The 112,591-nt window shown below is 67.5% G+C and carries 111 protein-coding genes, 8 pseudogenes and 1 other annotated feature (1 of these 120 only partly in view); of the genes and pseudogenes, 63 read left to right on the top strand and 56 right to left on the bottom strand.

All coding sequences use genetic code 11. From position 1 onward, the window contains the following. Positions 1-47: 47 nt before the first annotated feature. On the top strand, positions 48-2,018 hold the full coding sequence (locus tag KXD97_RS31360) for a bifunctional diguanylate cyclase/phosphodiesterase (protein WP_260754867.1): 1,971 nt from the start codon (positions 48-50) through the stop codon (positions 2,016-2,018). 10 nt (positions 2,019-2,028) lie between these two features. Here the strand turns inward: KXD97_RS31360 and KXD97_RS31355 are convergent, their stop codons facing one another. The 8 genes and pseudogenes from KXD97_RS31355 to KXD97_RS31320 form a co-directional block, all read right to left on the bottom strand. Beyond that, entirely contained in the window at positions 2,029-2,895 is an 867-nt protein-coding gene (locus KXD97_RS31355; RefSeq protein ID WP_260754866.1) for a formylglycine-generating enzyme family protein, read from the bottom strand. Positions 2,896-2,908: 13 nt separating this feature from the next. Next, a pseudogene (locus KXD97_RS31350) lies at positions 2,909-3,802 on the bottom strand (HAD family hydrolase). Further along, positions 3,803-5,353 (bottom strand): arylsulfatase, encoded by a 1,551-nt coding sequence (locus KXD97_RS31345; protein WP_260754865.1) that lies wholly within the window; start codon positions 5,351-5,353, stop codon positions 3,803-3,805. It abuts the pseudogene before it with no gap. Positions 5,354-5,430: 77 nt separating this feature from the next. Then, on the bottom strand, positions 5,431-6,150 hold the full coding sequence (locus tag KXD97_RS31340; RefSeq protein ID WP_260754864.1) for an alpha/beta fold hydrolase: 720 nt from the start codon (positions 6,148-6,150) through the stop codon (positions 5,431-5,433). Next, positions 6,150-7,250 carry an NAD-dependent epimerase/dehydratase family protein gene (locus tag KXD97_RS31335; protein WP_260754863.1) on the bottom strand — a complete coding sequence of 367 codons (1,101 nt, stop codon included), beginning with the start codon at positions 7,248-7,250 and terminating at the stop codon, positions 6,150-6,152. Before KXD97_RS31335 ends, KXD97_RS31340 begins: the two co-directional genes overlap by 1 nt. Positions 7,251-7,316: 66 nt before the next feature. Beyond that, a complete protein-coding gene (locus tag KXD97_RS31330) occupies positions 7,317-7,526 on the bottom strand; it encodes an exodeoxyribonuclease VII small subunit (protein ID WP_260754862.1) in 210 nt (69 codons plus the stop codon). A gap of 2 nt (positions 7,527-7,528) precedes the next feature. Beyond that, positions 7,529-8,770: an exodeoxyribonuclease VII large subunit gene (gene xseA, locus KXD97_RS31325; protein WP_260754861.1), complete on the bottom strand. Its 1,242-nt coding sequence runs from the start codon at positions 8,768-8,770 to the stop codon at positions 7,529-7,531. A gap of 61 nt (positions 8,771-8,831) precedes the next feature. Further along, a complete protein-coding gene (locus KXD97_RS31320) occupies positions 8,832-9,422 on the bottom strand; it encodes a lipid droplet-associated protein (RefSeq protein ID WP_260754860.1) in 591 nt (196 codons plus the stop codon). A 53-nt stretch (positions 9,423-9,475) separates the two neighbouring features. Here KXD97_RS31320 and KXD97_RS31315 point away from each other — a divergent pair, with 53 nt between their 5' ends. Further along, positions 9,476-10,489, top strand: coding sequence for a 4-hydroxy-3-methylbut-2-enyl diphosphate reductase (locus KXD97_RS31315; protein WP_260754859.1), 1,014 nt, complete (start codon positions 9,476-9,478; stop codon positions 10,487-10,489). A gap of 79 nt (positions 10,490-10,568) precedes the next feature. On the opposite strand, the gene KXD97_RS31310 is transcribed toward KXD97_RS31315, so the two are convergent. After that, entirely contained in the window at positions 10,569-11,681 is a 1,113-nt protein-coding gene (locus KXD97_RS31310) for a folate/biopterin family MFS transporter (RefSeq protein WP_260754858.1), read from the bottom strand. Between the two features lie 82 nt (positions 11,682-11,763). On the opposite strand from KXD97_RS31310, the gene ychF reads away from it, so the two are divergent. The 3 genes from ychF to KXD97_RS31295 all read left to right on the top strand — a co-directional run bounded on the left by ychF (position 11,764) and on the right by KXD97_RS31295 (position 14,179). After that, positions 11,764-12,837, top strand: coding sequence for a redox-regulated ATPase YchF (ychF, locus tag KXD97_RS31305; RefSeq protein ID WP_260754857.1), 1,074 nt, complete (start codon positions 11,764-11,766; stop codon positions 12,835-12,837). A gap of 70 nt (positions 12,838-12,907) precedes the next feature. Next, entirely contained in the window at positions 12,908-13,654 is a 747-nt protein-coding gene (locus KXD97_RS31300) for a class I SAM-dependent methyltransferase (RefSeq protein WP_260754856.1), read from the top strand. A gap of 198 nt (positions 13,655-13,852) precedes the next feature. Beyond that, positions 13,853-14,179 (top strand): hypothetical protein, encoded by a 327-nt coding sequence (locus KXD97_RS31295; RefSeq protein ID WP_260754855.1) that lies wholly within the window; start codon positions 13,853-13,855, stop codon positions 14,177-14,179. Positions 14,180-14,183: 4 nt separating this feature from the next. Here the strand turns inward: KXD97_RS31295 and KXD97_RS31290 are convergent, their stop codons facing one another. Beyond that, positions 14,184-14,678 (bottom strand): nitroreductase family deazaflavin-dependent oxidoreductase, encoded by a 495-nt coding sequence (locus tag KXD97_RS31290; protein ID WP_260754854.1) that lies wholly within the window; start codon positions 14,676-14,678, stop codon positions 14,184-14,186. Between the two features lie 42 nt (positions 14,679-14,720). Continuing rightward, positions 14,721-14,963, bottom strand: coding sequence for a hypothetical protein (locus tag KXD97_RS31285; protein WP_260754853.1), 243 nt, complete (start codon positions 14,961-14,963; stop codon positions 14,721-14,723). Between the two features lie 170 nt (positions 14,964-15,133). On the opposite strand from KXD97_RS31285, the gene KXD97_RS31280 reads away from it, so the two are divergent. After that, positions 15,134-15,631 (top strand): hypothetical protein, encoded by a 498-nt coding sequence (locus KXD97_RS31280; RefSeq protein WP_260754852.1) that lies wholly within the window; start codon positions 15,134-15,136, stop codon positions 15,629-15,631. A 7-nt stretch (positions 15,632-15,638) separates the two neighbouring features. Here the strand turns inward: KXD97_RS31280 and KXD97_RS31275 are convergent, their stop codons facing one another. Both KXD97_RS31275 and KXD97_RS31270 read right to left on the bottom strand, forming a co-directional pair. Then, a complete protein-coding gene (locus KXD97_RS31275) occupies positions 15,639-16,262 on the bottom strand; it encodes a hypothetical protein (RefSeq protein WP_260754851.1) in 624 nt (207 codons plus the stop codon). 111 nt (positions 16,263-16,373) lie between these two features. Continuing rightward, entirely contained in the window at positions 16,374-17,051 is a 678-nt protein-coding gene (locus tag KXD97_RS31270) for a guanylate cyclase (protein ID WP_260758248.1), read from the bottom strand. Positions 17,052-17,093: 42 nt separating this feature from the next. Here KXD97_RS31270 and KXD97_RS31265 point away from each other — a divergent pair, with 42 nt between their 5' ends. After that, the gene (locus KXD97_RS31265) at positions 17,094-17,255 is read left to right on the top strand and encodes a hypothetical protein (protein ID WP_086008448.1); all 162 of its coding nucleotides are present in this window, start codon (positions 17,094-17,096) and stop codon (positions 17,253-17,255) included. Here the strand turns inward: KXD97_RS31265 and KXD97_RS31260 are convergent. Next, positions 17,222-18,022 (bottom strand): adenylate/guanylate cyclase domain-containing protein, encoded by an 801-nt coding sequence (locus KXD97_RS31260; RefSeq protein WP_396884628.1) that lies wholly within the window; start codon positions 18,020-18,022, stop codon positions 17,222-17,224. The two genes, KXD97_RS31265 and KXD97_RS31260, sit on opposite strands and share 34 nt — an antisense overlap. Positions 18,023-18,047: 25 nt before the next feature. On the opposite strand from KXD97_RS31260, the gene KXD97_RS31255 reads away from it, so the two are divergent. Then, complete coding sequence (locus KXD97_RS31255; protein WP_260754849.1) at positions 18,048-18,980, top strand: hypothetical protein; 933 nt, start codon at positions 18,048-18,050, stop codon at positions 18,978-18,980. On the opposite strand, the gene KXD97_RS31250 is transcribed toward KXD97_RS31255, so the two are convergent. From KXD97_RS31250 to KXD97_RS31235, 4 genes are all read right to left on the bottom strand, one after another. Then, complete coding sequence (locus tag KXD97_RS31250; protein WP_260754848.1) at positions 18,977-19,351, bottom strand: limonene-1,2-epoxide hydrolase family protein; 375 nt, start codon at positions 19,349-19,351, stop codon at positions 18,977-18,979. The genes KXD97_RS31255 and KXD97_RS31250 overlap by 4 nt on opposite strands. A gap of 54 nt (positions 19,352-19,405) precedes the next feature. Beyond that, positions 19,406-20,857, bottom strand: a complete 1,452-nt coding sequence (locus KXD97_RS31245; RefSeq protein WP_260754847.1) for a DUF222 domain-containing protein — start codon at positions 20,855-20,857, stop codon at positions 19,406-19,408. Positions 20,858-21,020: 163 nt separating this feature from the next. Next, positions 21,021-23,951: an aminotransferase gene (locus KXD97_RS31240; RefSeq protein WP_260754846.1), complete on the bottom strand. Its 2,931-nt coding sequence runs from the start codon at positions 23,949-23,951 to the stop codon at positions 21,021-21,023. Positions 23,952-23,979: 28 nt separating this feature from the next. Further along, positions 23,980-24,852 carry an alpha/beta fold hydrolase gene (locus KXD97_RS31235; RefSeq protein WP_260754845.1) on the bottom strand — a complete coding sequence of 291 codons (873 nt, stop codon included), beginning with the start codon at positions 24,850-24,852 and terminating at the stop codon, positions 23,980-23,982. 106 nt (positions 24,853-24,958) lie between these two features. On the opposite strand from KXD97_RS31235, the gene KXD97_RS31230 reads away from it, so the two are divergent. From KXD97_RS31230 to KXD97_RS31175, 12 genes and pseudogenes are all read left to right on the top strand, one after another. Beyond that, positions 24,959-25,558, top strand: coding sequence for a TetR/AcrR family transcriptional regulator (locus KXD97_RS31230; RefSeq protein ID WP_260754844.1), 600 nt, complete (start codon positions 24,959-24,961; stop codon positions 25,556-25,558). A gap of 78 nt (positions 25,559-25,636) precedes the next feature. Then, complete coding sequence (locus KXD97_RS31225; RefSeq protein WP_260754843.1) at positions 25,637-26,110, top strand: VOC family protein; 474 nt, start codon at positions 25,637-25,639, stop codon at positions 26,108-26,110. A gap of 177 nt (positions 26,111-26,287) precedes the next feature. Next, complete coding sequence (locus KXD97_RS31220; protein WP_260754842.1) at positions 26,288-27,055, top strand: ABC transporter permease; 768 nt, start codon at positions 26,288-26,290, stop codon at positions 27,053-27,055. Next, a complete protein-coding gene (locus KXD97_RS31215; protein WP_260754841.1) occupies positions 27,052-27,906 on the top strand; it encodes an ABC transporter permease in 855 nt (284 codons plus the stop codon). Before KXD97_RS31220 ends, KXD97_RS31215 begins: the two co-directional genes overlap by 4 nt. Position 27,907: 1 nt before the next feature. After that, positions 27,908-29,356: an MCE family protein gene (locus KXD97_RS31210; protein ID WP_260754840.1), complete on the top strand. Its 1,449-nt coding sequence runs from the start codon at positions 27,908-27,910 to the stop codon at positions 29,354-29,356. A 34-nt stretch (positions 29,357-29,390) separates the two neighbouring features. Beyond that, the gene (locus KXD97_RS31205; protein WP_396884627.1) at positions 29,391-30,431 is read left to right on the top strand and encodes a virulence factor Mce family protein; all 1,041 of its coding nucleotides are present in this window, start codon (positions 29,391-29,393) and stop codon (positions 30,429-30,431) included. Then, positions 30,428-31,780 (top strand): MCE family protein, encoded by a 1,353-nt coding sequence (locus tag KXD97_RS31200; RefSeq protein WP_260754839.1) that lies wholly within the window; start codon positions 30,428-30,430, stop codon positions 31,778-31,780. The genes KXD97_RS31205 and KXD97_RS31200 overlap by 4 nt, the downstream gene beginning before the upstream one ends. Then, positions 31,777-33,096 carry an MCE family protein gene (locus tag KXD97_RS31195; RefSeq protein ID WP_260754838.1) on the top strand — a complete coding sequence of 440 codons (1,320 nt, stop codon included), beginning with the start codon at positions 31,777-31,779 and terminating at the stop codon, positions 33,094-33,096. The genes KXD97_RS31200 and KXD97_RS31195 overlap by 4 nt, the downstream gene beginning before the upstream one ends. Further along, positions 33,093-34,247: a virulence factor Mce family protein gene (locus KXD97_RS31190; protein WP_396884625.1), complete on the top strand. Its 1,155-nt coding sequence runs from the start codon at positions 33,093-33,095 to the stop codon at positions 34,245-34,247. Before KXD97_RS31195 ends, KXD97_RS31190 begins: the two co-directional genes overlap by 4 nt. Before the next feature lies 1 nt (position 34,248). Further along, positions 34,249-35,748: an MCE family protein gene (locus tag KXD97_RS31185; protein WP_260754837.1), complete on the top strand. Its 1,500-nt coding sequence runs from the start codon at positions 34,249-34,251 to the stop codon at positions 35,746-35,748. Positions 35,749-35,919: 171 nt separating this feature from the next. Continuing rightward, positions 35,920-36,580 (top strand): annotated as a pseudogene (locus KXD97_RS31180) (Mce protein). Continuing rightward, positions 36,577-37,266 (top strand): hypothetical protein, encoded by a 690-nt coding sequence (locus KXD97_RS31175; protein ID WP_260754836.1) that lies wholly within the window; start codon positions 36,577-36,579, stop codon positions 37,264-37,266. Before KXD97_RS31180 ends, KXD97_RS31175 begins: the two are co-directional and overlap by 4 nt. Before the next feature lie 4 nt (positions 37,267-37,270). On the opposite strand, the gene KXD97_RS31170 is transcribed toward KXD97_RS31175, so the two are convergent. Continuing rightward, positions 37,271-38,080, bottom strand: a complete 810-nt coding sequence (locus KXD97_RS31170) for an SDR family oxidoreductase (protein ID WP_260754835.1) — start codon at positions 38,078-38,080, stop codon at positions 37,271-37,273. A 22-nt stretch (positions 38,081-38,102) separates the two neighbouring features. Here KXD97_RS31170 and KXD97_RS31165 point away from each other — a divergent pair, with 22 nt between their 5' ends. Beyond that, positions 38,103-39,383, top strand: a complete 1,281-nt coding sequence (locus KXD97_RS31165) for a WS/DGAT domain-containing protein (protein ID WP_260754834.1) — start codon at positions 38,103-38,105, stop codon at positions 39,381-39,383. Between the two features lie 99 nt (positions 39,384-39,482). On the opposite strand, the gene KXD97_RS31160 is transcribed toward KXD97_RS31165, so the two are convergent. Beyond that, positions 39,483-40,142: a TetR/AcrR family transcriptional regulator gene (locus KXD97_RS31160; RefSeq protein ID WP_260754833.1), complete on the bottom strand. Its 660-nt coding sequence runs from the start codon at positions 40,140-40,142 to the stop codon at positions 39,483-39,485. Positions 40,143-40,206: 64 nt separating this feature from the next. Between KXD97_RS31160 and KXD97_RS31155 the strand changes: the two genes are divergently transcribed. The 3 genes from KXD97_RS31155 (at position 40,207) to KXD97_RS31145 (ending at position 44,085) form a co-directional block, all read left to right on the top strand. Then, complete coding sequence (locus KXD97_RS31155; RefSeq protein ID WP_260754832.1) at positions 40,207-41,673, top strand: carotenoid oxygenase family protein; 1,467 nt, start codon at positions 40,207-40,209, stop codon at positions 41,671-41,673. 22 nt (positions 41,674-41,695) lie between these two features. Next, the gene (locus KXD97_RS31150) at positions 41,696-42,217 is read left to right on the top strand and encodes a DoxX family protein (protein ID WP_260754831.1); all 522 of its coding nucleotides are present in this window, start codon (positions 41,696-41,698) and stop codon (positions 42,215-42,217) included. A 125-nt stretch (positions 42,218-42,342) separates the two neighbouring features. After that, positions 42,343-44,085 carry a DUF3556 domain-containing protein gene (locus tag KXD97_RS31145; protein WP_260754830.1) on the top strand — a complete coding sequence of 581 codons (1,743 nt, stop codon included), beginning with the start codon at positions 42,343-42,345 and terminating at the stop codon, positions 44,083-44,085. Between the two features lie 26 nt (positions 44,086-44,111). Here the strand turns inward: KXD97_RS31145 and KXD97_RS31140 are convergent, their stop codons facing one another. Then, a complete protein-coding gene (locus tag KXD97_RS31140) occupies positions 44,112-44,876 on the bottom strand; it encodes a FadR/GntR family transcriptional regulator (protein ID WP_260758245.1) in 765 nt (254 codons plus the stop codon). Between the two features lie 243 nt (positions 44,877-45,119). Here KXD97_RS31140 and KXD97_RS31135 point away from each other — a divergent pair, with 243 nt between their 5' ends. The 3 genes from KXD97_RS31135 to KXD97_RS31125 are packed head-to-tail and all read left to right on the top strand — an operon-like array spanning position 45,120 to position 48,241. Then, positions 45,120-46,277 (top strand): thiolase family protein, encoded by a 1,158-nt coding sequence (locus KXD97_RS31135; protein WP_260754829.1) that lies wholly within the window; start codon positions 45,120-45,122, stop codon positions 46,275-46,277. Further along, the gene (locus KXD97_RS31130) at positions 46,274-47,074 is read left to right on the top strand and encodes a crotonase/enoyl-CoA hydratase family protein (RefSeq protein ID WP_260754828.1); all 801 of its coding nucleotides are present in this window, start codon (positions 46,274-46,276) and stop codon (positions 47,072-47,074) included. The genes KXD97_RS31135 and KXD97_RS31130 overlap by 4 nt, the downstream gene beginning before the upstream one ends. Before the next feature lie 24 nt (positions 47,075-47,098). Continuing rightward, positions 47,099-48,241, top strand: a complete 1,143-nt coding sequence (locus KXD97_RS31125; RefSeq protein WP_260754827.1) for an acyl-CoA dehydrogenase family protein — start codon at positions 47,099-47,101, stop codon at positions 48,239-48,241. 175 nt (positions 48,242-48,416) lie between these two features. Here KXD97_RS31125 and KXD97_RS31120 read toward each other — a convergent pair whose 3' ends face one another. From KXD97_RS31120 to KXD97_RS31110, 3 genes are all read right to left on the bottom strand, one after another. Continuing rightward, a complete protein-coding gene (locus tag KXD97_RS31120; RefSeq protein ID WP_260754826.1) occupies positions 48,417-49,169 on the bottom strand; it encodes a fasciclin domain-containing protein in 753 nt (250 codons plus the stop codon). Between the two features lie 121 nt (positions 49,170-49,290). Beyond that, positions 49,291-49,887 carry a TetR/AcrR family transcriptional regulator gene (locus tag KXD97_RS31115; RefSeq protein ID WP_260754825.1) on the bottom strand — a complete coding sequence of 199 codons (597 nt, stop codon included), beginning with the start codon at positions 49,885-49,887 and terminating at the stop codon, positions 49,291-49,293. Further along, on the bottom strand, positions 49,884-50,840 hold the full coding sequence (locus KXD97_RS31110; RefSeq protein WP_260754824.1) for an SDR family NAD(P)-dependent oxidoreductase: 957 nt from the start codon (positions 50,838-50,840) through the stop codon (positions 49,884-49,886). The genes KXD97_RS31115 and KXD97_RS31110 overlap by 4 nt, the downstream gene beginning before the upstream one ends. A 58-nt stretch (positions 50,841-50,898) precedes the next feature. Between KXD97_RS31110 and KXD97_RS31105 the strand changes: the two genes are divergently transcribed. From KXD97_RS31105 to KXD97_RS31095, 3 genes are read left to right on the top strand one after another with little or no spacing between them, the layout of a single operon-like run. Next, positions 50,899-51,420, top strand: coding sequence for a gamma carbonic anhydrase family protein (locus KXD97_RS31105; protein ID WP_260754823.1), 522 nt, complete (start codon positions 50,899-50,901; stop codon positions 51,418-51,420). 58 nt (positions 51,421-51,478) lie between these two features. Then, positions 51,479-52,627 (top strand): NAD(P)H-binding protein, encoded by a 1,149-nt coding sequence (locus tag KXD97_RS31100; protein ID WP_260754822.1) that lies wholly within the window; start codon positions 51,479-51,481, stop codon positions 52,625-52,627. Then, positions 52,624-53,334, top strand: a complete 711-nt coding sequence (locus tag KXD97_RS31095) for a CPBP family intramembrane glutamic endopeptidase (protein ID WP_260754821.1) — start codon at positions 52,624-52,626, stop codon at positions 53,332-53,334. Before KXD97_RS31100 ends, KXD97_RS31095 begins: the two co-directional genes overlap by 4 nt. Position 53,335: 1 nt before the next feature. Here the strand turns inward: KXD97_RS31095 and KXD97_RS31090 are convergent, their stop codons facing one another. Further along, entirely contained in the window at positions 53,336-53,614 is a 279-nt protein-coding gene (locus KXD97_RS31090) for a helix-turn-helix transcriptional regulator (RefSeq protein ID WP_260754820.1), read from the bottom strand. Positions 53,615-53,692: 78 nt separating this feature from the next. On the opposite strand from KXD97_RS31090, the gene map reads away from it, so the two are divergent. Further along, positions 53,693-54,463, top strand: coding sequence for a type I methionyl aminopeptidase (gene map / locus KXD97_RS31085; RefSeq protein ID WP_260754819.1), 771 nt, complete (start codon positions 53,693-53,695; stop codon positions 54,461-54,463). Here map and tet(V) read toward each other — a convergent pair. After that, positions 54,460-55,767 carry a tetracycline efflux MFS transporter Tet(V) gene (gene tet(V) / locus KXD97_RS31080; RefSeq protein ID WP_396884624.1) on the bottom strand — a complete coding sequence of 436 codons (1,308 nt, stop codon included), beginning with the start codon at positions 55,765-55,767 and terminating at the stop codon, positions 54,460-54,462. The genes map and tet(V) overlap by 4 nt on opposite strands. Before the next feature lie 120 nt (positions 55,768-55,887). Continuing rightward, positions 55,888-56,709 carry an enoyl-CoA hydratase gene (locus KXD97_RS31075; protein WP_260754818.1) on the bottom strand — a complete coding sequence of 274 codons (822 nt, stop codon included), beginning with the start codon at positions 56,707-56,709 and terminating at the stop codon, positions 55,888-55,890. A gap of 119 nt (positions 56,710-56,828) precedes the next feature. Between KXD97_RS31075 and KXD97_RS31070 the strand changes: the two genes are divergently transcribed. From KXD97_RS31070 to KXD97_RS31060, 3 genes are read left to right on the top strand one after another with little or no spacing between them, the layout of a single operon-like run. Further along, positions 56,829-57,923 (top strand): CaiB/BaiF CoA-transferase family protein, encoded by a 1,095-nt coding sequence (locus tag KXD97_RS31070; RefSeq protein ID WP_260754817.1) that lies wholly within the window; start codon positions 56,829-56,831, stop codon positions 57,921-57,923. Between the two features lie 31 nt (positions 57,924-57,954). Beyond that, the gene (locus KXD97_RS31065) at positions 57,955-58,707 is read left to right on the top strand and encodes a 3-hydroxyacyl-CoA dehydrogenase (protein WP_260754816.1); all 753 of its coding nucleotides are present in this window, start codon (positions 57,955-57,957) and stop codon (positions 58,705-58,707) included. 28 nt (positions 58,708-58,735) lie between these two features. After that, positions 58,736-59,728 carry a nitronate monooxygenase family protein gene (locus KXD97_RS31060; protein ID WP_260754815.1) on the top strand — a complete coding sequence of 331 codons (993 nt, stop codon included), beginning with the start codon at positions 58,736-58,738 and terminating at the stop codon, positions 59,726-59,728. A gap of 101 nt (positions 59,729-59,829) precedes the next feature. Here KXD97_RS31060 and KXD97_RS31055 read toward each other — a convergent pair whose 3' ends face one another. Together KXD97_RS31055 and KXD97_RS31050 are read right to left on the bottom strand one after the other, a co-directional pair. After that, positions 59,830-59,961 carry a hypothetical protein gene (locus KXD97_RS31055; RefSeq protein WP_260754814.1) on the bottom strand — a complete coding sequence of 44 codons (132 nt, stop codon included), beginning with the start codon at positions 59,959-59,961 and terminating at the stop codon, positions 59,830-59,832. A 104-nt stretch (positions 59,962-60,065) separates the two neighbouring features. Continuing rightward, complete coding sequence (locus tag KXD97_RS31050) at positions 60,066-60,659, bottom strand: DoxX family protein (protein WP_260754813.1); 594 nt, start codon at positions 60,657-60,659, stop codon at positions 60,066-60,068. Between the two features lie 154 nt (positions 60,660-60,813). On the opposite strand from KXD97_RS31050, the gene KXD97_RS31045 reads away from it, so the two are divergent. Genes KXD97_RS31045 through KXD97_RS31035 form a run of 3 tightly spaced genes read left to right on the top strand, consistent with a single transcriptional unit; the run spans position 60,814 to position 64,409 of the window. Next, positions 60,814-63,102, top strand: coding sequence for an MMPL family transporter (locus KXD97_RS31045; protein ID WP_260754812.1), 2,289 nt, complete (start codon positions 60,814-60,816; stop codon positions 63,100-63,102). Then, positions 63,095-63,799, top strand: coding sequence for a TetR/AcrR family transcriptional regulator (locus KXD97_RS31040; protein WP_260754811.1), 705 nt, complete (start codon positions 63,095-63,097; stop codon positions 63,797-63,799). Before KXD97_RS31045 ends, KXD97_RS31040 begins: the two co-directional genes overlap by 8 nt. After that, positions 63,780-64,409: a class I SAM-dependent methyltransferase gene (locus KXD97_RS31035; RefSeq protein WP_260754810.1), complete on the top strand. Its 630-nt coding sequence runs from the start codon at positions 63,780-63,782 to the stop codon at positions 64,407-64,409. The genes KXD97_RS31040 and KXD97_RS31035 overlap by 20 nt, the downstream gene beginning before the upstream one ends. A gap of 354 nt (positions 64,410-64,763) precedes the next feature. On the opposite strand, the gene KXD97_RS31030 is transcribed toward KXD97_RS31035, so the two are convergent. After that, complete coding sequence (locus KXD97_RS31030; RefSeq protein ID WP_260754809.1) at positions 64,764-65,978, bottom strand: IS110 family transposase; 1,215 nt, start codon at positions 65,976-65,978, stop codon at positions 64,764-64,766. Positions 65,979-66,105: 127 nt separating this feature from the next. Then, a complete protein-coding gene (locus KXD97_RS31025; RefSeq protein ID WP_260754808.1) occupies positions 66,106-66,822 on the bottom strand; it encodes an NAD-dependent deacylase in 717 nt (238 codons plus the stop codon). A gap of 36 nt (positions 66,823-66,858) precedes the next feature. Between KXD97_RS31025 and KXD97_RS31020 the strand changes: the two genes are divergently transcribed. Further along, positions 66,859-67,224, top strand: coding sequence for a GntR family transcriptional regulator (locus KXD97_RS31020; protein ID WP_260754807.1), 366 nt, complete (start codon positions 66,859-66,861; stop codon positions 67,222-67,224). Positions 67,225-67,243: 19 nt separating this feature from the next. Here KXD97_RS31020 and KXD97_RS31015 read toward each other — a convergent pair whose 3' ends face one another. Continuing rightward, positions 67,244-68,080 carry a class I SAM-dependent methyltransferase gene (locus KXD97_RS31015; RefSeq protein ID WP_260754806.1) on the bottom strand — a complete coding sequence of 279 codons (837 nt, stop codon included), beginning with the start codon at positions 68,078-68,080 and terminating at the stop codon, positions 67,244-67,246. After that, positions 68,080-68,628 (bottom strand): DUF1697 domain-containing protein, encoded by a 549-nt coding sequence (locus KXD97_RS31010; RefSeq protein ID WP_260754805.1) that lies wholly within the window; start codon positions 68,626-68,628, stop codon positions 68,080-68,082. The genes KXD97_RS31015 and KXD97_RS31010 overlap by 1 nt, the downstream gene beginning before the upstream one ends. A 72-nt stretch (positions 68,629-68,700) precedes the next feature. Here KXD97_RS31010 and KXD97_RS31005 point away from each other — a divergent pair, with 72 nt between their 5' ends. Together KXD97_RS31005 and KXD97_RS31000 are read left to right on the top strand one after the other, a co-directional pair. After that, positions 68,701-69,144 carry a PPOX class F420-dependent oxidoreductase gene (locus tag KXD97_RS31005; protein WP_260754804.1) on the top strand — a complete coding sequence of 148 codons (444 nt, stop codon included), beginning with the start codon at positions 68,701-68,703 and terminating at the stop codon, positions 69,142-69,144. Between the two features lie 21 nt (positions 69,145-69,165). Next, positions 69,166-69,351, top strand: a complete 186-nt coding sequence (locus KXD97_RS31000; RefSeq protein ID WP_260754803.1) for a DUF5302 domain-containing protein — start codon at positions 69,166-69,168, stop codon at positions 69,349-69,351. 262 nt (positions 69,352-69,613) lie between these two features. Here the strand turns inward: KXD97_RS31000 and KXD97_RS30995 are convergent, their stop codons facing one another. Next, on the bottom strand, positions 69,614-70,603 hold the full coding sequence (locus KXD97_RS30995) for a LacI family DNA-binding transcriptional regulator (RefSeq protein WP_260754802.1): 990 nt from the start codon (positions 70,601-70,603) through the stop codon (positions 69,614-69,616). Between the two features lie 390 nt (positions 70,604-70,993). On the opposite strand from KXD97_RS30995, the gene KXD97_RS30990 reads away from it, so the two are divergent. The 12 genes and pseudogenes from KXD97_RS30990 (at position 70,994) to KXD97_RS30935 (ending at position 82,093) form a co-directional block, all read left to right on the top strand. After that, complete coding sequence (locus KXD97_RS30990; RefSeq protein ID WP_260754801.1) at positions 70,994-71,857, top strand: carbon-nitrogen hydrolase family protein; 864 nt, start codon at positions 70,994-70,996, stop codon at positions 71,855-71,857. Between the two features lie 10 nt (positions 71,858-71,867). After that, a complete protein-coding gene (locus KXD97_RS30985; protein WP_260754800.1) occupies positions 71,868-72,914 on the top strand; it encodes a hypothetical protein in 1,047 nt (348 codons plus the stop codon). Between the two features lie 40 nt (positions 72,915-72,954). Then, positions 72,955-73,785 (top strand): ABC transporter ATP-binding protein, encoded by an 831-nt coding sequence (locus KXD97_RS30980; RefSeq protein WP_260754799.1) that lies wholly within the window; start codon positions 72,955-72,957, stop codon positions 73,783-73,785. Beyond that, the gene (locus KXD97_RS30975; protein WP_260754798.1) at positions 73,782-74,612 is read left to right on the top strand and encodes an ABC transporter permease; all 831 of its coding nucleotides are present in this window, start codon (positions 73,782-73,784) and stop codon (positions 74,610-74,612) included. Before KXD97_RS30980 ends, KXD97_RS30975 begins: the two co-directional genes overlap by 4 nt. Continuing rightward, positions 74,612-75,373, top strand: a complete 762-nt coding sequence (locus tag KXD97_RS30970) for an ABC transporter permease (RefSeq protein ID WP_260754797.1) — start codon at positions 74,612-74,614, stop codon at positions 75,371-75,373. The genes KXD97_RS30975 and KXD97_RS30970 overlap by 1 nt, the downstream gene beginning before the upstream one ends. A 71-nt stretch (positions 75,374-75,444) precedes the next feature. Beyond that, a complete protein-coding gene (locus KXD97_RS30965; RefSeq protein ID WP_260754796.1) occupies positions 75,445-76,518 on the top strand; it encodes an ABC transporter substrate-binding protein in 1,074 nt (357 codons plus the stop codon). 33 nt (positions 76,519-76,551) lie between these two features. Continuing rightward, positions 76,552-77,535: an amidohydrolase family protein gene (locus tag KXD97_RS30960; protein ID WP_260754795.1), complete on the top strand. Its 984-nt coding sequence runs from the start codon at positions 76,552-76,554 to the stop codon at positions 77,533-77,535. A 16-nt stretch (positions 77,536-77,551) separates the two neighbouring features. Further along, a complete protein-coding gene (locus KXD97_RS30955) occupies positions 77,552-78,793 on the top strand; it encodes a flavin-dependent oxidoreductase (RefSeq protein WP_260754794.1) in 1,242 nt (413 codons plus the stop codon). 2 nt (positions 78,794-78,795) lie between these two features. Then, complete coding sequence (locus KXD97_RS30950; protein ID WP_313901334.1) at positions 78,796-79,569, top strand: Asp/Glu racemase; 774 nt, start codon at positions 78,796-78,798, stop codon at positions 79,567-79,569. Continuing rightward, entirely contained in the window at positions 79,566-80,237 is a 672-nt protein-coding gene (locus KXD97_RS30945) for an isochorismatase family protein (RefSeq protein WP_260754793.1), read from the top strand. Before KXD97_RS30950 ends, KXD97_RS30945 begins: the two co-directional genes overlap by 4 nt. After that, positions 80,234-81,088 carry an alpha/beta fold hydrolase gene (locus tag KXD97_RS30940; RefSeq protein WP_260754792.1) on the top strand — a complete coding sequence of 285 codons (855 nt, stop codon included), beginning with the start codon at positions 80,234-80,236 and terminating at the stop codon, positions 81,086-81,088. Before KXD97_RS30945 ends, KXD97_RS30940 begins: the two co-directional genes overlap by 4 nt. 131 nt (positions 81,089-81,219) lie before the next feature. Next, positions 81,220-82,093: pseudogene (locus tag KXD97_RS30935) on the top strand (IS5 family transposase). Positions 82,094-82,103: 10 nt separating this feature from the next. On the opposite strand, the gene KXD97_RS30930 reads toward KXD97_RS30935, so the two are convergent. From KXD97_RS30930 to KXD97_RS30905, 6 genes are all read right to left on the bottom strand, one after another. Beyond that, complete coding sequence (locus KXD97_RS30930) at positions 82,104-83,735, bottom strand: cation acetate symporter (RefSeq protein WP_260754791.1); 1,632 nt, start codon at positions 83,733-83,735, stop codon at positions 82,104-82,106. After that, on the bottom strand, positions 83,732-84,082 hold the full coding sequence (locus KXD97_RS30925; RefSeq protein ID WP_260758242.1) for a DUF485 domain-containing protein: 351 nt from the start codon (positions 84,080-84,082) through the stop codon (positions 83,732-83,734). The genes KXD97_RS30930 and KXD97_RS30925 overlap by 4 nt, the downstream gene beginning before the upstream one ends. Positions 84,083-84,355: 273 nt before the next feature. After that, positions 84,356-86,098 (bottom strand): cation acetate symporter, encoded by a 1,743-nt coding sequence (locus KXD97_RS30920; protein WP_260754790.1) that lies wholly within the window; start codon positions 86,096-86,098, stop codon positions 84,356-84,358. Then, complete coding sequence (locus KXD97_RS30915) at positions 86,095-86,469, bottom strand: hypothetical protein (protein ID WP_260754789.1); 375 nt, start codon at positions 86,467-86,469, stop codon at positions 86,095-86,097. Before KXD97_RS30915 ends, KXD97_RS30920 begins: the two co-directional genes overlap by 4 nt. Next, positions 86,459-87,256 (bottom strand): LytTR family DNA-binding domain-containing protein, encoded by a 798-nt coding sequence (locus KXD97_RS30910; protein ID WP_260754788.1) that lies wholly within the window; start codon positions 87,254-87,256, stop codon positions 86,459-86,461. The genes KXD97_RS30915 and KXD97_RS30910 overlap by 11 nt, the downstream gene beginning before the upstream one ends. A gap of 3 nt (positions 87,257-87,259) precedes the next feature. Continuing rightward, on the bottom strand, positions 87,260-88,489 hold the full coding sequence (locus KXD97_RS30905; protein ID WP_260754787.1) for a sensor histidine kinase: 1,230 nt from the start codon (positions 88,487-88,489) through the stop codon (positions 87,260-87,262). Positions 88,490-88,646: 157 nt separating this feature from the next. On the opposite strand from KXD97_RS30905, the gene KXD97_RS30900 reads away from it, so the two are divergent. Further along, positions 88,647-90,050, top strand: a complete 1,404-nt coding sequence (locus KXD97_RS30900; protein ID WP_260754786.1) for an IS1380 family transposase — start codon at positions 88,647-88,649, stop codon at positions 90,048-90,050. 189 nt (positions 90,051-90,239) lie between these two features. Here the strand turns inward: KXD97_RS30900 and KXD97_RS30895 are convergent, their stop codons facing one another. Continuing rightward, positions 90,240-90,680, bottom strand: coding sequence for a hypothetical protein (locus KXD97_RS30895; RefSeq protein WP_260754785.1), 441 nt, complete (start codon positions 90,678-90,680; stop codon positions 90,240-90,242). A 384-nt stretch (positions 90,681-91,064) separates the two neighbouring features. Here KXD97_RS30895 and KXD97_RS30890 point away from each other — a divergent pair, with 384 nt between their 5' ends. Beyond that, the gene (locus KXD97_RS30890; protein ID WP_396884621.1) at positions 91,065-92,291 is read left to right on the top strand and encodes an IS110 family transposase; all 1,227 of its coding nucleotides are present in this window, start codon (positions 91,065-91,067) and stop codon (positions 92,289-92,291) included. Positions 92,292-92,295: 4 nt separating this feature from the next. On the opposite strand, the gene KXD97_RS30885 is transcribed toward KXD97_RS30890, so the two are convergent. Further along, positions 92,296-92,682: a pyridoxamine 5'-phosphate oxidase family protein gene (locus tag KXD97_RS30885; protein WP_260754784.1), complete on the bottom strand. Its 387-nt coding sequence runs from the start codon at positions 92,680-92,682 to the stop codon at positions 92,296-92,298. A gap of 219 nt (positions 92,683-92,901) precedes the next feature. Here KXD97_RS30885 and KXD97_RS30880 point away from each other — a divergent pair. Continuing rightward, a pseudogene (locus tag KXD97_RS30880) lies at positions 92,902-94,032 on the top strand (DUF222 domain-containing protein); the annotation flags it as partial. Positions 94,033-94,063: 31 nt separating this feature from the next. Here the strand turns inward: KXD97_RS30880 and KXD97_RS30875 are convergent. Next, positions 94,064-94,303 (bottom strand): annotated as a pseudogene (locus tag KXD97_RS30875) (integrase core domain-containing protein); the annotation flags it as partial. A gap of 117 nt (positions 94,304-94,420) precedes the next feature. Here KXD97_RS30875 and KXD97_RS30870 point away from each other — a divergent pair. Then, positions 94,421-95,826, top strand: a pseudogene (locus tag KXD97_RS30870) (IS1380 family transposase). 208 nt (positions 95,827-96,034) lie between these two features. Here KXD97_RS30870 and KXD97_RS30865 read toward each other — a convergent pair. From KXD97_RS30865 to KXD97_RS30835, 7 genes and pseudogenes are all read right to left on the bottom strand, one after another. Further along, positions 96,035-96,334, bottom strand: a complete 300-nt coding sequence (locus KXD97_RS30865) for a hypothetical protein (RefSeq protein WP_260754051.1) — start codon at positions 96,332-96,334, stop codon at positions 96,035-96,037. Continuing rightward, positions 96,331-97,629, bottom strand: a complete 1,299-nt coding sequence (locus KXD97_RS30860; protein ID WP_260754783.1) for a site-specific integrase — start codon at positions 97,627-97,629, stop codon at positions 96,331-96,333. The genes KXD97_RS30865 and KXD97_RS30860 overlap by 4 nt, the downstream gene beginning before the upstream one ends. 14 nt (positions 97,630-97,643) lie before the next feature. Next, entirely contained in the window at positions 97,644-98,246 is a 603-nt protein-coding gene (locus KXD97_RS30855; protein ID WP_260754782.1) for a hypothetical protein, read from the bottom strand. Continuing rightward, positions 98,212-98,691, bottom strand: a complete 480-nt coding sequence (locus KXD97_RS30850) for a tyrosine-type recombinase/integrase (RefSeq protein WP_260754781.1) — start codon at positions 98,689-98,691, stop codon at positions 98,212-98,214. The genes KXD97_RS30855 and KXD97_RS30850 overlap by 35 nt, the downstream gene beginning before the upstream one ends. A 19-nt stretch (positions 98,692-98,710) precedes the next feature. Beyond that, positions 98,711-99,295 (bottom strand): site-specific integrase, encoded by a 585-nt coding sequence (locus KXD97_RS30845; RefSeq protein ID WP_260754780.1) that lies wholly within the window; start codon positions 99,293-99,295, stop codon positions 98,711-98,713. Between the two features lie 183 nt (positions 99,296-99,478). Next, positions 99,479-100,828 (bottom strand): IS30 family transposase, encoded by a 1,350-nt coding sequence (locus KXD97_RS30840; RefSeq protein ID WP_234713714.1) that lies wholly within the window; start codon positions 100,826-100,828, stop codon positions 99,479-99,481. A 122-nt stretch (positions 100,829-100,950) separates the two neighbouring features. Beyond that, positions 100,951-101,906 (bottom strand): annotated as a pseudogene (locus KXD97_RS30835) (IS3 family transposase); the annotation flags it as partial. Further along, positions 101,491-101,622: a sequence feature (AL1L pseudoknot), on the bottom strand. Its footprint overlaps the pseudogene before it by 132 nt. A 52-nt stretch (positions 101,907-101,958) precedes the next feature. Between KXD97_RS30835 and KXD97_RS30830 the strand changes: the two are divergent. Beyond that, a pseudogene (locus tag KXD97_RS30830) lies at positions 101,959-102,204 on the top strand (HNH endonuclease); the annotation flags it as partial. A 208-nt stretch (positions 102,205-102,412) separates the two neighbouring features. On the opposite strand, the gene KXD97_RS30825 reads toward KXD97_RS30830, so the two are convergent. Continuing rightward, positions 102,413-102,715, bottom strand: a complete 303-nt coding sequence (locus KXD97_RS30825; RefSeq protein ID WP_260754779.1) for a DUF732 domain-containing protein — start codon at positions 102,713-102,715, stop codon at positions 102,413-102,415. 251 nt (positions 102,716-102,966) lie between these two features. Here KXD97_RS30825 and KXD97_RS30820 point away from each other — a divergent pair, with 251 nt between their 5' ends. Beyond that, entirely contained in the window at positions 102,967-103,551 is a 585-nt protein-coding gene (locus KXD97_RS30820) for an HhH-GPD-type base excision DNA repair protein (RefSeq protein ID WP_260754778.1), read from the top strand. A gap of 40 nt (positions 103,552-103,591) precedes the next feature. On the opposite strand, the gene KXD97_RS30815 is transcribed toward KXD97_RS30820, so the two are convergent. Both KXD97_RS30815 and KXD97_RS30810 read right to left on the bottom strand, forming a co-directional pair. Further along, the gene (locus KXD97_RS30815; protein ID WP_260754777.1) at positions 103,592-103,981 is read right to left on the bottom strand and encodes a recombinase family protein; all 390 of its coding nucleotides are present in this window, start codon (positions 103,979-103,981) and stop codon (positions 103,592-103,594) included. A 31-nt stretch (positions 103,982-104,012) separates the two neighbouring features. Beyond that, a complete protein-coding gene (locus tag KXD97_RS30810) occupies positions 104,013-104,672 on the bottom strand; it encodes a nitroreductase family protein (RefSeq protein WP_260754776.1) in 660 nt (219 codons plus the stop codon). A gap of 50 nt (positions 104,673-104,722) precedes the next feature. On the opposite strand from KXD97_RS30810, the gene KXD97_RS30805 reads away from it, so the two are divergent. Continuing rightward, positions 104,723-104,869: a DUF1059 domain-containing protein gene (locus KXD97_RS30805; RefSeq protein WP_082753974.1), complete on the top strand. Its 147-nt coding sequence runs from the start codon at positions 104,723-104,725 to the stop codon at positions 104,867-104,869. A 27-nt stretch (positions 104,870-104,896) separates the two neighbouring features. Here KXD97_RS30805 and KXD97_RS30800 read toward each other — a convergent pair whose 3' ends face one another. Then, positions 104,897-105,901, bottom strand: coding sequence for a hypothetical protein (locus KXD97_RS30800; protein ID WP_260754775.1), 1,005 nt, complete (start codon positions 105,899-105,901; stop codon positions 104,897-104,899). Positions 105,902-105,969: 68 nt separating this feature from the next. Then, positions 105,970-106,575 carry a hypothetical protein gene (locus KXD97_RS30795; RefSeq protein ID WP_260754774.1) on the bottom strand — a complete coding sequence of 202 codons (606 nt, stop codon included), beginning with the start codon at positions 106,573-106,575 and terminating at the stop codon, positions 105,970-105,972. A 182-nt stretch (positions 106,576-106,757) separates the two neighbouring features. Between KXD97_RS30795 and KXD97_RS30790 the strand changes: the two genes are divergently transcribed. Then, a complete protein-coding gene (locus tag KXD97_RS30790; protein WP_260758240.1) occupies positions 106,758-107,984 on the top strand; it encodes a mannosyltransferase in 1,227 nt (408 codons plus the stop codon). Here KXD97_RS30790 and KXD97_RS30785 read toward each other — a convergent pair. Continuing rightward, a complete protein-coding gene (locus KXD97_RS30785; protein WP_260754773.1) occupies positions 107,932-108,213 on the bottom strand; it encodes a 4a-hydroxytetrahydrobiopterin dehydratase in 282 nt (93 codons plus the stop codon). The two genes, KXD97_RS30790 and KXD97_RS30785, sit on opposite strands and share 53 nt — an antisense overlap. 27 nt (positions 108,214-108,240) lie before the next feature. Between KXD97_RS30785 and KXD97_RS30780 the strand changes: the two genes are divergently transcribed. From KXD97_RS30780 to KXD97_RS30770, 3 genes are all read left to right on the top strand, one after another. Further along, the gene (locus KXD97_RS30780) at positions 108,241-108,639 is read left to right on the top strand and encodes a (deoxy)nucleoside triphosphate pyrophosphohydrolase (RefSeq protein WP_260754772.1); all 399 of its coding nucleotides are present in this window, start codon (positions 108,241-108,243) and stop codon (positions 108,637-108,639) included. Positions 108,640-108,844: 205 nt separating this feature from the next. After that, on the top strand, positions 108,845-110,041 hold the full coding sequence (locus tag KXD97_RS30775) for a NarK/NasA family nitrate transporter (protein WP_396885556.1): 1,197 nt from the start codon (positions 108,845-108,847) through the stop codon (positions 110,039-110,041). Next, on the top strand, positions 110,038-112,591 hold the 5' portion of the coding sequence (locus tag KXD97_RS30770) for a nitrate reductase subunit alpha (protein WP_260754771.1). It continues 1,142 nt past the right edge of the window; the window shows 2,554 of its 3,696 coding nt (coding positions 1-2,554); it begins with the start codon at positions 110,038-110,040; the stop codon falls past the right edge of the window. Before KXD97_RS30775 ends, KXD97_RS30770 begins: the two co-directional genes overlap by 4 nt.

The raw sequence follows: 112,591 nt of genomic DNA, 5'->3' as shown, positions 1-112,591 counted from the left end.
CCACGTCGAGCCCTTCCCGTCACCGGCGGACTTCTTCTACCTGGCGTGTGCTGGCCGTCCCGGCCGTGCTGGCGATGGCGCCGTCGGACCACTGGTCCCGGCAAGCGGCCAGGCTGCGCATCGCGCTCGACGGCGTCACGATCGCGCTGTGCACGTTCTTCTTGGCCTGGATCTTTGCGCTGACGAGCGTGTACGACACCTACCGCGAAGACCGATTGGCGCTGGGGCTGGCCTTCTTCTACCCCGCGGCCGACATCGTGATCCTGGCGGTGACGGTCGCGGTGCTCGCCCGTGTCGACGTCCGGCACCGCGCGGTGCTGGTACTGCTCGCCGGGGGTTTTGCGCTGATGACGATCACCGACAGCGCGTTCGCCTACGCCGTCGCAGTGGGCAGCTACCAGACAGGTGGTTACCTCGTCATCGGTTGGGCCCTGCCTCTTGTGGCGGTCTGTGCCGCCGCTGCGCTGGCTCGCAAGACGCCGCCGCCCCGCGCGCAGACGGTCTCGGTTCCGTCCAACACCTCGCTGTGGGCGCCGTACGTGCCGCTACTGTTGGCCGGGACGGTGGCCCCGCCGCTGATCATGTCGGGCATGGAGTCCTTCGTCGTTCCGATGGTTGCCGTCGCGGTGTGCTGCAGACAAGCGGTGTCAGCCTGGGAGAACCGGCAATTGTTGAGCGCCGTGGCCGATCAAGCCTTCCGAGATCCTTTGACCGGTTTGGCCAACACGGCGCTGTTCCACGACCGGCTGACCCACGCGTTGACGATGCAGTCCCGTGACGACCGGGTGGTGGTCGTGGCCATGCTGGATCTCGACGATTTCTCGTTCGTCAACGAGAACCTGGGACATCCGGCGGCAGACCGGCTGCTGGTGCACGCCGGCCGCCGGATCGCGGCCTGCCTGCGGCCCGGCGACACAGTCGGCCGCCGCGGCGGCGACGAATTCGTGTTGCTGCTGGAGGGCGACGTCGACGACTCCCGCCGGATCCTGCGTTGGGCTGTCGAGACCTTCGACGAGCCGTTCACCGTCGACGGGCAGCAAGTGTCGATCCGATGCCGGGTCGGAGTGGCCGTAGCGTCACCGCACGACCGGGATCTCACCCCCGACACCTTGCTGGAACGCGCCGCCATTGCGGTGCGCGCCGCGAAGGACTCGCGTTCCTCGCACGTCCGCTTCTTCCATGTCGGCATGGCGACCTGGCAGCCCGCCGACGACACCGATCGGGTCTCGGGCGGCGGCGCGGCCAGGGTCCGCCTGCTGGGTGAGCTGCGCGCTGCCGTCGACAACGGCGAACTGGACCTCGCCTATCAGCCCAAGGTAGACCTGCGCACCGCCCGCATCGCCGGCGTCGAAGCGCTGTTGCGGTGGCCGCATCCGGAGTTGGGGTTGTTGCACCCCGGTGCCTTCATGCAGCTGGTCCGTGAGCACGGCCTGATGCGCCCGGTGACCGACCTGGTGATCGACAAGGTGCTCGACGACGCGGCGCGGTGGGTGGCGGCCGGCACTCAGATGCCCGTCGCGGTGAACCTGTTCGCCCCCTATCTGCGCGACACCGGGTTGCCGGAGAGGCTGGCTCAGGCGCGGCACGACCGGAACCTGGACGCCGAGCTGTTGACCGTCGAAATCACCGAGGATCTCGTCATCAAGGATCTCGACCTGGTCACCGTCGTCCTCCAGCAGCTTCGCGGGCATGGAATTCGGGTCGCCATCGACGACTTCGGTAGTGGGTACTCGGCCTTGTCGTACCTGCGGGATCTGGTGATCGACGAGATCAAACTCGACCGCCACTTCATCGCTTCGGTGACCACCGACCACCGGGCGGCCACCGTGGTGCGTGCGGTCATCGAGCTCACCCACGGGCTGGGGATGACGGTCGTGGCCGAGGGTATCGAGAATTGTGCCACCGCGGAGTGGCTGCGTGACAGCGGATGCGACGGCGGCCAGGGCTTCTACTTCGGCAGGCCGATCGACGCCTCCGCCGTGCCGGATCTGGTCCGATGGGCCGGCCAGCTCACCTGATCGGCCCGAGTCACCGCGCCGTGCAGCGGAATCCGATGTGGCTCATGCCGGTGTCCACCGGCTGCGGCCTGCGCGCCGCAGGGCGATACCGCATGCAATAGCTGTCGGCGCACAGGAACGAACCACCCTTGACGACCCTGCGCGGCACCTTGAACTGTGGCTGATGAGGATCGTAACTTTCTGCCTCACAACTGGATCGCGTACCCGGGCGGTCAGAGTACCAATCAGTTGTCCACTCCCAGACGTTGCCCGCCATGTCGAACAACCCGTAGCCGTTCGGTGGGAAACTGCCGACCGGGCGGGTGCGCCCGTAGCCGCGGTCGGGCCGCCACGGGAACTCACCGTGCCAGTAGTTCGCCAGCCGTTGCCCAGGCCGTTCGGGATCGTCGCCCCATGTGTACGTCGCACCGGACAGCCCGCCGCGGGCCGCGGTCTCCCACTGTGCCTCGGTGGGCAACCCCAGCCCTGCCCATGCGGCGTAGGCTGCGGCGTCCTCGAATGCGACGTGCACCACGGGATGGTCGGCCCGCCGTTCGATCGACGACGACGGGCCCGCCGGGTGGCGCCAGCATGCGCCCGGTGTCCACGTCCACCACAGGTTGAGATGGCGCAGATTCACCGGGCCCGCGGTTCTGGTGAACACCATCGAACCGGGCTGCAGGTTCTCCGTCGGCGCGCCCGGGTAGTCGTCAGGGTTGAGCGGGCGCTCGGCGACCGTGAGATAGCCTGTCGCAGCGACGAATTCGGCGAACTGGGCATTGGTCACCTGCTTGGGCTGGATCCAGAACCCGGCGACGGCGACGGCCCGCGCGGGCCTTTCCTCGGGGTAGTGCGCGTCGGATCCGAGCACGCAGGTCTGTTCCGGGATCCACACCATGCCGACACCGGGCTCAGGCAAAGATCCTGGTCCAATCGCTGCGCATGCTGGCCACCACCCAGCCGTGCGGACCCGCCAGGTCAAGCGCCTTCTCGGCGCCCGCGCTGTAGTCGAATTCGCGGTCGGCGTCGTCGTGGCGCACGAGCACCGACATCGACGGGCCGGCGCCCGCGCCGGTGAACTGCAGCATCTCGATGTCGCCGTTGGAGTTTCCCGCCGCGAAGATCGGACGTCGGCCGATCCTGGCCCAGATGCGGACCGGCTTGACCGGACCGTCGTCGAAGAACTCCGGTTGCGCGGTGGTGATCAGACTGCCGTTCTGATAGATCAGCCCGACGGAGCTGCCGATCACGCGTTCGGGCGGGATGCCGTACATCTGTCCCGTCACCGCGCGCATGAAATCGCGTCCGCCGCCGGAGACGATGTAGTTGGTGAAGCCGTGTGACTCCAGGAAGCGCAGCAACTCGATCATCGGCGCGTAGCCGCACGCGGTGTACGGCCGGTCGAGCGTCGGATGCCGGGTATCGGCGAAGAACGCGTTCACCCGCGCCGCGTGATCCTCGACGGTGATCGACACATTGGCCGAGAGAATCGCTGCGGCAAGGGTTTTGAGATCGGAGTCGTCCCCCTGTTAGTGCCTGCTCACCGCGTCGCCGAACCAAGCCAGATCACCCTCGGCCGCTGCGCGGTACGGCTGACGCGCGGTCAGCGACGGGTCCGCAGCGGCCTGGGCGGCCAGCCGGCGGATCAGGAAGTCCAGTTGGACGTATGCCGGTTTCTCACACCACAGGGTGCCGTCGTTGTCGAAGACGGCGACTCGCTCCTGCGGGTCGACCTGCCGGGCGGCGTCTTCGGCGAACGCGATGATCGCGGCCTTGGCGGGGCCCTCGTTCCAGGTTTCGAGCATCTAGTCCTTCGCCAGGAATTCCTGCAGCTTCTCGAGCGCCTGATCGATGGTGAAGCTCGCCGGCGGATGCCTGGGTGGGAACTCCTTGAACGACTCGAGGTACTGCGTGACGATCACGCTCGCGTAGAAGACGAGAAACGCCCGCCGGAACATCCAGTCGTAGTACGTGTTCGAGGTGATGTCGGCGCGCTCGAACGGGTCGGTGCGCAGGTTGAACAGCTTGGGCACCCGCAGCGGTGTGAACGGTTCGGCCCAGACCTGCAGGGTGCCCGGGCAGCGTTGCTCCTGGAACACCACCTTCCAATTGTCGTAGCGCAGTCCCAGGACGTCGCAGTCGTCGGAGAAGTAGACGAAACCTTTACGCGGGCTCTCGCTATCCTGCCCGGTCAGGTAGGGGAGCAGGTTGTATCCGTCGATGTGGACCTTGTATTCGGTCTCACCGTCGGCGCCGGCCCTGTGCCCCTTCTTGAGCTTCTCGACGATGTCGGGGTCGCCGGCTGCGGCGAGGAAGGTCGGCAACCAGTCATGATGCTGCACAATCTCGTTCGAGACGGAGCCGGCGGCGATCTTGCCCGGCCAGCGGATCAGCTCCGGCACCCGGAAGGCGCCCTCCCAATTCGTGTTCTTCTCGCTGCGGAACGGGGTGGTGGCGCCGTCCGGCCAGGTGTTGGCATGCGGACCGTTGTCGGTGGAGTAGACGACGATGGTGTCCTCGGCGATGCCGAGCTCATCCACGGCGTCGAGTAGCTGTCCCACGTTGCGGTCGTGGTCGATCATCGTGTCGTGGTAGGGCGACTGCCACCGGCCGGCCTGACCGATACTCTCCGGCTTGGTGTGGGTGAACGCGTGCATGTGCGTCGTGTTCATCCACACGAAGAACGGGATATCGGCCTCCACCTGCCGTTTGATGAAGTCGACGCACGCCCCGGTGGTCTCGTCGTCGATGGTCTCCATCCGCTTCCGCGTCAGCGGGCCGGTGTCCTCGATGCGCTGCTTGCCGACCGGCCCCCACCGCGGGTCGTCGGGCTCGGTGGACACCTCCGCGGTCGCCCAGCTGTGGATCACACCGCGCGGCCGCGCGGCTTCGTACATCCGCGGAAACTGATCCTGGGACGGGTAGTCCGGGCTTTCGGGTTCCTCCTCGGCGTTCAGGTGATACAGGTTGCCGAAGAACTCGTCGAAGCCGTGCACCGTCGGCAGATATTTGTTCAGATCGCCGAAATGGTTCTTGCCGAACTGGCCCGTCGCGTAGCCCAGCGGTTTGAGCAGTTCTGCGATCGTCGGGTCCTCGGCCGCCCAGCCGATGTCGGCTCCCGGCACGCCGACCTTGCTCATTCCCGTGCGATACACGCTCTGCCCGCTGATGAACGCCGCCCGTCCCGCCGTACAGCTCTGCTCGCCGTAGGAGTCGGTGAAACGCATGCCCTCGGCGGCGAAGCGGTCGATGTTCGGGGTGCGGTAACCCATCAGACCGTCGCTGTAGCAGCTGAGATTGGTGATGCCGATGTCGTCGCCCCAGATGACGAGAATGTTCGGTTTTCCGTTCGGCATGGCGACTCCTCCGCCGATCGACTCCTTCGTCGACCATAGGCTGATCGCGGGGGTCGGGCAGGATTTTCGGCGAGGAATCAGCGGGCGTCGACGGTGTCGATGTGTTTTCGGACCAGCCTCGGGTACCGGCCACGGTCGGGGCGGAAGATATCGTGCGGTGAATCGGCGAACTTGTGCAGCGTCGCAGTGGGGAACAGGTCCCGGTAGCGCGCCCATGTCGCGTCGTCGATCAGGGGGCTGTTCATGGCGCGTACCGCGAGCAGTGGCGGCTGCCAGACCGACAGTGGTTCCCAGAACGACTGAGGGCGCGCCGAGCGCACCACGGCGATTCCGGCGTCGCGGTCGACGCGCTGGTGCACCGGTGTCCCACGCCAGCGACCGCCGAGCAGACCGAGCATGATCTCCTCGGTGAGCACGATCTCCTCGGGCACGTAATCGCCGATCGACACCGAACGCACGCGTGCGGAATCGGCGAGCGCCCAGACCAGCGCGTACGGCGTCCCCCGCGAGAACGTCATCAAATGCACCGGACCGTCGGTGATGTCGTCGACCACCGCGCCGACGTCACGGCTCAGCGTCACGGAATCGTAACCGGTTGCCGGACAATCGCTTTGGCCGTGTCCACGTAGTTCGACCACCACGCAGCGCCGGCCTAGCAGGGGTAGCGATTCGGCGTAGTCCTCGGCGACGCAGGTGAATCCCGGGACGAAGACCACCGGCGCGCCACGATCGTCGCCCCCTGAGTCGAGGTAGCGGATCTTCACCTCGCCGTTGGCGGCGAACCGGTACTGCGCCATCAGACCTTGGGTGCGGCCGGCACCGCCGGCTGGGCGGCTTCGTTCTTCATCCGGTGGAACAGGTCTACGTAGTAGGGCATGCAGTGCTCCAACGCCTGCTCGGTGGTGAACAGCGGCCGGTAGCCCAAGTCGCGTTCGGCCTTGGCGATCGAGAAGTAGTTGTCGAGGTAAAGCCGTTCCACTGCAAGGGGTTCGAGCAACGGTTTGGGCATCCCGAACTTGAAGTGCAGGAACTGCCAGACGGTCATCACGAACCACACCAGCCGCCCGGGCACGCGCAAGGTCGGCCACGGCTGGCCGCAGGCCTCGACCACCGGGCGGGAGAACTCGAACATGTTGATCGGCTCGCCGTCGTTGATGAAGTACGCCTGGCCGGGTGCGGTCCCGCCCTCCACCAGGTGCTGCGCGGCGAGGATGAATCCGTGCACCAGGTTGTGCACGTAGGAGTTGTCGAGCTTGACGTTCTTATTGCCCACGAGCACCTTGACGTGGCCTGCGAGCACGCTCTCGAACACCTTGCGGAACATCGTCTGATCGCCGCGGCCCCAGATGCCGCTGGGCCGGATCGAGCACGTCAGCATGCCGGCGACGCCGTTCTGGGAGAGCACGAACTTCTCGGCGACGACCTTGGTCTCGGTGTAGAGATCGTTGAATCTCTCGGTGTAGGGCAGCGTTTCGTCTCCGCCCGCGATGCGCTGACCGCCCATCACCACGCTGTTCGACGCGGTGTAGACGAACCGCTTGGCACCGGCCTTCTGCGCGGCGTGCACAAGATTCTCCGTGCCGGTGACGTTCACCGCGAAACTGCGCTGCCGGTACTCCTCGGTGACCGACGCGCCGCCCATCAGGTCGATGATCGCCGCGGTGTGGATGACGGTGTCGATCCCGTCGACTGCGGCGGCGACGTCGCCGACGTCGGTGATGTCGCCGACGACCGCCTCCAGGCGCGGATGGGTGGCCAGCGGCGACGGCACCCGGTCGAACGAGCGCACGTCCAGTCCGCGATCCAGGAGCTCGGTGACCAGGTTGGCGCCCACGAACCCGGAGCCTCCGGTGACCAGGACGCGTCCGAGGTCGGTCTGCAGCGATACATCACCCATGCCCGGCAGACTAACTGAAACGTGTTCCAATTTCGAGATCCCGCGGCAGATTCACCGACCGGACCGCTATTGCTCCTCGTCGCCCGCGGCCAATGCCTTCTCCACCCGTGCCCGGGATCCAGCTAAGTGCTGTTCGCAGCGTTTGGCCAGCTGTTCGCCACGTTCCCAAAGCGTCAGCGATGCATCTAGGTCGAGTCCGCCGTGCTCCAAACGTTCCACGACCTCGATCAGTTCGTCGCGCGCTTCCTCGTACCCGAGCTCACTAATAGGCTTCATTCTCAGTCCTCACCGTGCTCGCTGCCCCCGCTGATCGCCGTGACGGCCCCGTCGGCCACCCGAATCCGCAGCCGCGTGCCGGCCGGCGCATCGGCCACCGAGTGCAGCACGTGCGGTGCCGCGCCCTCGGGCACGGCCTGCACCACGGCGTAGCCCCGCGCCAGCGTCGCGGCCGGCCCCAGTGTGCTCAGTCGCGCCGACAGATGCCCGAGGCGGTCGCTTTCGGCGGTCAGCAGGCGCTTGACGTCGCGGCGGGCGGCGGCCCGGGCGCGGTGGATCTCCTCGGCGCGCGCGTCGACCGCGGCCAGCGGGCGGGACAGCACCGGCCTGCTGCGCAGTTGGGCGACGATGTGGGCCTCCCGGTTGACCCAGTTGCGCAGCGCGCGGGCGCTGCGCCGCTGCAGATCGTCGATCAGCGCCTGCTCGGCGGCGGTGTCTGGGACGATCCGTTTCGCCGCGTCGGTCGGTGTGGCCGCGCGCAGGTCGGCGACCAGGTCGCACAGCGGGTTGTCCGGCTCGTGCCCGATCGCGCTGACCACCGGGGTGGTGCACCGGGCGATCTCCCGGCACAGGGTCTCGTCGGAGAACGGCAGCAGGTCCTCCACACTGCCGCCGCCGCGCGCCAGCACGATGACGTCGACGTCGGGGTCGGCGTCGAGGGCGCGCAGCGCGTCGACGATCTGGGGGACCGCATTGGCGCCCTGCACCACGGTGTTGCGGACCGCGAATCGCACCGCGGGCCACCGTCCGGACGCGACGGCCATGATGTCGTGCTCGGCGGCCGAGGCGCGGCCGGTGATCAGCCCGATCGTGCCCGGAAGGAACGGGATCGGGCGCTTGCGGCGCGGGTCGAACAGGCCCTCGGCGTCGAGCAGCCGCCGCAGCCGTTCGATGCGGGCCAGCAGCTCCCCGAGCCCGACCGCGCGGATCTCGCTGATCCGCAGGCTGAACGAACCGTTGCGGGTGTAGAACTGCGGCTTGCCGTGCATGAGCACCTGCGTGCCCTCCGACAGCGGCACCGGCGCGTTGACCACCAGGTCACGCGGACAGCTCACGCTCAGCGACATGTCGGCGGCCGGGTCACGCAGCACCATGAACGCCGTTGACTGCCGCACCTTCAGCTCGGTCAGCTGGCCTTCGATCCACACTGAGCCCAGCCGGTCGATGTACTTGGCGACACGGGTGGCGACCGCCCGCACCGGCCACGGGTTCTCGGGGGACTTGCCCTGCTCAGGTTCGGTCATTGTGACCTTGGGCGGCGCAGGCGGCACAGGCGAGACCGGCGGGGCAGACCGGCGGGGCCGCTCACTTGGCGGACGCGCGCGTAATCCTGTTGGCCAGCAACGTCTGGTACGGGGCGCGGGCCTTCGTGGCCTCCTCGTAGGCGAGCAGCGCCTCCAGGTCCGGGACGCGCAGCGACGTCAGCCGGGCACGCAGTTGGGCCAGGGTCAGCGACTCGTACTCGATCTCGGCGACGATCTCCGGGGCCTCAGGCCCGTCGGCAGGCGGCTGCTCGGCGGCGTCGTCGCCGGCCGAAGCCTTCGCGGCGGCGTCCGGGTCTCCGCTGAACAGCGCGAACCGGCCCTCGGTGAGGCGCTCGCCGTCGCGGACGGGCAGCTCGACGACGTCACCGTCGCCGTCCTCACCCGCCAGGTCCTCGTCGAAGGTCGCCCACTCCGGCTGCTCGTCCTTCGGCGGGAAGATCGTCTCCAGCGTCTCGTCGCCCTTGATCACCAGAACGGCGACGTCCTGCTGCACTTTCATGACCAGATGGGCGATCTGGCTGGCGATGGTCATCGGGTACATGAGGATGGTCTGGGGCAGTTTGCGGGTTTCCTCGATGGCGGTCACGGCCGCACCCACGAGCAGACGGACCCCATACGGCGCAGTTGACATGGTCCCCAGACTACGGCTGGGCGTTCACAGGGGCGGGTAAGTACCCTGGACTCATGCCGCCGACCGTGAACATGGGGATCCCTGGTGCCAGCCAGACCGCGCTGCGTTCCGGCGTCGGCGTCGCCGCAGGCAAACGTGTGCTGCTGGCCGAGCCGCGCGGATACTGCGCCGGGGTCGACCGGGCCGTCGAGACCGTCGAGCGCGCGCTGGAGAAGCACGGCGCTCCGGTGTACGTCCGCCACGAGATCGTGCACAACCGCTACGTCGTCGAGACCCTCGCCAAGGCGGGCGCCGTCTTCGTCGAGCAGACCGACGAGGTGCCCGAGGGCGCGATCGTCGTCTTCTCCGCTCACGGCGTGGCGCCGACCGTGCACGTCGAGGCTGCCGCCCGCAACCTGAGAACCATCGACGCCACCTGCCCGCTGGTGACCAAGGTGCACAACGAGGCCAAGCGCTTCGCCCGCGACGACTACGACATCCTGCTCGTCGGCCACGAGGGTCACGAGGAGGTCGTCGGCACCGCCGGAGAGGCCCCCGACCACGTCCAGGTCGTCGACAATCCCGACGCGGTCGACAAGGTCACCGTGCGCGACCCGAACAAGGTCATCTGGCTGTCCCAGACCACGCTGAGCGTCGACGAGACGATGGAGACGGTGCGCCGGCTGCGGGAAAAGTTCCCGACGCTGCAGGATCCGCCCAGCGACGACATCTGCTACGCCACCCAGAACCGTCAGGTCGCGGTCAAGGCGATGGCTCCGGAGTGCGAGCTGGTCATCGTCGTCGGCTCGAAGAACTCGTCGAACTCGGTCCGACTGGTGGAGGTGGCGCTGGGCGCGGGTTCGGACGCGGCCCATCTGGTCGACTACGCCGAGGACATCGATCCGGCGTGGCTCGACGGCGTGACCACCGTCGGCGTCACGTCCGGTGCGTCGGTGCCCGAGGTCCTCGTGCGCGGAGTGCTGGACCGGTTGGCCGAATACGGCTACGGAACCGTGCAACCCGTCACGACCGCCAACGAGACTCTCGTGTTCGCGCTGCCTCGGGAGATCCGCCCGGCCCGCTCGTAGCAGGTACGTTCCCTGACCGCGCCGAAATCGCATTCCACGCGCCCGAAACCGCCGGCAGGCCGCATGGAATGCGATTTCGTCAGATGTCGTACTCCCAGCGGTCGGCGTCGACGTCGCGCGGGCTGCGCCGGCGAGGCCGGTACTCGGGCTGATCGTCGATATCGTCCGGGTGAGCACCTCCGCGGTAGCGCACGCGCGAGACCGGATGATGGGTGCCCGGACCGGCCGGGGTGTACGGGTCGAGCGGCTCGTAGTCGTCGAAGCGGCTGCGGCGCTGGGGCCGGTCCCGTTGGGGCCGCTGCGGCCTTCCATACCGGTCGTCGCGGTCGTCGCGCTCGTAGGACGACCGGCGTTCGCGGGGAGGGAGGGGGTCGCGGCGGGACCGGGGTTCCCGGGGTTCCCGCGGTTCCCTCGTGGAGGACGGGCGGGGACGGCGACGCGGCTCCGACGCCGAGGGATCCTCGGGCCGCGGCCTCCGGCGGCGCGGCCGGTCGGCCACGGGCTCGATGATCTCCGTCTCCGGCGCCCGCGAGTGGCGAGGTCGCGCAGCGGATTTCCTGGCCGGCCGGGCGGCGCGGCCCGTGCGGTCTGCGGCGGTCCTCGGCGCGGTGCGGCGCCGGCCCGACGGCTGTCGCTTCTTGGTTCGTGCAGCACCGGCGCCGGCCGTCACACCGCCGAGCAACGCGGTGAGCTTCGCGGCCAGCGCGCCCGGTTTCGGGGCGCTGCCGCTGCCGCTGCGCTCCGGCTTCTCGGCCGGGACGTTCTTGGCGAAGTACCACCGGGCCAGCCCGATCATCAGTACGGCGGCCGAGGTGAAGAACATCAGCGGGAACCGCTGGATCAGCGGGTAGCCGCAGTTGATCAGGACGTCCTTGACGCCGTGGATGTCGCTGCTGTTCATCAGGAAGTAGGCGGCGGGCACCGTGACGAACAACACCAGCGGCGGCTGGATCACCGCGGTGAAAACGCCGGACTGCTGCACGGCGAGCACCGCGATCAGGCATCCGAGGACGTACAGCGTGGCGAAGACGGCGGTCAGTGTGCCGTTGCCGGATCCGGCGTCGAACGCGAACCCGATCAGGGATGCGATCACGGCCGTCAGAATGGCTCCCCACCACGGAATCCCCACGATATCGGGATGCGCAGAGCGGTGATCGGAGGCCACCGCCGGCCGCGCGCGCTGATCTGACACACGTCGACCGTACCGGCTCGGGCAATCGCACGCCGCCAGCGATCGGTGGCGTGGCGGTCACACGGCCTAGACTGTGGTCCCCGTGGGCCTCAATCTGGGAATCGTCGGACTGCCGAACGTGGGTAAGTCGACTCTGTTCAACGCGCTGACACGCAACGACGTGCTGGCCGCCAACTACCCGTTCGCGACGATCGAACCCAACGAGGGCGTGGTGGCGCTTCCTGATCCGCGGTTGGCCGAGCTGGCGAAGATGTTCGGCTCGGAGAAGATCGTGCCGGCCCCGGTCACGTTCGTCGACATCGCCGGGATCGTGAAGGGTGCGTCCGAGGGCGCCGGGTTGGGCAACAAGTTCCTGGCCAATATTCGCGAAAGTGACGCGATCTGCCAGGTGGTGCGGGTGTTCGCCGACGACGACGTCGTGCATGTCGACGGCCGGGTGGATCCGAAGTCCGACATCGAGGTCATCGAGACCGAGCTGATCCTGGCCGACATGCAGACGCTGGAGCGGGCGCTGCCGCGGCTGGAGAAGGAAGCCCGCACCCACAAGGACCGCCGGCCCGTCTACGAGGCGGCCGTGGCGGCCGGCGAGGTGCTCGACACCGGCAAGACGCTATTCTCCGCGGGTGTCGACATGTCATTGCTGCGCGAGCTGAACCTGTTGACCTCCAAGCCTTTCCTGTATGTGTTCAACGCCGACGAGTCGGTGCTCACCGACGAGAAGCGGGTCGCCGAGCTACGCGAGCTGGTGGCGCCCGCTGACGCGGTGTTCCTCGATGCCAAGATCGAAGCCGAGCTGCAGGAACTCGACGAGGAGTCGGCGGCCGAGCTGCTGGAGTCGATCGGACAGACCGAGCGCGGGCTGGATGCGTTGGCGCGGGCCGGTTTTCACACGCTCAAGTTGCAGACCTATCTGACCGCCGGGCCGAAAGAGGCGCGGGCGTGGACGATCCATCAGGGTGACACCGCACCCAGGGCGGCCGGGGTGATCCACTCGGATTTCGAGAAGGGCTTCATCAAGGCCGAGGTCGTCTCGTTCGACGACCTGATGGAAGCCGGCTCGATGGCGGCGGCCAAGGCCGCGGGCAAGGTCCGGATGGAGGGCAAGGATTACGTGATGGCCGACGGGGACGTGGTGGAGTTCCGCTTCAACGTGTAGCTGCCGGCTCGTCGAAGTACTGCACCAGCGTTTCCCAGAACCTCGCGCTCGGCAGACGTAGCCTTGCCGCGTGAGCTTCGCCGTCTCGCCCGAGGCATACGGTCGTTTCATGGGCCGCTATGCCGAGCCTCTTGCGGCGGTCTTCACGGCATTTGCCGGCGTCGGCGCGGGGGATGAGGTGCTCGACGTGGGCTGCGGGCCGGGCGCACTGTCGGCGCAGTTGTTGTCGGTCGGGGCGCGAGTCGCAGCGGTCGACCCCTCCCCGCGGTTCCTCGACGCATTACGGACACGCTTCCCCGACCTGGACGTGCGTCGCGGCACGGCGGAGGAACTACCTTACGACACTGCGTCTTTCGACGCCGCGTTGGCGCAGCTGGTGGTGCACTTCATGGCGGATCCCATGGCCGGCATCAGGCAGATGGCCCGCGTCGTCAGGCGTGGCGGCGTCGTCGCCGCATGTGTATGGGACGGGTCGACCGGCGCGCTGGCGCCGTTCTGGGATGCGGTTCATGTGACGGACCCGCAGGCGCAGGATGAAGCGCTCCTGGCCGGGGCGCGCATGGGGCACCTGACTGGACTGTTCGAGGCTGCCGGCTTGCGCGGCGTGGAAGAACGTCCCCTCGCCGTCGAGGTTGTCCATCCGAGTTTTGAGCAGTGGTGGGAGCCGTACACCCTCGGTGTCGGTCCGGCGGGCGATTATGTGCAGCAACTCGACGACGAGGGTCGCGCACATCTTGAGTCAGTGGCTCGCGAACGTCTCGGTGCTGGGCCGTTCACCGTCACCGCAACTGCGTGGGCCACCCGCGCAACGGTGTGACTGCCCGGGTGCAGCTTGCTGCGGACTCGGCAGATAGGTCCGTGAGTTCGTGTGGTGGACAACGGATCAGCGAGAACCACGTCAGTGATCCGCCCAGTAACGCTGCCTGACGGCGGCTTGGGTCGTCGCGCACAGTCTAGGAGCGGCGGGTCAGCGGTCGTATCCTGAGCGGGTCCGTCCAGAAGAGAAGGCGGGATCGTGGAGCCTGACACATCGCAGAACAGCGACGAACGCGAATCGGCACTCATCCGGCGCGAGGAAGACCTGGCCCGGCGGGAGCCGATCGCCGATCAGCGCGATCGCCTGGCCGACGAGCGTGATCTGATCGCCGACGAGCGCGAACGCCTCGCCGACGAACGCGAGCTGAAAGCCGACGAGCGCGAGGGCACAGCCGCGGCCAGGGAACGTGAGCGGCTGGAGCGTGCAGCCCAGGGTGACGGACGCCGCAGAGCCGCTATGCGGCGCGACGAGGCGGAGATCCAGCGGGAGAGCGCTGCCACCCGGCGTCGGCGGGACAGCACCTGACCGGTCAGCGGGCGGTCAAGCGGAAGATCGGAATCTGCCGTCCGGAATCGGCGGTCTTCTCCCGATAGTCGGCGTAACCGGCATACACCTGCTCGGCCAGCCCGTAGAGCCGGCGGTGCTCCTCGGTGTCGGTGACCTGGTGTGCGGTGAACGGCTCCTGGCCGAATTCGCATTCCGGATGCGCCTTCAGGTTGTGATACCACTGCGGATGTCTGCTGCCGCCGAAGTTCGACGCGACCAGAATGACGTCGGAGCCGTCGTGAAAGTAGGTGAGCTGAACCTCGCGCGGCTTACCCGATTTCGCGCCCACGGTGCGCAACGGCGCGTTCACGATCGGTCCCATGTTCACCCGTCCACCAGTGAGGCGGAACAGCAGGGGATCGGTGCGGCGGGCGATATGGCGGGCCATGAACTGCCCGACCTTGGACCGTCCGAACCGGACACCCTGGTGGTAGCCACGCCCACGGCGGCGGTGCGGATCGACGTAGCGCAGCGGCATGCACGCAACCTACCCGGCAACGCCGGCTTCCACCGGTACTGCTCACCTGCCGGGCAGCCACGACGGCCGCCGGCTCGGTAACCGCCGCCGCGTCGAGCGCTCCAGGCGGCTGACTGCGAGCAACGCGACCAGCCCGAGCGCCTGCCGGGCCAGCGCCACCCGGCTGGTGCGCTGCCGCCACGTCGGAGTCCGCCGAGCGGCGCGCAGACCGAGCCGGTACCCGACGCACAACGTCGCTAACAACGATGCCGCCACCAACGAGGCCGCCACCGCCAGCAAGGTCATGGGTGAGAGCCTGCCCGGGTGGTGTCGCAGCGAGATCACGGCGGCGCGTCCATTCGGCACACCGGTCGGCGCGGCGGGTCGCCCGCAACCCGGCAAACCCGGGCGGACTCGGGCTAACGTAATGTACCGCTACATCCGGGGGCATAGAGGACGGTTTTCGAGGTGCAGGGATGACAGAGGTTGTGGGCGGTGCCGACGACGGAGAGTCGGTCGACGAGCACCGCGAGGTTCGGTATCTGCATCCGAGGACCACGACACCGAGAATCCACGGGTACAACGAGCTGCTGTCCCGTCTCGTCGGATTCCGGCTGCAGTCGGTCCAGTTCTTCTCCCGCTACGTTCAATTGAGCTTCGACTCCGCGGAGGCGGCCGACACCCCGGTGCTGACCTGCGAGGTGTTACCGATGGTGGAGACGCCGGACGGCTCGGTCACCGACCGCCTGCCCGGCTACGCCGACGCGCTGCGATCGCTGATCGGTGCCCCGGTTGTCGAGACCGTCGAGGCGTCCCGTGAAGGGCTCCGCATCCGGTTCGCCGAGGTGACGCTGACGCTGCGGCCCACGGTCGCCGAGCTGCGCGGCCCGGTGATCGCGATGTTGTCCGATTTCCTCGACGGGAGCTCGGAGAGCTGGCGGCCCGGCGGCAACGCGTTCGAATATCTCGGTTAGCTGACAGTCAGCCCTCGTCGGTCCGGTACTCCAGGATCGCGTCGCGGCTCTGCAGGGACTCGCCGGAGATCACCACCAGCTCGGTAGGGGACAGGCGGTAGGTGGTGACACCGTTGCGTGCCTCGAAGCCGACGGCCAGTGGCCGCACGTCGGCGAGCCGCAGTTCGGCACCGTCACGCAGCCGGACGCCCTGGTACTCGTAGGACCCGTCGACGTCCCGGCAGATGACCACGGCGGCGCGCTCGGTGCGCGCGATCGCCGCGGCGCGCTCCCCGGCTTCGCAGCGGGCCGCTGAGTCGACGAACCCGCGTGAATCGATCGCCGGAGCCGGAGTCTGGGATGGGGTCGGCCCGGCGGCGCCCGCCGACGGGCGCGGCGTGGCCTCTGCGGGGCTCGGCGTCGCCGACCCGGGACCGGGAGCCGCAGGTGTCCGCTGAGCGGTCGTATCCGGTTGTGCCGGGATGGCGTGCACTCGAAGCGGCGCGTCGCTGTTGGCGGTCAGCATGACGAACACGACCGCGAGCGTGGCGATCGATGCGACGACGATCGCGATGGCGGAGCTGCGTGCGCTGAACAGCCCCCTTCGGGGCGCGTCCTGTTCGGAGGCGGGGTGGTCGGTTGACGTCGGCATGCCGTGCTCCCTCGTCGCGTGCCGATAGTGCCGGGCCTCAGCAAATCACCGCCAGGTCGGCAGATGCGTGATATCGCTCGGCGTTTCGCCGGCCAGTGCACAGAGTCCGCGTCAGACGAGGACGGTGATCTCGTCGCCGAGCCGGTACCCGTCGGCCAACGGCAAGGTATCACCACTCCAGAACGACCCGGGATCGAACCAGTTCGAGTGCTTCTCGGTGTGCAGCAGGCCCATCTCCTCGTAGGTGATGGCAACCGTCTCGGCGCAGTAGGCGGTTTCCAGCCCGACAGTGGACTGCTCGGCCTTACGGCGCATCGCCGATTCACAAACCTTCTTGTGCACGAACGGGATACCGCGGGTGAAATCGCTCACCACCGGTAACCGGCCACGCATCCAGCGGCCCGTCAACCTGGCCGTCGACGGGAACGGTGTGCCGTCCATCCGCGCGATCACCCGCAGCATGCGGTCCTCCTGCTCCCGGGAGGCGTGCGGGGTGAGCTGACGCAACCAGCAGCGCTGCTGGTAGGAATGCGTCCAGCGTTCGACCGCCTGTCGCAGATCGTTGAGCTGGACGCCGCGGTGGTGAGTGCCGGTCCACAGGTCGAGCAGCTTGTCACCGAGTTCGGCGTGCCAGATCAGCGGAGGCAGATCGTCGATCGCGACGGTCATCCCGACGTGGTTCACCGGGCTGTTGGTCATCGACTGGATGGCCCGGTCAGGACCCGAGCGTCCCCGGAACAACCAGATGTCGCCGGTGCGGGTTTCATCGAGCGCGCGCTCCAGCGACACCGTGCTTGGATTCACCCCCGCAGCTTATGCAGACTGATGGTCATGCGCGGGATCTGGAAGTGGGTGGGACTGGCCGGTGTCGCCGGCGTCGTGGCGGGTGGCGTTCTGGTCGCGCGTGATCAGCGGCGCCGCAACGCCTACACCCCCGACGACATCCGCGCCCGGCTCCATCAGCGGCTCGCCGAAGCCGAACGCACCGAGTAGAGCGAGTGGGATCCGGAGAATCCCTTCAGCTGCGCATCCCGTTGCCCGTCGACGACGATGTCGTCGCAGTCGGTCACCGCGTCGCGCACCGCGCTGCTGACCAGGACTTCGCCGCCTTCGGCCTGAGCCGCCACCCGCGCCGCCATCGCCACGTTGCGGCCGAACAGGTCGTCACCGCGGCGCACCGACTTCCCCGTGTGAATGCCGATCCGGACGCGGATATCGTTGGGCCGCTTGGTCAGTGACTGCTGGATGGCAAGACCGCACCGGACGGCCTGCTCCGGTCGGGCGAATGCGACCATGAACCCGTCGCCTTGACTCTTCACGACGTAACCGTCGTGTGCGTCGACGTGGCGGCGCACCGACTTGTCGTGCTTACCCAGCAACCGCACGAACGCGCGGTCGCCGATGCGCTCGTTGAGCGCGGTCGACTCCTCGATATCGGAGAACATCACTGCGACCCGGCCGTTGGGGGCCAGTCGCGCCAAGTCGGGACGTTCGACCTCGGCCCAGTCGGCGAGTTCCTCGATGGAGGAGCGCACCGCCGCGCCGAGACCGTCGCGACGCAGGATGTTGGCGGTCTGCCACACCGTCTTGACGGCCTTGGTGCCGCCGGTGACCAGCATCTGCCGGGCGTCCAGACGCTTGCGCAACTCCTCGGCTTCCTCGCGCGCGGCGTTGAGGCGCCGGGTCTGCACCAGCAGGGCCACCGCCAGCCCGGCGGCCAGCGCCGCGGCCAGGCACAGCGCGATCAGCGTTCCGGTCACGGCTCCAGTATTGGATGCTGGGGGCGTGACCATCGCCGAGGCCCCCTATTACGAGAGCCGGTTCGTGCGCGCGAACGATCCCGAGAGGGCCCGCGCGCTGTGGCTGCGTCACACCCTGCTGCTGCCCACCGAGGGGGAACCGGCCGCCGATGTGTGGGTCATGGTCTTCGACCCGGCCGGTCACCGGGCGGTCAAGCAGCAGTTCCCGCTGGAGGAGGCGGTGTTCACCGACGAGTGGACGACGCGGATCGCCTCGGCCTCGCTGGACCAGACCGTTGCCTGCGGTGGGCTGGCTGACGCGCGCTGGGATCTGAGGATCACCGCGAGCGGTCGGCAACCGGTACGGGTGCTGTCCGATCGTGCTTACCGGGCGCGGTTTCCGACGGCCAAGACGATGGTCCGTGATCCGCTGGCACGCTTCGACGGGCACGTCGACGTCGCGGGACGCCACGTCGAGGTGGACGGTTGGCGGGGAAGCGTCAACCACAACTGGGGGACCCGGCACACGCCCGCTTACGCGTACGGGCAGGTGTGCGGGTTCGACAACGCCCCGGAGTCGACGCTGGAGATCGTCACCGCGCGGGCGGCGCTGGGTCCCGTCCTGCTGCCGGGCGTGACATTGTTCGTGTTCCGTCATGACGGTCAGCAGTTCGCGGTGCGGTCGATCGCCGGGAGTATGCAGAGCCACGGGCGCTACACGCCGTTCACGTGGACCTTCGGTGCCAGGGTCGGTGAGCAGATGATCGAGGGCGAGATCACCACAGTGCCCACCGATGTCATCGGCCTGACCTACACCGACACCCATGGCGGCGTGAAGTACTGCTACAACTCGGCGATCGCGAGCTGTCGAATGCAGGTGGCGGGTAAGGCTTTCGAGCGCGCCGAGCTGGTCAGCGAGCGCGCGATGTTCGAAATCCTCACCGATGACCGGCTCGACTCGGTGCCGCTGCTGGCCTAGCTCCAGGCGGAGGTCACCGTCGCCATGTCGAAATAATCGCGCCAGGACGCGATCCGGCCGTCGACGATCTCGAACACCCCGGCCACCGGCAGCGGCAGTTCCCGGCCGTCCTTGAACCGCATCACGTCGGTGCGTTCATTGAACACCAGCCCGCCCGAACAGACCTGTCGGTGCACCTGGAAATCGATGCCGTCCACCATGCCGGTGAACTCGGCGATGAAAACCTTGATGGCATCGCGTCCGACCGCTGGTTCCATCGGGATATTGTGGTAGACACCGTCTTCGGTGAAGTAGGCGGCCAATTCCTCGGGATCGGGGTCGGCCCACTTGGCGCAGAACTCGGTCACCAGGTCGTTGGGGGTGCGTGTCATCGTTTGATGAAACCCAGCGACGGCGCATAAAGCAACCCCTCTCATGCGGCGGCGTTACGGGCCTTGGTCGTCTTCGGGGAGTAGGTAGCGTTCGGGGTGGTGGTAGCCGTTGATGCGGTGTTGGCCGGCCTCGAGTTCGGGCGGTGGGTGCCATTCGGTCTGGTTCTTGGCGTTTTTGGTGGTGGTCCAGCCGGTGTTCTCGATCATGCGGTTGTGCGGTCCGCAGGCGAAGGTCAGATCGTCGATGTTGGTCTGTCCGTCGTCTTTCCAGCCGGTGACGGCATGGTGGACCTGGGCCCAGGAGCCGGGCACGGTGCAGCCGGGCCGGGTGCAGCCGCGGTCGCGGGCATGCAGGACCAGCCGCTGGGCGGCGTTGGCGAACCGTTGGGCCCGACCCAGGTACAGGCTTTGACCGGTGTGCTCGTCGAAGACATACAGATAGTGATGGGCCTGGGCGGCCATGCGGATCAGGTCGGGCATCGGTAGCAGTGATCCGCCGCCGGTGACCGCCACCCCGGCCCCCTTTTCGAGGTCTTGCAGAGTGGTCGAGACGATCACCGTCACCGGGAGGCCGTTATGGCTGCCCAGCCGGCCGGATTCGAGCAGCCTGCGTCCGACGGCCAGGAACGCATCATGGTTGCGCTGAGCCTGGGTGCGGGTATCGCGCCCACCATCATCGCGGTCGGGCTCAGCGTGCCGATCAGCACCCGGCGCCGCATCCTCGTTGGGCGCCTGCTCGGCCTCGTCGCCGGCCGGGTTCTCGGGGTCACCGCCGGGCGGCGGGCTGTCACCTGCCGCGGGGTCGTCGGGGAGATTGGCGCCTGGGGCGGCTTCTTTGGCGAAGATCGCCTGCCAGATCGCCAGCGCTTCGGGGCTGAGCACCCCGCAGATCTTGGCCGTGCCGTCGGGACGCTGCTTGCTGATCGTGATGCCACACTTTTCGGCCAGCTCCTTGTCGGAGGGTTCGACGCCGTCCTGGTCGATCATCGTCAACAGCACCCGCGCGGCTTCGGTCAGGTTCTCCGGATCCAATCCCGCCCCGGCCCACGCCAGGTGCCGGTCGGCCTCGGCGCGGGTGCCGACATCGACCCAGGACGGCAGCTTACGGTGGAAATTCGCGATCACCGCGACATGCTCCTCATCCAGCAAGCCCCGAGCCTGGGCTGCGGCGGTGGCCTCCCACAGCGGCGGCAACGGCTGTCCGGTCATGGCCCGGCGCGGCCCCAACGTCTTGGCGCGGGCGAGCCGGCGCGCGGCTTCAGCACCGCTGACCCGCAGGGTCGTGGTCAGCATCTCTTTCCAGCTCGCCGCGCCCACCCGGGACGGTTCGGTCTCCTCTGTCAGCCGCGCCAGCACCTTGTGCTCCAGCGCCGGGACCGACCGCAGCACCCTGGTCAACTCGGTCAGCAGGCCGATCAGCTCGCGGTGGGAGAGCTCCTCGGCGGCCTTGGACAGCACGGCGACCTGCTCGACGATCGCCTCCACCGCCTCGGACACCAACTCCATGTATCGAACATTAATTCGAGGGTCCGACAACAAACCCGCCCGCGCACAACGCAAGTGACACACGAAACCACAGTGACCAAAGAAAATTCTGAGGCTCAACTCTGATGCTCATCGGGCCGGCTTCGGCGCCGGCGCGTCCGCGCCAGTCCATTGCCGGTGGGTGCTACCAGCCCTCGGTCAGCACCCGATCCAGGGTGTCGACGTAGAAGTCGGCGGCTTCGACGTCGATGCAGAGCGGCGGCTTGGTCTTGAGGATGTTCTGGTGGTCCCCGGTGGGCTGAATCACCACGCCGAGATCGAGCATCCGGTCGCAGATCGCTGCGGTCTCCTCGGTCGCCGGCGCCAGCGACTGCTCATCCCGGATCATCTCGACGCCTAGGTACAGCCCGAACCCATGCACGGTGCCGACGATCGGGTGACGATCGCGCAGCGCCTCCAGCCGGGCTTTGAGGTGTTCGCCGACGCGGCGGGCGTTGTCCTGTAAACCCTCGTCGCGCAACACGTTCAAGACGGTCAGACCGATCGCGCACGACAGCGGACTGCCGCCCGTCGACGAGAAGAAGTAGCCCTGGCTGGAGAACGCGTCGGCGACAGCGCGACTGGTGATCACCGCGCCGAGCGGATACCCGTTGCCGGTCGCCTTGGCCACCGCAACGATGTCGGGCACTGCGTCCTGTTGTTCGAAGCCCCAGAACCAGTTGCCCAGCCGGCCGTAGCCGACCTGCACCTCGTCGGAGATCGCCAGCCCGCCACCGGCCCGCACCGCGGCGTACACCCGCTGCAGGTAACCGTCCGGCAGCGCCATGCCGCCGGCGTTGCCGTATACGCTCTCGCAGATGAACGCCGCCGGCGCGCGCCCCGATGCGATGAGGTCTTCGATCTGAGCCACCGCCTCGGCGGTGTAGCGGAAAGCCTCAGTGCCGCGGAACTTGCCGCGGAAGCTGTTCGGCGATTCCACGGTGTGCACCCAATCCGGCCGGGTCGCAAGCGCATTCGGGTTGTCAGCGGTAGACGTCGACACCGCGTCGGTGCCGAATGTCCAGCCGTGATAGGCCTCGCGGACCGCGACCACGTCGCGACGGCCCGTCGCTGCCGTCGCCAGCCTGATCGCGAGATCGCTGGCCTCCGAACCCGAATTGACCAGGAACACCGTGTCCAGCGGGTCGGGCAGCAGCGCGGCCAGCCGCTCACTGAACTCGACAACAGCCTCGTAGTTGAACCGTGAATTCGTGTTCAGCTTGCGCAACTGGCGGGTGGCGGCATCTGCGATCCGCGGATGTGCGTGGCCCAGGACGGTCACGTTGTTGACCATGTCGAGATAACTACGGCCGGCGGTGGACATCAAATAGTGCCGACGGCCCCGCTCGATCTGCGGCGGTGTGCGGTAGTAGAACTCTTGAACCGGAGCGAAACTCGCGTCCCTGCGGGACAGCAGGTCCGCGGCGGCGCGGCCTGGCAGGGGTGCGAGGCCGAGTAGCGGTCGCGGATCCCGGGAGTGGGCCAGCCACCCCGCAGCGAGCTCGGCGCGCACGAACGCAGGGGCCGCCGGTGCACCGGCCGGGCGCACACTGACCTCGAACCGGTCGCGCGCACGCGAGGTGCCCACGAGCTCCCCGGCGGTGACGGCCCCGGTGGGCCCAGGAGTCACGCCGACCAGTGTCACCTCGAAATCTGTGCCGCGCAACGTGATCGATCCGGTGCTGTCGTGCAGCGCCTCGCCGTCCCACGGTGCTGCGACCGGCGTGTCGGCGGCAGTCCACACGCTGACGCCGGTGGCCACCACCTCCGGGCTGTCCTGGCTCAGTCTCGGTGCCCGGCACAGCATCGCCTCGCCGAAGCGCGTCACCACAACCGCGGCGCCCCGGTCAAGGGCGGCCTGCGCGGCGTTCTCGTCCGTGCCGGGACGGAGCGATCCAGCCGAGTCGAACGCGTCGTCGTACAGATCTGACGTCGTGGACAGATCGAGGCTCACGGCCGCCGACCGATCCACGCCGATGAGCTGCGCCTGGACCGCCACCGGGGGACGCGTCTCGGCCAATCCCAGGTCGGCCTTGATCTGCGCGGTCATCACGTCGACCGGGACGGAGGTGGCCAGCTCGAACATGCGACGCTCGCCGTCGGACTGCGCGGTGATGTAGTCGTTGTCCGGGTCGAGCGCTGCCTGCTGTGCTCCGCTCACGATCAGCACCGCGGTCCGCAACACGATCAGCGGCCAGAGCGCGTCGGCCTCGGCCGCCGACAGCGGACGTACGGCGTGGAAGGCCCTGATCGCTGGGAGTACAGAAACAACTTGGGCACCAACATGTCCCAGTACCGACGAGGCGGTGATGGCGAGCTCGGAGACCGCCCAGGTGTGGGACAGGTCGCCGAAGTCGATGACTCCGTCGGGGCGCACACGGGCGCCCTCGCGGGACACCACCACGTTCGCGTCGGTCAGGTCGATGTGGGCGGCCTGGCGCGGCAGCTTCTCATCGAGCGGGGTGATTCGCGCCCACGCCTCCCGCGCCGCTGCCAGCAGCCGGTCCCGCAGCGGCGCGTCGGCGACATGCGAGCTCAGCGTCTCCACCACATCCATGCCGAATCGCAGGTCCCACTGCAGGATCCGGTCCAGTCCGGGATGGGTGAACTGCGCCAGGGCCCGGCTCACGCGCCCGGCGACGTCGCCGAGACCGGCGACCGCCTCCGGGCTCAGGTACCCGGACTGTAGCAACGTCCCGCCCGGCAGGTAGCGCAGCAGCCGCACATACGCGGTGCCGTCTGCCAAATCCTCGACGGCCGTGCACTTCTGCCCGGCCTTGTTCTCCAACGGAACCGACACCCGCAGCGCCGGTTCGGCCTCCGCGATCAGCTGCGCGGCTTCGTCCTGTGCGGCCAGTTCCTCGGCTGTGAACGCCGGATTGGCGATCTTGAGGACGCCCACGATCTGACCGTCGTCGGCGTGGACGGTGAAATTCTTGTCCTGTTGGCTGCCCAGCGACTCCACACGCGCGGTGATGCCGTAGTGCGTGGACAGGATGTCGGCTGCCTGGGCCTCACTCACCTGCGGGGCGGGCAGCTCAGGCTGCTCCAGAAAGTTGAAGCCCCGAGCGCTCACTGGTGCACCATGCTCTTCGCCCGAGCGCTCATCGCAACACAAACTCTGTGACGACGTCCGAGAACGCGTCGTTGTCGTCCCCGGCTGCGGTGTGTCCGGCACCGGAGAGCTCGACGAACTCGGCAGCCGGGACCTTCGCCAGGAAGTCGTACACCGCTTCCTCGCTCACCACATCGGACAGTTTCCCGCGCACCAGCAGGATCGGGATCGTCAACTCGATCGCCGCCTGCTCGAGCAGCTCGACCCGCACGAACGGGTCCTCGTTCGGCTTGGTCAGAAACGCCGGATCCCAATGCCAGTACCACCGGCCGTTGCGACGCCGCAGATTCTTCTTGAGGCCTTCGGGGCTGCGGGGTTTCGTCCGGTGCGGCAGATACGCGGCCACCGCGTCGGCGGCCTGCTCCAGTGAGTCGAAGCCGTGAACGTGACTGAACATGAAATCGCGGATGCGGGCGCTGCCTTCCTTCTCGTAGCGCGGCACCACATCGACGAGGATCAACCGCGCCACGCGCCCGGCACCGGCCTGCCGGGCCGTCAGAATCCCGGTCAGGCCGCCCATGCTGGCGCCGATGAGCACGGTCGGCCGCCCGATCTGGTCGAGCACCGCGCAGGTGTCGGCACACAGCGACTCGACGGTGTAGTTCGCGTCGGGGGAGCGGTCGCTGTCACCGTGGCCGCGGCTGTCGAGCGCGACCACGTGCAAACCCTCACCGGCCAGGATCTTTCCGGTCTTCTTCCAGGAGAACCGGTTCTGCCCACCGCCGTGCAGCATGAGCACCGAGGGGCGGGTGGCGTCGAACCCGGCGGTCTCCGCAGGCTTGTTCCACTCGTCGGCCACAAGTGTCAGGTCTTCGGCGCCGCGGAAGGTGACGGTCCTTGGTTCGTTGCAGGTGGTGCTCACGGGCGTCCTCTCGGCTGGTCCCCGCGATCACGCTACTGCGCGGGCGGGTGGTTGCCGTCCCGGGGCCGGGTCAACCCTGCGGACAGTAATATTTACGGTTGTGACAATGGGGGGTCATCACGATGACGATCGACGGCGCATCATCACCGCCGCATACCGCTGCCTGGCAGAACCGCACTCCGGACCTGTTCCGGTGTCGGCGATCCTGCGTGGGGCCGGAGTGTCCAGCCGGGCGTTCTACCGGCATTTTCTGTCGAAGGACGACCTCTTCCTGGCGTTGCTGCAGCAGGAGTGCGAGGCGGTCGTCGCTGCGGTGGACGCGGTCGCCGACGCCGCGGTCGGCACACCGACCGACCAGCTCGCGGCGTGGATCGCCGCCGTGTTCGACCTCGTGGTGGACCCGCAGCAGCGACTGCAGCTGACCGTCATCGACTCCGAGGAGGTCCGAGCGGCCAGAGGCTACCGCGAGCTGAGGGAGCGCTTTCACGCCGACCGTGAGCGGTCGCTGTCGGAGATCCTGCGCCGTGGCCGGCATGACGGCTCTTTCCCGCTTACCGAACCCGAGATCGATGCCGTCGCGATCAATGCGGTGGTCAGCAGGGTGCTCGGCAACCAAAACAGCGACGATCCGCAGATCCGCAAGCAGGCCCAGGAGACGGTGCTGGATTTTGCGCTGCGGGCGGTCGGAGCCACCGGCCCACGGTGAATCGCGGCGCCCGCCGATGAGTGGCGGGGCGTCGCCGAGTCGGAACGGGCAGGACACTGTTCGACCGAAGGAGCTGCCATGCCCGCCATCACGCCGTCGCTGTGGTTCGACGACAACCTGGAGGAGGCGGTCGCGTTCTACACCGCGATCTTCCCGAACTCCGCCGTCGAGTCCGTCGCGCGCTACACCGACGCCGGCCCCGGGACTCCCGGCGAGGTGGTGACGGCGACGTTCACGCTCGACGGTCAGCGCTTCATCGCCATCAACGGCGGGCCGCAGTTCCCGTTCACCGAGGCCGTGTCGTTCACCGTCGCCTGCCGTGACCAGGACGAGGTCGATCACTACTGGGACCGGCTGGTCGACGGTGGCCAGGAATCGCAGTGCGGTTGGCTCAAGGACCGCTACGGGCTGAGCTGGCAGATCGTGCCGGACCGGCTCAGTGAATTGATCGGCGATCCGGATCCCGCGCGGGCGGCGGCGGCGACCAAGGCGATGCTGGGCATGCGCAGGATCGTGATCGCCGAGCTCGAAGGCGCCGTCCGGGGTATCTAGTCACGACGTATCCAGTCGGTCTCAGCTCGCCCGACGGCGTTCGTATTGCCAGCTCAGAATTTGTTGATATACGGTTCTGCGCGTCCTCGGCTGTGTAACCTCAGCCCCACCCGAATCGGGGCCAGGCCGGTTGTCGGAGGACCTATGGCTGAGGTGCACACGGGGAGGGGCGGATAGATGGTCGCTTCTGACGTGATCGCCAAGCCCGTGCGCGCTTTCGGCGGCTTCTTCTCGATGGCGCTGGACACCTTCGTGGCGATGTTCCAGCCGCCGTTTGCGTGGCGTGAGTTCATCTCCCAGGCCTGGTTCGTCGCTCGGGTGTCGATTGTGCCGACGCTGCTGCTGACGATTCCCTACACCGTGCTGCTCACCTTCATCACAACGATCCTGCTGACCGAGCTCGGCGCCGCGGACTTCTCCGGGACCGGAGCTGCGCTCGGCACCGTCCGCCAGATCGGGCCGATCGTGACCGTGTTGGTGGTCGCCGGCGCGGGGGCCACCGCGATGTGTGCCGATCTGGGCGCCCGCACCATCCGCGAGGAACTCGACGCACTGCGGGTGATGGGCATCAATCCCATTCAGGCCCTTGTGGTTCCCCGGGTGCTGGCCGCCATGGTCGTGTCGCTGGCGCTGTCGGCGACCGTGATCCTCGTCGGCCTGTCGGGGGCCTACTTCTTCGTCGTGTACATCCAGCACGTGTCGCCGGGCGCGTTCGCGGCGGGCCTGACGCTGATCATCGGTACCGCCGATGTGGTGATCGCGTTGATGAAGGCCGCGTTGTTCGGGCTCTCCGCCGGTCTGATCGCCTGCTACAAAGGGATTTCCGTGCGTGGCGGCCCGGCTGGGGTCGGCAACGCGGTGAACGAGACCGTGGTGTTCACCTTCATGGCGCTGTTCGCGATCAACATCGTCGCGACGGCCGTAGCGATCAAGATCACGCTATGACAGTCGCTCGGCCCCATTCCCAGTTCCCGTGGCTGAAAGGCCGGTTCCGCTCCGTCGCCGATCCCTGGATCGACATCGGGGTGCAGACGAAGTTCTACGGCCGCACATTGCGCTCCGTCGGCTACGTCTTCAGCCACTACAGCGTCGAGTTGATCCGGATCGTCGCCCAGATGGGGCTCGGGGCGGGGGCGCTCATCGTCATCGGCGGGACGGTCGCGATCGTCGGCTTCCTGACGGTCACCACCGGCGCGCTGGTGGCGGTGCAGGGCTACAGCGACTTCTCCGAACTCGGCGTCGAGGCGCTGACCGGCTTCGTGTCGGCCTACTTCAACGTTCGGCTGATCGCACCGGCCACCACCGCGATCGCGTTGTCGGCCACCATCGGCGCCGGCGCCACCGCACAACTGGGCGCCATGCGGATCAACGAGGAGATCGACGCGCTCGAGGTGATGGGCATCCGGTCCATCGCGTTCCTCGCCTCGACCAGGGTGGTCGCCGGCTTCCTCGTGGTGATCCCGCTGTACTGCGTGGGTGTGCTGATGGCGTTCTGGGCGGCGCGGTTCGGTACGACCGTGATCTACGGCCAGTCGACGGGCGTCTACGACCACTACTTCAAGACGTTCCTCAACCCCACCGACCTGATGTGGTCGTTCGGGCAGTGCATCGTGTTGTCGGTGATCATCATGCTCGTGCACACCTATTACGGCTACACCGCGCGCGGCGGGCCGGCAGGCGTCGGGGAGGCCGTCGGGCGGGCGGTGCGCACCTCGCTGATCGTCTCGGCGTCCGTGCTGGTGCTCCTCTCGCTCGCCGTCTACGGCCAGTCCGGCAACTTCAATCTGGCGGGCTGACATGGACCAACACGACGAGGGCCTGCATCCGGCGTGGTACACGCTGATCCTGCTCGTCCTGCTCGCGGTCGCCCTGTGGCTGACGTACTCGTTGTTCTTCGGCACGTTCAAGCCGCACGAAACGGTGACCTTGACCTCTGAACGTGCGGGCCTGGTGATGGAGACCAACTCCAAGGTCAAGCTGCGCGGTGTCCAGGTCGGGCGGGTCTCCGCCATCCAGGGCGGCAGCCAACCGGTGGCGCTGACGCTGGAGATCGACAAGGACAAGATCGCGTTCATCCCGGCCAACGTCGAAGGTCAGATCCGGGCGACCACGGTCTTCGGTGCCAAGTTCGTCGACCTGGTCTATCCGGAGAATCCCCAGGGACAGCTGCAAGCCGGGCAGGTGATCGAGTCCCGCAATGTCACCGTCGAAGCCAACACGGTGTTCCAGAACATCGTCGACATCATCGAGCGCATCGACGTGGCCAAGCTCAACAGCACCCTGTCAGCGCTGGCCGACGGTGTCCGTGGGCAGGGCGAGCGAATCGGCCAGGCCACCACCGACGCGAATCAGGTCCTGCTCCAGCTGAATCCGCGCAGCGACACGATCGCCGCCGACTGGCGGGCGCTACGAGATTTCAACGACACGTACAGCGCTGCCGCGCAGGACATCCTGACCACCCTGGATGCGCTCAGCACCACCAGCACGACCATCACCGCCCGCGCCACCCAGCTGGATGCTCTGCTGCTGGCCACCACGGGACTCTCCAACAGCGGCATCAGCTTGCTGGCGCCCAACCAGGCCAACCTCATCAAGGCCGTCAACGTGCTCGAGCCGACCACGAACCTGCTGCACAAGTACAGCCCGTCCTACACCTGCCTGCTGACGGGGGCGAAGACCCTGCTCGACACCGGCGGCTACGAGGCGCCGGGCGGCAACGGACGAACGTTGGTGCTCGACGTCGGGCTGACGCTCGGCGATGACCCGTACCACTACCCGGACAACCTGCCGATCATCGGCGCCAAGGGCGGGCCGGGCGGCAAACCGAGCTGCGGTTCGCTGCCCGACGTCGCCAAGAACTGGCCCGTGCGAAACCTGGTCACCAACACCGGATTCGGCACCGGGATCGACTGGCGGCCCAATCCGGGCATCGGTTTCCCGGCCTGGGCCAACTACCTGCCTGTCACCCGGGCGGTGCCGGAACCGCCGAGCATCCGCAACCTCTTCGGCGGACCCGCGATCGGTCCGGTTCCGTATCCGGGCGCGCCCGCCTATGGCGCGGACCTGTACGCACCGGACGGCACCCCGCTGTGGCCGGGACTGCCACCGGCACCGCCCCCGATGGCGCCGCGGGACCCCGGACCGAGGCCCGGCTCCGAGCCGTTCATCGTGCACCACCCGGCGCAGATGCAGCCGACGCCCCGACCACCCGTGCCGTTGCCGCGCGAGGCGGCTCCGAAACCATGACCGCCGTCGCAAGAGCGAGGAGAGGTACACCGCCATGCCGGGCTTGACAACCAGGGTGCGCCACGACGCCGTGCGTCTCGGCGCGTTCCTGACTGTGTGCCTGATCGGTGTTTTCGGATTGTTCGCGGTGTTCGGTCAGATGCGTTTCGGGGAGAAGACCCACACCTACAAGGCTGCGTTCGCCAATGTGACCGGGCTGGAGAACGGGGACTTCGTCCGCATCGCCGGCGTCGAGGTGGGCAAGGTCAAAAAGGTCGCCATTCAGCCGGACACGACGGCGTTGGTCGAGTTCACCGCGGATCAGTCGGTGGTGCTGACCGAGGGCAGCAGGGCCGTCATCCGGTACGACGACCTGATCGGTGGGCGCTATCTGGCGCTGCAGGAGGGGGCCGGCGCGACGACGACTCTCGAACCCGGAGAGACGATTCCGATGGCCCGCACCGCGCCGGCGCTGGACCTCGACGCGCTGATCGGTGGATTCCGGCCCCTGTTCCGGGCGCTGGATCCCGAGCAGGTGAACGCACTGTCGGGTCAGCTGATCTCGGCCCTGCAGGGACAGGGCGGGACGATCAACTCGTTCCTGGCGCAGACTGCGACCCTTACGAGCACGCTGGCCGACCGGGACCAGCTGATCGGCCAGGTGATCACCAACCTCAACGTCGTGCTGGGCTCGCTCGGTGATCAGAACGACCAGTTCGCCAAGGCGATCGACGCGCTCGCCGACCTGGTGCAGACGCTGCGGGATCGCAAAGAGGACCTGAGCAACGGCCTGGCGTATACGAACGCCGCGGCCGCCACCGTCGCGGACCTGCTCACACAGGCTCGTCCGCCGCTGGCCAAGACGGTTCGGGAGACCGACCGCTCCGCGGCGATCGTGGTGGCCGATCACGAGTACTTCGACAACTTCCTCAACACGCTCCCGGACGCGTATCAAGCGCTGGCGCGCCAAGGCATCTACGGTGACTTCTTCAGCTTCTACCTGTGCGACATCGTGCTGAAGCTCAACGGTAAGGGCGGGCAGCCGGTGTACGTCAAGGTCGCCGGCCAGTCCACCGGGAGGTGCGCGCCGCGATGAAGTCCTTCAGTGAACGCAACCAACTCGTCGTCGGCGTCGTCGGGCTGGCGGCCACGATCGGCATCGTGCTGGGGTCGTTGAACTACGACAGGCTGCCGTTTCTGCAGGGCAAGGAGTACTCGGCCTACTTCGCCGAGGCGGGCGGCCTGAAAACCGGTGAAGACGTGCAGGTTTCGGGATTCACCGTGGGCGACGTCAAGTCCATCGAGTTGGACGGATCAAGTGCGCGCGTCACATTCACCATCGCCCGGGACATCCGGCTCGGTGAGCGCACCGAGGCGGCGATCAAGACCCAGGGCCTGCTGGGCTCCAAGATGCTGGAGATCACCTCGCGGGGCGGGGGTCAACTCGACGGTCCGATCCCGCTCGAGCGCACCACGTCGCCGTACCAACTCCCCGACGCGCTGGGCGATCTGGCGATGACGATCAGCGGGCTCGACACCGATCAGCTGTCTGATTCGCTGCGGGTCCTGTCGGCGACGTTCGCCGACACCCCGCCGCAACTGCGCGTTGCCGTGCAGGGGGTCGCGCGGTTCTCGGAGACCCTCAACGAGCGCGACGCCGAGTTGCGATCCCTGCTGGGCAACGCCGAGAAGGCCACGACGGTGCTGGCCGAGCGCAGCAATCAGGTCGTGAGCCTGGTCGCGAACAGCAACGCGCTGCTGATCGAGCTGCGGAACCAGAGCGCCGCCCTTGATCAGATCTCCGGCAACATCTCTGCGCTCAGCGATCAACTGCTGGGCTTCATCGCCGAGAACCGCGAAACGCTGCGGCCCGCGCTGGACAAGCTCAACGGCGTGCTGACGATGATCGACAACCGCAAGGAACGCCTGCAGAAGTCCATCCAACTGCTTCAGCAGTACTCGATGTCGCTGGGCGAGTCGGTGGCGTCCGGGCCGTTCTTCAAGACCTATGTCGCCAACCTGCTCCCGGGCCAGTTCCTGCAGCCTTTCATCGACTCCGCGTTCTCCGATCTGGGGCTGGACCCCACTGTGCTGTTGCCCTCGGAACTGACCGATCCGCCCGTCGGACAGCCGGGCACACCGGCACTGCCTTCGCCCTACCCCCGGACAGGGCAGGGCGGCGAGCCGCGACTGACGGTTCCCGACGCCATCACCGGCAATCCCGGCGACCAGCCGTGCGGGCCGCCCGGGCTGCCGTTGCCCGGCCCGGGCTGCTACCCCTATCGCGCGCCGCTGCCGGCGCCGCCACCCGGCGGGCCGCCGCCGGGGCCGCCCGCCGAGGCGGCACCGGCCCAGCAGTCGATTCCGGGACCGACCCCGGCGCCGGTGCTGGTACCCGCGCCCGGTGAGGCGCCTCATCTCGGATCCGCGGAGGCCGGACGATGACGCGCACCCTCCGGATCCTCCTGATCGCTTCACTGGCTGTGATTCTGGTCGGTGGCGTGGTCGTGCTGCTGCGCACCACCGATCGGATCAGCCGCACCTACGCCGTCGCGTACTTCGAGAACAGCAACGGCATCTATGCAGGCGACCATGTCAGTATCGTCGGCGTGCCCGTCGGCAGGATCGAGTCCATCGAGCCGCAGCCGGAGTCGGTCAAGATCTCCTTCTGGTACGACAGCAAGTACAAGGTGCCGGCGGACGCGAAGGCGGTGATCCTGTCGCCGACGCTGGTGACGGCGCGCACCATCCAGCTCACCCCCGCCTACACGGGTGGGCCGGTGATGGAGGACGACGCGGTGATCCCGCGGGAGCGCACCGCGGTCCCGGTGGAATGGGACGAGGTCCGCCAGCAGCTGGCGACACTGGCCGACACATTGCAGCCCACCGAGCCCGGCGGCGTGAGCCCGCTCGGCTCCGTCATCAACACCACCGCCGACAATCTTCGCGGCGAAGGCGCCAACATCCGGGACACCGTCATCAAGCTGTCGCAAGCCGTTTCGGCGCTGGGGGACAACAGCACCAACATCTTCTCCACGGTCAAGAACCTGGCGACCCTGGTGTCCGCGCTGCAGGACAGCACCAACCTGATGCGTCAGCTCAACCAGAATCTGGCCGGCGTGACCGGTCTGCTCGCCGACGATCCCGACGAGGTGGCCAACGCGGTCCGGGACCTCGACAGGGCCGTCGGGGAGGTCCAGACATTCGTTGCCGACAACCGCGAATCGCTGGGCACCACGTCGGACAAACTCGCGGGCGTGACCCAGGCGTTGACGGACAGTCTCGCCGACGTGAAGCAGTTTCTGCACGTGGCTCCCAACACCCTGCAGAACTACGTCAACATTTGGCAACCCGCCCAGGGCGCGGTCAGCAGTGTGCCGATGATCAACAACTTCGCCGACCCGGTCTCCTTCCTGTGCGGCGCCATCCAGGCGGCCTCACGCCTGGGCGCCGAGGAGTCGGCGAAACTGTGCGTGCAGTACATGGCGCCGATCATCAAGAACCGCCAATACAACTTCCTGCCGCTCGCGCAGAACGTCTTCGTCGGCGCCACCACCAGGCCGAATGAGCTCACCTACAGCGAGGACTGGCTGCGTCCCGATTACATTCCGCCGCAACCGGTTTCCGCCGAGCCGCCGGCGGGTGCGCCACCGTCACCAGCCATGGGGCCGCTCCTGCCCGCGGAGGCGGCGCCGCCCACCGCGCCCAACCCGGCTGACGGCCTGCAGGGCCTGATGGTGCCGCATGGAGCAGGATCATGATGCGCGCCAGCGCATTTCGCGCGGTTGCCATCGCGACCGTGCTGGTCGGGTTGCTGGCGGGCTGTTCCGACTGGCGCGGGCTGAACTCCGTTCCGCTGCCCGGTGTCGAGGGCACGGGGCCGGGAGCGTTTCAGATCCAGGCGCAGATGCCAGAGGTCGACACCATCGAGCCGAACTCCCGCGTCCGGGTCGCTGACGTCAACGTCGGCCACGTCAGAAAGATCGAACGTCAAGGCTGGCATGCGCTGGTGACGATGCAGCTCAATGGCGACGTCGAGCTGCCGGCGAACGCGACAGCGACCCTCGGCCAGACCAGCTTGCTGGGTTCGCTGCACATCGAATTGGCGCCACCCACCGACGAAGCGCCGCAGGGCAGACTGAAAGAGGGCTCGCTGATTCCGCTGTCGTCATCGCGGGCCTACCCGACCACCGAACAGGCGCTGGCTGCCATCGCCATGCTGCTCAACGGCGGCGGCATCGGCGAGATCCAGGACATCACCGAAGCGTTGAGCACCGCCTTCACCGGTCGGGAGAACGACCTGCGCAGCCTGATCGAGCAGCTCGACAAGGCCATCGGTTACCTCGACGACCAGAAGGACGACATCATCGCCGCGGCGGAGAGCCTCAACAACCTGGTGGGACAGCTCGCGGAGCAGAAACCCGTGGTGGACAAGGCCCTACGGACCATCCCCGATGCGCTGGCCGTGCTCAGAGACCAGCGCAACAACCTTGCCGAGGCGCTCACCCAGTTGGGGAGGTTCAGCGCGCTGGCCGCCGACTCGGTCAACCAGACCCAGGAGGCGCTGGTTGCCGAACTCGAAGACCTGGGCCCGGTGCTGGAGGAACTCGCCGATGCCGGCCCCGCGCTGACCCGCGCGCTGAGCTTCCTGCCGACGTTCCCGTTCCCCAAGGAGACGCTGACCAACTGGATGCGCGGCGATTACGCCAACCTCACGTTGATCCTCGACCTGACATTGAGCAGGATCGACTCCGGATTCTTCACCGGAAGCCGGTGGGAGTGCGACCTGACCTGGCTGGAGTTGCAGTGGGGCCGCACCATCGGGCAGTTCCCCAACCCGTGCATCGCGGGCGGCCCCGGCACCGCGGGCAACCCGTTGGTCGCTCCGTACCGCTGGGACCAGGGGCCATAGCATGCGTCTGACTCGTCGAATCCTGATCCAGCTGGCGATCTTCGCCGTCATCGCGACGACCGCCCTGGCGATCATGGTTTTCGCCTACATGCGGTTGCCCGCGTTCCTCGGCATCGGGCAGTACCGGGTGACCGTGGAGCTGCCCGAAACGGGTGGCCTGTACCCGAGGGGCAACGTCGCCTATCGCGGCGTCGAGGTCGGCGAGGTGAAGAGCGTCCAGCTGACCGATAAAGGCGTCGTGGCGGTGCTGTCGCTGAATGACGACGTCGAGATTCCCGCCGATGTCGACGCCGAGGTGCACAGCGTGTCCTCGGTCGGTGAGCAGTTCGTGCAGTTGCTGCCCCGAAGCGCCGAGGGGCCGGTGCTCAAGGACGGCGACGTCATCCCGATGGACCGGACGTCGATTCCGACGGACATCAACGGGGTGTTGAACGCCACCAACACCGGCCTTGAGGCGATACCGCAGGAGAACCTGCAGACCGTCGTCGACGAGGCCTACACCGCCGTCGGCGGGCTCGGGCCGGACCTGCGCCGGTTGGTCACCGGCAGCACCGCACTGGCCATCGACGCCCGCAAGAACCTCGAGTCGCTGACCACGCTGATCGACCAGTCCAAACCGGTGCTCGATTCTCAGACCGAGACCGGCGACTCGATCCAGGCGTGGGCGGCGAATCTGGCGAGCATCTCCGGGCAGCTGCAGAACCAGGACCCGGCCGTGGCCGGGATTCTGGAGAAGGGGCCGGGCGGCGCCGAGGAGGTGCGGGCGCTGTTCGACCGGCTGCAACCGACGTTGCCGATCGTGCTGGCCAACCTGGTGAGCGTCGGCGAGGTGGCGGTCACCTATCAGCCCAGCCTTGAGCAGTTACTGGTGCTGCTGCCGCAGGGCACCGCGGTCACCCAAGCCGTCGGCGTGCACAAGCGCAACACCAAGCAGGACTACATGGGTGATGCCCTGGTCTTCAACCTGAACCTGGCGATCCCGTTTTTCCCGGCGCCGATTCCGTTGCCGCCCCAGCAGTTGCCGCCGCCATGCACCACCGGCTTCCTTCCGGCGCAGCAGCGTCGCGTGCCGACCTTCGAGGACTACCCCGACAGGCCGGCGGGCAACCTGTACTGCCGCGTCCCGCAGGACGCGCCGTTCAACGTCCGCGGCGCCCGCAACCTGCCGTGCGTCTCCGTGCCGGGCAAACGCGCCCCGACCTGGCAGGACTGTGAAAGCGACGAGGTGTACGTGCCGCTCAACGACGGCTACAACTGGAAGGGCGATCCGAACGCCACGCTGTCCGGAGAGCCGATCCCCGACATGCCACCGGATGTTCCGGTCGCGGTGACGCCTCCACCGCCGGGGACGCCTCCGCTGCCCGTGGCGGCTGCCGAATACGACCCCGCCTCTGGCGAATACGTCGGTCCGGACGGGAAGGTGTACACGCAATCCAACCTTGCCGGTGGCGCGTCGGGGGAGCGGCCGTGGCAGTCGATGCTCGTCCCGCCCGGGGGCTGACCGCTCGCTGTCTGCGGACGACTGGGGCACGGGACTGTTCCGAACGTGGTGGTCAATAGTCAGTGCGTCGAATCGGCTCGCGGCCGCCGACGATATGGTGTCGGACACGTAAGTTGGTACCGACCTGTGCACCGACCCCGATCTGGCCCGCCGGCCGCTGAGGAAACATTGATGGCAGACGAGAAGAGACCCGCTGAGGAGGAGTCGACCACCGAGGTCGGCGCGCCCGGCGAGAGCCCTGAAGCCACGGCGTCGGTCGCGGATACGGGCGAGACGGAGTCGGACGGGGTCCAGGACTCCGAGGCCGCCGCGGCCGAGGTCGAGGATGAGGTCGCGCCCCGCAGGCCGATCTCGCATGTCAAGCTCGCGCTGATCGCCGGGACGGTCGGCGTGCTGGCCCTGGCGGGCCTCACCGGCTGGCTCGGATACCGCACCTACGAGTCCTAACAAGGCCGAGGAACAGCGAAACGTCTTCTTGCAGGTCGGGCGGCAGGGAGCCCTCAATTTGACGACCATCGACTGGCAGAACGCCGACGCCGACGTCCAGCGCATTCTGGACTCGGCCACCGGCACGTTCTACGACGATTTCCAGCGGCGCGCGGAGCCGTTCGTGGAGGTGGTCAAGCAGGCTCAGTCGAAGTCGGTCGGCACCGTCGCCGAGGCGGGCCTGGAGTCCTCCAGCGACAACGAGGCCCAGGTGCTGGTCGCGGTGACCGTGCAGACCACGAACGCCGGCGCACCCGAACAGCAACCGCGGGCGTGGCGGATGCGGCTGACGGTGCAGGACGTCGACGGCGAGGCGAAGGTGGCGAAAGTGGAGTTCGTGCCGTGAGCGACAAGAACGACGTGACAGTCGGCGCGACCGACGACGACGCGACCGAGATCGTCGAGGCCGAGACCGCTGAGCCGGCCGAGCCCGCCGACACCGGGGCGGCCGACGAGACCACCGGGCCGGACGAAACCGAGGCGGTCGACGAGACCGCCGCGGCTGACGAGGTGGCCGGGGCCGCTGACGCGCCTGCGCCGAAAGGCGGCATCGCATGGTCGCGGGTGGTGGCGTTCGCGGTGCTGCCGGCGCTGGCCCTGGTGCTCGCGCTGGGCGCGGGATATCTGAAGTGGCGCGACAATTCGATCCGCAACAGCGAAGTCGCCGCTGCGATGTCGGTGCAAGCGGCCCGCGACAGCACGATCGCGCTGCTGTCCTATAAGCCCGACACCGTCGAACAGCAGCTCGGTGCGGCACGCGAGCTGCTGACCGGTGAATTCCGGGACGCCTACACGTCGTTGACCAAAGACGTGGTGATCCCCGGCGCCAAGGAGAAGCAGATCTCGGCCGTCGCGTCGGTGCCTGCCGCGGCGTCGGTGTCGGCGACTCCGAGCGAGGCCGTGGTGCTGCTGTTCGTGAACCAGACGGTGTCGGTCGGCGCGGACGCCCCCACCGACACCGCCTCGAGCGTGCGGGTGACGCTGGAGAAGGACGGCGACCGCTGGCTGATCTCCAAGTTCGATCCGGTGTAGCGGTTCAGCGCGGCTCGCGGCCGGGGTGGTTGCGGGCCAGCATCGGCAGCAGGACCCAGCGCGGGGCCAACCGGTTCAGCGCCGCCGCCACCCGGTTCGCAGCGCCGGGCACGATGATCCGCCGGCCACGGACCAGGCCGTCGACCGCGGCCCTGGCGACGGCCTCCGGCTGCTCCCACAGGAAACTCGGGAGCAACTTCTCGGCGTCCTCGTCGGGAATGCCGGCGGCCTCGCCGAACCCCGTCCGCACCGGACCCGGACACACGACGGCCGCCGTCACGCCGGTGCCCTTCAACTCCTCGCGCATCGCCTCGGTGTAGGAGAGCACGAACGCCTTGGCTGCGCCGTAGGACGCCTGCCACGGCACCGGACCGAACGCCCCGACCGACGCGACATTGAGCACAGCGCCCCGTCCGCGCGCCACCATGGCCGGCACGAACCGGGTGCACAGGTCGACGACGGCAGCGACGTCGACCTCGATGAGCCGCAGTTCGTCGTCGACGTCCACCCGCGCGACCGCCCCCACATTCGCCACGCCCGCGTTGTTGACAAGCACATCCACCGTCAGCCCCAGGGCGGCCACCCGGTCGGGTAACGCCGCCCGGTCCGCACGCTCGGCCAGGTCGGCGGCGAGCACGTGGGCGCGCGTGCCGAGCGCATTGGCCAGCTGCCGCAGCCGCTCGGAACGCCGCGCCACCAGGACCACCTGATGCCCGCGCCGCGCAAGTTCGCGGGCCAGGTGTTCCCCGATTCCCGACGATGCGCCGGTGATCAACGCCGCCCCCGTGTCCGAGGGCGCGGGCATTGTCGCCATGCCGGCAGCCTAGCCTGGGCCGATGACGGTGCGCCGGCTCACGGCGGTCGACGCGCAGATGTACTGGATGTCGGCGGCGGTCCCCAACGACCAGTTCCTGCTGTACGCCTTCAACGCCTTTGACGGCGGCGGTGACGGCGGCGTCGGCGACCTGGACCGGGCGCTGGACGTCGTGCGTGGCCGGGCGCAGACCTGTGCGGAGTTCGGACTGCGGATCGCCGACACCGGGTTCTGGACATATCCGGTGTGGGCGCCGCGCGAGGTCGCCGTCGACCAGATCGTGGTGCACAACCTCGGCGCGCTCGACTGGCAGGCGTGCCTGGCGGCGGTCGCGGATCTGACCGACGAACAGCTCGACGCGACCGCTCTGACCTGGCGGCTGCACGTGTTCCCGTCCGTCGGCGGCCTGCCGGGCAACGGCACGGGATCGGTTGCGGTGCTGCAGATCTGCCACGCCCTCGCCGATGGCACCCGGGCCTCGGCGCTGGCCGCCCGCCTGTTCGGCCGTGACGTCGATGTGCCCGCGGTGACCGCGCCGGCGGCGTCCGGGGCGGCGCTGCCCTGGCGAGCGTTCGCCGCCGGCCGGGCGCACCGCCGGCTGGTGCGCGACACCGAAGCGGGACTGGTTCCACCGCAAGCGCTTTCGCGACCCGCGTTGACCAGCAATACCCGCCCCGACGGCGCTCGCCGGCTGCGTACGGTGGTGTGCCCGCGCGGACGGTTCGGTGCGTCGACAGTGACCGTCGGCGTGCTGGCGGCGGTGTCGGCGGCGCTGGCCGGTCATCTGCGTGAGATCGGTGACGACCCGGCCGAGTTGGGAGCGGAGGTGCCGATGGCCCGGCCGGGGCCGCCCAGGGCACACAACCACTTCGGCAATGTCGGCGTCGGCCTCTATCCAGGTCTGGCGCCGCAGGAGCGCGCCGAAGCGATCGCGGGGGACCTCCACCGGCGGCGGCGCCGTGCCGCACACCCGGCGATGGAGAGCGAGGCGGCTGCGTTCGCCACCCTGCCGGCCCCTCTACTGCGTTGGGGTACAGCGCAAATCGATCCCGACGTGCGGTCGCCCACAGTGACGGGCAACACCGTGGTCTCCAGCGTCAACCGAGGTCCCGCGGATCTGCGGTTCGGCGCCGCGACGGTCGTGCTGACCGCCGGCTTTCCGAGTCTGTCGCCGATGATGGGCGTCACGCACGGCGTGCACGGCATCGGCGACACGGTCGCGGTCAGCGTGCACGCCGCGGACTCGGCGATCGGCGACATCGACGCCTACGTCGAGCGGCTGGCCCACGCGCTGTCGCCCTGACCGCCGAAATCGCATTCCACGCGCGTCAAGTCGGGAAAATCGCACGCTGGACGCGATCTCGGCGAGGATGATGCGGATCTCACGACGACTCGGCCAACCCTACGAATCGGCCAGTGCCGCGACGACGGACTCCATCGAACGCGTCGCGGCGTCCCGGTCGTCGCCCATGCCGACGAGGGTGTCGATGACCAGAGGGCCGAGGATCTGCGCCAGCCCGTGGCCCTCGTGCCCGAAGAAGCCCGCCAGCTCGAGCATCACCGCGCCGTGGTTGATGCTCCACAACCGGCCCGCGACGGCGAGCTCGTCGTCGACGCGGATGCGGCCGGCCGCCATCATCCGGTGCACGGCGCGGTGCAGCGCGCCGAACGACGCCGCCCATTCGGCGCGGTTGGTCGCGGTACCGGTGGCGGTGATGTCGCTGCGGAATCGGGCGATGGACGCCGGCGAGGCCGCGCCGAACATCATCTGGTAGCGCGCCGGGTTGGCGAGCGCGAACCGGTGATACGCCAGCCCCATGGCCAGGAAATCGGCGACCGGATCGTCGGTGTCCGCGACTTCGGTGAGGACCTGGGTGAACCGGCTGAACACCTCGACGGCGATCGCGTCGAGCAGGCCCGTCATGCCGCCGAAGTGCGTGTAGACCGCCATCGTCGACGTGCCGGCCTCCGCGGCGACGCTGCGGGCACTCAAGGCCGCGAGGCCGTCGCGTTCCATCAGCCGTACCCCGGCCCCGACAAGGCTGTCAGCTACCTGTTTCATGGTTGCCATGCTGCCATAACGGTGTTATACAGAGACCACGTATAACGCTGTTATAGGGGGCGGTATGGCCAATCAGTACCTCGAAGGCGCATTCGCCCCGGTGGCGCAGGAGTACACGCTCACCGATCTCGACGTGGTCGGCCGTATTCCGGACCATCTGGACGGCCGCTACCTGCGCAACGGCCCCAATCCGGTCGCCGAGATCGACCCTGAGCTCTATCACTGGTTCACCGGTGACGGCATGGTGCACGGCATCCGCCTGCGCGACGGCCGGGCCGAGTGGTATCGCAACCGGTGGGTGCGCAGTCCGCGAGTGGCCGCGGCGCTCGGGGAGACACCGCCCCGGGGGGACTACGGCCTGACCCCGATCGGCGCCAACACCAACGTGATAGGCCATGCGGGCAGGACGATGGCGCTGATCGAGGCCGGGGTCGCCCAATACGAACTGACCGACGAACTGGACACCGTCGGCGTCTGCGATTTCGACGGCACGCTGGCCGGTGGCTACACCGCTCATCCCAAACGCGACCCGCAGACCGGTGAGCTGCACGCGGTGTCCTACTGCCTACTCAACGGGAACACGGTGCAGTACTCGGTGATCGGCGTCGACGGCCGGGCCCGGCGCACCGTAAACGTCGAAGTCACCGGAAGTCCGATGATGCACGACTTCTCGTTGACCGAACGGCACGTGGTGTTCTACGACCTGCCGGTCACGTTCGACGCCCGCCAGGCCGCCGCGATCGGTGTGCCGCGTGGGCTGCGGCTGCCCGCCCGGCTGCTGCTGTCCGCGCTGATCGGCCGGGTGCGCATCCCCGACCCCGTCGCGGCGCGCCGCCCGGGCGCCGGCGGCTCTGAGGCCGCCTTCCCGTACTCGTGGAACCCCCGCTATCCGGCTCGTGTCGGCGTCATGCCGCGCGACGGCGGCAACGGCGACGTCCGCTGGTTCGAGGTCGAGCCGTGCTACGTCTTCCACCCGATGAACGCGTTCGACGACGGCGACACCGTGGTGCTCGACGTGGTGCGGCACGAGAAGATGTTCGCCACCGATCATCGTGGTCCCAATGAGGGCCCGCCGACATTGGACCGCTGGACCGTCGACCTCGCCGATGGAAAGATTCGCGAATCCCGGATCGACGACCGCGGCCAGGAGTTCCCGCGCGTCGACGAACGCGTCGTGGGCCGGCGGCACCGGTACGGCTACGCCCCGGCCGTCACCGGTGGCGGGACCTGCGCTGACACGCTGCTCAAGCACGATTTCGTCGGAAACCGCTCCGTGACCCGCTCGTTCGGGGCCGGAAAGACGGTGGGTGAGTTCGTGTTTAACCCGTCCACACCCGAGGCTGCCGAGGACGACGGCGTGCTGATGGGCTACGTCTACGACCGGTCCACCGACCGCAGCGAACTGGCGATCCTGGACGCGGCCACTCTCGATGACCTCGCCTCCGTCCGGCTGCCGCACCGGGTGCCGGCCGGGTTCCACGGCAACTGGGTGCCGACGGCCCAGACGGGCAGGGGGTGGGCAGCGAGGTGACAGATGTTCTAAGTTCTGTTGCATGACTGCCTATGACGTCGGAGTGCTGATCCTGCGAGTCGTCCTCGGCTTGACCATGGCTGCGCACGGCTACAACAAGTTCTTCGGCCCAGGCGGACTCAAGGGCACCGCCGGCTGGTTCGACAGCATGGGGATGAGGCCGGGCATGTTCCACGCCCGGGTCGCCGCGACCACCGAGATGGCCGCGGGCATCGGGCTGGCGGTCGGTCTGCTGACCCCGATCCCGGCCGCGGGTTTCGTCGCGCTGATGCTGGTCGCCGCCTGGACGGTGCACAAGCCCAACGGGTTCTTCATCGTCAAGGAGGGCTGGGAATACAACCTGGTGCTCGCAGCGTCGGCGATCGGCATCGCGACCATCGGCGCAGGCAAGCTGAGCCTCGACCACCTGCTGTTCTCCGGCACGGGCGTGTATGACCTGCTGCACGGCTGGTGGGGGCTGGTGATCTCGGTGGTGCTCGGCCTGGCCGGCGGCATCGGTCAGCTGGTCATCTTCTACCGTCCGCCCGCCAAGACTGGCGCGTAACCTCCCGGCCAACCCCGCACGGTAGCCCGCGAGCAGACACAAAATCGCACGATCGCGCCGCGAATCGTGCGATTTTGTGTCTGTTCGCGGCAATCGAAACTGAAACACGTTCTAGTCTGTCCGGCATGGGGTTTCTCAAACAGGACGCTCCCGTCGTCGACTACGCGGAATGGAGCAAGGGCACCCGCGCGGAGCGGATCGTGCCGATGGCGCGGCACTGGGCGGAGGTCGGTTTCGGCACGCCCGTCGTGCTGCACCTGTTCTATGTGGTGAAGATCCTGCTCTACGTGCTCGTCGCGTGGCTGATCGTGCTGAGCACCAGCGGGATCGACGGGTTCACGAACGTGGCCGCCTGGTATCACGAGCCGATCGTGTACCAGAAGGTTGTCTTCTACACGATGCTGTTCGAGGTCGTCGGTCTCGGCTGCGGGTTCGGTCCGCTGAACAACCGGTTCTTTCCGCCGATGGGCTCGGTGCTGTACTGGCTGCGACCCAAGACCATCCGGCTCCCACCGTGGCCGAACCGGGTTCCGTTGACAGCAGGCGACACCCGCACCCTGTTCGACGTCGCGCTCTACGGCGCCCTGCTGGTGGTGCTCGTGGTCGCGCTGTTCTCCGACGGGACCGGCCCGATCCCGGAGATCGGGTCCGAGGTCGGCGTCCTGCCGGTGTGGCAGACGGCGACGATCGTCGGGTTGCTGATTCTGGCCGGGCTGCGCGACAAGGTGATCTTCCTGGCCGCCCGCGGCGAGGTGTACGGATCGCTGGCGGTGTGCTTCCTGTTCAGCGGCGCCGACATCATCATCGCCGCGAAGCTGGTCTGCCTGGTGATCTGGATGGGTGCGGCGACCTCGAAGCTCAACAAGCACTTCCCGTTCGTGATCTCGACGATGATGAGCAACAACCCGGTGATCAGGCCGCGGTCGATCAAGCGGAGGTTCTTCGAGCACTTCCCCGACGACCTGCGTCCGGGCCGCGCGTCTCGAGTACTCGCGCACTTCTCCACGGCCATCGAGATGCTGGTGCCGCTGGTGCTGTTCTTCTCCCACGGTGGCTGGGCCACGGCGATCGCGGCGTTCGTGATGCTGGTCTTCCACTTCGGCATCCTGTCCGCGATCCCGATGGGGGTGCCCCTGGAGTGGAACGTCTTCATGATGTTCAGCGTGCTGGCGTTGTTCGTCGGCAACGCCGGGGTGGGTCTGTCGGAGCTGCAGAGCCCCTGGCCGATCGTGTTGTTCGTCGTGGTCGCCGGCACTGTCGTGGTCGGAAACCTCTTCCCCCGCAAGGTGTCCTTCCTGCCGGGCATGCGCTACTACGCCGGCAACTGGGACACCTCGCTGTGGTGCGTGAAACCGTCGGCCGCCGAGAAGATCACCAACGGCATCGTCGCGATCGCCAGCATGCCCGCCGCGCAGATGGAGAAGTTCTACGGCAGCAAGGAGACCGCCGAGATCTACCAGTACATGGGGTATGCCTTCCGATCGTTCAACACCCACGGCCGGGCGATGTTCACGCTCGCACACCGGCTCATGGCCGACGGGAACGAGGACGAGTACGTGCTGACCGACGGCGAGCGGATCTGCAGCACCGCGATCGGGTGGAACTTCGGTGACGGGCACATGCACAACGAGCAGCTGATCGCCGCGCTGCAGAAGCGGTGCCACTTCGAGCCCGGAGAGGTGCGGGTGCTGTTGCTCGACGCGCAGCCGATCCACCGGCAGCGTCAGCAGTACCGGCTGGTCGACGCCGCCACCGGCGAGTTCGAACGCGGTTACGTCATGGTCGCCGACATGGTCACCCGGCAGCCGTGGGACGACACGGTTCCGGTGCACGTGACGTGGCAGAAGGACGCCGCCGACGCCTCGTGAGTCGCGGACCGGCTCCGCGCGGCGGGTCAGCCCATGACGTCGCGGACGGGCACACTCTCGAGGCCGGTCAGCAACAGCTCCCTGGTCTTGTCGAGGTGCTTGCGCCAATGCGTTTCGGCGCCGACGGCGTCGCCGGCGCGCAGAAATTGCATCAGCCTGCGGTAGGACCGCAACAGCGTGTCGTAGTCCGCCTTCGACACCGGGCGCCGTTCGTTGAACACGAAGGCCGTGTGCCTGACCGTGATCTCGTGCAGCATGCCGGCCACGATGCTCAGCGTCGCGTTGCCCGACAGCTGCACCACGCGCAAATGGAACAGCCCGGTGGCCTCGGCCAGCCGGCTGGACTGGTGACCGTCGGCGGCGAGTTTCTCCAGCATCTGCTCCAGCTCGTCGAACGCCTCGGGCGAACCGGACTCGGCGAGCAACCGCGCGGCCATCGGTTCGATGCCTGACTTGGCGGTCAGCAGGTCGGCGATCGTCGCGCCGGACAGTTCGAGCAGCAGCCCCGCCGGTCGGGCGACGACCTCGGGGCCGGGCACCCGCACGCGCGCGCCGGTGCGGGAGCCGCGGCGCACCTCGACCAGGCGCTCGGACTCCAGCACCCGGACGGCTTCGCGCAATGTCGGGCGGCTGACGCCGAAGTGGGCCATCAGCTCGGCTTCGTTGGGCAGGAAGTCGCCGTCCTTGAGCTGTCCTTCGACGACCATCCGGCGCAGCGTGCCGGCGACGAGCTCGGCGGTCTTGGGGGAGCGAACGGCGGCGCGAGAGGCGACGGCGTCCGGCCCGATCATCGGGGCCAGGGGTATGCCGTGGGTCACTGCACCTCCTCGTCGGTCGACTACGCTGCGTGACAGCTGTGCAACTCAGTAAACCATGTGATGACGGGGTAATCGGACCACGCGGGGGCCCGTCCAGGTGCGAACCACCCTGGGAGGTGGCGGCCCGGGTCCAAACCCCTACCAACCAGTAGGTTGACCTAGTAAACCTTGTTGGTTAGGTTCGTGGAAAAGCCGATCCAATGAAGGAGTATCCGCATGGCTGAAGCCGTCATCGTCGAGGCAGTCCGCTCACCAGTCGGCAAGCGCAATGGCGCTCTGTCGGGGATCCATCCGGCCGAACTGTCGGCCCAGGTGCTCAACGGACTGGTGCAGCGTGCCGGTGTCGACCCCGCGCTCGTCGACGACGTGATTTGGGGCTGCGTCATGCAGGCCGGCGAGCAGGCGCTCGACATCGCCCGCACCGCGGTGCTGTCGGCCGGCTGGCCCGAGACCGTCCCGGGGGTGACCGTGGACCGCCAGTGTGGCTCCAGCCAGCAGTCGCTGCACTTCGCCGTCGCCGGTGTGGTGGCCGGTCACTACGACGTCGTGGTCGCCGGTGGCGTCGAGTCGATGTCGCGCACCCCGATGGGCTCGTCGCTGGCCAACGGCGGCAACCCCTATGGTGAGTCGTTCAAGGCGCGCTACGACAAGACTCCCAACCAGGGCATCGGCGCCGAGATGATCGCCGAGCAGTGGGGCCTGTCCCGCACCGAGCTCGACGAGTTCTCGCTGCGCTCGCATGAGAAGGCTGCTGCCGCACAGGATTCCGGTGCTTTCAAGGATCAGATCGTGGGCATCAAGACCCAAGACGCCGACGGCAACGACACCGTCGTGCTCGAAGACGGCGGCATCCGCCGCGGCGGCACCGTCGAGTCGATGGCCAACATCAAGCCCGCATTCAAGGAGGACGGCGTGATCCACGCCGGTAACTCCAGCCAGATCTCCGACGGCTCGGCCGCACTGCTGCTCATGTCCGCCGAGAAGGCCAAGGAGCTCGGTCTCAAGCCGCTGGCCAAGGTGCACACCGCGGTGCTCGCCGGCGCCGACCCGGTCATCATGCTGACCGCGCCGATCCCGGCCACGCAGAAGGCGCTCGCCAAGTCCGGCCTGAGCCTGGACCAGATCGGCGCATTCGAGGTCAACGAGGCGTTCGCGCCCGTGCCGATGGCATGGCTGAAGGACATCGGCGCCGACGAGAACAAGCTGAACCCCAACGGCGGCGCCATCGCGCTCGGCCATCCGCTCGGCGGCTCCGGTGCGCGCATCCTGACCACGCTGCTATACCACATGCGCGACAACAACATTCAGTACGGCCTGCAGACCATGTGCGAGGGTGGCGGCCAGGCCAACGCGACCATCCTGGAACTGCTGTGACCGACACCGCCGTCGCCCCTGGCGCGCTCACCGAGCGCCGGGGGAACGTCCTGATCATCACGATCAACCGCCCCGAGGCCCGCAACGCGATCAACGCCTCGGTCAGCACCGCCGTCGGTGACGCACTGCAGTCCGCGCAGGAGGACCCGGAGATCCGGGCCGTCATCCTGACCGGCGCCGGGGACAAATCCTTCTGTGCCGGAGCCGATCTCAAGGCGATCTCACGCGGGGAGAACCTGTTCCACCCCGAGCACTCGGAGTGGGGTTTCGCCGGCTACGTGCGGCACTTCATCGACAAGCCGACCATCGCCGCGGTCAACGGCACCGCGCTGGGTGGTGGCACCGAGCTGGCCCTGGCCAGTGATCTGGTCGTCGCCGAGGAACGCGCGAAATTCGGTCTGCCCGAGGTGAAGCGTGGTTTGATCGCCGGCGCCGGCGGCGTATTCCGCATCGTCGAGCAGCTGCCGCGCAAGGTGGCGCTGGAGCTGATCTACACCGGTGAGCCGATCAGCTCGGCCGACGCGCTGCGCTGGGGTCTGATCAATCAGGTCGTGCCCGACGGCACCGTCGTCGACGCTGCTCTGGCTCTGGCCGAACGGATCACCTGCAACGCGCCGCTGGCCGTGCAGGCCAGCAAGCGGGTGTCCTATGGCGCGATCGACGGTGTGGTCGCCGGCGACGAGCCATTCTGGAAGCAGACCTTCGGCGAGTTCTCGACTCTGCTGAAGACCGAAGACGCCATGGAAGGACCGCTGGCCTTCGCGCAGAAGCGCGAGCCGGTCTGGAAGGCCAAGTAAGCCAAGCAAGGGGAGCGAAAAGCCATGAAGCGCACCATCTATGACGCCGAGCACGAGGCGTTCCGCGAGACCGTCAAGGAGTACATCGAGCGTGAGCTCGTCCCCCACCACGAGAAGTGGGAGACCGAGCGCATCGTGGACCGGTCGGCCTACACCGCGGCGGGCAAGTACGGCCTCATCGGGTTCAACATGCCCGAGGAGTTCGGCGGCGGCGGGTCGGACGATTTCCGGTTCAACGCGATCATCGACGAGGAGATCGCCAAGGCCGGTGTGCACGGACCCGCGCTGAGCCTGCACAACGACGTCGTCGGGCCCTACTTCAAGGACCTGACCAACGACGAGCAGAAGAAGCGGTGGCTGCCGGGCATCGCCAGCGGCGAGACGATCATCGCGGTCGCGATGACCGAGCCCGGCGCCGGCAGCGACCTGGCCGGCATCCGCACCTCCGCGGTGCGCGACGGCGACGACTGGATCATCAACGGCTCCAAGACGTTCATCTCGTCGGGCATCAACTGCGACCTGTGCGTCGTGGTGGCCCGCACCGACCCGGAGGCCGGGCACAAGGGCTTCTCGCTGTTCGTGGTGGAGCGCGACATGGAGGGCTTCAGCCGCGGCCGCAAGCTCGACAAGATGGGTTTGCACAGCCAGGACACCTCCGAGCTGCACTTCGAGAACGTCCGGGTGCCGAACGCGAACCTGCTCGGCAAGGAGGGGCGCGGCTTCTACCACCTGATGACCAACCTGCCCTCGGAGCGACTGTCGATCGCGATCTCGGCGATCGCCGGCGCGCGGGCGGTGTTCGACGAGACGCTGCAATATGCCAAGGACCGCAAGGCTTTCGGCCAGCCGATCGGCAGCTTCCAGCACAACCGGTTCCTGCTCGCCGAGATGGAGACCGAGCTCGAGGTCACCGAGACCTACATCGATCGCTGCCTGCAGGGCGTGGTCGACGGAGAGCTGACCGCGGTCGAGGCGGCCAAGGCGAAGTGGTGGGCCACCGAGGTCGCCAAGAAGGTCGTCGACCAGTGCGTGCAGTTGCACGGCGGCTACGGCTACATGATGGAGTACCGGGTCGCCCGTGCCTACGTCGACGGGCGCATCCAGACGATCTTCGGTGGCACCACCGAGATCATGAAGGAGATCATCGGTCGCGACCTGGGAGTCTGAGTCGGCCCGCCGACGTGGAATCTGAGTCGGCCCGCCGACGTGGAATCTGAGTCGGCCCGCCGACGAGAAATGCCCCCGCCCGAGGCGGGGGCATTTCGTGTGCCGACAGTGCGGTGAGAGCGGTGATTCCGCGCAATCACCAGACCCAGCGCACTCTCGGCGCTGAGACGGCCGGCTAGCCGATCGGTGCCTCGGCCGCGGGCACGGTAGGCGACTCGGCCGGTGCTTCCGCCGGCGCCGGTGCCGGCTCGGTGGTCTCGGTCGGGGACGTGGTCGTCGTCTCGGTGGTGCTCGTCTCCGATGTGCCGGTCGGCGTGATCGGGGCCGGGGCCTCGGTCGGGTCGAGCACCTTGTCCACGAGGTAGATCCGGGCGTTCTGCGCCGGGATGCCGCCGCAGAGCACCTCGGTGGTCTCGTTGACCTGGATGTCACCGCCGGAGCCGGTCACCTCGATCTCGGTGCCCTCCTGGGTGGGACGCTGGCCCTTGACGTCGTCGGGACCGAGCAGGCCGAGGAACGCGTGGTAGTACAGCAGGGTCGTCAGCGCAGCCGGATCGGTGCGCAGCACCTCCTGCTGGTCGGGCGGCAGCGCGGCGAACGCCTCGTTGGTGGGCGCGAACACCACGTACGGCCCGTTGTCGAGCACGCTGGTGATGTTCACGGCAGGGGTCATCTGCCCCGAGAGCGCGGCGTTGAACGTCGAGATCTCAGCGATCGAGGACAGCGCGGTGCTGACCGGCAGGTTCGCCAGGCCCTTCCAGTTCGGCAGTGCCTCCTTGAACGCGCCGCACTCGGGTCCCTGCGGATCCGGGATCTCCGCCACGGGGGTGGTCGGTTCGGCGTGGGCGTTGATGGACAGCGGGACCGACAGGGCGATCGCGGCGGCGCTGACAGCGACGCCGATGGCCTTGCTGGTAGGGGTCTTCACGTTGCGCTCCTTACAGTCGTCAAGTCGCCTGGCATGGTATGTGCCGCTGTCGGCGACGGCCAAGTCGAGTTAGCGGGCGAGGCCTGTCGCTCGACCCGTCGGCAGTGCCCTGAGCTGGGCTTCAAGGCGTCGGCGAGGTGTCGGGCAACAGGGTTGCGACGACGCTGCCCAACCCGGCCGCGGTGGCCTCGAACGTCGCGGTTCCCGAACTGGCCTGCACCATCGCGCCGACCAGCCCGAACTCCAGCGCCTCGGTGACCTCGGGCCATACCTGCGAGCGCAGCGCCGCGCGCACCCGGCGGTGTAGTTCGGCATGGATGCGACGCCGGATGACCTGCACCGACGGCTCCCGCGAAATCAGCGCGCCGGCGCACGCGGCGGCCAGCCCGGGATGCTTCGCGGGCAGCATCACCAGCTGGTTGAACAGCGCGGCCGCCCGCGCCCGCGCCGACTTGTCCACATCGACGGTCAGCGGCGCGTCCCGGAGCAGATTGAGATAGATCTCGGCGACGATCGCGTCCTTCGACCGGAAGTACACGCAGAGTTCGCGGTGCGAGACGCCGGCCGCCGCGGCGATGCGCTGTGTGCTCAGCCCGTCGAACGCCACCTCGGCGAGTTGCGCGACGGTGGCGTCGAGGACGGCGGCCACCACCGCATGGTCGTCGCGGTCGCGGTCACCGTAGGAGCGAAGGTAGAAGACCTTCGCGCCGGTGGTCACGCACCCGCGCCCGAACTCGACGCGGTCGGTGTGCAGAGGTGTTCGGACAGTGCCCACAGTGCCAGCGCACGGGATTCGTCGACGGCGTAGGGAGCGGCGGTGCGCACCCGGCAGTCGGACAGGTACACCCCGCCGCTGCCGTCGAGTTCGGCGCTGACGGCCGCCCACACCTGGGTGGCGGCGCCGTACTCCGGTGTCGTGAACTGCGTGCGGAAGTCGGTCGGCGGCTTGTCGCCGGTCCGTTCCGCGCTGGACTTGTTCAGGCTCGTGAAGTCGTCGTCGGTCATGTGGCGGGCCAGCGAGGTGGCCACGATCCCGGGGTGCACCGCGAAGGCGCGCACGCTGCTGTCACGCAGCCTGCGGTCCAACTCGACCGCGTGCAGCATGTTGGCGGTCTTCGACGCGCCGTAGGCGGCGAACTTGTCGTAGTCGCGGTGCTCCCAGTTCGGGTCCTGAAAATCGACGTCACCCATGCGGTGTCCCTCAGAGGACAGGTTGACCACCCGTGCGCCGTCGGCGGCGACCAGCGCGGGGAACAGCAGCCGCGTCAGCTCGAAATGGCCCAGATGGTTTGTGCCGAACTGCATTTCGAAGCCCTCGGCGGTACGGCCGAACGGGGTGAACATCACTCCCGCGTTGTTCATCAGCACGTGCACCGCCGGCGTCAGCTCGGCGATCTCCGCCGCGGCTGCCGCGACGCTGGCCAACGACGTCAGGTCCAGGTGCACCGACGACAGCGCCGCGTCGGACACCTCGGCGTGTATCCACGCCTCGGTCTCGGCGAGCGCATCGGTGTTGCGGGCCGCCAGGATCACGTGCGCACCGGTCCTGGCCAGGGCGCGGGCGGACTCGCGGCCCAGTCCGGAGGAGGCGCCGGTGATGACGCAGGTCTTGCCGGTGAGGTCGACTCCCTCGACGATGTCGAGTGCGGTCGGCGCTGACGTCGATGTCACGACGTGAGGATCGCACGTGGCGTCGGGACCGTCCGCACCCGGCCCTACGATGACGGCCATGCCTGAGCCACTCATCCTGCCCGTCGCCGGCCACTCACCCGACCTGCACCCCGACAGCTGGGTGGCGCCCAACGCCACCGTTGTCGGCCGGGTCAGCCTCGCCGCCGGCGCGAGCGCCTGGTACGGCGCGATCCTGCGGGCCGAGGCCGAGCCCATCGAGATCGGGGCCGGCACCAACATCCAGGACGGCGTGACCATCCATGTCGATCCCGGCTTCCCGGCACGGGTGGGCGCGGGAGTCAGCGTCGGGCACAACGCGGTGCTGCACGGCTGCACCATCGAGGACAACTCACTGGTCGGCATGGGCGCGGTGGTGCTCAACGGCGCCGTCGTCGGATCGGGCTCGTTGATCGCCGCCGGCGCGGTGGTGCCGCAGAACGCGGTGATCCCGCCGGGATCCATGGTCGCCGGGGTGCCGGGCAAGGTGCGGCGCCAGCTCAGCGAGGACGAGATCGCCGGCATCCGCAGCAACGCCGCGGTGTATCAGGAGCTGGTGAAGCTGCACCGGAACCAGGCGTGACCGACCTAACCCCGCGCCCCGTGTTCTGAACTCAGGCGGCCTGGGTACAGGGCTTACCGTGAAACCCGTGCGCACCCTGGTCACCGGCGCGACCGGCTACATCGGATCCCGCCTGGTCGCGGCGCTCCTCGAGGACGGACACCAGGTGGTCGCGGCAAGCCGAGATCCGGACCGGTTGGCGCAGTTCGGCTGGTACGACAGTGTCTCGACGGTCACGCTCGATGCGCACGACGAGATCTCGGCCAACCAGGCCTTCACCGACGCCGGTCCCGTCGACGTCGTCTACTACCTGGTGCACGGAATCGGCCAGCCGGGATTCCGCGAGGCCGACAACCGCGCCGCGGCCAACGTGGCGGCCGCGGCGAAGGCCGCCGGGGTGGGACGCATCGTCTACCTGGGCGGGTTCGTACCGAATGAGAACTCGCTGTCGGAGCACCTGGCCAGCCGGGCCGAGGTCGCCGCCGCGCTGACCATCGACGGCGGGCCGGACGTGGTGTGGCTGGGGGCCGCGATCATCATCGGTGCGGGCTCCACGTCGTTCGAGATGCTGCGCTACGTCGGCGACCGGTTCCTGCTGCTGCCCATGCCGGAATGGTCGGCCAACCCGATCGACCCGATCGCGATCAGCGACGCGCTGCACTATCTGGTCGCCGCGGTCGACACCGACGCCGTGCCCGCGGGCGCCTACGACATCGCCGGTCCGGAAACCACCACCTACGGTGACCTACTGCGCACCTACGCGAAGGTGGCCGGCATCTGGCGCACGCCGGTCGCGGTGTACGGCGTCGACACCTCGCTGGTCTCGAAGCTGACCGGCGCCGTGCTGCCCGTTCCGGGTGGACTGGCCGCCGATCTCGTTGAGTCCCTGGACTTCCCGATGTTGGCGACGGCGAAGAGTCTCCGGGATCTGGTGCCCGATCCTCCCGACGGACTCGTGGGCGTCCAGGACGCGATCCAGCGGGCGGTCGCCAGCCCGCCTCGCCGGCCTGTCGACGAGCTGACCGACCCGCACCATCTCGCCGACACCGACCCCGACTGGGCCGGGGGCGACACCCTGCGGCTGCGGCAGCTGGCCCGTGCGGTGACACCGCCGGTGGCCCGGCCGATTCTCGGTCTGCTCTGTTTCGTTCCGGGTCCGGTCGCGGCGGCCGTGCGCACCGGGCTGGACACTGTGCTCGGACTGGTGCCCAGGGTGAGTACGGCGTGAGCACCGAGGTGGGTTGGGCCGGCGAGTTGCGCAAGATCGCGCGCAGGAAGGCTCCGCCGTACAACGAGCCACCGTCGGTCGTCGGCAAACGCAAATGGGTGGTCGGCGTCGTCCTGTTGATCGGCGCGGCACTGCTGGGCTACTCGCTGAGCCGGCCGCCCGGCGACGAGACCTTCATCTGGCTCACCCTCGCACTCGCCGGCGTGTGGGCGGCGGGCGCTTTCGCGTCGGGCCCGCTGCACATGGGCCACGTCTGTGTCCGTGGCCGCAACCAGCGGCCCGTCATCACCGGCACCGCGGTTGGGCTGCTACTCGGCGGCATCTTCGTGCTCGGCGGTCTGGTGGTGCGCGAGATCCCCGGCGTCAACGACTACATCCGCGAAGTCCTGCAGTACTCGAACGCCGGCCCGCTGTACCTGATCATCTTCATCACGGTGATCAACGGGCTGGCCGAGGAGATGTTCTTCCGCGGCGCGGTGTACACCGCACTGCTCAAATACCATCCGGTGATCGTCTCGACGGTGCTCTACGTCATCGCGACGGCGGCCACCACCGGCAACCCGATGCTGGGCTTCGCCGCGATCATCCTGGGCACTGTGTGCGCGCTGCTGCGGCGGGCCACCGGGGGAGTGCTCGCCCCGATGTTGACGCACTTCTTCTGGGGGCTGGTGATGGTGCTGGCGTTGCCGCCGATGTTCGGGGTGTAGCTCAGATCGCCAGTTGTTCGTCGGCGTCCTGCGCATCGGCGCCGCGCCACACCTCGACCGCCCGCTGCAACGGCAGACCGAGTGCGTCGCACAGTCCGACCACAGTGCCGAAGCTCGGGCTCGGCATCCTGCCCACCTCGATCTTGCGCAGCGTCTCCGGGGAGATCCCCGCGGCCCGGGCCACGCCCTCGGGGGCGCGGCCCGCCCGTGCCGTTCTCAGTAGCGCGCCGAGGCGTTGACCGGCGCGGATCTGTTCGGGACTCAGCGGTACGCGGACCATGCCGTACAGCATAACGGTATTCAAATACCGCGCCTGCTACCGTGGCGGTATAAAAATACCGACACGACGGAGCAGCGCATGATCGAACTCAAGACCGCCCGCGAGATCGACAAGATGGCGGTCACCGGCGAATTCGTCGCCCGCACCCTGCAGACGCTGAGCGGTGAGGCCGAGCCGGGCGTCAACCTGATGCAGCTCGAACACCGGGCCCGGGCGCTCATCGACGAGCGCGGCGCGACGTCCTGCTATTGGGACTACGCACCGTCGTTCGGTCGCGGACCGTTCCGCAACGTCATCTGCCTATCGGTCAACGACGCTGTGCTGCACGGACTTCCACACGACTATGGGCTCGCCGACGGCGACGTGCTGAGCATGGACTTCGCGGTGTCGATCGACGGCTGGGTCGCCGACGCGGCGGTCACCGTGATCGTCGGTGAGCGCGTCGACCCAGCTGACGCCGCGCTGGTCGACTCCACCCGGCGCGCGCTGAGCGCGGGCATCGCTGCCGCGGTCCCCGGCGGGCACCTCGGCGACATCTCGGCGGCCATCGGCGAGGTCGCGGCTGCCGAGGGGTACGCCGTCAACACCGACTTCGGCGGCCACGGACTCGGCCGCACCATGCACGAGGACCCGCACGTCCCCAACCGCGGAAACCGCGGACGCGGGATGAGGCTGCGCCCGGGACTGACGCTGGCGCTGGAGCCGTGGTGGGCGCGGGGCACACGGCGCCTGACCGTCGACGACGACGGCTGGACCCTGCGGTCGGCCGACGGCTCCCGCACCGCGCACTCCGAGCACACCATCGCCGTCACCGAGGACGGTCCGCGCATCCTCACCGCAGCGCCTTAGCTCAGCGGGTGGGCCAGTTCGTCCTGTCGCATCCGCGCGGCCCGCAGTGCCACCGCGGCCAGCAGCACCGGTGCCACGCCCGCGGCCAGGAAGATCGCTTCCATCGGAACGACTTTCGACAGCGGGCCGACGATCGCGAACGACACCGGCATGAACGCCAGGGACACGAAGAAGTCGAGGCTCGACACCCGGCCCAGCATCTCGGGCGGCACCCGGCGCTGAAGCAGGGTGCCCCAGATGACCATCCCGGCGCCATCGGTGACGCCGACAACGAACGTCGCCGCGGCCATCAGAGGGAACGACGACGTGACACCGACGATCACCAGCGGGACCGAGCCCAGGCCCCACATCGTCATCATCACCGTCAGATACCGGCGCGGCAGTCGCCGCGACGACACCGAAAGCGCGCCCAGTGCACTGCCCATCCCGAAGAACGCCAGGATGAATCCGTAGGTCTGCGCACCGTGGGTGAAGCGGTTCTGCACCAGGAAGGGCAGCAGCACCTCGATCGGTCCGAGCACGACGAGCACGAACATGCTGGCGAACAGCAGCGTCCACAGCAGCCACGGGGTGCGCAGCACGAACACCCAACCCTCGCGCAGGTCCCGCAGCAGATTCGGGCGCGAAACTTCTACCGGGCCGGGATCTCTCGGTGCCGGCCGGGTGAACAGCAGCAGGCCCAGGCTGACGGCGAACAGCATGGCCACCATGACCGCACCCGTCGCCGGCACTGTCGCGCCGACCACCAGCCCGGCCACCGCGGGACCCACCGCGCGCTGGAACACCGGCCGGACCACCCCTTCGACACCGTTGGCGGCCAGCAGCTGCTCGGCGGGCAGAATCCTCGGCAGAATCGCGCTGTACGCCGGGAAGAAGAACGCCGCCGCGATGCCCAGTGCCGCGGCTGCCACCGCCATGTGCCAGATCCGTAGTGCCCCAACAAGTCCGAGCGCGGCGACGGTCGACACCACGACCGTGTTGACCGTCGCGACCACGATGATGATCGCGCGCTGGCTCAGCCGGTCGGCGGCCAGGCCGCCGACCAGCACGAACGCGACCAGTCCCGCGCCAAGGCACGTCGCGACCAGCGACAGCGAGGTGGGGTCGTTGGACAGCTCGATGACCTGCAGCGCCATCACCACGGCCCACATGCCCTCGGCGAAGATGGACAGCGACACCGCCGCGATGAGCAGGCGGTACTCGCGGAAGCGGAACGGCGCGAGCACCCGCCAGCCGGCGGGGGCCACCGGCTGCTCCGGCCCCGATCGTGCGCTGTCGCGCCCGGTCTCGTACTTCGTGCTCACCGATCGATGGTCGCCGACGAGCACGGGATGCGTCGAACCATTTTCTACCGCCGAAATCGCATTCCACGCGCGCTTTTCACGACTTGACGCGCGTGGAATGCGATTTCGGCGAAGTAACGGTTATGAGTCGGTGAACGTCGCCGGGCGGCGCTGCTGGAATGCCTTGGTGCCCTCGCGGAAATCGTTGGACTCCAGCAGGATCAGCTGTCCGGTCTTCTCCCGCTCGAGCGCACCGTCCAGTTCGAACAGCGTCGCGGCGTTGATCGCGTCCTTGGTCTTGCGCAATGCCACGGCCGGCCCGGACACCAGGGTGCCGATCACCTTGTCGACCTCGCCGTCGAAGTCCGCAGCCGGGAACACGGCGCTCACCAGGCCCCAGCTGTAGGCCTCGTCGGCCGAGAGGCGTTCGGCCAGCAGCGCCATCCGCATCGCACGGATGCGACCCACCGCCGCCGCGATCAACGCCGAGGCCCCGCCGTCGGGCATCAGGCCGATCTTGGTGAAGGCCAGCATGAAAAACGCCTTCTCGGAAGCGAGTACGACGTCGCACGCCATGGCCAGCGAGACACCCACCCCGGCTGCCGCGCCCTGCACGATCGCGACCGCGGGCTGGGGCAGCGCGGCGATCGCGCGGATGCAGCGGTTCGCGGCGTCGAGCACGTCGGCCGGCGTTCCCGCCGCGCCCGGATTAGCGTGGTCTTCTTCGCTGATTCCCGCCCCCGAGCAGAAGCCGCGGCCCGCGCCGCCGAGGCGCACGACGCGCACCCGAGGATCGTTGGCGGCGCGTTCCAGCGTCGAGGCCAGCGTCTGCAACATCGGCGCAGTGAGTGAGTTCAGGCTCTCCGGGCGGTTCAGCGTGATGGCGAGGATGCCGCCGTCGAGGCCGACGGTCAGGTCGTCGATGCCTTCGTAGACGTCGGTGCTCGGGTCGGTGGTGGTCATGAATGTCCTCTTCATTGGGGCCTTCGGTGACTGCTGAAGCCCCGTGGCCGGTCGACTTGGTTATACAAGTAAGCTATGTCGCGGTCAACCGAGCGATACTCATGAAGGGCGGTCAGGGCATGGCTGGACCACTACAGGGACTTCGAGTTGTGGAGCTGGCCGGCATCGGCCCCGGACCCCATGCGGCAATGATCCTCGGCGACCTCGGTGCCGATGTGGTGCGCATCGAACGCCCAGGTAAGGGCCCCGGCCCGGCGACCAAACCAGGTGGCGACTACCTGCTGCGCAACCGCCGGTCGGTGGCGGCGAACCTGAAGAGCGAAGAGGACCGCGACATGGTCCTGAGGCTGATCGCGAAGGCCGACGTGCTGATCGAGGGGTTCCGGCCCGGGGTCACCGAACGGCTGGGGCTCGGTCCGGCGGACTGCGCGAAGGTCAACGAGAAGCTGATCTACGCGCGGATGACCGGCTGGGGCCAGGACGGCCCTCGCGCCCAGCAGGCCGGCCACGACATCAACTACATCTCGCTCAACGGTGCGCTGCACGCGATCGGCCGGGCCGGGGAGCGGCCGGTGCCGCCGCTGAACCTCGTCGGCGACTTCGGTGGCGGATCGATGTTCCTTCTGGTCGGGGTGCTGTCGGCGCTGTACGAGCGGGAACGCTCGGGCAAGGGTCAGGTGGTCGACGCCGCGATGGTGGACGGCTCCAGCGTGTTGTCGATGATGATGTGGGCGTTCCGCGGCATGGGCATGTGGAGCGACGAACGCGGCGTGAACATGCTCGACACCGGCGCGCCGTACTACGACACCTACGAATGCTCCGACGGGCGCCACATTGCGGTGGGCTGCATCGAACCGCAGTTCTACGCCGAGTTCCTCAAGGGCATCGGTCTCGAAGGTGTCGACCTGCCCGACCAGAACGACATGAGCCGCTGGCCGGAGCTCAAAGAAGCCTTCACCAAGGCGATCGCCGCCCACGACCGCGACCACTGGGCCGAGGTGTTCTCCGGCACCGACGCCTGCGTGACGCCGGTGCTGTCGTTCGCCGAGGTGGAGTCCGAACCGCACAACGCCGAGCGCAACACCTTCTACTCGGAGAACGGTTCGCTCTACCCCGCACCCGCGCCGCGGTTCTCGCGCAGTGTGCCATCCGCCCCGAAGCCCCCTGGGGTACCCGGCGCGGACACCGAAGCTGTTCTGCAGGAATGGATTTAGTCAAAGTCAAGGTCAGGAAAGGATTCGTTCTGTGGAGATCAAAGACGCCGTAGCCGTCGTCACCGGAGGTGCTTCCGGTCTCGGTCTGGCGACCACGAAGCGGCTGCTGGACCGGGGCGCCTCGGTGGTGGTCATCGACCTCAAGGGCGAGGAGGCCGTCTCCGCGCTCGGCTCGCGCGCGAAGTTCGTCGAGGCCAATGTCACCGACCCGGAGCAGGTGGGCGCCGCGCTGGACGCCGCCGAGGAGATGGGCCCGCTGCGTATCGACGTCAACTGCGCGGGCATCGGCAACGCCGCCAAGACGCTGGGCAAGGACGGCCCGTTCCCGCTCGACGGGTTCAAGAAGGTCGTCGAGGTCAACCTGATCGGCTCCTTCAACGTGCTGCGGCTGAGCGCCGAGCGGATCGCCAAGACCGAGCCGATCAACGGTGAGCGCGGCGTCATCATCAACACCGCGTCGGTGGCCGCGTTCGAGGGTCAGATCGGCCAGGCGGCGTACTCGGCGTCCAAGGGTGGCGTCGTCGGCATGACCCTGCCGATCGCCCGTGATCTCTCGCGCGAGCTGATCCGCGTCTGCACGATCGCGCCGGGACTGTTCAAGACCCCCCTGCTGGGCTCGCTGCCCGAGGAGGCGCAGGCGTCGCTGGGCAAGCAGGTGCCGCATCCCGCGCGCCTGGGCGACCCCGACGAGTACGGCGCCCTGGCGGTGCACATCGTCGAGAACCCGATGCTCAACGGTGAGACGATCCGCCTCGACGGCGCGATCCGGATGGCGCCCCGATGAGCGCTTGCGCGAAGAGCGAGGAGCACCGATGAGTCTGAAGACGAAGTTCACCGAGACGTTCGGGGTCGAGCACCCGATCGCCCAGGGCGGTATGCAGTGGGTGGGTCGCGCGGAACTCGTTGCAGCCGTGGCGAATGCGGGGGCGCTGGGTTTCATCACCGCGCTGACCCAGCCGACGCCGGCGGACCTGGCCAACGAGATCGCCAAGACGCGGGATCTGACCGACAAGCCGTTCGGGGTCAACCTGACGATCCTGCCGGCGATCAACCCGCCGCCGTACGACGAATACCGTCAGGTGATCGTCGACGCAGGTATCAAGATCGTCGAGACCGCGGGCTCCAACCCGGCGCCGCACCTGCCGATGTTCCACGACAACGGCATCAAGGTGCTGCACAAGTGCACCTCGGTGCGGCATGCGGTCAAGGCCCAGTCCCTGGGGGTGGACGGCATCAGCATCGACGGGTTCGAGTGCGCGGGGCATCCGGGTGAGGACGACGTGCCCGGACTGGTGCTGATCCCGGCGGCGGCCGACAAGATCGAGATCCCGATGATCGCCTCGGGCGGGTTCGCCGACGGGCGGGGTCTGGCCGCGGCGCTGGCGCTGGGTGCCGACGGCATCAACATGGGGTCGCGCTTCATGTGCACGGTCGAGTCGTGCATCCACCAGAACGTCAAGGAAGCGATCGTGGCCGGGGACGAGCGGGGCACGGAGTTGATCTTCCGCAGCTTGCACAACACCGCGCGGGTGGCGTCCAACGTGGTCTCGCGTGAGGTGGTGCAGATCCTCGCCGAGGGCGGTCAGTTCGAGGACGTCAAGGATCTGGTGGCCGGAGTACGTGGCCGCAAGGTGTTCGACGACGGCGACGTCGACGCCGGCATCTGGACCGTCGGAACCGCCATGGGTCTGATCAACGACATCCCCACCGTCGGCGACCTGGTCGCCCGCATTGTCGGGGAGGCGGAGGATCTGATCTCGAACCGTCTCGCAGAAATGGTCATGCCTGCAGCGCAGCGGGTGTGATCGCCGGATCGCCCGGACGCACCTCGGGTCCGCCCGAGGTGCCCGGGCGTCGGGCAAACTCGATAACGCAGGGACGCGCGCCCGTGAGGGCGCGCGTTCTTTCACACCGCGGTGGGCAGAACCTGCTCGTCGTCGAGCTGCTCGGAGGTCAACCCCTCGACCAGGACATCGCCGTGGTAGAGAGCGTCGAAATCAACCTTGATGACATCAGCACTGGTGTCGTCGATCCACATGTACTGAACAGTAACCACGGGCTCTAAGGAATCTTTGAGCCTCGTATCGGAAAACTGTGGCAATTCTTACCGCCGGGTAGGTTCGTTGCCTACCGGCGGGTAGCTCACGGTCCCGCCGGTGCGGGTGGTGCGGTGAAGTGGATCGGATTGACGCCGTACAGCGCGACCCAGGTCAGTACGGCGACGACGAACGCGAGTGCGACCAGCGCCACCCTGACCCGGGTGGACCAGACGATGCGGCTCAGCATGCGATGGTCGACGGAGTACCGGCCCGCGCCGGTGAAAATCAGCGTGGCCGCCCCGAGGCCGAGCAGGAACGGCACGTTGAACGGTTCGGACCAGAACGCCGCGCCGGACACATTGACCGCCCAGGCGCACAGCATCACGCCGAGTGCGGCGCAGCCGGCCAGCGGCGTGAGCACGCCAAGCAGCAGTGCGATGCCGCTGATCGTCTCGGTGGCGGTGACCATGAACGCCGCGAACGCCGGCAGCCGCCAGCCGGCGTCGCCCATGAACTGCACCGTCATGGGGAAGTCGGAGACCTTGATCAGGCCGGCCTGCAGGAGGGCCGCGCCGATACCGAGGCGAAGGATGAGGAGGCCGACGTCGGCGGAGCCGGCGATTGGGCTGACGTCGGCGGAGCCGGCGATTGGGCTGCTGTCGGCGGAGCCGGCGATCGGGCTGGGGCGTTCGGTCATCGACGCTGACGGTAGCGGGTTGCGGGGCTTCCGGGTGGGCTTCGTGCTCATGAACAGGTTGACCGCATGCGGTCGCGGAATTCATCGCCAACCCGTTGACCGACTGAAGTTACCGCTGATAACTTAGCGGCGATAATCCTGGGGAAGGGTCACCGTGCTGCACCGCATCGCTTCACTGGCCATCGCGGCACCGCGCCGCGTTCTCGTCATCGCACTGCTGGTCATGGTGGCCTGCGGCATCTTCGGCGCGCCGGTGGCCCGGCACCTGTCGGCCGGTGGCTTCCAGGACCCGACGTCGGAGTCGGCGCGCGCCACCCAGGTGCTCGTCGACAAGTTCGATCAGGGTGACATGGAGATGCTGATCAGCGTCACCGACGACACCTCGGCCGAGGGCGCTGACAGTCCGTCGGCACGCAGCGTGGGCACCGACTTGGCCGACCGGTTGGCGGCCTCCCCTCACGTCGGATCGGTGACGTCGGCGTGGACGGCCCCGCCTTCGGCGGCTCCGGCTCTGATCAGCGAGGACGGCAGGACCGGGCTGATCGTCGCCGGGATCACCGGCGGTGAGAGTGAGGCGCAGAAGCACGCCAAGGCGCTGGCCGAAGAGTTGGTTTACGACCGCGACGGCGTCTCGGTGAACGCGGGCGGTGTCGCGATGACTTATGTCCAGATCAACGCGCAGAGCGAAAAAGACCTGCTGATGATGGAGTCCATCGCGATTCCGCTGAGCTTTGTCGTGCTGGTCTGGGTGTTCGGCGGCCTGCTCGCGGCCGCGCTGCCGTTGGCGGTCGGTGCGTTCGCGATCCTCGGGTCGATGGCGGTGCTGCGCGCCGTCACCATGGTCACCGATGTGTCGATCTTCGCGCTGAACTTGACGATCGCGATGGGTCTGGCGCTGGCGATCGACTACACCCTGCTGATCATCAGCCGCTACCGCGACGAGCTCTCCGAAGGACACGACCGCGATACGGCGCTGGTGCGCACCATGATGACCGCGGGCCGCACCGTGCTGTTCTCCGCCATGACCGTCGCGCTGTCGATGGTGGCGATGGTGCTGTTCCCGATGTACTTCCTGAAGTCGTTCGCGTATGCGGGCATCGCCGTGGTCGGCTTCGCCGCGGTGGCGGCCATCCTGATCGCACCGGCGGCGATCGTGGTCGCCGGGGACCGGCTCGACTCGCTGGATGTGCGGCGCCTGTTCCGGCGGGTGTTCCGCCGGCCGGAACCGGTGGCCAAACCGATCGAGCAGATGTTCTGGTACCGGTCGACGAAATTCGTGATGCGGCGGTCGATTCCGATCGGCGCCGCTGTCGTCGCGCTGCTGCTGGTGCTGGGCGCCCCGTTCCTCGGCGCCAATTGGGGATTCCCCGACGACCGGGTGCTGCCGGAGAGTGCCTCGGCGCGCCAGCTCGGCGACGAACTGCGCACCGACTTCGCCGTCGACTCGTCGACCAATGTCGTTGTGGTGCTGCCCGACACCGAGGGTCTGCACCCCGAAGCGCTCTACGATTACGCCGCCGAACTGTCCCGCGTTCAGGACGTGTCCTCGGTGTCCTCGCCCGGCGGCACGTTCGTCGACGGGGTCAGGGTGGGTCCGCCGTCGGCGGCCACCGGAATCGCCGACGGCAGTGCGTTCCTGACCATCGGAAGTACCGCGCCGTTGTTCACCGATGCGTCGGAGGTCCAGCTGGACCGGTTGCACGGCGTCGCCGCGCCCGATGGCCAGCAGGTACTGCTGACCGGCCTGGCTCAGATCAACAGGGACAGTTCCGACGCCATCACCTCGCGGCTGCCCACCGTGCTCGGCGTGATCGCAGCCATCACGTTCGTGTTGCTGTTCCTGCTCACCGGCAGTGTGGTATTGCCGCTGAAAGCGTTGGTGCTCAACATCTTGTCGTTGACCGCTGCGTTCGGTGCGCTGGTGTGGATCTTCCAGGAAGGTCACCTGGGCGCGCTCGGAACCACTCCCACCGGGACCCTCGTCGCGACCATGCCGGTGCTGTTGTTCTGCATCGCGTTCGGTCTGTCGATGGACTATGAGGTGTTCCTGGTCTCCCGGATCCGTGAGTACTGGCTGGCGTCGGGCTCGACGACCGCCGAAGGCAGCGACGAGAGCGTGGCGCTCGGACTGGCACGCACCGGCCGGGTGGTCACCGCCGCGGCGCTGGTCATGTCGATCTCGTTCGCGGCGCTGATCGCCGCCCAGGTCGCGTTCATGCGGATGTTCGGGGTCGGTCTGACCCTGGCGATCCTTGCGGACGCCACGCTGGTACGGATGCTGCTGGTGCCCGCGTTCATGCATGTGCTGGGCCGATGGAACTGGTGGGCGCCGAAACCATTGGCGAAATTGCATGAACGCATCGGGTTCAGTGAGACCCTGGACGACGTGGGCGTCCCCGCCTCGCGCCCGGAACCGGTCGCAACCGGGAAAGAGAATGGCTGATCCGAACGCGTCACCGCGCCGCCGGCACCGCGCACCCCGCGGCGCCGGTGATCAACTGCGCACTGAGATCCTGGACGCCGCAACCGAACTGCTGCTCGAAACCGGAGACGAGAAGGTGGTCTCCATTCGGTCCGTGGCCGACCGTGTCGGGGTCACACCGCCGTCGATCTACCTGCACTTCGCCGACAAGACCGCTCTCCTGCACGCGGTGTGCAGCCAATACTTCGAAAAACTCGACGAAGAGATGCAGACCGTGGCCGGTGCGTACGTCTCGGCGTTCGACGTGTTGCGCTCCCAGGGCATGGCGTATCTGCGATTCGCGATGAAAACGCCCGTGCTGTACCGGATCGCGATGCTCGGGCATGGCAGCCCCGGCAGCGACGTCGACCTCGCCCTGAACAGCTCGGCGTTCGGGCACCTGCGCGCGACGGTGCAGGCGCTGATCGCCGAGGGGATCTACCCGCCGGGGGACCCGACGCGGCTGGCGCTGCAACTGTGGACCGCCGTCCACGGCATCGCGGCGTTGCTGATCTCCCGCCCCTACCTGCCCTGGGGAGATGTCGAACAGTTCGCCGACGGCCTGATGCGGGCGGTGTGCTGCGGTCACGTCATCTCCGGGGCGATCAGGCCGGACGACTCACCGCAGGACATCATGACCTGGTTGAAAGGGGTGGTTGATGAGCGAAACCGTGGATAACCCGTTCTTCGCGCGGCTGTGGACGGCGTTGGCCTCGCGTGAACCCGAATCGCTGCGCGCGATGCGCCGCGCGAACCTGGCCGGGCTCAGCGGACGAGTCCTTGAGGTCGGGGCGGGCACGGGATCGAACTTCGCGTTCTACCCCGACACCGTCACCGAGGTGGTGGCCGTGGAACCCGAACGCCGGCTGGCCGCGGTTGCGCAGCAGGCGGCTGTCCGCGCGACGGTGCCTATCGTGGTGAGCACCGACGTCGTCGAACGGTTCGCCGACGCCGAACCGTTCGACGCCGTGGTGTGCTCGCTGGTGCTGTGCTCGGTCGATGACCCGGAAGCCGTTGTGGCCCAGCTGTTCTCCATGCTGCGTCCGGGTGGACAGCTGCGCTACCTGGAACACGTGGCGGGAACGGGCGCCCGCGCGCGGCTGCAGCGGGTCGCCGACGCGACGCTGTGGCCGCGGCTGCTCGGCAACTGCCACACCCACCGCCACACCGAAGACACCATCGTCGGCGCGGGATTCCGCGTCGACGGGGCCAAGCGGGAGTGGGCGTTCCCGAAGTGGGTGCCGACGCCGGCGGCCGAGTTCGCGATCGGGGTCGCGGTCCGCCCCTAACTGGCTGTGGGTCGTGTCAATAGCCGGGTTTGGCGTGGAGTGGCGACATCCGGTGTTCGGGTGGTGTGGTGGTGCTGTGATAGCCGGTGGCCGGCTGAAAGCGGACGGGTGCCTGGCGCCCACGTTGACGTATGCGACCTCGTGGTGATCTGGTCATCTGGCGTCGTTCGGGCTGCCGTGGAGGCGAAGGGCCGGGTGCCAAGTGAGATGCGACGTTACCCGAGACGGGTCCGCCATAACCGAGGCGGCATCTGATCCGGCCCTTCGTCCCGTCCGTTCAGCGTGGCACTGCCGGCCGGGGGTGTGAAGAGTGTGCTCTGAACTCCTTTCGGCCAGGGGCTCCTACCGAGGGATTTAGCTCCAGCGGGCGGGGTCGTAGACGGCGTGGTCGCGGACCAGCGCGTGGGCGATGCGGTTGGCGCGGTGAGCCAGTGCGCAGGCGATGACTCCGCCACGCTTGCCTCTGTCCTTGAGTCCGTGTGCGTAGGTCTTGGCGGTCGGCTCGGTCAGCCATAAACCGATACCGAGATCGATCAGTGCTCGGCGCAGCGCCACGCTGCCCTCGCGGCTGATCGATCCGTCGCGGCGTTGGTGCGCGGACTCGTACTGCATCGGTGACAGGCCCGAGGCGCGGTAGATCTGCTTGGACCCCGGCCATCTGTTCGGATCACCGAGAGCGGCAGCGTAATTGGAGACGCGAACCACACCCCAGCCTGGTACCGACGTCAGGGTGCGAAACGGGCTTGACGGCAACAGCCGGGCGAGTTCGGCTTCGGCTGAGGCGATCCCGGTGTCCAGGTCGGTCAACAGGCTGACGTCAGCGGCCAGCACCCGTCGGGCCACCACGGCATCGCGGGTCGGCAGGGCGTCTTTGGCCGCGGCGACCAGACGCTCGGCGACCGGGCGGCGCAGCTGCACGTCGCGGGCGGCGGCGAAGCGGATCAACCGATTCACCCCCAATCCCGACAATCGCGCCGGATCGGTGAACTCGGCGGCGACCAGACGCCCGATCTTGGTGCCCAACACATCCGGCAACGCCAACGTCAGTCCGGGGAACGCCCGATCGAGTTGAGCGAGCAACTGATTCTTTGTCGCCGTGCGGGTCGCGACCCGCCGCAACCGATGCTGGGCCCACGCCGTCATCTCCCCGATGAGCACCTCACGCTCGCCGATCACCCGGCCCCGGCCGGCCAACATCAACTCGGTGATCGCCTCGAGATCGATCGCGTCGGTCTTCACCCGCCGTCGGCCCATCACGCGGCGCTGCTCAGCCACGTGCGCGGGGTTGAGTTCGCGCACTTCCCAGCCCGGCGGCCAGCGGTAATCCACCACGGGCCGGTGGTAATGCCCAGCGGCTTCCACGCTCACACTGACCTGCGGACACGACGACGCCACGGCCAGCACGCGCTGCACCGCAGCGCCCAGACCCGAGCGGGTCATCGCGAACTCAACCGGGCCCATCAAGGGTCGACAAGCGCCGTCGGTAACCGACACCATCGCCGAAGTCTTGCCGACATCGACGGCAACGACGATCGTGGACGACGTGACTGGAGCACTTTGGACAGACACAACAACACCTCCGGGGCGTGCCATTGAGGACCTGCAGCGCGCCAAACGCTCAGGCCCTCGAAGGAATCTCTGACAATCCCTTCTTGACACCCCCGGAGGCGTTTGTGAAGGACTACCTCAAGTCATATCAACCGAGCAGCGCAGCCAGGCGTTGCAGCAGCCCGGGGAGCGCGGTGGCTGCCGTCTCGCGCAGGCTCACCGTCGCGCTGGAGGACAGCGGGGTGGGCTCGGGGTTCACCTCGATGACCGGAGTCCCTCTGGCCACCGCCAGCTCCGGCAGTCCGGCCGCCGGATAGACGACCGAAGACGTCCCGACGACCACCACCAGGTCGGCGTTGACGACGGCCTCAACCGACTGCTGCCACGCGTCGTCGGGCAGTGCCTCGCCGAACCACACCACGTTGGGACGGATCAGTCCACCGCAGACGCCGCACGTCGGTGGGTCGACGGATTCGATCGGCTCCGGCATGTCCGGCACCGCGCTGCGGAACGCCGACCGGCAGTGGTCGCAGTGGAACTCGAAGAGGCTGCCGTGCACGTGGTAGACCCGGGAACTGCCGGCGCGTTCGTGCAGGTTGTCGACGTTCTGGGTGACCACATGCACGTCGGCGTAGTCCTCCCAGGCTGCGACCGCGCGGTGGGCGTTGTTCGGCGCGACGGCGCTCATCATGTGGTGGCGCCACAGATACCACGCCCACACCCGGTCCGGGTGGGCTCGCCAACCGTCGGCGCTGGAGATCTCGTACGGGTCCACCTGCGCCCACAGGCCGGTCTCCACATCGCGGAAGGTCGGGACACCGCTCTCGGCGGAGATCCCCGCACCACTGAATACCGTCACCTGCACACCCCCAAGTTAGCGGCTTTGGGTGATACTGGGCACGTGGCCGAGTTGGGGGATTGGGTACGCGTCGATCCGCACGCTGCCAGGCCGCTGTTCGACCAGCTCAGAACGCAGATCATCGCAGGTGTCCGGGAGGGCAGGCTCACGCCCGGCACCCGGCTCCCGACGGTCCGCGAGCTGGCCGGTCAGGTCAACCTGGCAGTGAACACCGTGGCGCGGGCGTATCGGGAGTTGGAAGCGGCGGGGATTCTGGAGACGAGGGGGCGTTTCGGAACCTACGTTGCGCGGTCGGATCCCGCCGACGCGGCGATGGCGACGGCGGCGCACACCTACGTGGCGGCGGCGCGCGCGCTGGGCGTCGACAAGGGGGAGGCGCTGCGGTACATCGAGACGGCTTTCGGCTGAGGCGTGCCCGGCCGGCTCATCAGCCGAACTCGAGCAGCGTGAACGTCGGCCGGACCGGATCGAGCAACGGCACCCGTTGCGCCGTCCACAGCAGCGCGTTGAGCAGTCGGCCGCGCGCGTGTTCGGCCGGCACGTCGTGCACGGCGCGCACCCCCGGGACGGTGTTGACCAGGTCGGCGGCTTCGGCCACCGACAGCGTGAACGGCATCGGGGGCACCTTGTAGCGCCGTGAGGCCCGGAAGCCGCGGCGCACCAGCGGCGCGAACGCCGACGGCGGCAGGTCGAACATCATCTGCCCACCCGGGAAGCGCGCCGCGCACGCCTCGATCAGTGACATCGACTCCTCGGGTTGCAGGTACATCAGCAGCCCCTCGGCGGTGATGAAGACCCCCTCACCCGGGTCGACCTCGTCCATCCAGCGCAAGTCCAACGCGGACTGCGCGATCATCCGCACCCGGTCCGACGCGGGAAGCAGTTTGCGGCGCAGCTCGATGATCGGGGGGAGATCGACGGTGAGCCAGCGGAAGTCGTGGCCGAGGTCCGATCCCTGAGCGTCGAGCCGGTAGAAGCTGGTCTGCAGCCCTTCGGCCAGCGCCACCAACGTCGCCTGCGGATGGTCGAGCAGATACCGCCGGGCGCGCTTGTCGAATGCCTTGGCGCGCAACGCCATATCCTGCCTGCGTACGTAGCCGAACTTGGCGAAGTCGAAATCGATGGAGTCCACCAGGTGAATGGCCATCGGGTCTTCGATCAGCGAGTCGGGCCTGCGCGCTTCGGTCGCGCGGACCAGCAGCGTCAGCAATGCCGTCTCGGAGACCCCGGTGACGTCGGCGACGTGTTTGCCGGTGCGTGCCATCAATTCTCCTGTCCCGCCCCGCGCCCGGCGCGCAGGACCTTGTCGATGGTGCGCAGGTTGCGCGTGGTGGTCGAGGACTTGTACCGCTTCTTGCCCATCGTTTTGCCCATGGCGCTGGCGAGGGTGGCCGCTCGGGGCACCTGCCAGTACACGACCCCGTCGCCGGGCTGGATCTGTTCTTGCGGCCCGGGTCGGTCCGCGAGCGCGCACAGCTCGCTGTGCACGCCGGGGTCGCTGACGAACGTGACGTAGGAATGGTGCTCGGGCACCTCGCGCTCGAACGGAAACGCGGCCGAGACCGCGGCGACGGCGTCCAGGTCGTAGACGAGCACCCAGGCGTCGTAACCGAATTCGTCGCGTAACGCCCGCTCGGCATCCCGCCGCACCGCGTCGGCGCTGGCGCGGCTGCTCAGCAGCACGTTGCCGCTGGCCAGGATCGTCGTCACGTCGGTGAACCCGGCGTCGCGCAGGGTCGCAGCGACGGCGGCCATCTTCAAGCTCACCCCGTTGACGTTCACACCGCGTAAGAAGCCCGCGTAGCGCGTCATCACCCGCACTCCGGCGAAAATCGGTTCACCTGCTCGATGATCCCAGACCCGAAGAGGTCGTACGCTCGACGCATGACGCGTGACGCTTTCGACGACAAGCTGCTGGCGCTGATCGGCGGAAACTCGTTGGGCGTGCTGGCCACCCTCAAACGCGACGGTCGGCCGCAGCTGTCCAACGTGGTCTACCACTTCAATACGCGCACGTTGACGATCTCGGTGTCGATCACCGAGCCGCGGGCCAAGACCCGCAACCTGCGCCGCGATCCACGCGCGGCGATCCACGTCAGCTCCGACGACGGGTGGGCGTACGCGGTCGCCGAAGGCGACGCCGTGCTCAGCCCTACGGCGGTCCGCCCCGACGACGACACTGTCGACGGGCTCGTCGAGTTGTACCGCAACATCTCCGGTGAGCATCCGGACTGGGACGACTACCGGCGGGCCATGGTCGATGATCGCCGGGTGTTGATGCGGCTGCCCATCGCGCACGTGTACGGCATGCCGCCCGGGAAGCGCTGACCGAACGGCTACGCTGCCGTCATGGCATCGAATGAGCCCGCCGAGTCCGACGAGGACGACCAGAAGCGCAAGTTCCGGGAAGCGCTCGAGCGCAAGAATGCCAAGGCGGTCAAGGGTTCGTCCCATAAGGACGGCGGCGCCAACACGGCCAGGGGCTCCCACGGACCGGTGGAGAACCGACGCGAGTTCCGCCGCAAGAGCGGCTAAGGACTGTCGGCGGGTCTGCGGTTGCCGGCTCGGCATGCGCGGCCAGACGCATCGTTCATGACGTGACCACTCAGCGCGGAAACGCCGGATGCCGGCCTTTGTGCTGGAGAATGACCACCACAACTGGGCGTGGATGCGCGACGGGGAAGAAGTCCCAGGCCACCGCCGGCACGTCGCACGCCGACGGCGCTCGCAGGCAGTCACGGGCCCACGGTGCGGTGGAGAATCGCCGGGAGTTCAGGCGTTAAGAGCGGCTCGTATGTCAGCCGGTGGTGGACTCGCGAACGATCAGTTCGGTGGGCAGTGTCGTCGACAGTGTCGGTAGGCCGTGCAGGAGCGTCAGCAGCGTCTGAACTGCGCGAACGCCCATCTCGGCTAACGGACTTCGAATCGTGGTCAGAGGTGTCATCAGTTCGGCCGCCACCGGCACATCGTTGTACCCGGCGACGGCGACATCCGCGCCCGGACGTAGCTTCGCTGCCCGCAGGGCACCCATCACCCCGATGGCTGAAAAGTCGTTCACCGCAAAGATCGCTGTCGGTGGGCGTCGCCGGTCCAACAGTTCGAGAGTGCCACGATGTCCGTGCTCCGAATCGAAGCCGAGCTCCAGAATGTTGGACCGCGGCACCATTGTGCCGGCCTCGGCAAGCGCGTCGACGCAGCCGGCGACGCGATCGACACTCGTGCTCGCCCACGGGGGCCCCGCAATGATTCCGACGTCGGTGTGCCCGAGTGCTGCAAGGTGTTCGCCGATCTGCCTGCCGCCGCGATAATCGTCTCCGCAGACCGACAAGTGGCCTGGGCTACGCCGGGATACCAGGACGAATCGAACCTTTCGGCGCTGCAGTTCTGCGAGATTCGTCCCGTCGAGATGGGCATCGCCGAGGATCAGCCCATCGACGCGACGCCCGATCAACAGCTCGAATCGTCTCATCTGCTCGATGGGTTCATCGTGGGTGTTGGCAACGAAGGTCTCATACCCGGCGCGATTGGCTTCACTTTCGATCGCGTCGTAAACCAGAGACAGCACGATGTCGGTCAGATGTGGCACCAGCACGCCGATCGTCGTTGATCGGTTGGTGGTCAGGCTGGCGGCGTTCGGATTCGGCACATAGCGCAATTCCTTGGCCAGAGCTGCGATCCGCGCATCGGCGGCGCTGACCTCTGCTCCCGGCACGGCGGCGCGCCGCAGCGCACGCGAGACGGTGGATATGTGGACACCCGCGGCCTCGGCCACGGTGCGCAGGGTCACTGGCCCACTGGGCGTTTCTCGCTCAACCACCAGATCTCCTCCATCGCCGAGACCGGACACGATTCAATGCAACCGTTCGCGCAAAGGTAACGCAATACTGGCACGAACCCCGGCAACAGTCCTGCGTAGCGCGTTTGGCCGCAGTGTGGAATAGCAAAAGCCTCACCTATACGGTATTTGCTGAAAGACGGTAGTGACCTGCGTCTCAAAGGCCTCTACCTGCTCAGATGGCTAAATGTTACGACGATGCTACGCAAATTTACGAACTATTGTCGAATGCAAAAATTTGCCCTTAGCGCTTGACGAGAGCCCTGGCTGCTGCCAGTCTGTGTGCCAGTCGGTTGCGCAATCGCTTGCATAAGCGTTTGCACAATGCTGGAAAGGGGCCGAATGCATCTCGCAGCTGCGCGACAGATCGCCGTGGGCGGTGTACAGCTGGATGCCGCAACCGGCCATTGGGAGCGCAACCTGGTGCGGGTCGAACGAGAACTGCGGGCCGGTCGCCGCGGAGGCATGCGACTCGTGGTGCTGCCCGAGCTGTTCAGCAACGGATACGCCTTCGACGCCGAGTACGCCGAACCGCCGCTGGGGCCCACCGTGCGCCGACTTGTCGCGCTCGCCGCTGAACTCGACCTCGTGATCGCAACCGCGTTGTATGTGCGCACGGCATCTGGGGTCTTCACCGATCGGGCCTATGTAATCGGTCCGTCCGGGGTCTTGGGGGAAGCGGACAAGGGCTACCTCTGGGGGCCTGAAGTCGGGGCGTTGACCGCGAGTGAGCAGCCAGGAGTCGTGGTGCAGACGCCCGTCGGGACTGTCGGCGTCGCCATTTGCTACGAAGCGGGCTTTCCCGAGATGGTCCGTGACCTGGCGCTCCGGGGCGCTGAAATAATCGCCGTGCCAGCGGCTTTCGGACTGCCTCGCCTTCACGCGTGGGAACTGATGACCCGCTCGCGAGCACTGGAGAACGGGTGCTTCCTGGTTGCTGCCGGTCTCACCGGACGTGACAGTCGAGGCAACGAATTCGCCGGCCACAGCCGGATCGTCAGCCCCCGAGGCGAGGTGATGTCCGGCCTCGACCGGGAAGAGGGGATGGTGAACTCCGAGGTAGATCTCGCAGATATCGACAGGGCTCGCTCCGAAATCCCCTATCTGCACTCGCTTGCCGTGCGCGGTTCGGCCAAGAGCGCCGCGGCAGCACGGCTCGACCCAGCAGTACCGACGTCCGAAAAGCCAGAAATAGTACTGAACTAAGGATGCTTCAATGATCGACCTTGAAGGTGTAGACCTCGTATCGGCATTCCGTCGTGAACTCGAGCTGTGCAAGGTTCATGCCGGCGAGCACGTGGTGATCCTTTCCGAACCCAGCAGCAGGTCCGATTATGTGACCGCCACCTTCGCGGCGGCCAAGTCGCTGGGGGCGCACGTCATCTCGGCAGTGGTCCCGGGCGGTTCGGCGGCCCCCACCCCCTCGACCCATACCGGTTCGGGTCCCGGTCTGGTCTCCGTGCTGCAGGACACCGTCGCCCAGGAACTGCTGAAGAACGCCGACCTGGTGGTCGACCTCACCCGCGAGGGCTTCATCCACGCCCCCGCTCAGCAGTCCATCCTGGCCGCCGGCACGCGCATCATCTTCGTCTGCGACGCGCCGGAAGTCCTCATCCGCAACATGCCGACACCCGGCGACAAGGACCGTGCACTGGCGGCCGTCGCAGCGGCCGAGGCCGCCGCGACCATGGTGGTGACCTCGTCGCACGGCACCGACCTGACGGTCGACATGGCCAATGCGCACCCCGGGTTCCAGACCGGTTTCGCCGACGATCCGGGCCGTTGGGACCATTGGCCGTCGACGATGATGCTGTGCTGGCCTCAGGTCAGCGAGGGAACGATCGTGCTCGCGCCCGGCGACATCCTGCTTCCGTTCAAGGAGTACGTGCGCGACGCGGTCCGGTTGTCGGTGGTGGCCGGTCAGATCGAGAAGGTCAGCGGCGGTGGCGAAGCGGCGATGTTGGAGCAGTACTTCATCGATTCCGACGACAAGTGGGCGCGCTACCTCAGCCACATGGGCTGGGGGCTGATGCGGACCGCCGACTGGTTCGCCACCGCGATGTACTCCAAACACGAGATCATGGGCATGGACGCCCGCGCCTACGCGGGTAACTTCCTCTGGTCGACCGGCCCGCATCCCTACCTTGGGCGGGATTCCTACGCACACCTCGACATCGCCATGCGCGGCTGCACCATCGAACTCGACGGTGCACCAGTTGTCGTCAACGGATACCTGATCGACGACGAGCGGGCTCACTCATGACCAGGCCGGCGGCACTTCACTTCGTTTGGAAAGGTTCACTATGACAACGCAACTCGACACAGGCCGGCCCGACGAAGGACTCAATCACGCGGCGCAGGTCGACATCCAGAACGTGAGCCTGACGTTCGAGACCAAGCGGTCGGGGCGGGTGCAGGCGCTGGAGGACTTCAGCCTCACCATCGAGCCGGGCACGTTCTGTTGCATCGTCGGCCCCAGCGGATGCGGCAAGTCGACTCTGCTGAGGATCATCGACGGCTTGCAGAAGCCGGACTCGGGGCGAGTGCTACTCAACGGCAAGACGATCGAAAAGCCGACCCTGGACATCGGATTCGTGTTCCAGCGCTACAACCTGCTGCCGTGGCGCACGGTGCTGGCGAATGTCGAGTTCGGCCTGGAGAACCTGGGTGTGCCCAAGGAGAAACGCCGCGAGACGGCTACCCATTGGATGAAAGTCGTCGGCCTGGAGGGCTTCGAACAACACTATCCGGGGCAACTGTCCGGCGGTATGCAACAGCGGGTCGGTCTGATCCGGGCGCTGGCGATCGATCCCAAGATTCTGTTGATGGATGAGCCGTTCGGTGCGGTCGATGACCTCACGCGGATGAAGCTGCAGGAAGAACTGCTCAATCTGTGGGAGCGGGACAACAAGACCGTCGTCTTCGTCACCCATGACATCGAAGAGGCCCTCTACCTCGCCGACAAGGTGATCGTCATGAGCGCCCGCCCCGGACGGATCAGCGAGGTGTTCGATGTCGAGCTGCCCCGGCCTCGCAATCCGGAGATCCGGGCACTGCCGGAGTTCGCCAAGCTCAAGGGTGAGGTCCTGCGCTGTCTGCACCTGACCGGTTCTGCCGGAGAGGACCACCAGTGACGGTCACCGCGGTCGAGGAGGCTGCAGGCCCATCGGGCGCGCCGGGTACCCAGCGCAGGCGACCACCGATGTCGAAGAAGCGCAAGCACTTCTGGCTCCGCGTCGTGGCGTACGGCGGGATTCTCGGGGTGTGGCAGATCACGGCCATGATCCAGGGCCCATTCTTTCTGCCGACCATCCCCGAGGTGCTGGCCGCGATGCCAGAACTGGTCAGCGCGGGTTACGCCGCCACGCTGGCGATCAGCATCCAGCAGCTGATCATCGGATTCGCGCTGTCGCTGGCCATCGCCATCCCGTTGGGCGCCCTGATGGGAGCCTCGAAGGTCGTCGATGCAGCGCTCACCCCGTTCGTCAACGCGCTGTACGTGACCAGCAAGGAGTCGCTGCTGCCGCTGCTGATCATCATCTTCGGTGCACAGCTCGGCTACCTGGTCTCGGTGGTGGTCTTCTTCGCGGTGTTCTTCCCGATCATGAACACCGCGGCCGGGGTCCGGTACGTGGAGGGCTCGCTGTCGGAGATGGCGAACGCCTTCTGTACCAGCAAGTGGCGCATGTACACCCGGATCTACCTGCCGGCGGCCGCGCCGTTCGTGGTGGCCGGCATCCGCCTCGGTCTCGGCATGGCGATCAAGGGAATGGTGATCGCCGAGCTGTGGATCTCTATCGGAACAGGCCACCTGCTGCGGCAGTTCGGTGCGCTGCGTGAGCTCGATCTGTACTTCGCCCTGGCCATCCTGGTGATCGCCATCGCGTTGTTCGCAGACAAGATCCTCTATCTGATCGAGACCCGGCTGTTCCGTGGCACGACGAAGGCCGGAGGCCAGTGATGAACAAACTGGAATCGAAATACGGCCTGATGGCCGTCTCGGTGAGCGCGGTGCTGGCGGCACTGATCATCTGGCAGATCGCCGGAACATACGGCGGCCTCTTCTGGCTCCTGCCGCCGTCGGAGATATTGTCCGCCACCTGGTCGGAGACCATCAACGGCGCGCTGCCCGCCGCCGCCGCCCAGACGCTGCTGATCGCCCTGATCGGTGTCGTGGTCGGCTCGGTCCTCGGCGTGGCAGTCGGCGCGCTGATGGGCTACTACGACGCGTGGAACGCCGTGCTCGATCCGCTGGTGAAGATCGGCTTCGCGGCGCCGCTGGTGATGCTGGTCCCGGTGATCTCGATCTATTTCGGGATGGGCACCACGGCGAAGATCGCCTTCACCGTGCTGTTCTGCATCTTCATCGTGATCATCAACACCGCAGCGGGTTTGCGCGAGGTACCCGATGAGGTGATGGAGATGGCCCGGGCTTTCGAGGTCACGCCGCGCGCCATGATGGCGCGGATCCTGATCCCGTGGGCCGGGCCCTACATCCTGACCGGCATCCGAATGTCGGTGGGCCGCAGCATCCAGGGCGCGCTGATCGCGGATCTGTTCCTCCGAGCGGAGGGTCTGGGTCTCTACATGATCAAGGCGGGGAGCTCGTTTGAACTCGATCATCTGTACGCGGCCGTCCTGGTGCTGACGGTCCTGGGGGCGCTCGTCATGTCCATGGCGAAAGCCGGCGAGAACCGGCTACTCGCATGGAAGACGGCCTGACGTAACGGGTCCGACGACGTCGACGGAACCGGATCTGGACAAACCCAACCCTTCAACGATTAGGAGCCATCATGACCTCAGCAACCCGTACCTTCAATCCTCGTCCGTGGGCCATCGTGGCGGCCGCGTGCGTCGCGGCTTCCGCCGCCGCCTGTTCCAGCTCCAGCCCCCAGGAGCAGGCGGACGCCAGCGGAAAGCTGCGTTCGGTCCAGGTGGCGTGGAGCACCTCGGGCGATGCCTACGTGCCGCAGGCGCAGGGCCCCTGGCGGTTCGGCGAGCAGTTCGGTCTCGACCAGAAGAAGGACGACATCACCGAGCTGTCCTCTCATGCCACCGCGGTGCAGCTGCTGCTCTCGAACCGCGCGGAGGTCGTGACCGGATCCTTCACCGCGTTCGTCAAGACGATTCAGCAGGGGCACGATCTGCGGCTGTTCTGCCCCATCCAGGGTGCGCTGACCGACGAGGTGGTCGGCATCGGTGACGTCACCAGCATTGAACAGCTCACCGATCCGAATGTCGCTGTCGCCGTGGACAGCCCGGGTGGCCTGGTGGACCACGTGTTCAACCACGTGTTCGCGGCCCACGACATGGACATCGTGGTCGCCGACCTGCCCAACGTGCAGATCCTCGAGGACGGCGGCCTGCGGCTCGCGGCGCTGGCCTCCGGTGAGGCTCAGGCCGCGGTGCTCGACCCGTTCGAGATCGCTCAGCTCAAGGCGCAGCGCGACGATGTCAACACCCTCAGTGTCGTTGCCGAGGACATGAACTCGGTGGGCTTCGTCTACGCCGCCACCAAGGAATGGCTGGACAACAACCAGGATCGTGCGGCCGCATTCTGCGCCTCGGTACTCGAGGCCAACGAGGTGGCCCTGGAGGACTTCGAATCCTACACCGAGTGGTCCAACGAGGCGATGGATCCTGATCCCGCCAAGGACACCCTGGAGGTGAACTGGAACCGCGCCAACGAGTTCGCGGTGTGGCCCACCGACATCTCGACACTCTCGCCCGAGACGGTCAGGACCGACCTCGAGGTCGCCGTGCGCGCCGGACAGCTCGATCAGTCCGCGCTGGATCTGAGCTACGAGGACATCGTCGACATCAAACCCGCCGAGAAGGCTGTCGAACTGCTCAACGAGCAGCAGTGACACGCCTTGCCGGAAGAGAGGATCACCCATCTGATGATCGTTGACAGCCAATGGCATTGGCACCCGCCGGCGTTGATCGATCTGCACCTGGGGCGCGCCGACTACCCGCGCGCCTCGCGGACCGACGAGGGCTACTTGTACGAGGTCTCCGCAGACGAGATCTGGAAGTACGACGCGCGCCACACGGATCTGGACTTCCAGGTCGAGGTACTCGACAGCTCGGGTATCGACACCGCGGTGGTCAGTGCGTCGATCGCGGGTGACCTGAGCGACCGCGATCACGGCGAGGCTGCCGAGCTGTGCACCTTGCTCAACGAGGAGATGCACCGGGCGGAGGTGACATATCCCGACCGCTTCATCGGCCTTGCCCACCTTCCGTTCGGCGACGTGGACGCGGCCATGAAGGTCCTCGAGGACGCGACCGGCCGGTTGAAACTCAGCGGGATCATGGTCCCCGGCAACGTCGCCGGGGAAACCATTGCCACGGAACGTCTTTACCCGTTGTACGAGATGGTCGAGGATCTCGGGGTGCCGCTGCTGCTGCACCCCACCCGCGCCTTCCGGTCACCCAAGGCGCTCCCGTACCGGATGGAGGTCTCGCTCGGCTACATGTTCGACACCAGCTTCGCGACGATGGGATTGATCGTCGGTGGCGTCCTGGACCGGTTCCCGAACCTCAAGATCGTGCACCCGCACGCCGGCGGCACCTTGCCCTACCTGCACGGGCGCCTGGAGGTGTACCGGACCAAGGGGTGGTGGCCCGACATGAAGCGGTCCTTCCGGGAGTACCTGCAGACCCTCTACTACGACACGGTCTGCAATGAGCCCGAGACGTTGGAGCTGCTGATGAAGATCGTGCCGGCAGAACAGATCCTGTTCTCGACGGACTTCCCCTACTTCTCCTCCCGCAAGGCGCTGGAGTTCGTCCGGGCGAACGTGCCCGCCGAGCACCTGCCTGGCGTGCTCGGTGAGAACGCGCTCCGGCTTTTCGGCCGTATCACTCCACAGGCCTCATAGAAAGGTGGCAACTTCAATGGTCGATGACCGAATCGTCATCGTCGGCGGCGGAATCGCCGGACTCAGCCTCGCCCTGCACCTACATCAGCGGGGTATCGCGTGCCACGTGTACGAGGCGGCTCCCGCGTTCCGGCCACTCGGCGTGGGGATCTCGCTCCTGCCGCACGGCACCAAGGCCCTGGTCGAGCTCGGACTTCTGGACGAATTACGCAAGCGCGCAGTCATTTTCCAGGAATCCTGCTTCGTCACCGGCAAGGGGCAGTTCGTCTACACCGACCCCGCGGTCTCGGAGTACCCGCAGTTCCTGATCCATCGCGCCGATCTGCACGAAGTGCTCTACGACGCCGTGGTGCAGCGACTCGGCGCCGACGCCGTGACGCTGGGACACACCAGCACCGGAGTCGAGGAGGCCGCAGACGGCGCCGTCGTGCACTTCGTCGACTCGCAGACTCGGGAACCACTGCCCTCGCAATCGGGTCGTGCCGTGATCGCCTGCGACGGAATTCATTCCAGCATCCGTGCACAGTTCTATCCCGACGAGGGCGAACCCGTCTTCACCGGTGTGAACATGTGGCGGGGGACCACCATCCACCCGCCGATCGCATCGGGTGGTTCGCACCTGCGGATCGGCACGGTCGACCGCGGCAAGATGGTGATCTACCCGATCCGCAATCTGCCGGACGGCAATCAGTTGGTGAACTGGGTCGCGGAGATCCGCCAGGAGGAGTCCGGTCCGGTTGACTGGAGCGTCGCGGGACGGGTCGAGGATGTGCTGCCCACGTTCGCGGACTGGACGTTCGACTGGCTCGATGTGCCGGCGCTGATCAAGAATGCCGAGGCCATCCTCGAGTATCCGATGTCGGACCGGAACCCGGTCGACCGATGGACCTTCGGGCACGTCACTCTGGTCGGAGATGCCGCACACGCGATGATCCCGCGCGGATCCAATGGCGCGATGCAGGCGATTCTCGACACGGTCGTCCTCGCCGAGGCGATCGCCGAGGAGCCCTATGTGGCCCAGGCCCTCGTCCGGTACGAGCTGACCCGCCGGGACGTAGTCAATGCGCTGGTCCTGAAGAACCGCGTGACCCCGCCGGATCACCTTATCGAGGTGGTGGAGACGCGCACGGGTTACCAACGCTTCGAGCGGGTCGAAGACGTGATCACGACCGAAGAGATCCGGGCGATCCTGGACAGCTACAAATCCGCGGCGGGCTACAACAAGGCGACGCTTGCCCAGGCATCGAGGAGCGCTTGACCATGACCGTGCACCACATCGGCATGATCGTGCCGAGCTCGAACCTGACGATGGAGACGGAGCTGCCGCGCATGCTGCGGGCCCGGCACCAAATCGTCCCCGAGGACGATTTCGTCTTCCACACCAGTCGGATGCGCATGCAGCACGTGACGCCAGAGGGATTGCGTGCGATGAATGCCCAGACCGAGCGGGCTGCGCTGGAGATGGCAGACGCCCGCCCGGACGTCGTTAGCACGGCGTGCCTGGTCGCGATCATGGCGCAGGGCCCCGGTCACCACTGCGTCGCGGAGGATCAGATCACCGCGACGTTGCGCAGCGAGGGCTCCGACGCCCCGGTGATATCCAGCGCCGGAGCCCTTCTGGAGGGAATCGGGACGCTTGGCGCGCGCAGGGTGGCCATCCTCACGCCCTACCTCAAGCCGCTCACGAAGCTCGTCGTGGACTACATAGAGGACACCGGTGTCGAGGTGGTCAGCGCGCACAGCCTTGAGATATCGGACAACCTTGCAGTGGCGCGTCTGGATCCGATGGACCTGCGTGAGCATTACAAGAAGTTGGACCTGAGCAATGCCGATGCGCTGGTGCTGTCGGCCTGTGTCCAGATGCCGTCGCTGGCGGCGGTCCAGCCGGTGGAGGACGAGGCGGGACTGCCGGTGCTGACTGCAGCGATCGCGACGACATACTCGATGCTGAGCCGGCTGGGACTGCGAGCGGTGGTTCCCGACGCGGGCCGACTGCTCAGCGGTGCCTTCGACACCGAAGGTGTCGCACCATGACCGGCCGCTACGGTGCGGCGACCGACGACACCTACGACCAGGCCGGTTTCGGGGCCGCGGTGCGCCGCGGCCGGCGGCCGGCGATCCTCGTCGTCGACCTCAGCCGCGGCTTCACCGAGTCGCAGTTCCCGACCGGCGCCGATCTCACCGACGTCGTCACGAGCACCGCACAGCTAATCGGGTCCGGTCGAGCGGCAGGTGTACCGGTGGTGTTCACCACGATCGCCTACACACCCGCCGAGATCAACGGATCGGCAGTGACGTGGCTGGCCAAGGCGACCGGCATGCGAAACCTTCGGGTCGGCAGTCCGGAAGCGGCGCTGGATCCCAGATTGCCGTTGCGCGAGGAGGATCAGCAGATCGTGAAGAAGGGGGCGTCCGCGTTCTTCGGCACCCCGCTGGCGTCCTTTCTGGTGGCCTTCGGCTGCGATACGGTGCTGATCTGCGGGGCCACCACCAGTGGCTGCGTCCGTGCGACCGCGGTCGACGCCGTTCAGACCGGCCTGTCGGTCCTCGTCGTCCGCGAATGCGTCGGCGATCGCGCCTCCGGTCCTCACGAGGCGAACCTGTTTGACATCCAGGAAAAGTACGGCGACGTCATCTCTTTGGATGAGGCGATCGGGTACCTGGGTGAGTTGCCGTCCGCGACCACGGTGAGTCCGTCGTGACGGGCGGCTCCGACAAGCGGTGCGTGCGCCAAGACGCATTGGCAGATCTGGCCGATGTCCCTGCGGTCAGCAGGTGGGTACGCTCGGCGGAGCTTCGTCTGCACGTGCTGGACTACGGCGGGGATCTTCCCCCGGTCCTGATCCTGCCGGGCATCACCAGCCCGGCGATCTGCATGGACTTCGTCGCGCGCCGGCTGACCGACCTGGTGCGGCCCATCGTCGTCGACATCAGGGGGCGTGGACTGTCCGACGACGGTGACGACTACGGTCTCGAGGCCTATGCCGAGGACACCGAGGCCCTCATCGGTGGACTCGGGCTGGATCACCCCGTGCTGCTGGGACATTCGATGGGTGCCCGGATAGCCGCGCTGACGGCTGCGCGGGCCAAGGTCCCGGTGCGGGGCACGGTGTTGGTCGATCCGCCGACGAGTGGGCCCGGTCGGGATCCCTATCCCACGACCCTGGAGATGTTCCTCGCTCAGCTGATCCAGGCGCGGAACGGGACGACCGCCGATGAGGTGGCGCAGTCGTGGCCGCGGTGGCCCCGGCGCGAACAGGAACTGCGGGCCAGGTGGCTGTCCAGTTGCGCCGAGGAGGCCGTCACCGCCAGCCATCGAGGCTTCGAAACCGAGGATTTCTTCGCGACATGGCCCGCGGTCCCGGCGCCCACCGTCTTCGTCTACGGCGCACAGAGTCCGGTGGTGCCCGCCCCGAGCGTGCGGGAGGCCGAGCAGGCCAACCGGCATGCCGAACTGGTCGAGGTGCCGTCCGCCGGGCACATGGTGTTCTGGGACAACCCCGATGCCGCCCTGGAATTGGTGCGGCGTGCGCTGTCTGCCATCCTCGCCTGACGGCATCGGCCGAACGCGAACCGGCGGCGGTGGTTCACGCGTTGTGAACCACCGCCGCCGGTCCCGGCGTTTCTCGGTCGCCTAGGGCGTGTCTGCTTAATGTGAACGATGTTGTGCCTGATGCTGTTTAAGTGTTACGGACTGATGTGATTTCTGATGACTTGTGGTCGGTGATTGAGCCGGTACTGCCTTCGGGTCGACGGCGCGGGCGGCCGTGGAACGATCATCGGGTGACGCTGGAAGGAATTATCTGGCGTTACCGGACTGGATCTCCGTGGCGCGATCTGCCCGCGCAGTTCGGCGCCTGGCAGTCGGTGGCTGAACGTCACCTGCGGTGGTCCACCGACGGCACCTACGCGCAGATCTTCGCAGCGATCTCCCGTGACATCGATGTCGATGACGCTGACGCTGAGCTGGTCGAACTGCTGCTGGCGGTGGATTCGACCAGCGTGCGTGTACATCAGCATGCCGCTGGTGCCCGCCCTGGTCGCCACACAGGGGGATCTGTCGAATTACAACAAACACCCCGATGAGCCCGATGACCATGCCATCGGCCGTTCACGCGGCGGGCTGACAACGAAGATCCACGCGCTGGCCGATCAACGCTGCAGCGCGGTCACCATGGCACTGTCGCCGGGGCAAGCCGGCGACAACCCGATGCTGTGGCCACTGCTGACTGCCCATCAGGGCCCAAAGTTTCGGCTACTCGCCGATAAGGCGTACTCCCATGACTCGACCCGAGCCCGACTGCGCCAGCTCAAAATCGCCCACACCATTCCCGAGCGCAGCGACCAGATCGCCCGCCGAAAGAGCCGGGGAAGCAAAGGCGGACGGCCACCGGCGTTCTCCGGGCGAATCTATAAGCACCGCAACACCGTCGAGCGATCCTTCAACCGCTTCAAGCACTGGCGAGGTATCGCCACCCGATACGACAAATACGCGCTGAGCTACCTCGGGGGCGTCACCCTAGCTGCGATCATCATCTATCACCGCGTCCGCAATTAACAGACACTACCTAGTGGGCGATGGCCTTCTCGGCGCCGATGCCGGTGAGCGAGCGGACCTCCATCTCGGCGGCCACCTTCGGGTCCTCGTCGTCGGGTGAAGTCAGCGTGCCGACGATGCCGAGGATGAACGCCAGCGGGATCGACACGATGCCGGGGTTGGCCAGCGGGAACCATGCGAAGTCCGCGCCGGGGATCATCGCCGTCTTCGAACCGGACACTGCCGGTGAGAAGACGATCAGCACGATGGTCGAGATCAGCCCGCCGTACATGCTCCACAGCGCGCCACGGGTGTTGAACCGCTTCCAGTACAGCGAATAGATGATCGTCGGCAGGTTTGCCGCTGCGGCGACCGCGAATGCGAGCGCCACCAGGAAGGCGATGTTCTGGCCGTTGGCCAGGATGCCGAGGCCGATCGCGAGTGCGCCGAGCACGACCGCGGTGATCCGCGAGACCCGCACCTGCTCGGCCTCGGTCACCTTGTGAGACTTCAACACCGACGCGTAGATGTCGTGGGCGAACGACGCCGACGCGGTGATGGTCAAGCCCGCCACGACCGCAAGGATCGTCGCGAACGCGACCGCAGAGATGATGCCGAGCAGGATCACCCCGCCGAGCTCGAAGGCCAGCAGCGGAGCCGCCGAGTTGACCCCGCCCGCGGCGCCGAGGATGCGGTCGGGGCCGACCAGCGCGGCAGCGCCATAGCCCAGCACGAGGGTGAACAGGTAGAACGCACCGATCAGGGCGATCGCCCACACCACCGAACGACGCGCTTCCTTGGCGGTCGGCACCGTGTAGAAGCGCATCAGCACGTGGGGCAGACCCGCGGTGCCCAGCACCAGCGCGAGCGCCAGCGAGATGAAATTGATCTGCGAGGTCAGCGAGCCGCCGTACTGCGCACCCGGAGCGAGCACGTCGCGGTCGGCCACGCCGGTAGTGGTCGATCCGCTGATGGCCGACTGAGCCGAACCCAGAATCTCGGAGAAGTTGAGCCCGAACTTCGCGAGCACCATCACCGTCATCAGGCCCGCTCCGGCGATCAGCAGCACCGCCTTGATGATCTGCACCCAGGTGGTGCCCTTCATGCCGCCCACCAGCACGTAGACGATCATCAGCACGCCGACCACGGCGATGACGAGCGATTGCCCGGCGCGACTGTTGATGTCGAGCAACAACGCCACCAGGCCGCCGGCGCCGGCCATCTGGGCCAGCAGGTAGAACAGCGACACCGTCAGCGTGTTCGTCGCCGCGGCCAGCCGGACCGGCCGTTGCTTGAGCCGGAAGCTCAGCACGTCGGCCATCGTGAATTTGCCTGTGTTGCGCAATAATTCGGCCACGAGGAGCAGCGCGACCAGCCACGCCACCAGGAAGCCGATCGAGTAGAGGAAACCGTCGTAGCCGTACACCGCGATCGCGCCTGCGATGCCGAGGAAGCTGGCCGCCGACAGGTAGTCGCCGGCGATCGCGATGCCGTTCTGCGGTCCGGAGAAGCCGCGCCCGCCGGTGAAGAACTCGTCTGCGGTGGCGTTGCGCTTGCTCGCGCGGATCACCACGACCATCGTGACGACGACGAAGAGGCTGAAGATGCCGATGTTGGCCAGCGGGTTGCCCACGGTCTCGGTCTGGGCCAGCAGGGTGGTCATTTGAGCTCACTCTCCAGTTGGGTGCGGATCGCCTCGGCGCGCGGGTCGAGTTCGCGGTTGGCGAACCGCACATACAGGCCGGTGATCAGGAACGTCGACAAGAACTGCCCCAGGCCGATGAGCAGGCCGACGTTGATGTCGCCCCACACTTTGGTGGCCATGAAATCGTGGGCGAAGGCACCCAGGATGACGTAGATCGCGTACCAAATGAGGAAAATTGCCGTCATCGGGAAGACGAAGCGGCGCAAGCGGCTTCGTAGCTCCTGAAACTCAGGGCTGGCCTGGACTTCTAGATAGCGTTCGCCGCTGATGGCTTCCGGGCGAATCGGAAGGTCTGTCTCGGACACCTTGATCTCACGCTCCTGACTGGTGTGAACCGGTTCTCGGGTGAACGTAGTTGAGATGTGGGTCACATACCCAGAGTCGATCGCGGTGACACGGCGAGGCAGGGGGAGGTTGCGGTGAGCGGTCGATCAGCAACGACGAACGGCGACGCTCATCCGGCTTTCTGGTCTTCGCGCAAGCGCTCATCCGGCTTTCTGGTCTTCGCGCAAGCGCTCATCCGGCTTTCTGGTCTTCGCGCAAGCGCTCATCCGGCTTTCTGGTCTTCGCGCAAGCGCTCATCCGCGAGGCACTCGCTCGATTCCCATGCCCAGGTGCTCCGGCACATGCATTCGCGCGAAGGTCTGCGCCACGCCTGCCGGCGCCGTCGCGCGGGTGAGACGGCTGACCACGAGCATCGTCGCGAACGCCAGCGGCACGCTGATCGCCGCGGGGTAGCCGATCAGCACCGCCGGCCAGCCGCCCAGCCAGTCCTCGTCGACGCCGCCGGCCACCGCGACGGTCACCGCGCCGCCAGATAGCAGGCCGCCCAACGCCAGCCCCGACATCGCGCCCGCAGCGGTCAGCCCGCGCCACCAGATGCCCAGCACCAGCAGCGGGCACAACGTCGAGGCCGCCACCGCGAACGCGAGCCCGACGCTGCGGGACAACTCCAGTTCGCCGGAAGCCGCCAAAGCCAACGGGATCGGGATCACCCCGCCGATCACCGCCGCCACCCGGAAGTCACGCACCCGGCCCGGGAGCACGTCGGTGGCCAGCGCCCCGGCGAAGCTGACCAGAAGACCCGACGACGTGGCCAAAAACGCCGCGATCGCACCGGCCGCCACCAGCGCGGCCAGCAGCTGTCCTGCCGCCCCGGCGATCGCCGACCCCGGCGCCAGCAGCACCGCCGCATCGGCGGTGCCGGTGATCAGCAGCTGCGGGACATACAGCCGGGAGAAGACACCGAGCAGGGTCGGGAACACATAGAACAGCGACAGCAGCGCAATCACAGCCAGCGCTGTACGCCGCGCGGCGCGGCCGTCGGGGTTGGTGTAGAAGCGCACCAGCACATGCGGCAGGCCCATGGTGCCCAAGAACGTCGCCACCATGATCGAGAGCACCTGGTAGAGCGGGTGGTGCCCGCCGAGCCCGCCACCCGAAGCGATCCACTCCGCGCCCGAGCCCGGCGTGCCTGCGACCACAGGGGTGGCCGCTCCGGCGGACAGCGTCAACGTGCTGCCCGCGCCGAGGGTGTGCTCGCCGGCCGGGCCGATCGGCGCATCGTCGACCTGTCGGCCGTCCACGGTTCCGGTCACCGAGATCCCGCTGGGGTCGGCGACCTGGACCACGACGTCGGTCTCGATCGACACCGTGGTGTCCTGTTGCACGGTCGGCGGAAGCGGGCCGCCGAGTTCTCCGCCGCGGTCGGTGAGGAACAGCCCGGCCAAAGCCAGTGCGGGGATGGCCACCGCGGTGAGTTTGAGCCAGTACTGGAACGCCTGCACGAACGTGATCGAGCGCATCCCGCCGGCGACGACGTTGGTGATGACGATGGCGCCGACGGCCAGCGGGCCGAGCCAGACCGGCGTGCCGAGAAGGGTTTTCAGCGCCAGGCCGGCACCCTGATACTGCGGGACCAGGTAGAAGACGCAGATCACGACGACCACCAGCATGGCCATCTTGCGCAGTCTCACCGACCCGAGCCGGAACTCGGCGAAATCGGGGACGGTGTAGGCGCCGGATCTGCGTAGCGGCGCCGCGACGAAGAGCAGCAGCCCCAGGTAGCCGGCGGTGAATCCGACCGGGTACCAGAGTGCGTCGGCGCCGTACTTGGCGATCAGCCCGGCAACACCGAGAAACGATGCCGCCGAGAGGTATTCGCCCGAGATGGCAGCGGCGTTCCACTGCGAACCGACGGTGCGGGACGCGACCAGGAAGTCGGATGTGGTGCGTGAGAAACGGACTCCGTACGCGCCGATCGCGACGGTGGCCACGGCGGCGAGTAGTAGGGCCGCGGCGGTCAGCGGGGAGCCGGTCATGGTTCGGAGTCGACGACGCCGACGAAGTCCCGCTCGGCCTGTTCGGCCAGCCGCACGTAGAACCACCCGATTCCGTACAGCAGCGGGTAAACAAGAACGGCCAGCACGAGCCAGTTCAACCGGACACCGAAGACGGTGATGCCGCCGAGTTCCGGGAAGAGCGCGTTCAACAGCGGGATGGCGCCGATCAACGCGATCACCACGGCCGCCAGCCGCAACGCCAGGCCCAGCTGGGCGCGCATGAGTCCACGCACCAGCGCGTCGCCGACCTGCGTCTGCTCCTGCACCTCGACGCGGGTCCGCACCATCCGCGCGCCGCGCCGGTGCGCCAGTACCACCCGCTCACGTTGGGGTCGTTCACTACTGGTCATCAGCGCTCCCCGGACGCAGGCTGCGCATCGGGTTGCGCACCAGGCGGTCGCGGAGTTCGCGGGCCTGACGGCGGCTCACCGGAAGTTCGACCGCCGGGGACGCCCCGTTGGCCCGCAACCGCACCAGCACCGCGCCGTCGGCGGTACGCAGACCGGTGACGAGTCGCAGCGCCACCAGATAGGAGCGGTGCACCCGCTGGAATCCATGGTCACGCCAACGGGTTTCCAGTGTGCTGAGCGGGATTCGCACGAGATGCGAGCCCGACGCCGAATGCAGCCGGGCGTAGTCGCCCTCGGCTTCGACCCAGCCGATGCTGTCGCGGGGCACCAGATGGGTGACGCCCCCCAACTCGGCCGGGACGACACCCGAATCCGGTTCCTCACTGCCGGTTTCGTCGCGGGACGCCGCTGCGGGGGATCCCGCGGCGGCTGCGCGGCGGACCGCCTCGTCGAGTCGGTCTTCGCGGATAGGCTTGAGTAAGTAGTCGACGGCGCCGACGTCGAACGCAGCCACAGCCTTGTCGTCGTGTGCGGTGACGAACACGATCGACGGCCGCTGGGCGTAGTTGGCCAGCACCCCGGCCAGTTCGATCCCGGACAGCCCGGGCATGTTGATGTCGAGGAACACCGCGTCGATCGCGCGCTGGTTCAGTTCGCGCAGCGCCGAGGTGGCGTCGCCGGCGCGGTGCACCTCAGCGACGCACGGATGCTTGCCCAGGAGATAGGCGAGCTCGTCGAGGGCGGGCGCCTCGTCGTCGACGGCGAGCACAGTGAGCGGTCTGGTCACGTCCTACTCATTTCGACCCACCCCGAACCCACCTCCACTGGCCCGTACGCCGGACCGGAACTTGGGCACCCGCATGACGACCTTGGTGCCCGCGCCGATCGCGGTTTCGACCACCAGACCGTAATCGTTGCCGAACGCGGCGCGCAGGCGATGGTCGACATTGGTCAGGCCGACATGCGCGCCCGAACCTTCGGAGGCCGCGGCGCCGTCGGACAGCGCATCGCTCGGCCCCGCGCGCAACGCGTCCGGGTCCATGCCGACGCCGTCGTCCTCGACGGTGATGACGCAGTCGGAACCTTCGTCGCGAGCGACGAGTTCGATCGACCCGCTGCCGCGGCCGGCGAAGCCGTGCCGCACCGCATTCTCCACCAGCGGCTGCAACGCAAGGAAGGGCACCACGACGTTGAGCACCTCGGGAGCGACCTGCAACGTGACCTTGAGCGCGGAACCGAACCGCGCCCGCTCCAGGGTCAGGTACCGATCGATGTTGCGCAATTCCTCAGCGAGAGTGGTGAATTGGCCGGCGGCGCGAAAGGAGTAACGAGTGAAGTCGGCGAACTCCAGGATAAGCTCCCTGGCCCGGTCGGGGTCGGTGCGCACGAACGACGCGATCGTGTTCAGCGCGTTGTAGATGAAGTGCGGACTTATCTGCGCGCGCAACGCCAGCACCTCGGCGCGGTCCAGCCGCGCCCGGGAGGCGTCGAGCTCGGCGAGCTCAACCTGACTGGCCGCATAACGCGCCACCTCGCCCACCGCGCCGAGCATTCCGGGGCCGGGGGAGCGCGTCGTGACGACCACCAGCACCCCGAGCAGGTCACCGGATTCGGCGAGCAGGGGTTGGGCCACCACAGCGACCGTCCGGGCGTGCGTCATCACGCGCCGCCCGCCCGAGATGGACTGCCGTGCAGCGCCGACGCATGCGTCCCGCACGGCGTCGTCCCACATCTGGTCGTCGGACGCGTCCTCGGCGAGAAGCTCGCCCGCACCGTCGAACAATGCCAGGCCGTCGGTGCCGGTGAGTCCGCGCAGAAACGGTGCGGCGGTGGCCGCGGAATCAGTGTCGAGGCCGCGGCGCAGCGCGCGCGCCGCGAGCGAGGCCGTGTGCAGCGCGGTATGCACGGCGCGTTCGGTGGGGGTGGCAACCACCCGTCGAGTCCGTACGGCGAGCATCACCGCGGCGACGGCCAGCAGCACCAGCACGGCCGTCAGGGCGATCGCGAGCTCGCCGGACATCTGTTTGTGCTCCTCGCTTGCGGGTGGCCCAACCTTAGCCTCGATCCACCGATGTATCGGCTGGTCGCAGGGTGTCGGAATGAGGAAAGTGCCCTTTGAACTGGGAAGATTGGTGTTCTCTACGCACTAATCAGTCCAGGTCAGAAAGGCACTTCCGGTGAAAGTGTCCCATAGTTTCGCTGTGTCGTCGGCGGTCTTCGATGATGACCATCTCGTGTCCTGCGCTGGATTGGTCCCGGTGATGACCCTGGCGGCCCAGACTGCCTTGCCGCAGCTATTACGTGACAAGGTGGTCATTGCCGAGCCGAGGATCAAGTCCGGGGCGGCCAACCCGGCACCGAAGCTGAGCACAGTCATCGCGGGCATGTGTGCCGGTGCGGACTGCATTGACGATCTCGACCTGGTGCGGGCAGGTGGGATGAAGACACTGTTCGGCGGCGTGTATGCACCCTCGACCATCGGAACTTTGTTGCGCGAGTTTACTTTCGGACACGCCCGCCAGCTCGAATCGGTTTTGCGCGAGCACCTGGCCGGACTCTGCGCGCGGGTCGATCTGTTGCCTGGCGCCGGCGAGCGCGCGTTCCTCGACATCGACTCACTGCTGCGTCCGGTCTATGGCCACGCCAAACAAGGTGCTTCCTACGGACACACCAAAATCGCGGGCAAGCAGATCCTGCGCAAGGGCCTGTCGCCGTTGGTCACCACGATCAGCACCGCCACGAGTGCGCCGGTGATCACCGGCGCCCGGTTGCGAGCCGGGAAGGCCAACTCCGGCAAGGGTGCGGCCCGGATGATCGCCCAAGCCGTCGCCACCGCCCGCACCGCCGGGGTCACCGGCCAGATTGTGGTGCGCGGCGATTCGGCCTACGGCAACAGCACCGTGGCCACAGCCTGCCGCCGCGCCGGTGCCCAGTTCTCGTTGGTGCTGACCAAGACCCGCGCCGTCGCTGCAGCCATCGAGTCCATCGACGAGAGCGCCTGGATTGCAGTGGAATACCCCGGAGCGGTCCGTGATCCCGACACGGGAGCCTGGATCTCCGATGCAGAAGTCGCCGAGACCACCTACACCGCCTTCACCTCCACCGACAACCCGATGACCGCCCGGTTGATCGTGCGTCGGGTCAAAGATGCCCGCTTTCCTGATGCGCTGTTTCCGGTGTGGCGGTATCACCCGTTCTTCACCGACACCGACGAACCCACCGTTGCGGCCGACATCACCCACCGCCGCCACGCGATCATCGAAACCGTGTTCGCCGACCTGATCGATGGACCCCTGGCTCACATGCCTTCGGGACGTTTCGGAGCGAACTCGGCGTGGATCCTGTGCGCCGCGATTGCCCACAACCTGCTGCGCGCCGCCGGCGTCCTGGCCGGTGGAGCCCACGCAGTCGCCCGGGGCGCCACACTGCGCCGCAAGCTCATCACCGTCCCCGCACGCCTGGTCCGACCGCAACGCCGACCCCTTCTGCACCTACCGAGCCACTGGCCCTGGGCTGACCACTGGCTTACGCTGTGGCGCAACATCATCGGCTACGATCCACCTCTACTGGCCACAGCCTGACCACCTGGCCGAATAGGCCCCTACCGGAGCGCACAGGGAAAAGCTGGGCAGACCAGCGGTTACGTCACGCTCACAAGCCCACCAAACGACAACCAGCCATGGCAGACACATCAATCACTCAAGTCCACGGATCGAGGCTTAGACCGGTCTTCTCGCAGCCGGGAGCGTGATCCGGAACCCGAGGTGGCCTCAGAGGGTTCGCTGCTCCGCCGCGCGACGCCGAATCTCCTTGACGGAGGCCCAATTCACCGCCGGACGTGGCAGTCCGCGCTTGTCGAGGTACGTCCGTGCGGACCTGTGGATGCTGCGCAGGAACGACAGCATGTGCGATGCGGACTGCGTAGTGAAGGTCCGGCTGACGAACACCCAGCCGTCGCCGCGCCGCTCGAGCCGGCCTTTGACCTGCGCGGACTCGAGCTTCCAGAGCTTGTCGTCGTGAAAGTGGCACACCAGATTGGCCGGGCCTTCCACGGCATTGAGTTCCGGTGGCAGCGTTGCGGGCAGTTCGCCGGTAGCGGCGTCGTAGGCGCCGGTGCTGACGCGGACACTGACGGGGTAGCCCTGGGCGTCGAGCGCGGTCAACACCGCCTCCGGAAACCTGCTCAGCCGCTTTGCTGCGTCAGTCCACACGGCGCACCTCGGCGAGATCGAGTTCGTCAGGAGCGGCCGTGAAGTCGCGCGTCGGCCAGTACAGCGCGCGTCGTGGCGTCACGTAGATCAGGATGCGCATGTAGTACGACCACCACAGCCGTCGCCCTAATGGGAGTCGACCAGCGAGTCTTCACCCGATAGCGATCTGTTGAGGGGACGCTGGTCACCGAGCCGCTGGCCGGTGAGCACTGTGCACGCCCTGAGGCGCTTTTCGACTTCTAGGGCTAGATCGTGCCCCGGCCGGTCGGTGAGGTCACCTATAGCGCTGATGGGGTGTCGTGCTTCGAGCACTGATCCATTAGGTTGCCGCCGGGTGTCCTTCGGCTCGAACAGGTTTCACCCGATATCGAGCAGGGAGGCGAGTTGACGATCTTCGTTGGAGACGATTGGGCCGAGGACCACCACGACATACATTTGATGGACGCCGACGGGATCACGCTGGCATCGCGTCGGCTCCCGGAGGGACTTGCCGGGATCGGTGGGTTCCACGAACTGGTGGCCACCCACGCCGACGAACCTGACCAGGTGGTGATCGGCATCGAAACCGACCGCGGCTTGTGGGTCGAAGCGCTGGCCGGAGCCGGTTACCAGGTGTTCGCCGTCAACCCGCTCGCGGTGGCCCGCTACCGCGACCGCCACCAGGTATCGGGCGCGAAGTCCGATGCCGCCGACGCCAAGGTGTTGGCCGATCTGGTGCGCACCGACCGCCACAACCACCGTCCGATCGCCGGGGACACCCCCGACGTGGAGGCGATCAAGGTGCTGGCCCGGACCCATCAGAACCTGATCTGGGCGCGCAACCGCAACACCAACGCACTGCGCTCGGCGCTGCGGGAGTACTACCCGGGCGCGTTGGAGGCCTTCGACTCGCTGTCTGACCGCGATGCCCTGGCCATCCTGGGTCGCGCATCCACCCCGGCCGACGCCGCCCGCTTGAGCGTCTCCAAGATCCGATCGGCACTCAAAGCCGCGGGCCGACAACGCAACCTCGACGCCAGAGCGCTGGAGATTCAAACCGCCCTGCGCACCGAGCACCTCGCCGCCCCGCCCGCGGTCACCGCCGCGTTCGGGGCGAGCACCCGCGCAGCGGTCGCCATCATCGCCGAGATCAACCATCAGATCGCCGCCCTCGAGACCGAACTGGCGACACATTTTGAGACACACCCGGACGCCGACATCTACCTCTCCCTGCCAGGACTCGGTGTCATCCTCGGCGCCCGGGTGCTCGGTGAGTTCGGGGACGACCCGAACCGCTACACCACCGGCAAGTCTCGCAAAAACTACGCCGGAACCTCACCACTAACCGTCGCGTCGGGCAAGAAACGCGCCGTGCTGGCCCGCCACGTCCGCAACCGCCGCCTCTACGACGCGATCGACCAATGGGCCTTCTGCGCCCTGACCAACAGTCCCGGTGCCCGCACGTTCTATGACCAGCACCGCGCCGCCGGCGATACCCACCACCAAGCCTTACGCGCCCTCGGTAACCGCCTCGTCGGCATCCTGCACGGCTGCCTGCGCCACCACACCGCCTACGACGAACACAAAGCCTGGGCACACCGCCAGCCCACCCCAGATACCCAAGCCGCTTGACAACCTACGGTCCTGGGATGTCTAGCCACGTTCCCCACAATGCGCCGGCCGGTTGGCGAATGAACAGCGTCTGCGCCAACGACGCCAGCTCCGGATCTGAGGCCAGATCGGTCACAATGCGGTCCTCGGCCGTGGCGTCGCCCTGGATCAGCACCGCCCCTTCAGTGGTGACACCGCTGCCGGTCGGCTCCGAGAACAACAGGCTGACCTTCGGATTGCGACGGATGTTGTAGGCCTTCTGCGGCAGCCCAATGCTGGTGCCCAACAAGAACCGGCCATCGGGGAGCAGCCGCGGGCTCACCGGCCAGGTCTGCGGCGAACCGTCACGTGCGATCGTGGTGAACTCGCACGTGAAGTACTTCTCGATGATCTCGACGGCAGCCGATGCCACAGCGTGAGTTTATGCTCGGCGCTCGGCAGGGGGCGACGAAATAGCACTAAGGGTCGCTTTCCGTGGCAGATCGACGACCCTGGTGTCTATCTCGGGAGATTTCTCGCGGGCAACCGTCTGGCCATACCGTGAACCGGCAACCGCGTTGTGGGGGAGTCGTTTTCGCGTCGTCGGTCTGGGTCGGGTGGTTTTGTCGGTGGGTGGTGTCAGGATGGGGTTATGCCCGCGAAGACCCCGGTTGGTACTGGTACCGACGGTGTGGTGCGTCAGTCGGATCGGCTGGAGGCGCATTTTGAGGAGTTGGCGGAGTTGGCCGGCCAGCGCAACGCCATCGACGGGCGCATCGCTGAGATCACTGCCGAGATTGATCGGGCCGGGTTGTGGGCGATCACGGGCGTGAAATCGATGGAGGGGTTGATCGCGTGGAAACTGGGGACGTCGTTTCGTAACGCGCAGACGCTGGTGGCGGTGGCACGTCGGATGGCCGAATTCCCACTCTGTACAGGGGATTTGCGGGAGGGTCGGCTGTCGTTGGATCAGGTCGGGGCGATCGCCGAGGGCGCGGGGAGGGGTTCGGATGCCCATTATGCGCAGTTGGCCGCCAATGCCACGGTCAGCCAGTTGCGGACCGCGATCAGCGTCGAAGCCCGCCCCCAACCCCAGCCCGACCCCGAACCCGACCCCGACCCCGAGCCTGAGCCGGTGCGTGGGCCGGTGCCGCAGCCGTCGCTATCCAAAACCATCGACGGGGAGTTCGTGTGTTGGCGGATCAGGCTCCCGCTGCTGGAGTCGGCGAAATTCGAAGCGGCCCTGAAGACACACCATGACGGGCTGATCGCCCAGTGGAAACGCGACGACACCACCAACCCCGACACCGACCACGACAGCGGTGACCGCGCTGGCGGATACGGCCGCGGCGACCGTGACGGGCATGGCGACGGCGAGGGGCGGGGCCTGGGGCGTTCGCCGATCCCGACGGCCGGTCATGCGTTTATGGCGTTGGTCCAGGCGGGCTGGGATGTCGAGGCCGCACGCCGCCCGCACGGTGCGCACACCACGGTGGTGGTCCATGTCGATGTCAAAGACCAGATCGCCGCCCTGCATCTGGGACCGCTGCTTTCGGCCGAGCAGCGCCGCTACCTGAGCTGTGATGCCACCTGCGAGGTGTGGTTCGAACGCGACGGACAACCCCTGGGCGCCGGGCGCACCACCCGCACCATCAGCCGCCGGCTGCGCCGCGCGCTGGAACACCGGCACCGCAGCTGCGCGGTGCCCGGCTGCGGGGCCACCCGCGGGCTACACGCCCACCACATCGAGCACTGGGAAGACGGCGGACTGACCGAGCTGGACTGAACCGTCCTGGTCTGGATGGAGACCTCGGTTACGCCACCTCCGGCGTGGAGGTGACGGTGTCACGGTAGCGGTTCTCGTAGTCGACCGGTGAGAGGTAGTCGAGCGAGGAGTGCAGTCGGGTGGTGTTGTACCAATGCACCCAGCTGGCGGTCTCGCGTTCGACCTCGGCGCGGCCGGTCCAGGATTTCTGCCGGTCGATCAGCTCGGTCTTGTACAGCCCGATTGCCGATTCCATCAGCGCGTTGTCTAGAGCTTGACCGGCTAACCCGGATTTTTCGCGGAAGTTTGCGTTCGATGGGGTGTAGATACGCGAAAGTGCCTGTCCTGCAAGGAATAATTGGACTTCTCTAGGGTTCAATCGTTCCAGCGGGAAGGCACCTCGCAGGTGAAGAATATCGCGGCCGCATCGAGGGTCAAAGTGTCCGCCGACGGCCAGGGCGTCGTGTCGCATGCCGGGATGGCGATGTTGCGGGAACTCGCCGACCGAACCGGGCTATCGACGCAGGTCACTGCCGCGTTGGCCGACACCTACCGCGGCCCGTGGGTGTACGCGCCCGGCGAGGTGTTCGCCGATCTGGCCGCCGCGGTCGCCGACGGCGCAGACTGCATCGACGCCGTGGGCCAACTCTGCGGCGACCGTGAACACGCCTTCGGCGCGAAAGCCTCCACGACCACCATGTGGCGGCTGGTGGATCAGCGCATCGACGCCGCCCACCTGCCTGCCGTGCGAGCAGCCCGGTCCGCGGCGCGAGCAGCAGCGTGGGCTGCCGGCGCCGCCCCAACTGCCGGCGAGTGGCTGCACATCGACATCGACGCCACCCTGGTCATCGATCACTCCGACAACAAGCACGGCGCCACGCCGACGTGGAAGAAGACCTTCGGCCATCACCCGCTGCTGGCGTTTCTGGATCGCTCCGAGATCGCCGGCGGCGAAGCCCTGGCCGGGCTGCTGCGCACCGGCAACGCCGGCTCCAACACCGCCTCCGACCACATCATCGTCCTGGCGCAGGCGCTGGCAGCGTTGCCGCCACGATGGCGACCCGACCCCAGTGCTGGCGATGATCCCGACCAGCCGAGAGTTCTGGTGCGCTGCGACACCGCCGGAGCCACCCACAAATTCGCCGACGCCTGCCGCGATCAGGGGTGGGATTCTCCTTCGGCTATCCCGTCGATACCCGCGTCCAAGATGCCGTCGACACCCTCAACCTCGCCGACGGCTGGTACCCAGCAGTCGACACCGAAGGCGGGATCCGCGACGGCGCCTGGGTCGCCGAGGCCACCACCTTGGTCAACCTGGACTCCTGGCCGCCTGGGACACGGTTGATCCTGCGTAAAGAACGCCCCCACCCCGGTGCACAACTGCGGTTCACCGACGCCGACGGCATGCGCGTCACCGCGTTCATCACCGACACCGAACCCGGCATTGTCCCTGGACAGGTCGCGGGCCTGGAGTTACGGCATCGCCAACATGCTCGCGTCGAGGACCGCATCCGCGATCTCAAAGCCGCCGGACTGCGGAATCTGCCGTGCCACGGTTTCTGGCCCAACGCCGCCTGGCTCGAAATCGTCCTGGCCGCAGCCGACCTGGTCACCTGGTGCCGACTTCTGGGATTCCGTGAGCACACCGGTCTGGCTCGCGCCGAGATCGCCACCTTCCGCTACCGGGTCCTGCACGTGGCCGCCCGGATCACCCGCGGCGCCCGCCGAACCCGACTACGTATCGACGCCACCTGGCGCTGGGCCGCCCAGATCGCGGCCGCCTGGCAAGCCATCCGCACCGCCTTCCGATGACCGAAGCCCCCTGACCCACCGACCACGAAAGACCCACCGGCACTGGGAAAGCCCGCACCACCCGGCGACACGGGACCACCCCGCCATACCCAGAACCACACAACCGGATTCGCGACGCAATCGCATCTCAACGCACGACTGCCATCACCCTCGACGAAAAATCCGGGCTAATGCGGGCTCAGGGAGCTGTGTTGGCGTGCGGAGTGGTTCATTGTCGGGGTGGTGTGGTGAGTTTGCGGAGTTGTTCGTCGTGGCGTTTGACGCGTGCGGCGAGTGCTTCGACGGCGGTGCGTAGGTGGGCGACGTCGGTGGCCAGGCCGGTGAGGGTGCGGGCGTCGGTTTGTCGGGTGCGGTGTTCGTCGACGATGGCGCGGAGCTGGCGGTCGCGGTAGAGGGTGGCGCGGCTGATCTGGGCGTGCTCGGCGACGGCGGTGAAGGTGATGGGCTGGCCGGCGGTGGCGAGGTTGGCGCAGACCCGTTCGACGCGCAGCAGGGCGGGTTCGTTCATGCGGATGCCGCTGCGGTGATGAGCGCGTCGAGTCGGGAGACGAGCTTGCGGTGGCGGTCGGCTTCGTTGATCCATCCCCGTTTTTCTGCGTCTACGGCCAGATCGTGGGCGTCGATGCGTTGGGCGGCAAGGACAGCGAGGTGGGTGGCGTCGGTGTGGAAGCTGGGACAGTGTTCGCAGATGTTGGCATACGGGCAGGACCCTTGCGCGGGTGCGCGTAGGCAGTATCCGCCGGCCAGGCGGGATTTGATGGCCGGGGTGTCTTTCCAGCCGGTGCCGGTGATATCGGTCAGCGGCAACCCGACTGCGGTGGTGGTGGGCAGCGCTCCGATATGACTTTTGGCCAGGTCCAAGGCGCGTTCGTATTCGGTGCGTACGGTGTGGTCGAAGAGGTGGGCATATCGCAGACTCATCTGGGAGGAGACGTGGCCCAGCAGTGCCATGAGGGCCTGCAGCGATACTCCAGCGTTGATCAGTGCAGTGGCATAGGTGTGTCGCAGTTGATGCGGTGTGATGTGTCCTAGGCCAGCAGCTTGGGCTGCCCGGTTCAGTTCTTCGCGTATTGCGTTCTGGGACAGTCTTTTCCCGTGGTGAGTGAACAGGAAGTCGGCGGGGGCGCCGGTGCGGGGATGGATCATCGGTAGCCCGCAGGAGCGGGTTGTGGTGATGCGGTCCACGAGGGTGAGGACCTCGTCGTCGACGGGGATCATGCGTTCGGAGTTGAGCTTGCCGAGGGGAACTTTGAGCCACGATCCCTGGCCCGGGATCTCGTGGATGCAGTCGAGTTCGAGGTCGAGCAGTTCACCGATGCGCAGTCCGCAGGCCCGCTGCACCAGCAGGGCGTCAGCGGCGAGTCGGTAAGGTGATTTCGCCAGGGCGGCAGTGAGTGTGCGGTCTGCATCGACCGGTAGATATCGGGGCAGACAGCGGGGTGGGCGCGGCATGTCGGTGCGGAAGATCAGGCGCCGCGGTGGGGCGTCGTCCCATCCCCATTCGGTGATTTCGGCCAGGAAGTTGCCCACCGCGTGGATGCGTCGGATCCGGTCGGCGATGGTGATCGGCTCACCGGTGACGCTGTTGGTGGCGGTGGTCAGCGAGGTGATGAACGGCTCGATGTGCCGGCGGCGGTCCAGTTGGTTCAGCGAGGTCAGGCTGGGGTCGGTGGCGGCGAGGTAGCGGCCGAAATGTGCCAATCGGGTGGCCAGGGAGCTGACCGTTTTGGGCACGCAGGTGGCGTATTTGCGGTTCAGATAGGCCACGAACTCCGGCCGCAGCGCCGCCGGGACGTCGGCCATGCGCTCCTCGAGGGTCAACGGGGTGACCGCCGGAGGTGCTTGGTCGTCGAGGATGCCGAGGTGGAACAGGATCTGGCGGGCACTGTGGGTGGTGCTGCGATAGTGCCTGGCACCGCGGCCGGTGCGTTCCTGTCGGCTATCGCAAGCGTGCAGCAACTCTTGCAGATCATGTTCCCGCAGATCGGCCAGGGGCGGGCGGTCTGGATCAGCAGGCGGGCGATGATCTGCGAGCCGATCGCCGAAGCGACCCGCTGACTGAAACCCAATTCGGCTGCTGCGCGCAGGAACTGATCGAGGTCGGGTTGCAGGCAGCTGTCGGTCAGCTCGTGCCAGAGGCTGCAGAGTTTGCGGTGCACGAGGTAGTCGTAACCCGGTTGCAGCCGTCGGCTGACCATCAGGAACGTGATAAACGGCCGCGTCGAACAGTTCGCCGCCAACTGCTGCTGCAGTGGGATGTCGGCCCAGGTCTGGACTCGGGGCCAGCGCCGTAGAAACGATCGGGCGGCTTGGGCATAAGCGGTGTTGCCGCGGTCCCGGCGTTGTAGGTGAACCAGGTAGGCAGCGTAGATCTGCGCCGGTGTTTCAGGGGCGGGAACGTAATCGTGTTCGGGCAGCATCGTATTCCGCCTTGACGTGGATGGGTGCCAGATGGATGTAGCGGGCTGTGGTGTCGATGTGGGAGTGCCCGAGCAGAGCTTGCATCACCGCCAGATCCACCCCGGCCTCGGCCATCGCGGTGCCGAAGGTATGTCGTAACGCATGCGGGTGACCCGCGAGCACCCCGGTCTTGGCTCGGTGATACCGGAAGATTGTGCGTAAACCGGCCGCGGTCAAGGGTTGGCCCCGATGCGGGCCTTTCGCGACCAGGAATAGGAGGTTGCTGTCCGATTCGGGTCTTTCGACGAGCAGATAGGTTTGGATCAGCCCGGCGACCTCCACATCGAGAGGCACGCGGCGCTCCTTGGCGCCTTTGCCCATCACCTTCACCCAGCGGGCACCGATATCGACATCGGTCACGTTGAGGGTCAGCAGTTCTCCAGATCGAAGCCCGGACAACAACATCAGCCCAGCCAGTGCCCGGTCACGCCACGTCCGCAGGCTCGATAACAGCTGAGCGGTCTCGATGACGATTCAAGGCCCGCGGCAGCCGACGCGGTTCGCGCAGCCGCAGCGCCGATCGGCGTTTGGGCCGGACCAAATGTCCAAGCAAGCCGGTGCGTTCCTCAGCGCTGACCCGACGGGCTTCGCGGCCACTAGGGATCGGGCTCCGCAGCCTGGGGTCACGCAGTTCGCGGAACTGGTACAGGCCGGTCAATGCGGCAAGGCGGTGGTTGATGGTCATCGACGAGTAGTGGTCGTAGGCCGCGCCGGTCATCGACACCACATTGGCGGGGCGCCCCGCGATCGGAGTCTGCCGGCAGTGCCGCATGAAGTCCAGCACCGTCTCGGTGGTCACCGCACTCAATGTGACATCGACGTCGTCGAGCCAACGGCAGAATGCCAGCAGGTCATAGCCGTAGGCCCGCAGCGTGCGGGGAGAATAATTCCGGTCGGCCAAATACCCCAGGTACTCGTTGACCAACGCGTACTTCTCACAGCCCGGACCGGACAACACCCAGGCGACATCGGTGCCTGGTTGCAGACGCAGCTGATGCTGAATCGCCATAAGACAAGTGCAACCCCGCCGCCTACCGCCAGTCAAGCATTTTCCTTGCTGGCGTGTCGTTTACGTGCCTGCATTCTCCCGGATTAGCCGGTCAACAGGCAGTCGCCGACTGAGCCGATCGAGCCGGCAATGCCGGAGTCGCGCAGTGCATCGGTGAACGCCAACGATGTGTACTGGGCGGGTTCAATCGGTCGTTGCAACACCGGGTTGTTGGAGTGAGTGTAGCTGTTGGGCAAAGACTTCGGCGGGAGTCTTCCAGCCGAGGACCTTTCGGGGTCGGTTGTTGAGCGTCAGTGCGACCGCTTCGAGGTCTTGAGCCGACCATCGAGATAAGTCGGTGCCTTTCGGAAAGTACTGACGCAGAACGCCATTGGTGTTCTCGTTAGTAGGCCGCTGCCATGGCGAGTGCGGGTCGGCGAAAAACACCTTCGTTCCGGTGTCGAAGGTGAACTGGGCGTGCGCGGCCAACTCTTTGCCGCGGTCCCATGTCAACGTCTGACGCAGCTGCTTGGGTAGCTGTGCCAGTGAGGCGATCAGGGCAGCGTTCATCGCCTCGGCGCCGTAGCCGCTGAGCGCCGGCCCGTTCTTCACCGGCGGCGCCAGACCCCACCCCTCGAGGCGGGGAAGGTGAACCAGCATCACCGAGCGGCTCTTGCGTTCCACCACGGTGGCAATCGCCGACCGGCCCGCACCGATGATCAAATCACCCTCCCAATGCCCAGGAACTGCGCGATCGGCGGCTTCGGCAGGGCGTTTGCTGATCACGACGTCCGCGGTGACATGTCCCTGCGGTTTGTTCTGTGTCCTGGCCCGCGGGACCCGCAGCGCACGACCGGTCCGCAGGCACGCGACCAATTCCCGTTTGAGCGCCCCACGCCCCTCGATGAACAAGGACTGATAGATCGCCTCATGGCTGATGCGCATGGACTCATCATCGGGGAAATCCAGCGGTAAGCGGTGGGCAATCTGTTCCGGGCTCCATGCTGTCGACCACCGTCGGTCTTGTCGGTGCGGCTTGTTGCGGCCGTTCCAGGCCTTGGTCTGCGGACCTGCGACGGCGGTGCCGTCGGGTCCGCGGACACTGCCATCGAGCCGCTGCTGCACGTACTCACGCAGCTGCGGGTTGACTGCCAGTTTCGCGGGTTTCGGGCGCTTTGCTGCTTGCTGGGCCTTCCACTGCGCCACCCCTGCGCGGTACACCTGCGTGCCGCTGCGGGTGGCTGCGTTGCGCCGCAGTTCCCGCGAAACTGTCGAGGGGTCACGCTTGATCTCGCGGGCGATCTCACGCACCCCGGCGCCCTGGGCGCGTAGCAGTGCGATCTCCTCCCGCTCGGCGAACGACAGATACCGGCCCGTGGGCTCATCCAGACTGATCGGCGTCATGCCGCCAGCGTGGTGGAACCACCTGGTCGCCACCGGTGTCGACACGCCGACCTCTGCGGCTGCGTCGTCGGTGGAGACACCCTGGGCGATCAGCCGCCAAAACTGACGCTGCACCGACCGCGACGGGTCCGGGCGCCCTGGTGAGCGCATCGCAGGCCGCAACGCACGGTCAGCCGCCCACTGCCGTCGCCTACCAACCGATTCCGCGTCCTTACGCTTGGCCACACCACACCTCCGTGATCAAGGTGTTGCGACGACCAGTTGAATCCGCCCTGACTTCCGGCGTCGGAGTGATGAATCAAACCCGTTGTGGTGAAACGTAAATCAGTTCTGCGGCGGGTAAACACGGCTTGTTCGAGGACGCTAGTCACCAGCGGGGTGGCCTTGGTCGACATCACTCGCCAGCCCAGGATCCGCCGCGAGAACACATCGACACAGAACGCGGTGTAGACGAACCCGGCCAGTGTCCAGGTGTAGGTGAAATCAGCCACCCACCACTGGTCCGGACGGGCCGGCAGACTCCACTGGCGCTCGATCAGGTCCGGGTGCCGCGCCGCGGCGGGATCGGCGGTGGTGGTGACGGTGCGCCGCTTGCCGCGCACCGCCCCGGAGATCCCGCAGATACGCATCAGCCGGCCCACCTGATCCCGGCCAACGTCGTGACCAGCGTGTTTCATCGCATGCCAGAGCTTGCGGACCCCGTAGAGCCGCCGATTCTGCAGATAGAGCTGGTGCACGGTGTTGGCGGCGTGCGCGTCACCCCAGTCGGTGTCGCTGACCGGGCCGCGGGCCTTAGCCGCGTAGTAGGTGGACGGGGCGATCGTGACGTCGTGCTCGGTGAGCACAGCACAGATCGGGTCGACCCCGAAACGGTCCCGGTGAGCGTCGATGTACTCGACGATCACCGCAGTCGGCGGTCGACCTCCGCCGCGGCGAAAAACGCCGATGCTGTCTTGAGAATCTCGTTGGCCCTGCGCAATTCAGCGTTCTCTTTACGCAGGGCTGCTAGCTCAGCGGCCGGATCACCCGGCATCACGTCATCTGTGCGGTGGGTGCTGAAATGGCGGTCCTCGACCCAGTTCCGCAACGTCGCCTGATTGATGCCCAACAGCTCCCCGACATGTCGGCGAGCTGCCAACTTCGAGTCATCGGTCTGATCGAGACGATCGTGATACATCCGTACCGCCCGCTCACGGGTCTCTGGGTCGAACTTCCTCGGCGCAGCCACAACCACATCCTCCTGGTGCGATCACGATCTCCACCAGACCCAGGACGGTTCAGACAACCTGGTGCTGGTCTGCCCCCACCATCACCGGCTGCACCACCGCGGAGTCATCACCATCACCGGCCCCGCCGAGCGGCTCCGGGTCACCGACAGCACCGGCCGAGACCTCAAACCCGGATCCCTGGCCCGCCCACCCACCCAACCCCCACCAGCGGTGACGCCCTACCGCGGACCCACCGGCGAACGCATCAGCTGGCGCTGGTACCCCACCTACCAACCCCCACCACCGACCACCAATTGACCTGACCTCGTCCCCGCCGGGACCCATGGAGATCAAGCCGGCGTCGCGGCTCGGACCTGCATCGCTGCTCGCCCGAGCGATGGATCAGTTACCTGTGCCGGGCGCCGTTCGATCCCGACAGCCCGAGGGCTGTCGCGGTGACACGCGTGATGCGGCAGTGGTCGGCTGCAGACGCGTCGGTGACCGGTTACAGGTGCTTGGTCGTCGGCTATTGAACGGGGCAGGCGTACTTGTGGGCGACCTCCATCACCCGCTGCTGCGCGCCGGGACCGATGACTCCTTGAGCAGCCAACTCCAAACCGATGTATCCCGGTATGCCGCCCACGCACGCCTGGTGAGCAACACGCCACGCGGTGTCCGGATTCAGGTTGTAGCCGTTTCGCTGCAGACCTTGCATATAGCCGTCGAACTCCGGCGTGCCCTGCTCCGGAATCGCGTACGCCGTGCCTGCCGTGGCGATTGCGACGGCCACCGCTGCGACGACAGGTGCGATCACACGTCTCAACGTCATCTCTCCTCCGGGCTCTGCCGCCGTTATCGCCTACACGTTCGCACAATCGACCCGGTCCAGATCCCGAAACGGCTGTTGCCGAGTTTGCGCAACGTGTACGTCCAGTCGGGACGATCCGCATCAGAGATGCGTCGACGTACGGCTTCGATATCCAGAGGCATTCCGATTTCGCGGTGGGCTTTATCAGCCACCGACGGTTCGCAGCACCGGCTTCGGGGAAGCCGAGAGTCGCGTCGTCCTAGACTGGCCGCGTGGCGAAACTGCAGTTGGTTCAGGAGCCGGCGGCCGATGCTCTGCTGGAAGACAATCCGTTCGCGTTGCTGGTTGGAATGCTCCTCGACCAGCAGATCCCGATGGAGGTCGCGTTCGGCGGTCCGAAGAAGATCGCCGACCGGATGGGCGGATTCGACGCGCAGTCGATCGCCGACCACGATCCCGACAAGTTCGCCGAGCTGTGCGCGCAAACGCCTGCGGTGCATCGGTTTCCGGGTTCGATGGCCAAGCGGGTGCAGGCCCTGGCGCAGGTGATCGTCGATGAGTACGGCGGCGACGTGACGGCCTTGTGGTCCGACGGAGCCGACGGGGCCGACGTGCTCCGCCGGCTCAAAGCGTTGCCCGGCTTCGGCGAGCAGAAAGCCAAGATCTTCCTGGCGCTACTGGGCAAGCAGTACGGCGTCACCCCGAAAGGCTGGCGGACCGCGGCCGGCGACTACGGCAAGGCGGGCACGCACATGTCGGTGGCGGACGTGACGGACCCCGGCTCGCTGCAGAAGGTCCGTGCGTACAAGAAGGAAGCCAAGGCCAAGAACAAGGAAGCGAAGGCGGCGAAGGCCTAGTTTCTCCTGCTCGGCGGGGCGCTCTCACACCGCGGCCGAATCACGACCTGTGTGCGGCTTCGGCGGAACCAGGGACGTCCAGAGCGGCCAGGTCGGACAGGATCCCGGCGACCACGCGTCCGGTCGAGGTGGCGGTGTCGAGCCCGTTGCGCAGGCAGCGCAGCGTGATCCCGCGGCGAGTCAGGTCGGCCACCGTCTGCGCCACCTCCGCCGCGGACCGTCCCAGCCGTTCGATCGTCACCACGACGACGACGTCGCCGGAGCGCGCGTAGGAGAGCAGCGCCACCAGTCCGGCCCGCATCTTCTCCACCGAGCCTGCGGTCTTGTCGGTGAAGATCCGGCGCGGATCCACGCCGGCCGCAGCGAGCTCGGCGAGTTGCTCGTCGAGGTCCCCGTTCGCGGCCGTGGCATAACCCAGCGTGACCGTCACCGTTCCAAGGTCTCACCTCGCGCGGGCGCCGTCACAGAGACTCGCCGTCGAACCTCTCGCGGGTTGCGAACTCCGCGACGGGCCTGCGCGTCAGCTTGCTGACCTGACGCTGAGGTTTGCCCAACGGCAGCACCGCGGCGACGGCATAGTCGTCAGGAATGCCCAGCAGCGCCTTCACCTCCGGTTCCTCGGCGACCGCCATGGTCGTCAGGACGCCGCCGTAGCCTTCGTTGCGGGCGGCGAGCAACACGTTCCACACGAACGGATACACCGACGCCCCGGCGACCAGACCAATCCGGTCGAGGTTCTGGTCGATCGCCGCGACCACGCCGAGATCGACGCACACCACCAGTACCACCGCCGCGCTGCGCAGCGGGGCCGTCATGTCGGCCGGCACCTCGGTGGCCGCGACCTGCTCTTCACTGATCTCCATGGGGCGCAATGGGTTCCACGGCCCTTCGCCGTTGCGCTTCTGGGCGACGTAACGTCGTGCGCCAGTCGCGCTCCGCGCCGCGAGCGCTTCCCGCGTGTTCCGGTCCCGGACCGCGATCACATGCACGCCCTGCCGGTTGCCGCCGCTCGGGGCGAACCTCGCGTTGTCCAGGATCCGGTGCAGCACGTCGTCGGGCAGCGGGTCCGCGGTGAACTGCCGGACCGCTCCGGTGGTGCGCATGACGTCGTAGAGGTCCATGTTGACGATCTTGTCTCATCGCCCGCCGGCGGCTGTGTCAAAGTGAACCCATGAAGACTCATCTCAACTGCCCCTGCGGCGAAGCGATCACCGGTAAGGACGAGGACGACCTCGTGGAGCAGGCCCAGAAGCACCTGTCCGAGGTGCATCCGGGTCGCGACTACGACCGCGAGGCGATCCTGTTCATGGCCTACTGATCCACGCCCCTGCGCGGCGCAGCGGGGTCAGGGGACGACGGTGGAGCCGATCGTCGGCATGAACTGGCACTGCTTCTCGGTCGTGGTGACCTGACCGAAGATCGTCGACATGATGCTGCCCGAACCGGTGTCGGCGATGGCGGTCAGCGTCGTCGGACCGTTGGGGTTCATGTCCGGGCGCGGCTTGAGGGTGACACTGCCGGACTTGCCGGTGGTCAGGTTCACCCATGTCGCATTGAGCGGCAGCTTCTGCTCGGCCGCCGGGCCGGGCGTGCCGATCGCGGTGAACACGTACGCAGTCTGGCCGGGGCCGGGTCCGGGCAGCGGGATTGTCGCCGGGCCGGCCACCGAGATCGCGGTTGCGAGCACATTGCCGCCGTCGGCAAGGCAGCCGTTGCTGATGGACGGATAGAGGAAGTCCTGCGTCACCGGTGCGTTCGGGCCGAGCCCGGGTGCAGCCGCCGGAGCACCAGGGGCGGCGGGGGCGGCGGGTGCGGCCGCGGGCTCCACCGGCGCAGCGACCGGCGTGGCCACCTCGGGTGCGGGAACCGGGGCAACGGGGGACGCGGGTCCCGGCGGCGTCGGGACCGCGGCCGGCGCGTGTGCCTCGGGCAGCGCGTGCGGCACGGCCTCGGGGGCTGGGCCGACGACGTGGGCGGGGTTGACGCCGGCGGGTAGGTGCGCCTCGGTACCCGGTACGGCGCCGGTCGCCGGGACGTGCGCGACGGGCTGAGCGACGAACTGATTGACCGCTGAGGCCACATCGCGCGACGGCTGCGGCGCCGCCATGTCCCCGGCGAACACGGCGGCGGCCGCCATCAACATCGATGCCGCATTGGTGGGATCAGAAGCCGCCTGCTGGATCACCGGCCCCAGGCTCTGCACGGCGGGCAGACCGGGGGCCTGCGACCCGTCAATCGGTGGCGGCGCCGCCGGTTCGGCGTGCGCCACCCCGGTCACGCCCATCGTCAGCAGCAGCGCGGATGAGCACACCGCCAGCTGGGTGGTGAGCTTCGTCGGGCTTGCTGACATGAGCCGGGTCGTAGGCATGATCCCCCAATACATCGGTGGTTTCAGATGGGTCGAGCTCGTTCAGTCGGTCACGGCAGGGCCGAGAGCGGGGTGAACAGCGGCGGTACCGGAGCGGGAGCCGGCGCTGCGGCCGCGGGTGCGGCGGTGACCGGTGCCGTCGCGCCGGTCGGCAGCAGGCCGGCCAGCGATGTCCCGCCGGGCAGCAGCGAGGCCAGGCCGCCGGGGACGCCGAGCGAATCGGTCAGACCCGACAGCGGCGACACGGGAGCGGCCGCCGGAGCGGTCTGCGGCACCGTGGTGGTGTTGCCGACCGGCACGGTGGTCATGTTGCCGCCGGGCAGGGCGGTCGCGCCGGGCAGCACGTTCGCGGGCTGCGGGAGGTTGATCGACGCGGTCGCACCCGGACCCGAGACCGGGGTGGCCGGCGTCGTGGTCGCCGTCGCGGCCGGAGCGGTGCCCATCATGTTGGCGAAGCCCTGCATGATCTGCGTGGCGGCGGCCGGGTTGGCGGCCAGCTGCTGCAGGAACGGCAGGCCCGGCACCTCGGGAGCCGGCGCGGGGGCAGGCGCAGGAGCCGGTTGGGCGGATGCGGTGGCGCTCAGCGCCACGGGAGCCGACACCGCTCCAGCCGCTGCGATCATCGAGGTTGCGAACAGTTTCCGGGTGCGGTGCATGAAAGTTCTCCCATTCCGTCGGTGGCGCTTGATGGAGGCCGCGAATGACCGAGAAAGACACTGACGGCACGCCTGCACCCGAAGCTAGCCTGTTACTAGAGTTACTCAAGTGACAAGTGTGGCATTTATGGAACCGTTACTGAGGTGAAGGCGGACGGTGACCGCTCGCTAGAGTCGGTCGAATAAACACCACCGAATCCGCCACCCGGGCGACCGCTGGGCTACGGGCAGCGGCGCCCGCGCTGTTGGCCCTGAGCATCGCGCTGCGTCTGGCGTGGACCTACCTCGTACCCAACGGCGCCAACTTCGTCGATCTGCACGTCTACATCGGCGGGGCCGCCGAACTCGACGGGCCAGGCACGTTGTACGACTACGTCTACGGCGAGCAGACGCCGGACTTTCCGCTGCCGTTCACCTATCCGCCTTTCGCCGCGGTGGTCTTCTTCCCGTTGCACCTGCTGCCGTTCGGCGTCGTGGCGTTCGCCTGGCAGGTCGGCATCATCGCCGCGCTCTACGGCGTGGTGCGGCTCAGTCAGCGGCTGCTGTCCCCGGAATCGGCGCCCGGCGATCGGCGTGTCGCGATGTTGTGGACCGCCGTCGGTATCTGGACCGAGCCGCTGCGCAGCACATTCGACTACGGCCAGGTCAACGTGCTGCTCGTGCTCGCCGTGCTGTACGCGGTGTACACCTCGAAGTGGTGGCTGTCAGGCCTGCTGGTCGGGCTGGCCGCCGGGGTCAAGCTGACGCCGGCGGTGGCGGGGCTGTACTTCGTCGGTGCGCGGCGCTGGGCCGCGGTCTTCTGCTCGGCGGCGGTCTTTCTTCTGACCATCGGCGTGTCGGCGCTGCTCGTCGGGGAGCAGACTCGCGTCTACTTCACCGAGCTGCTCGGCGACGCCGACCGTGTCGGCCCGGTCGGGACGTCGTTCAACCAGTCGTGGCGGGGCGGGATCTCCCGGATCGTCGGGCACGACGCCGGTTACGGTCCCGTCGTGCTGGCAGGGATCGTGGTGACCGCGGTGCTCGCGCTGCTGGCGTGGCGGGCCATCGGCGGTGCCAACGACCGGCTGGGCGCCATCGTCATCGTCGAGTTGTTCGGTCTGCTGCTGTCCCCGATCTCGTGGACCCACCACTGGGTGTGGCTGTTGCCGCTGATGATCTGGCTGCTGCACGGTCCGCTGCGCGACCGGCTTGGTGCGCGGGTGCTCGGCTGGGGATGGTTGGTGTTGACCCTGATCGGGGTGCCGTGGCTGCTGAGTTTCGCCCAGCCGACCATCTGGGTGATCCCGCGGCCGTGGTACCTGGCGTGGGCAGGTCTGATCTACATCGTCGCCACGCTGGCGACGCTGGCCTGGATCGCTATCCGAGGATCCCGTCGATATCGCGGGCCATCTGCACGTCCTTGTCCGTGATGCCGCCTTCTGAGTGTGTGACCAAGGCGAAAGTGACAGTGCGCCAACGAATATCGATATCGGGATGGTGATCCTTTGCTTCCGCGTGCTCGGCCACCCGGCGGACGGCTTCGATCCCGTCCAGGAACGCGGGGAACTTGACCGATCGGCGCAGGGTTCCGTCGGCGCGCTCCCAGCCGTTGAGTTCCGGCAGGGCGGCGTCGACCTGTTCATCCGTTAACACAGCCATGAGCTCGACGGTATACCGTCTGGCGCGATGTCGAACGTGATCGTGGTGGCCGGTGCGCTCGTCGAGGACGGGGCGCTGCTTGTCGCCCAGCGCGCCCGCCCACCGGAGCTGGCCGGGCTGTGGGAACTTCCCGGCGGCAAGGTCGCACCGGGGGAGAGCGACGAGGCCGCGCTCGCACGCGAGCTGAACGAGGAACTCGGGGTCGACGTGACGGTCGGCGCCCGGGTGGGCGGCGACGTCGCCGTGACCGCGACGATGAGTCTGCGCGCGTACGTCGTCACCCGGACCGGTGGCATCGTGACGCCCCACGACCACCACGCGCTGCGCTGGGCGCGCGGCGAAGAGATCGAGGGCCTGCCGTGGGTGCCCGCCGACCGGGCGTGGCTGCCCGACCTGATCCGGCTGCTGAACGATCCCGTCGCGTGACGCAACCCCGCGGCGGGCCCGGAATGACCCTCAGAACAGCGGTTTCAGCGGCGTCCGCGCGGTCGCAGTTCACCAGTTAGCCGGCTTAGGTTCGCCTGCCGGTCGAAAATCAAGCTGCCCCAGATCAATTCAATATCGCCAATCGTGACACATCGCTGCGCAAAGATGTTTCGCTGGATCGGTGAGTACGGCGACAACGCCGGACATCGGCGCACGGCGGGGGCTCAATCTGGCGCTGGCCACCTGGGTTTCCGCGATCAACTTCTGGGCCTGGAACATGATCGGCCCACTGTCCACCACCTACGCCGGCGATATGTCGCTGAGCAGCAGCCAAGCCTCGATCCTGGTGGCCACCCCGATCCTGGTCGGTGCGCTCGGCCGGATCGTGGTCGGGCCGCTCACCGACCGCTTCGGCGGCCGGGTGATGTTCATCGCGGTGACGCTGGCGTCCATCATCCCGGTGCTGGCGGTGGGCATCGCCGGGTCGTCGGGCTCCTATCTGTTGCTGGTGGTCTTCGGATTCTTCCTCGGCGTCGCCGGCACCGTTTTCGCCGTCGGTATCCCGTTCGCCAACCACTGGTACGAGGCCTCCCGCCGCGGGTTCGCCACCGGCGTGTTCGGCATGGGCATGGTCGGCACCGCGCTGTCGGCGTTCTTCACTCCGCGCTTCGTCAACTGGTTCGGTCTGTTCACCACGCACGTGGTCATCGCGGTGGCATTGGCGGTGACCGCGGTGCTGTGCCTGGTGGTCATGCGTGACTCGCCGGACTTCACGCCCAACCACGACGCAGTGGTGCCGAAACTCAAGGCCGCGGCCAAGTTGCCGGTGACGTGGGAGATGTCGTTCCTCTACGCCGTCGTCTTCGGTGGATTCGTCGCCTTCAGCAACTATCTGCCGACCTACATCAAGACCATCTACGACTTCTCGGCGGTGGACGCCGGTGCGCGTACCGCCGGTTTCGCCCTTGCGGCGGTGCTGGCCCGGCCGGTCGGCGGTGCGCTGGCCGATCGCTTCGCCCCGAAGTACGTGGTGCTCGCCTCGTTCACCGGAACGGCGGTGACCGCGGCCGTCGCCATCTTTCAGCCACCGCCGGACTTCTGGTCGGCGGTCACGTTCATCACCCTGGCGCTGTTCCTGGGCATCGGCACCGGCGGTGTCTTCGCCTGGGTCGCCCGGCGCGCGCCCGCCCAGTCGGTGGGTTCGGTCACCGGCATCGTCGCCGCGGCCGGTGGACTCGGCGGCTACTTCCCGCCCCTGGTGATGGGGGCGACCTACGACAGCATCGAGAACGACTACTCCATAGGCCTGTCGCTGTTGGTGGCGACCGCGCTGATCGCGTTCACCTACACCGCGCTGCGGCTGCACGCCCATGAGCCACGCGTTGAGGGGGTTTCCCGGTGACCACCGCACCTCGGACCGGCGGCGTCGCCGAAGAGCTGCTCGCGCGCAGCGGCCGGTTCTTCACCCGCGGCGAGGTCTCCGACGATCTGCGCACCGTCGCCCGCCGCGGCGGCCGCGACGGTGACGTGTTCTACCGCGACCGCTGGAGCCACGACAAGGTGGTCCGCTCCACCCACGGCGTGAACTGCACCGGGTCGTGTTCGTGGAAGGTCTACGTCAAGGACGGCATCATCACCTGGGAGACCCAGGAGACCGACTATCCGTCGGTGGGACCCGACCGGCCCGAGTACGAGCCGCGTGGATGCCCTCGAGGCGCCGCGTTCTCCTGGTACACCTACTCGCCGACCCGGGTCCGGTACCCGTACGCGCGCGGTGTGCTGGTCGAGATGTACCGGGAAGCCAAAGCGCGACTGCGGGATCCGGTGCTCGCGTGGGCCGACATCCAGGCCGACCCGGAGCGGCGCCGGCGCTACCAGCAGGCGCGGGGCCGTGGTGGCCTGGTCCGGGTGGCCTGGGCCGAGGCCACCGAGATGATCGCCGCCGCGCACGTGCACACCATCAAGACCTACGGCCCCGACCGCATCGCCGGGTTCTCGCCGATCCCGGCGATGTCGATGGTCAGCCACGCCGCGGGTGCGCGGTTCGTCAGCCTCCTCGGCGGTGCGATGACCTCGTTCTACGACTGGTACGCCGACCTGCCGGTGGCCTCTCCGCAGGTGTTCGGTGACCAGACCGACGTCCCGGAGTCCGGTGACTGGTGGGACGCGTCGTATCTGATGATGTGGGGCTCCAACGTGCCGGTCACCCGCACCCCGGACGCCCACTGGATGGCCGAGGTGCGATACCGCGGCACCAAGGTGGTCAGCGTCAGCCCGGATTACGCCGACAACACCAAGTTCGCCGACGAGTGGATGCCCTGCGCGGCCGGCACCGACGGGGCCCTGGCAATGGCGATGGGGCATGTCATCCTCACCGAAAACTTTGTCCGCCAACGGGTCCCGTTCTTCGTTGACTATGTCCGCACGTACACCGACCTGCCGTTCCTGGTGAAGCTCGAAGCGCGTGCCGGCGCGCTGGTACCGGGCAAGATGCTGACCGCCGCCGATCTCGGGGAGGGTGCCGCGCAGGAGAACGCCGCGTTCAAGCCGGTGCTGCTCGACGGCGCGACGAATGACGTCGCGGTGCCGCCGGGGTCGCTGGGCTTCCGGTTCGGAGAGGCCGGCGAGGGCAAGTGGAACCTCGACCTCGGTGGCCTGGTCCCGGCGCTGACCGTGGCCGACGACTCCGGCCGCGGCGAGACCGCGGTGATCACGTTGCCGCGCTTCGACACCGAGGGTGGGCAGGGTGCCACCCTGCGGCGCGGGGTGCCGGTGCGCCGGGTCGGTGACCACCGGGTGTGCACCGTGTTCGACCTGATGCTGGCGCAGTACGGCGTGGCCCGGTCAGGTCTGCCCGGTGACTGGCCGGCCGGCTACGGCGACGCGGAGGTTCCCTACACCCCGGCATGGCAGGAGTCGATCACGGGAGTGGCTGCCGGACAAGCGATTCGGGTGGCGCGCGAATTCGCCCGCAATGCCGAGGAATCCGGTGGCCGGTCCATGATCATCATGGGTGCCGGGATCTGCCAGTGGTTCCACGGGGACACCACCTACCGGGCCGTGCTGGCGCTGCTGCTGCTGACCGGCTCGATGGGCCGCAACGGCGGCGGTTGGGCGCACTACGTCGGCCAGGAGAAGTGCCGGCCGGTCACCGGTTGGGCGACGATGGGCATGGCCACCGACTGGTCCCGGCCTCCGCGCCAGATGCCGGGCACGTCGTACTGGTACGCCCACACCGACCAGTGGCGCTACGACGGCTACCGCGCCGACGCGCTGGCCAGCCCGACCGGGCGGGGCCGGTTCGCGGGCAAGCACACCATGGACGTGGTGGCCGCCGCGACGGCGATGGGCTGGATGCCGTTCTACCCCCAGTTCGACCGATCCAGCCTTGATGTCGCCGACGACGCCGAGGCGGCCGGGCGTGACATCCCGCGGTACGTGTGTGAGGAGCTGGCCGCGGGGCGGCTCAAGCTGGCGGTCACCGACCCGGACGATCCGGCGAACTGGCCGCGGGTGCTCGACGTCTGGCGGGCCAATCTCCTGGGCTCGTCGAGCAAGGGTAACGAGTACTTCCTGCGCCATCTGCTCGGCACCACCTCGAATCTGCAGGCCACCCCGACCGAAGAGGCGCTGCGCCCCCGAGACGTCGCGTGGTCGCCCGAGATCCCGGAGGGCAAGCTCGATCTGTTGATGTCGATCGACTTCCGCATGACGTCGACGACGCTGCTCTCCGATGTGGTGCTGCCGGCGGCCACCTGGTACGAGAAGGCCGATCTGTCCTCGACCGACATGCACCCCTTCGTGCATGCCTTCAGTCCGGCGATCGACCCGCCGTGGGAGACCCGTTCGGACTTCGACGCATTCGGCGCCATCGCCCGCAGCTTCTCGGCACTGGCGCGCACCCATCTGGGCACCCGCACCGATGTGGTGCTCGGCGCCCTTCAGCACGACA

Origin of the sequence: Mycobacterium sp. SMC-8 (genome assembly GCF_025263565.1) — a bacterium.
Taxonomy (GTDB): Bacteria; Actinomycetota; Actinomycetes; order Mycobacteriales; family Mycobacteriaceae; genus Mycobacterium.
The sequence above is the reverse complement of the archived record's forward strand: the minus strand, read 5'-3'. Positions and strand labels throughout refer to the sequence as shown.

Excerpts from the sequence above, each read along its gene's own strand:
- KXD97_RS31265 (WP_086008448.1), top strand. The coding sequence starts at position 17,094 with ATGCGCGGGATCTGGAAGTGGGTGGGACTGGCCGGTGTCGCCGGCGTC.
- map (WP_260754819.1), top strand. The coding sequence starts at position 53,693 with ATGATCGAACTCAAGACCGCCCGCGAGATCGACAAGATGGCGGTCACC.
- KXD97_RS31250 (WP_260754848.1), bottom strand. The coding sequence starts at position 19,351 with ATGACACGCACCCCCAACGACCTGGTGACCGAGTTCTGCGCCAAGTGG.
- KXD97_RS30990 (WP_260754801.1), top strand. The coding sequence starts at position 70,994 with ATGCATCTCGCAGCTGCGCGACAGATCGCCGTGGGCGGTGTACAGCTG.
- xseA (WP_260754861.1), bottom strand. The coding sequence starts at position 8,770 with ATGACCGAACCTGAGCAGGGCAAGTCCCCCGAGAACCCGTGGCCGGTG.
- KXD97_RS30950 (WP_313901334.1), top strand. The coding sequence starts at position 78,796 with ATGACCGTGCACCACATCGGCATGATCGTGCCGAGCTCGAACCTGACG.
- KXD97_RS31215 (WP_260754841.1), top strand. The coding sequence starts at position 27,052 with ATGACAGTCGCTCGGCCCCATTCCCAGTTCCCGTGGCTGAAAGGCCGG.
- KXD97_RS31035 (WP_260754810.1), top strand. The coding sequence starts at position 63,780 with ATGAGCGAAACCGTGGATAACCCGTTCTTCGCGCGGCTGTGGACGGCG.
- KXD97_RS30965 (WP_260754796.1), top strand. The coding sequence starts at position 75,445 with ATGACCTCAGCAACCCGTACCTTCAATCCTCGTCCGTGGGCCATCGTG.
- KXD97_RS30855 (WP_260754782.1), bottom strand. The coding sequence starts at position 98,246 with ATGCTGCCCGAACACGATTACGTTCCCGCCCCTGAAACACCGGCGCAG.
- KXD97_RS31185 (WP_260754837.1), top strand. The coding sequence starts at position 34,249 with ATGCGTCTGACTCGTCGAATCCTGATCCAGCTGGCGATCTTCGCCGTC.
- KXD97_RS30970 (WP_260754797.1), top strand. The coding sequence starts at position 74,612 with ATGAACAAACTGGAATCGAAATACGGCCTGATGGCCGTCTCGGTGAGC.
- KXD97_RS31225 (WP_260754843.1), top strand. The coding sequence starts at position 25,637 with ATGCCCGCCATCACGCCGTCGCTGTGGTTCGACGACAACCTGGAGGAG.
- KXD97_RS30805 (WP_082753974.1), top strand. The coding sequence starts at position 104,723 with ATGAAGACTCATCTCAACTGCCCCTGCGGCGAAGCGATCACCGGTAAG.
- KXD97_RS31040 (WP_260754811.1), top strand. The coding sequence starts at position 63,095 with ATGGCTGATCCGAACGCGTCACCGCGCCGCCGGCACCGCGCACCCCGC.
- KXD97_RS31050 (WP_260754813.1), bottom strand. The coding sequence starts at position 60,659 with ATGACCGAACGCCCCAGCCCGATCGCCGGCTCCGCCGACAGCAGCCCA.
- KXD97_RS31010 (WP_260754805.1), bottom strand. The coding sequence starts at position 68,628 with ATGACGCGCTACGCGGGCTTCTTACGCGGTGTGAACGTCAACGGGGTG.
- KXD97_RS31330 (WP_260754862.1), bottom strand. The coding sequence starts at position 7,526 with ATGAAGCCTATTAGTGAGCTCGGGTACGAGGAAGCGCGCGACGAACTG.
- KXD97_RS30865 (WP_260754051.1), bottom strand. The coding sequence starts at position 96,334 with ATGAACGAACCCGCCCTGCTGCGCGTCGAACGGGTCTGCGCCAACCTC.
- KXD97_RS31145 (WP_260754830.1), top strand. The coding sequence starts at position 42,343 with ATGGGGTTTCTCAAACAGGACGCTCCCGTCGTCGACTACGCGGAATGG.
- KXD97_RS31340 (WP_260754864.1), bottom strand. The coding sequence starts at position 6,150 with ATGGCGCAGTACCGGTTCGCCGCCAACGGCGAGGTGAAGATCCGCTAC.
- KXD97_RS31345 (WP_260754865.1), bottom strand. The coding sequence starts at position 5,353 with ATGCCGAACGGAAAACCGAACATTCTCGTCATCTGGGGCGACGACATC.
- KXD97_RS30985 (WP_260754800.1), top strand. The coding sequence starts at position 71,868 with ATGATCGACCTTGAAGGTGTAGACCTCGTATCGGCATTCCGTCGTGAA.
- KXD97_RS31070 (WP_260754817.1), top strand. The coding sequence starts at position 56,829 with ATGGCTGGACCACTACAGGGACTTCGAGTTGTGGAGCTGGCCGGCATC.
- KXD97_RS31060 (WP_260754815.1), top strand. The coding sequence starts at position 58,736 with ATGAGTCTGAAGACGAAGTTCACCGAGACGTTCGGGGTCGAGCACCCG.
- KXD97_RS31275 (WP_260754851.1), bottom strand. The coding sequence starts at position 16,262 with ATGCCGACGTCAACCGACCACCCCGCCTCCGAACAGGACGCGCCCCGA.
- KXD97_RS31135 (WP_260754829.1), top strand. The coding sequence starts at position 45,120 with ATGGCTGAAGCCGTCATCGTCGAGGCAGTCCGCTCACCAGTCGGCAAG.
- KXD97_RS30780 (WP_260754772.1), top strand. The coding sequence starts at position 108,241 with ATGTCGAACGTGATCGTGGTGGCCGGTGCGCTCGTCGAGGACGGGGCG.
- KXD97_RS31355 (WP_260754866.1), bottom strand. The coding sequence starts at position 2,895 with ATGGTGTGGATCCCGGAACAGACCTGCGTGCTCGGATCCGACGCGCAC.
- KXD97_RS31315 (WP_260754859.1), top strand. The coding sequence starts at position 9,476 with ATGCCGCCGACCGTGAACATGGGGATCCCTGGTGCCAGCCAGACCGCG.
- KXD97_RS31320 (WP_260754860.1), bottom strand. The coding sequence starts at position 9,422 with ATGTCAACTGCGCCGTATGGGGTCCGTCTGCTCGTGGGTGCGGCCGTG.
- KXD97_RS30845 (WP_260754780.1), bottom strand. The coding sequence starts at position 99,295 with ATGGCGATTCAGCATCAGCTGCGTCTGCAACCAGGCACCGATGTCGCC.
- KXD97_RS31150 (WP_260754831.1), top strand. The coding sequence starts at position 41,696 with ATGACTGCCTATGACGTCGGAGTGCTGATCCTGCGAGTCGTCCTCGGC.
- KXD97_RS30920 (WP_260754790.1), bottom strand. The coding sequence starts at position 86,098 with ATGACCGGCTCCCCGCTGACCGCCGCGGCCCTACTACTCGCCGCCGTG.
- KXD97_RS30955 (WP_260754794.1), top strand. The coding sequence starts at position 77,552 with ATGGTCGATGACCGAATCGTCATCGTCGGCGGCGGAATCGCCGGACTC.
- KXD97_RS31015 (WP_260754806.1), bottom strand. The coding sequence starts at position 68,080 with ATGGCACGCACCGGCAAACACGTCGCCGACGTCACCGGGGTCTCCGAG.
- KXD97_RS31220 (WP_260754842.1), top strand. The coding sequence starts at position 26,288 with ATGGTCGCTTCTGACGTGATCGCCAAGCCCGTGCGCGCTTTCGGCGGC.
- KXD97_RS30825 (WP_260754779.1), bottom strand. The coding sequence starts at position 102,715 with ATGACGTTGAGACGTGTGATCGCACCTGTCGTCGCAGCGGTGGCCGTC.
- KXD97_RS31230 (WP_260754844.1), top strand. The coding sequence starts at position 24,959 with ATGGGGGGTCATCACGATGACGATCGACGGCGCATCATCACCGCCGCA.
- KXD97_RS31055 (WP_260754814.1), bottom strand. The coding sequence starts at position 59,961 with ATGTGGATCGACGACACCAGTGCTGATGTCATCAAGGTTGATTTCGAC.
- KXD97_RS31190 (WP_396884625.1), top strand. The coding sequence starts at position 33,093 with ATGATGCGCGCCAGCGCATTTCGCGCGGTTGCCATCGCGACCGTGCTG.
- KXD97_RS30785 (WP_260754773.1), bottom strand. The coding sequence starts at position 108,213 with ATGGCTGTGTTAACGGATGAACAGGTCGACGCCGCCCTGCCGGAACTC.
- KXD97_RS31160 (WP_260754833.1), bottom strand. The coding sequence starts at position 40,142 with ATGAAACAGGTAGCTGACAGCCTTGTCGGGGCCGGGGTACGGCTGATG.
- KXD97_RS30850 (WP_260754781.1), bottom strand. The coding sequence starts at position 98,691 with ATGTTGTTGTCCGGGCTTCGATCTGGAGAACTGCTGACCCTCAACGTG.
- KXD97_RS30840 (WP_234713714.1), bottom strand. The coding sequence starts at position 100,828 with ATGCGCTCACCAGGGCGCCCGGACCCGTCGCGGTCGGTGCAGCGTCAG.
- KXD97_RS30960 (WP_260754795.1), top strand. The coding sequence starts at position 76,552 with ATGATCGTTGACAGCCAATGGCATTGGCACCCGCCGGCGTTGATCGAT.
- KXD97_RS31210 (WP_260754840.1), top strand. The coding sequence starts at position 27,908 with ATGGACCAACACGACGAGGGCCTGCATCCGGCGTGGTACACGCTGATC.
- KXD97_RS31290 (WP_260754854.1), bottom strand. The coding sequence starts at position 14,678 with ATGCCGCTGCGCTACGTCGATCCGCACCGCCGCCGTGGGCGTGGCTAC.
- KXD97_RS31170 (WP_260754835.1), bottom strand. The coding sequence starts at position 38,080 with ATGGCGACAATGCCCGCGCCCTCGGACACGGGGGCGGCGTTGATCACC.
- KXD97_RS31000 (WP_260754803.1), top strand. The coding sequence starts at position 69,166 with ATGGCATCGAATGAGCCCGCCGAGTCCGACGAGGACGACCAGAAGCGC.
- KXD97_RS30860 (WP_260754783.1), bottom strand. The coding sequence starts at position 97,629 with ATGGCCGACGTCCCGGCGGCGCTGCGGCCGGAGTTCGTGGCCTATCTG.
- KXD97_RS30980 (WP_260754799.1), top strand. The coding sequence starts at position 72,955 with ATGACAACGCAACTCGACACAGGCCGGCCCGACGAAGGACTCAATCAC.
- KXD97_RS31155 (WP_260754832.1), top strand. The coding sequence starts at position 40,207 with ATGGCCAATCAGTACCTCGAAGGCGCATTCGCCCCGGTGGCGCAGGAG.
- KXD97_RS31335 (WP_260754863.1), bottom strand. The coding sequence starts at position 7,250 with ATGGGTGATGTATCGCTGCAGACCGACCTCGGACGCGTCCTGGTCACC.
- KXD97_RS31165 (WP_260754834.1), top strand. The coding sequence starts at position 38,103 with ATGACGGTGCGCCGGCTCACGGCGGTCGACGCGCAGATGTACTGGATG.
- KXD97_RS30945 (WP_260754793.1), top strand. The coding sequence starts at position 79,566 with ATGACCGGCCGCTACGGTGCGGCGACCGACGACACCTACGACCAGGCC.
- KXD97_RS31245 (WP_260754847.1), bottom strand. The coding sequence starts at position 20,857 with ATGGAGTTGGTGTCCGAGGCGGTGGAGGCGATCGTCGAGCAGGTCGCC.
- KXD97_RS31090 (WP_260754820.1), bottom strand. The coding sequence starts at position 53,614 with ATGGTCCGCGTACCGCTGAGTCCCGAACAGATCCGCGCCGGTCAACGC.
- KXD97_RS30930 (WP_260754791.1), bottom strand. The coding sequence starts at position 83,735 with ATGACCACCCTGCTGGCCCAGACCGAGACCGTGGGCAACCCGCTGGCC.
- KXD97_RS31200 (WP_260754839.1), top strand. The coding sequence starts at position 30,428 with ATGAAGTCCTTCAGTGAACGCAACCAACTCGTCGTCGGCGTCGTCGGG.
- KXD97_RS30800 (WP_260754775.1), bottom strand. The coding sequence starts at position 105,901 with ATGTCAGCAAGCCCGACGAAGCTCACCACCCAGCTGGCGGTGTGCTCA.
- KXD97_RS30795 (WP_260754774.1), bottom strand. The coding sequence starts at position 106,575 with ATGCACCGCACCCGGAAACTGTTCGCAACCTCGATGATCGCAGCGGCT.
- KXD97_RS31285 (WP_260754853.1), bottom strand. The coding sequence starts at position 14,963 with ATGACCTTGCTGGCGGTGGCGGCCTCGTTGGTGGCGGCATCGTTGTTA.
- KXD97_RS31005 (WP_260754804.1), top strand. The coding sequence starts at position 68,701 with ATGACGCGTGACGCTTTCGACGACAAGCTGCTGGCGCTGATCGGCGGA.
- KXD97_RS31140 (WP_260758245.1), bottom strand. The coding sequence starts at position 44,876 with ATGATCGGGCCGGACGCCGTCGCCTCTCGCGCCGCCGTTCGCTCCCCC.
- KXD97_RS31105 (WP_260754823.1), top strand. The coding sequence starts at position 50,899 with ATGCCTGAGCCACTCATCCTGCCCGTCGCCGGCCACTCACCCGACCTG.
- KXD97_RS31125 (WP_260754827.1), top strand. The coding sequence starts at position 47,099 with ATGAAGCGCACCATCTATGACGCCGAGCACGAGGCGTTCCGCGAGACC.
- KXD97_RS31280 (WP_260754852.1), top strand. The coding sequence starts at position 15,134 with ATGACAGAGGTTGTGGGCGGTGCCGACGACGGAGAGTCGGTCGACGAG.
- KXD97_RS31075 (WP_260754818.1), bottom strand. The coding sequence starts at position 56,709 with ATGACCACCACCGACCCGAGCACCGACGTCTACGAAGGCATCGACGAC.
- KXD97_RS31195 (WP_260754838.1), top strand. The coding sequence starts at position 31,777 with ATGACGCGCACCCTCCGGATCCTCCTGATCGCTTCACTGGCTGTGATT.
- KXD97_RS30915 (WP_260754789.1), bottom strand. The coding sequence starts at position 86,469 with ATGACCAGTAGTGAACGACCCCAACGTGAGCGGGTGGTACTGGCGCAC.
- KXD97_RS31205 (WP_396884627.1), top strand. The coding sequence starts at position 29,391 with ATGCCGGGCTTGACAACCAGGGTGCGCCACGACGCCGTGCGTCTCGGC.
- KXD97_RS30905 (WP_260754787.1), bottom strand. The coding sequence starts at position 88,489 with ATGTCCGGCGAGCTCGCGATCGCCCTGACGGCCGTGCTGGTGCTGCTG.
- KXD97_RS30810 (WP_260754776.1), bottom strand. The coding sequence starts at position 104,672 with ATGGACCTCTACGACGTCATGCGCACCACCGGAGCGGTCCGGCAGTTC.